A 111,515-nucleotide genomic window follows, 5' to 3' on the forward strand; every position below is an offset into this window, starting at 1 on the left:
CTCGTACACCCAGCGCCCCTCCAGGTCCGGCCCGGCGGCCGGCTTGAGCGGGAAGGTCCGCCCGTCCCGGATCACGTCCTGCGGGTCCACCCGCCCGGCGAAGGCCTGCACCTCCACGTCCTCGGGCAGCAGCGCGTCCAGCGACACGTGCACGCGCAGCGTGAGGGTGGCCCCCAGCTCGGCGGTGCCGTTCACCGGCGCCGAGGCCAGGGCCTCGACGTGCTCGACGCCGACCCGCGGCCAGGCCGCCTTGACCCGCCCCTTCCACCAGGCGAGGTCACGCGCCGCCTCGGGGCCGAGCGCGCGGTGGGCGCGCGCGGCCGGGGCGTAGAGCCGTTCGACGTACTCGCGCACCATCCGCCCGGCGAGCACCTTCGGACCGAGCGAGACCAGCGTGCGCCGGACCATCTCGATCCACCGCACCGGGAGCCCGGTGCGCCCGGTGCGGTCGTAGAAGCGGGGTGCGACCCGGCTCTCGATCAGCTCGTAGAGGGCGCCCGCCTCCAGGTCGTCGCGCCGCTCCTCGTCCGTCCCGAGCCCGTCGGCCGTGGGGATGGCCCACCCGAAGTCCGGTTCGAACCATTCGTCCCACCAGCCGTCCAGTACGGACAGGTTGAGACAGCCGTTCAGCGCGGCCTTCATCCCGCTGGTGCCGCAGGCCTCCAGCGGCCGCAGCGGGTTGTTGAGCCAGACGTCGCAGCCCGGGTACAGCTTCTGCGCCATCGCCATGCCGTAGTCGGGCAGGAAGACGATCCGGTGGCGCACCCGCGGGTCGTCCGCGAACCGCACCAGCTCCTGGACGAGCCGCTTGCCGCCGTCGTCCGCCGGGTGCGCCTTGCCCGCGACCACGATCTGCACCGGCCGGTCCGGATCGAGCAGCAGCCGGCGCAGCCGCTCCGGGTCGCGCAGCATCAGCGTGAGCCGCTTGTACGAGGGCACGCGCCGGGCGAAGCCGATGGTGAGCACGTCCGGGTCCAGTACGGAGTCCACCCAGCCCAGTTCGGCGTCGGCGGCCCCGCGCTGGCGCCAGGAGGCCCGCAACCGGTCCCGTACCTCCTGGACCAGCTGCTCGCGCAGCACCCGGCGCAGGTCCCACACGTCCTGGTCCGGGATGTCGGCGACGGCGTCCCAGCGCCGGGAGCCGCCGACGGACAGCGCGTCCTCCGTCCGCCCGGCGCCGATCTGGCGGGCGCCGAGGCGGACGACCTCCGGGGCCACCCAGGTCGGGGCGTGCACCCCGTTGGTGACGGAGGTGATGGGCACGTCGGACGGGTCGAAGCCGGGCCAGAGCCCGGCGAACATCTCCCGGCTGACCGCGCCGTGCAGGGTGGACACCCCGTTGGCGCGCTGCGCCAGGCGCAGGCCCATCACGGCCATGTTGAACACGCCGGGGTCGCCGCCGGGATAGCTCTCCGCACCCAGCTCCAGGATCCGGTCGACCGGGACGCCCGCCAGTTCCCCGCCCTCTCCGAAGTGCCGGGCCACCAGGGCCCGCTCGAAGCGGTCGATGCCGGCCGGGACGGGGGTGTGCGTGGTGAACACGGTTCCGGCGCGCACCGCCTCGACGGCGGCGTCGAAGCCGAGGCCCTGCTCCCGTTCCAGTTCCCTTATGCGCTCGAGTCCCAGGAAGCCGGCGTGTCCCTCGTTGGTGTGGAACACCTCGGGGTCGGGGTGGCCGGTGATCGCGCAGTACGTGCGCACGGCCCGGACCCCGCCGATGCCCAGCAGCATCTCCTGGAGCAGCCGGTGGTCGCTGCCGCCCCCGTAGAGCCGGTCGGTCACCTCACGGCTCGCGGCGTCGTTGTCCTCGACGTCGGAGTCCAGGAGCAGCAGCGGCACGCGGCCGACGCGGGCCTGCCAGATGCGCGCGTGCAGGGCGCGTCCGCCGGGGAGGGTCAGGCAGACGCGGGCCGGGGAGCCGTCGTCCTGGCGGAGCGGGGAGAGCGGGAGTTCGTTGGGGTCGAGGACCGGATAGTGCTCCTGCTGCCAGCCGTCGCGGGAGAGCGACTGGCGGAAGTAGCCGTGCCGGTAGAGCAGTCCCACGCCGATGAGCGGGACGCCGAGGTCGCTGGCGGCCTTGAGGTGGTCCCCGGCGAGGATGCCGAGGCCGCCGGAGTACTGGGGCAGGGCGGCGGTGATGCCGAACTCGGGGGAGAAATAGGCGATGCCGGCGGGCAGCTCCCGGGTGTTCTCCTGACTCTGGTACCACCTCCCGCCGTTCACGTAGTCATCGAGGTCGGCGGCGGCGACGGCGAGCCGCCGCAGGAACCGGCGGTCGCCGGCGAGCTCCGCGAGCCGGGCGGCGGACACGGCGCCGAGCAGCCGGACGGGATCGCCGCCGGCGGCCTGCCAGCCCTCGGGGTCGACGGATTGGAAGAGTTCTCGGGTCTCGGCATGCCACGACCAGCGCAGATTGCGCGCGAGGTCGGTGAGCGGCAGCAGGGTCTCGGGAAGGACGGGGCGCACGGTGAATCGACGGATAGCCTTCACGTGTTCCACCTTCGCAGGGGATTGCGGATCGGAGCGGCCGCACCACGCTGTGCATCCGCGCATCACCCCCGGAAGGCTAGCGCCGCCCCCGCCCCCGGGGCCATGCCGCCCGGGGCCGCCCTGGAGGGTCGCGTTCCACTCCTTGGTCCGGATGACCCCTGCGCCGTCCCACTCCGTGGGACGACGGGGGTCCGTTTCGGGCTTTTCCGACGCGCCCGACCGTGCGGGACCGGCCAACTTCGACCCGGCCCCCTGCCCGTACATCCGTACGGGGGCATAAACGATTCACACCCTTCCTCCCCCTTTGCCCGTGTGGCGCGGCGAGCCGGAAGAGGGTCGGGTGACGGGTGGTGCTGGTGAGGGATGTCGCTACATCAGGTAGTCCTGCGCGACTTGACGGAGCCCCGGCGGATGTCGACCCGGGGCTTGGTATCGGTCGTGCCACTACGTACGAGTAGTTAACCAAGGGCGCGGATTGGGCGGGGAGAGAGTGGGAAGGGCTCACCGGGTACACGTGGTACACGCACGGCGCACCCGCCCCCAACCTCTCCCGCCACCCGAGTGAACGCGGACAGGAGCGGCCATGCCCGCAGCCCAGCCGTCCACCGAGCGGCTAGAAACAGAGCGAACAGAGCGTGCACTACCAGTCGCGATACCGGCTGGCCTGTTGTCACCGAGCCCTGCGAACTGCCCCCAGGTGATCCCATCATGATCGGTCGCATTCCCGTGCTGGACGTCCGCCCCGCCGTCGACTGCGGCGCCAGACCCGCCAAGGCGGTCGTGGACGAAGTCTTCGAGATCTCCGCAACCGTGTTCCGCGAGGGACACGACGCGGTCAACGCGCACGTCGTGCTCCGCGACCCGAGCGGGCGGCTGCGCCCCCCCGTGCCGATGCGCGAGCTCGCCCCCGGCACCGACCGGTGGGGCGCGCGGGTCTCCGCCGAGACCGAGGGGAGGTGGACGTACACCGTCGAGGCCTGGAGCGATCCGATGGCCACCTGGCGGGCCCATGCCGCGATCAAGATCCCCGCCGGCATCGACACCGGCCTCACCCTCCTCGAGGGCGCCGAGCTCTACACCCGTGCCGCCGCCAAGATCCCCAAGCGTGACGGCCGCGCGACCGTACTGGCCGCCGCCGACGTGATGCGGGACGAGGACCAGGAGGTCGCCGTCCGGTACGCGGCCGCCCTCGACCCCGCCGTGGACGCCGTGCTGGCGAAGAAGCCGCTGCGCGAGCTCGTCACCGCCGCCAAGCCGCTGCCGCTGCTGGTGGAGCGCAAGCGGGCCCTCTTCGGCTCCTGGTACGAGATGTTCCCCCGCTCCGAGGGGGCGGTCGTCGAGCCCGGCGAGGCGCCGGTCAGCGGAACGTTCCGGACTGCCGCCGAGCGGCTGCCCGCGATCGCCGCGATGGGCTTCGACGTGGTGTACCTGCCGCCGATCCACCCCATCGGCTCCACCTACCGCAAGGGTCCGAACAACACCCTGTCCGCGGGCAGTTGGGACCCGGGCGTGCCATGGGCCATCGGCTCCACCGAGGGCGGCCACGACGCGGTCCACCCCGACCTCGGCACGATCGAGGACTTCGACGCCTTCGTCGCGCGCGCCCGCGACCTGCGCCTGGAGATCGCCCTGGACTTCGCCCTCCAGTGCTCCCCCGACCACCCGTGGGTGGAGAAGAACCCGCAGTGGTTCCGCCACCGCGCCGACGGGACGATCGCGTACGCCGAGAACCCCCCGAAGAAGTACCAGGACATCTACCCGATCCACTTCGACACCGACATGGCCGGCATCGTCGAGGAGACCTGCCGGATCCTGCGGTTCTGGATGGGCCACGGCGTCCGCATCTTCCGGGTCGACAACCCGCACACCAAGCCCGTCGTGTTCTGGCAGAAGGTGATCGCGGACATCAACAAGTCCGACCCGGACGTGATCTTCCTGGCCGAGGCCTTCACCCGCCCGGCGATGATGCGCGCCCTGGCCGCCGTCGGCTTCCAGCAGTCCTACACGTACTTCACCTGGCGCAACACCAAGGCCGAGCTCACCGAGTACCTGACCGAGCTCGCCGGATGCCGGTCGGCCTCCGTGATGCGGCCGAACTTCTTCGTCAACACCCCCGACATCCTCCACGCGTACCTGCAGGAGGGCGGCCGCCCCGCCTTCGAGGTGCGGGCGGTGCTCGCGGCGACCCTGTCCCCCGCGTGGGGCGTCTACGCCGGGTACGAGCTCTGCGAGAACACCCCGGTGCGGGAGGGCAGCGAGGAGTACCTGAACTCCGAGAAGTACGAGTTCCGGCCGCGCGACTGGGCCGCCGCCGACCGCGAGGGCCGCACCATCGCCCCGCTGATCACCACGCTGAACCGGGTGCGCCGGCGCAACCCGGCCCTCCAGCAGCTGCGCGACATCCACTTCCACTCGACCGACAACGAACAGGTGATCGCCTATTCGAAGCACTCGGGGGCCAATTCCGTACTGGTGGTCGTCAACCTCGATCCGCACCACACCCAGGAGGCGACGGTCTCGTTGGACATGCCGGTACTCGGCCTCGACTGGCACGGGTCCCTCGCGGTGCGCGACGAGCTCACCGGCGAGACCTATCACTGGGGCAGGGCGAACTACGTGCGCCTAGAGCCGGGCCGCGCGCCCGCGCACGTACTCACCGCTCTGCGACCGTCCCCGCCCACCGGAGGGTCACCCACCACATGATGATCAACGACCCCGTCCACGACACCTTCGAGGACACCCCCGCCAAGGACCGCGATCCCGACTGGTTCAAGCGGGCCGTCTTCTACGAGGTGCTCGTACGCTCCTTCCACGACAGCAACGGCGACGGCGTGGGGGACCTCAGGGGGCTCACCGCCAAGCTGGACTACCTCCAGTGGCTCGGCGTGGACTGTCTCTGGCTGCCGCCGTTCTTCGCCTCGCCGCTGCGCGACGGCGGATACGACGTCTCCGACTACACCTCCGTGCTGCCCGAGTTCGGCGACCTGGCCGACTTCGTCGAGTTCGTGGACGCCGCGCACCAGCGCGGCATGCGGGTGATCATCGACTTCGTCATGAACCACACCAGCGACCAGCACGAGTGGTTCCAGCAGTCCCGCAAGGACCCGGACGGTCCGTACGGCGACTACTACATGTGGGCCGACAACGACAAGCAGTACCAGGACGCCCGCATCATCTTCATCGACACCGAGACCTCGAACTGGACGTACGACCCGGTACGCAAGCAGTACTACTGGCACCGCTTCTTCTCGCACCAGCCGGACCTGAACTACGAGAACCCGGCCGTGGTCGAGGAGGTCCTCTCCGCCCTGCGCTTCTGGCTGGACCTCGGCATCGACGGCTTCCGCCTCGACGCCGTGCCCTACCTGTACGCCGAGGAGGGCACCAACTGCGAGAACCTGCCGCGCACCCACCAGCTCCTCAAGCGGGTGCGGGAGGAGATCGACGCGCACTACCCCGACACCGTGCTGCTCGCCGAGGCCAACCAGTGGCCCGAGGACGTCGTCGACTACTTCGGTGACTTCGCCAAGGGCGGGGACGAGTGCCACATGGCGTTCCACTTCCCCGTCATGCCGCGCATCTTCATGGCGGTGCGAAGAGAGTCCCGCTACCCGGTCTCCGAAATCCTGGCCAAGACCCCGGCGATCCCGGACCGCTGCCAGTGGGGCATCTTCCTGCGCAACCACGACGAGCTGACCCTCGAGATGGTCACAGACGAAGAGCGCGACTACATGTACGCCGAGTACGCCAAGGACCCGCGGATGCGGGCCAACATCGGCATCCGGCGCCGCCTCGCCCCGCTCCTGGACAACGACCGCAACCAGATGGAGCTGTTCACCGCCCTGCTGCTGTCCCTGCCGGGCTCGCCGGTGCTGTACTACGGCGACGAGATCGGCATGGGCGACAACATCTGGCTGGGCGACCGCGACGGTGTGCGCACGCCCATGCAGTGGACCCCGGACCGAAACGCCGGTTTCTCCTCGTGCGATCCGGGCAGGCTCAACCTGCCGGTCATCATGGACCCGGTCTACGGGTACCAGGTCACCAATGTCGAGGCCGCGATGGCATCGCCCTCCTCACTGCTGCACTGGACCCGCCGGCTGATCGAGGTCCGCAAGGCGAACCCCGCCTTCGGTCTCGGCTCGTACACCGAACTGCCCTCGTCCAACCCGGCAGTGCTCGCGTTCCTGCGTGAGTTCGGGGACGACCTGGTGCTGTGCGTGCACAACTTCTCGCGCTTCGCGCAGCCCACCGAGCTGGATCTGCGGTCGTTCAACGGGCGGGTCCCGCTGGAGCTCACGGGTGATGTGCGCTTCCCGCCGATCGGCGAGTGGCCGTACCTGCTGACCCTGGCGGGACACGGCTTCTACTGGTTCCGGCTGCGCACCGAACAACGCGGCGAACAACGCGGCGAGCAGCGCGCCGACTAGGGACACGTCCCGTAGGCCGGGTACGGGGCGGGCAGCACGCGAATGGGTCAATCGCCCGCCCTGTACGGATCATCCTGACCCGACACTCACACATACCGGAGAAGCAACTGCCGCACATCCGGGACACTCTGCGCATTCTGTGACGGCCCGGGGAAAGGACGCGACGCCATGTCGGAGGCTGCATCCGCCCGGAGCCGGCTGACGGCCGACCGGGCCGCCCTGCTCACCGGGATCGGCCCGCTGGAACCCATGCTGCGGACCTGGCTGCCCACGCAGCGCTGGTTCGCGGGCAAGGGCCGCGCCATCGGCGCGCTCAGGGCCGTGTCGGCGGCCGAACTGCTGCCGCCGGGGTCCGTCCCCGGACTGCTCCACCTGCTCCTCGACGTCGACGGGGACTGCTACCAACTCCTGTTGGGCATCCGCCCGTCCCTGCCGCCCGCCCTCGCGCACACGCTGATCGGCCACGCCGAGGAGGGGCCGTACGCGGGCCGGGCGGTGTACGAGGGGCTGGGCGACCCGCGGCTCGCGGCGATCCTGCTGGAACGGTTGCGCGCCCCCGGCGTGCTCGGGCCGCTGCGCTTCGAGCGGGACCCGCACGCGCCGGTCCCGGCCGGGCTCGCCCCGCGGCCGCTGTCCGGCGAGCAGACCAACTCCTCCCTGATCTACGGGGATTCGTACATCCTGAAGGTGTTCCGGCGGGTCGGCCCTGGGGTCAACCCGGACCTGGAGCTGCCCAGGGCGCTGGCCGCCGCCGGCTGCTCCCGCGTCCCTGCGCCCGTCGCCTGGTACGAGGCCGAGCTGCCCGGTAGCGAGCCGCTGACCCTGGGCGTGCTCCAGCCGTACCTGCGCGGCTCCGACGACGGCTGGCAGCTCGCGCTGCGCCGGCTCGGCGCCGGGGACGACTTCACCGCCGAGGCGCACGCACTGGGCCGGGCCACCGCCGAGGTGCACAGCGCGCTCGCCGCCGCCCTGCCCACCGTCGCACTCGGCCCGGAGCAGACCGCCCGGCTCGCCGCCGGGATGACGGCCCGGCTGGCCGCCACCGCCCGGGAGGTGGCCGCGCTGCGGCCCTACGAGGCGGGGCTGCGGGGTGCGTTCGACGCGCTGGCCGCCTCCCGCGGGGCCGGGGTGCCGGCCCAGCGGATCCACGGGGACCTCCATCTGGGCCAGACGCTGCGCACCCTCGACGGCTCCTGGTCGCTGATCGACTTCGAGGGTGAGCCGGCCCGGCCGCTGGCCGACCGGCGCCGCCCCGAACCGGCCGTGCGCGACATCGCCGGAATACTGCGCTCCTTCGACTACGCCGCGCGCTCGCACCGGCCGTTCGCCCCCGCGTGGGCGGACGGCTGCCGGGCCGCCTTCTGCGAGGGCTACGCCCGCACCACGGGCCGCGACCCCCGCGAGGATCCGGTCCTGCTGCGCGCGTACGAGACCGACAAGGCCGTCTACGAGGCCCGCTACGAGTCCCGGCACCGCCCCGACTGGCTGCACGTGCCGATGGCCGCGATCCGCCGGCTGTCGGAACCTGCGCGGCCGGCCCACAGGGTGCCGCCGACCCCGCCGGCCCCCGGCTCCATCTCCCCGCACCCCCAACCGCGTCAGAAGCCCCCGAGGAGGCCGCTCGCGTGAGCGCCGCACGACAGCCGTCGCCGACCGTCCGCGACGAAACCGCATCCGTCCCGGCGTCCGCCAAGAACCCCCGCCCGCCCCGGGCCCGCCGCGCCGCCCCCGCCCACGGGGTCCGGCCCGCGCCCCCGCTCGGCGCGGAGGAACGGGCCCGGCTCCTGGAGGGCCGCCACCACGACCCGCACGCGGTGCTGGGCGCCCACCCCGAACGGGGCGGGGTGGCCATCCGCGCGCTGCGCCCGTACGCGAAGGCGGTCACCGTCGTCGCCAAGGGGCTGCGGGCCGAGCTCGTCGACGAGGGGGACGGGCTGTTCTCCGGGCTGCTGCCGCTGACCGCGGTACCGGACTACCGGCTGCTGGTCACCTATGACGGCGACGAGATCGAGATCCACGACCCGTACCGGTTCCTGCCGGCGCTCGGCGAGCTGGACCTGCACCTGATCGGCGAGGGCCGCCACGAGCAGCTGTGGAAGGCGCTCGGTGCCGAGCCGATGGAGCACCAGGGCGTGGCCGGCACCCGGTTCACGGTGTGGGCCCCGAACGCCCAGGGGGTCCGCGTCACCGGGGACTTCTCGTACTGGGACCCCACCGCCCATCCGATGCGCTCGCTCGGCGCCAGCGGTGTGTGGGAGCTGTTCCTGCCCGGAGTGGGCGCCGGGACGCTGTACAAGTTCGACATCACGCGCCCCGACGGCAGCCACACCCTGCGCGCGGACCCGATGGCCCGCTCCGCCGAGGTGCCCCCGGCGACCGCCTCCCGGGTGACCGCCTCCGCGTACGCGTGGGGGGACGCGCAGTGGATGGCGACCCGCGGGGACCGGCCCACGCACCAGGCGCCCTTCTCCGTCTACGAGCTGCACCTTGCGTCGTGGCGGCCCGGGCTCTCCTACCGCCAGCTCGCGGAGCAGCTGCCGGGGTACGTGAAGGAGCTCGGCTTCACGCACGTGGAGCTGATGCCGGTCGCCGAGCACCCCTTCGGCGGTTCCTGGGGCTACCAGGTCACCGGGTTCTACGCGCCGACGTCGCGGTTGGGCGGCCCGGACGACTTCCGCTTCCTCGTGGACGCGCTGCACCGGGCGGGGATCGGGGTGATCGTCGACTGGGTGCCCGCGCACTTCCCCCGCGACGAATGGGCGCTGGCCCAGTTCGACGGACGGCCGCTGTACGAGCACGAGGACCCGCGGCGGGCCGCGCACCCGGACTGGGGGACCCTGGAGTTCGACTACGGCCGCAAGGAGGTCCGCAACTTCCTCGTCGCCAACGCCGTGTACTGGTGCGAGGAGTTCCACGTGGACGGGCTGCGCGTGGACGCGGTGGCGTCGATGCTCTACCTCGACTACTCGCGCCAGGAGGGCGAGTGGGCCCCGAACGAGCACGGCGGGCGGGAGAACCTGGACGCGGTGGCGTTCCTCCAGGAGATGAACGCGACCGTCTACCGGCGCTGCCCGGGCGTGGTGACGATCGCGGAGGAGTCCACCGCGTGGGAGGGCGTGACGCGGCCGACGGACGCGGGCGGGCTGGGCTTCGGCCTGAAGTGGAACATGGGCTGGATGCACGACACCCTGCGCTACATGTCGAAGGAGCCGGTGCACCGCAAGTACCACCACCACGACATGACCTTCGGGATGATCTACGCCTTCAGCGAGAACTACGTGCTGCCGATCTCGCACGACGAGGTGGTGCACGGCAAGGGCTCGTTGGTGTCGAAGATCCCCGGGGGCGACTGGTGGCAGCAGCGGGCGGCGCACCGGGCGTACCTGGGGTTCATGTGGGCCCACCCGGGCAAGCAGCTGCTCTTCATGGGGCAGGAGTTCGCCCAGGGTTCGGAGTGGCGGGAGACGTCCGGACCGGACTGGTGGCTGCTGGACGACTCCTACCCGGCGGCCGGTGACCACCGGGGCGTGCGCAGTCTCGTGCGCGACCTGAACCACACGTACACGCAGGCGCCCGCCCTGTGGGAGCGGGACACCGTGCCGGAGGGCTTCGCGTGGGTGGAGGCGGACGCCGCGGAGGACAACGTGTTCGCCTTCCTGCGGTACGCCAAGGACGGCTCGCAGCTGCTGTGCGTGTCGAACTTCTCGCCGGTGGTCCGGCACGGGTACCGGATCGGGGTGCCGGAGGAGGTCCCGCTGTGGCGTGAGGTCCTCAACACCGACGAGGAGCGGTACGGCGGCAGCGGCGTGCGCCATCCGCAGCCGCTGCGGCCCGAGCCGGTCCCCGCGCAGGGCCGCCCGGCGAGCCTGCGCCTGACGCTGCCGCCGCTGGCCACGGTCTGGTTCAGGCCGTAGCCGGGCAGGGTTGCGGTGGGCAGCGCCCCGCACCGCGTCACGGCGGGGCGGGGTTGCTGTCCGCGCAGGGCGCCACCGCATTCTCGGGGGCGGCGTCAAGGCAATGTGTGAGAGCTGTGAGGGGTCTTGCGCCGACCGCGCCTGGCTGGAACCGTACGGTGTAGTCGATCTTCGAGTGCACCGATTACCGGACGGTCGCCGGGAAACCCGGCGAAATGCCATAACTCCATAGGACGTTCCTACGAGTTATGGGCTTGTTTGTTTGGTCTGTAGTCGGCGTGCCCCGGCCACTCCTACGGTGTGCCGTGTGCACTCCAGCCCACCTTTCAATGCCCCCGCCGCGCGTCGTCTCCGCGCGGCCCTGGGCATGGCTCCCGGTCATGTCGCCTATGGCCTGCGCGCCCAGTACGGACTGATCGTCGCGCCCGAGACCGTGATGGCCTGGGAGCGTGGCGAGATCTCGCCCACCTCGACCGAGCTCACGGCCCTCGCCGGCGTCCTGTGGTGCTCCCCCGGGGAGCTGCTCGCCGAGCCGGTCACCCTGCGGGAGCACCGGATGTCCCGGGGCCTGGCGGTGGAGGAGCTGTCCCGGCGGATCGGCCTGGAGGCGAACGCGTACCAGAAGATGGAGGACACCGGGCGCTGGAAGGGCAACGAACGCCAGTCCGCCGCCCTCGCGACGGTGCTCGGGCTGACATTGGCCCAGTTCGTGACGGCCACCGGCAAGCACGAGGAGCTGGCGGAGCTGCTGCGCAGTGCGGTGACCACGCGCTGGCAGGCGTACGTGAAGCCGCTGGGCAAACTGCTGCCGATCCCCAGGGCCCATCTGGAACGGGTACTGGAACTGCTGCACGCGGACTACCAGTCGCGGATGGTGGCGACGCTCAGCTGGGGCACCGGTGGCGGCGAGGCCGGGAGCGGGGACGCGGGGCGGGAGTTCCTCGCGGACATCGTGGACCGGTTCTGGAATCTCGCCGGCGGCGCGGCGTAGGACGCGTCCGGGCGGACCGGACACTTGTGGGACCGGCCCCGGCCCGTCGCGGAGAGCGACGGGACCGGGGCCGTTCGGCTGCGCGATCCGGGCCGAAGGTCCCGCCCCCGGCGCGTGCGCGTGCTCCTGGGGCGCGCCGGGCGGTCGGGTCGGGTCAGGTCAGGTCAGGTCAGCGGCGCGTGGACCACGACGGCCGCGCTGCCGGCTGCGGACAGGTCGTGCCTGAGCCGGTCGGCGGTCTTCCGGTCGCCGACGAGGACGGTCGGCGGGGCGGGGCAGGAGGCGATCGCGGTCTTCAGCCGGCCCAGCGAGGCCTGGTACTCCGTCTCCTCGACCGCCGCGGGGCCGCCGAGCTTGACGTGGAAGACCTCGTACAGCCCGACCATGTTGCCCGCCTGGTGGGTGAGGATCTGGGCGAGGAAAGTCGACTTCAGGTTGTAGTAGGACTCGTTGCTGTAGAGGGCGATCACCGGGGAGGTGACGCCCGGCAGGTCGCGTTCGGTGAGGACGGTGGCCGCCGGGCCCATGTCGCCCTTGAGCTCTCCCCTGGCCCACTTGAGCATGGAGCTGTCGTACCAGGCGGAGGGGTGGTTCCAGCCGGAGGGGACGCCCCACTGGACGTTGCCGAACAGGGCCAGCGCGGCGGCCGACGCGAGGCAGGAGCGCAGCAGCAGGTCGGCCCGGCGGCGCAGCGCGGGGCCCGTGGTGCGGACGGCCGGCGGCAGCATCAGCCCGATCAGACCGAGCGAGAGCACGGCGATCACCAGTCCGGCGGCGGTCAGCTTCTCGAAGTAGTAGGAGTAGTAGCCGATGGTGTGCTTCTGCCAGGCGCCGAAGACGCCGATCACCGCGGTCGCGCCGAGGACGAGGGCCAGCACCATGCGGCCGGTGCCCGTCCGGCGGTTCACCGGGAGGGTGGCCGCGACCAGGGCCAGCAGTCCGAGCCCGATGAACACCGGCCGGTCGGGGATGACCATCGGTCCGGCCAGGTTCGAGGTCTTGGCGACGTCCAGCTTCGTCAGGACGGAGACGACGCTGGGCAGTGCGGCCACGAGGGCGGCGGCCGCCAGCGCCCCGAGGACCGGGATCCGGCGCCCGGCGAACCGCCGCCGGTGGACGAGCAGCACCGCTGCCAGGGCGATGCCGACGAGGACCCCGTACAGGTTGTAGACGTACGTCACGGCGATCAGCCCGGCCGCCGCGAGGAGGACGAACTCGGTCCGGCCCGTCGCGGGCCGGACCAGTACGGCCAGGGCGACGGCCAGGAACAGCAGGCCGATGGTCTCGGAGTCGAAGCCGCGCTCGATCAGCTCGGCCATCGATCCGGACATCATCACCGCGGACGCGGTGGCGCAGACCGCGGCGGCGCGCCAGCCGTGCAGGCGCGGGCCGCCGACCCAGCGGGCGGCCCAGACCAGGACGCCGCACAGCAGCGCGTAGGCGGCCAGGACGTAGAGGAAGTACCGGTGCGTCATGGCGAGGGCGGAGCCGGCCCCGCCCGAGGAGGTCACCAGGGCGTCGATCCAGCCCAGCAGGAAGTGGGAGCCCTGCGGGTAGACCGCCTCGGACGGCGTCATCATGTACGCCTTGGCGGCGTCCTGGTGCAGGAAGGCGTAGCCGCCCACGTGACGGATCCCGGCGAAGTACGAAAAGTGCCCCAGCCGGTCCTCGGACGTGAGGAAGTGGGCGAGCCGGTCGGCGGCCGGCTTCCCGGCCACCGGGTGGTGGACGTAGTGCCAGACCACGGCGACGGTAGCGGCGACCAGCGCGTCCGAGCCGCGCAGCCGCAGCGGGATGCGGGGCCGGCGGCGGGCCAGCCAGCCGCAGACGGAGGCGGTCGTCAGCAGCACTCCGGCCCCCGGCACGGGGGCGAGTCCCCACGGCCAGAGGGAGAAGAGCAGGCCGAAGGCCATCACCGCGCCACAGAGCAGGAAGGACGCGAGCACGAGGCGGTCGAGCAGTCCGCCGCCCACCCGGATGAGGGAGGCGGTCGTCAGGACCAGGACGGGCAGGAGCAGCACGTCGAGGGCGAACGCGTCGAGCAGCAGCGGCACCGCCCAGGAGGCGGCGAGGGCCGCTGCGAGGACCGGCGCGCTGCGCCGTCGGGCGGTGGGGCCGGGGGTCCCGGGGACCGGTCGGACACCGACCGGGTCGGCGGTCGGGGCGGCATAGCTGGTCGCCACGGGAGTGGGGCACCTTCCATCGAGCACGTGCGAACGGATGACGGGGCCCGGACGTGCCCGCCCGTCCGTCGACGCGGCTCGGCCACCCATCCCCCGGAAAAAATATCAACCGTCGGGGTCCGGGGAGCGGCGCGGCCCCGCAGCGCCGGTCTCCGGGGCCGTGCGGCGGGGAGGCGGGACCGCGGGGAGGCGGGGCCGCGGGGAGGCGGGGCCGGCCGGGGCGCCGGTCCCGGCCGCGAGGGTCAGAAGATGGACTCGGCCTCGTACATGCGGTCCTCGGGGACCGTCTTCAGCGCCGTGACGGCCGAGGCCAGCGGGGCCATCACGATGTCGGTGCCCCGCAGGGCCGTCATGTTGCCGAAGTCACCGCGGTGGACGGCCTCGACGGCGTGCCAGCCGAAGCGGGTCGCGAGGACGCGGTCGTAGGCGGTGGGGGTGCCGCCGCGCTGGACGTGGCCGAGGATGACCGGGCGGGCCTCCTTGCCCAGGCGCCGCTCCAGCTCGACCGCGAGGCGGTTGCCGATCCCGGCGAAGCGCTCGTGACCGTACTGGTCGATGGCGCCCTTCTCGTACGGCATGGAGCCCTCGGCCGGGTGCGCGCCCTCGGCGATGCAGACGACGGCGAACTTCTTCCCGCGGGCGAACCGTTCCTCCACCATCTTCACCAGGGCGTCCACCTCGAAGGGGCGCTCGGGCAGGCAGATCCCGTGGGCGCCGCCGGCCATGCCCGACTCCAGGGCGATCCAGCCTGCGTGGCGGCCCATGACCTCGACGACCATCACGCGCTGGTGCGACTCCGCGGTGGTCTTCAGGCGGTCGATGGCCTCGGTGGCGACCATGACGGCGGTGTCGAAGCCGAAGGTGCGGTCCGTGGAGGAGATGTCGTTGTCGATGGTCTTCGGCACGCCGACGACCGGCATCCCGGCGTCCGACAGCATGCGCGCGGCCGTCAGGGTGCCCTCGCCGCCGATCGGGATGAGGGCGTCGATGCCGTAGCGCTTCGCCAGTTCCTGCGCGTTCTCGGCGGCCTCGTGCAGCCGGGCGCGCTCCATGCGGGCCGAGCCGAGGATCGTGCCGCCGCGGGCGAGGATGCCGCTGACGGCATTGATGTCGAGCGGCCGGAAGTGGCCGTCGAGAAGGCCCTTGAAACCGTCCTCGAAACCGATGACCTCGTCGCCGTGCCCGACCAGGGCGCGGTGTACGACCGAGCGGATGACAGCGTTGAGGCCGGGGCAGTCGCCGCCCGCGGTGAGAACTCCGATACGCATCGTGCTGTGTCTCCTGCCGTACAGGTAAAGAAGGGCGCAATGGGGAAGCCTGTCCGATTGTTCCACTGTTCCACGGGACCGGGGTGCGGCGCGTCCCGCGGCGCTCCGCCCGCAGGGCCTTTCGACCCTTGCGGCCAGGCCTTTTTCCGGCGGGCGCCCTATCCACCGGCAGAGGTATTGTCAAGAGGTCAAGCCCCATTAAATGGACATTCACAGCATGGACGGAGAGCACGCGTGACGCGCAGCGTGTACGTGACCGGCATCGAGCGGGGGGACGGCCGACAGGTCGTCGAACTGGGGATCATGGAGCTCCTGACCCGGCAGACCGGCCGGGTCGGCGTCTTCCGCCCGTTGCTCCACGACAGCCCCGACCGGCTCTTCGATCTGCTCAAGGCCCGTTACCGCATCGACCAGGAAGCGGCCACCGCCTACGGCATGGAGTACCAGGAGGCCTCGGCGATCCTCGCCGAGAAGGGGACCGACGAGCTGGTCTCGCGGCTGGTCGACCGCTACCACCGGGTGGCGCGCGACTACGAGGTCATGCTGGTCCTCGGCACCGACTACGCCGACACCAACCTCCCCGACGAACTCGCCCTCAACGCCCGCCTCGCCAACGAGCTGGGCGCGGTGGTCGTTCCCGTCGTCGGCGGCGTCAAGCACCCGGCCGAGGCCGTGCGCGCGGAGGCCCGCAACGCCTACCGCGCGTACGAGAGCCTGGGCTGCCACGTGGTCGCGATGGTCGTCAACCGGGTGGCCGCCGAGGACCGGGACGCCCTGGCCGAGCGGCTGGGTGCCCGGCTCCCGGTGCCCTGCTACGTCCTGCCGGACGACAAGTCGCTCTCCGCCCCGACCGTCGCCCAGATCACCCGGGCGCTCGGCGGCGAGGTGCTCCTCGGCGACGAGGCCGGGCTCGCCCGCGACGCCGTGGACTTCGTCTTCGGCGGCGCCATGCTGCCGAACTTCCTGAACGCCCTGACCCCGGGCTGCCTGGTCGTCACCCCCGGGGACCGCTCCGACCTGGTCATCGGCGCGCTGGCCGCGCACACCTCGGGCACCCCGCCGATCGCCGGTGTGCTGCTGACCCTGAACGAGCGTCCCGGCCCGGACATCCTCACCCTGGCCTCGAAGCTGGCGCCGGGCACGCCCGTGGTGTCGGTGGCCGGCAACAGCTTCCCGACCGCTGCGGAACTGTTCTCGCTGCAGAGCCGGTTGAACTCGGCGACCCCGCGCAAGCTGGAGACCGCACTCGGCCTCTTCGAGCGGCACGTGGACACCGGCGAGCTGCGCGACCTGCTGTCGGTGGCCCGTTCCGAGCGCGTCACGCCGATGATGTTCGAGCACGAGCTGCTGGAGCGGGCCCGCTCCGAGCGGCGACGCGTCGTGCTGCCCGAGGGCACCGAGGAGCGCGTGCTGCGCGCCGCGGACGTGGTGCTGCGGCGGGGCGTGTGCGACCTGACCCTGCTGGGCGAGGAGCCGGCCATCCTGAAGAAGGCCGCCGACCTCGGGATCGACATCTCGGGCGCCCAGCTCATCGACCCGGCCACCTCCCCGCTGCGGGAACGGTTCGCCGAGTACTACGCCTCGGTCCGCGCCCACAAGGGCATGACCGTCGAGCTGGCCAACGACGTGGTCACCGACGTCAACTACTTCGGCACCCTGATGGTCCAGGAGGGCCTGGCCGACGGCATGGTCTCCGGCTCGGTGCACTCCACGGCCGCCACCATCCGTCCGGCCTTCGAGATCATCAAGACCAAGCCGGAGGCCTCCATCGTCTCCTCGGTCTTCTTCATGTGCCTGGCCGACCAAGTCCTCGTGTACGGCGACTGCGCCGTCAACCCGGACCCGGGCGCCGAGCAGCTCGCCGACATCGCCGTCCAGTCGGCCGCCACCGCCGCCGCCTTCGGCGTCGAGCCGCGGATCGCGATGCTCTCGTACTCGACCGGCACCTCGGGCAGCGGGGCCGACGTGGAGAAGGTCCGCAAGGCCACCGAGCTCGTCCGCGAGCAGCGCCCGGACCTGTTGATCGAGGGTCCGATCCAGTACGACGCGGCCGTGGAGCCCTCGGTCGCCGCGACCAAGCTGCCCGGGTCCGAGGTGGCCGGCCGCGCGAGCGTGCTGATCTTCCCCGACCTCAACACCGGCAACAACACCTACAAGGCCGTCCAGCGTTCGGCGGGCGCCGTGGCGGTCGGCCCGGTGCTCCAGGGCCTGCGCAAGCCGGTCAACGACCTCTCGCGCGGCGCGCTGGTCCAGGACATCGTCACCACCGTGGCCATCACCGCGATCCAGGCCCAGTCCCAACCGCGACCGCTACCGCAGCCGAAGCCGCAGCCGCAGCCGCAGGCCGCCCGGTAATCACCCCCCGCACTCGAAGGAATGACCCGCATCGTGACCGCATCGCGCGTACTCGTCCTCAACTCCGGCTCCTCGTCGCTCAAGTACCAGCTCCTCGACATGGCGGACCGGTCCCGGCTCGCCGTCGGCCTGGTGGAGCGCATCGGCGAGGAGACCTCCCGGCTGGTGCACGAGCCGCTGACCGGGCCGGGCGCCGCGGGCGGCAAGCGGGAGCGGCTCGGCCCGATCGCCGACCACGGGGCGGCCCTCAAGGCGGTGGCGGCGGAGCTGGCCGCGGACGGGACGGGCCTGGACGCCCCCGAACTGGCCGCCGTGGGGCACCGCGTGGTGCACGGCGGGACGAAGTTCACGCAGCCGACCGTCATCGACGACGCGGTGCTGGCGGAGATACGGAACCTGATCCCCCTCGCGCCCCTGCACAACCCGGCGAACGTGACGGGCATCGAGGTGGCGCGCGGGCTGCGCGCGGACGTCCCGCAGGTCGCCGTCTTCGACACGGCCTTCCACTCGACGCTGCCGGAGTACGCGGCGCGGTACGCGATCGACGCGGCGACGGCGGAGAAGTACTCCATCCGGCGGTACGGGTTCCACGGGACCTCCCACGCCTACGTCTCGAGGGCGACGGCCGCGCTGCTGGGCCGGCCGGTGGAAGACGTGAACGTGATCGTGCTGCACCTGGGCAACGGGGCCTCGGCCTCGGCCGTCCGGGGCGGCGTGTGCGTGGAGACCTCCATGGGGCTGACCCCGCTGGAGGGTCTGGTCATGGGGACCCGGTCGGGTGATCTGGATCCGGCGGTCGTCTTCCACCTGGCCCGGGTGGGGGGCCTCTCAGTGGATGAGATCGATTCGCTCCTGAACAAGAAGAGCGGTCTGCTGGGCATGTGCGGCGACAACGACATGCGCGGGGTGCTGCGGCGGGTGGGCGAGGGCGACGAGGCGGCGGCCGTCGCCTTCGCGGCGTACGTCCACCGGCTGAAGAAGTACATCGGCGCCTACTCGGCGGTCCTCGGCCGGGTGGACGCGGTGGCCTTCACGGCCGGGGTCGGCGAGAACGCCCACCAGGTCCGCGAAGCTGCGGTGGACGGTCTCGCCGAGCTGGGCCTGGCGCTGGACCTGGAGGCCAACGCGGTGCGCTCCGGCGAGCCGCGGCTGGTCTCGGCGGAGTATGCCCGGGTGGCCGTGGCCGTGGTCCCGACGGATGAGGAACTGGAGATCGCCACCCAGGCGTACGCGCTGGTTACTCGCTAGTCACTTTGGACTTTCCACCAGACGGAATATTCCGCTACGAAACAAACCGATAGGATCCGCTCCATGCGCCGTTCCAAAATCGTCTGCACGCTGGGCCCCGCCGTCGACTCGTATGAGCAGCTGAAAGCGCTCATCGAGGCAGGCATGAACGTGGCCCGATTCAACTTCAGCCACGGATCCCAGGCAGAACACCAGGAGCGGTACGACCGCGTCCGGAAGGTCTCCGAGGACACCGGGCGCGCCGTCGGCGTCCTCGCCGACCTCCAGGGCCCGAAGATCCGTCTGGAGACCTTCGCCGAGGGTCCCGTCGAGCTGGTGCGCGGTGACGAGTTCACCATCACCACCGAGGACGTCCCGGGCGACAAGTCCATCTGCGGTACCACCTACAAGGGCCTGCCGGGTGACGTCGCCAAGGGCGACCAGATCCTGATCAACGACGGCAACGTCGAGCTGCGGGTGACCGAGGTCGAGGGCCCCCGGGTCAGGACCATCGTCATCGAGGGCGGTGTCATCTCGGACCACAAGGGCATCAACCTGCCCGGTGCCGCCGTCAACGTCCCCGCCCTCTCCGAGAAGGACGTCGACGACCTCCGCTTCGCCCTGCGGATGGGCTGCGACATGGTCGCGCTGTCCTTCGTCCGCGACGCCAACGACGTCAAGGACGTCCACAAGGTCATGGACGAGGAGGGCCGCCGGGTCCCCGTCATCGCCAAGGTGGAGAAGCCGCAGGCCGTCGAGAACATGGAGGCCGTGGTCGCGGCCTTCGACGCGGTCATGGTGGCGCGCGGCGACCTGGCCGTGGAGTACCCGCTCGAGAAGGTCCCGATGGTCCAGAAGCGGCTCATCGAGATGTGCCGCCGCAACGCAAAGCCGGTGATCGTCGCAACCCAGATGATGGAGTCGATGATCACCAACTCCCGCCCGACGCGCGCGGAGGCCTCCGACGTCGCCAACGCGATCCTCGACGGCGCGGACGCGGTCATGCTGTCGGCCGAGTCCTCGGTCGGCGCCTACCCGATCGAGACCGTCAAGACGATGTCGAAGATCGTCGCGGCGGCCGAGGAGGAGCTCCTCTCCAAGGGCCTCCAGCCGCTGGTCCCGGGCAAGAAGCCGCGTACCCAGGGTGGCTCCGTCGCCCGCGCGGCCTGCGAGATCGCGGACTTCCTCGACGGCAAGGCGCTGATCGCCTTCACCCAGTCCGGTGACACGGCCCGCCGCCTGTCGCGCTACCGCGCCACGCAGCCGATCCTGGCCTTCACCACGGACGTCAACACCCGCAACCAGCTCACGCTGAGCTGGGGCGTCGAGTCGTACGTCGTCGCGCACGTGAACAACACCGACGCGATGGTCGACCTGGTGGACGGCGAGCTGCTCAAGCTGGGCCGCTACAACGAGGGTGACACCATGGTCATCACGGCCGGCTCGCCCCCCGGCGTCCCGGGCACCACCAACATGGTCCGGGTGCACCACGTCGGCGGCGGCGCCCGCGACTGACGCCGCACCACCGCCCCGCACCGCCGAACTCTGCCGCACAGAGGCCGAGGGCGGCGCCCCGATCGGATCGGGGCGCCGCCCTCGGCGTTTTTTCGCGCGTGCGCGGTCTTTCGGGGACGGGTCTACTCCGGCGGGCCGATGTAGTTCTTCAGCCCCGGGACCGTGAGCGTGCCGCCGAACTGGCCGGCCTGGACCACCTTCACGTCCGTGAAGAAGGCGAAGGGGACGTTCAGCGGCGGCGGGCTGTTCGGGGTGAACTCGACCGGGATGATGCCGAAGAGGTTGCCCTTGAGGCTCTCGGTGTACATCGTCACCGTGCCGCCGCGGATCTTGGAGGTGGAGCCCGGGCGGGACTTCAGGTGGGCGACGTTCTTGTCCTTGCCGACCGTCTGGTACAGGTCCTTGATGTCCAGCGAGTCCGCGGTGAACTTCAGGACCTTCTTGGTCTTGCCGCGGGCCGTCTTGACCTCGACGATGCCCGCGTAGTCCAGGCCGTAGAGGGTCAGCAGGGAGCTGTCGAGGTACCAGGGCTCGTCCGGCAGGAGCGGGATGCCCGCCTCCAGCTCGGCGTCGGCCAGGGCCTGGGCGTCGTAGGTCGGACAGGGGAAGGGTTCCTTCCCGTCCGCGTCCTTCGTCGCCTGTGGCGTGGGCCCGTCCTCGTCGTCGGACCGGCCCGTCTCGTCCTTCGGGGTCTTCGCGGTGTCCTTGACCTCGTCGGACAGTTCCTCGACCGTCGCTCCGGCCTTGTTGGCCGCGTCGCGGATGGCGTCCGCCGCCGGGTCAGGGGCCGGGGCCGGGGCCGCGGGCTTGGGGGCCGTCGTCGTGGGCGCGGGCGCCGGGGTCGCCGGCGGCTGCGCGTCCGTGACGGGGCCCAGGAGCTTCTTGAGCGCGTCGCCGACACCCAGCGGGTCCAGCGGGTTGGTGCTCTTGGTCGGCGTGGCCGTGAGCGTCGGCGTGGTCGCGGGCGCCGGCGTGGCGGCGGCCGGAGCCGCGCCCGTCGGCTTGGTCGCCGTCGGGGACGGGGAGCCGCTCGGCTTCGGCTTGGTGGACGCGGACGCGGACGGCGAGGGGGACGCACTGGGCGACGCACTCGGCGAGGGCGACTTCGAAGGCGTCGGGGACGCCGACTCCGTGTCCTTTGGCTCGTCGGACCGCGTCACGCACGGCCCGGGGGCGAAGGGGATGTCCTTCTCGTCGGCCACGGCCAGCTTGGGCGCCATGCCCATGCCGACGAACACGGCCGTCGGCATGGCCGCCAGCGCCATCGTCTTGCCGACGGGTATCTGGAGCTTGTTCAGCAGCGATTTCCTGGGCGCCGCGTGCCGCGGCCCCTTGATCTCGCGGGACTCTGCGCCTGGGGCCACGCCCCGCTGCGTCTCGTCACCCCGCACTGTTCCTCCCGCCATCGGCATGGGCAGTCGTGTCGCTCGCGTGTGCCGGCGTTTCCGTTGCGCGCTGTCCCGGGAAGCCCTGGGGACCGTGAGGATCCCGGGGAGCCGCCATCGCCTCCGCCTTGCTCATGTCCACGGCGGCCGGCTGCTGCTCGTCCTGGGACTCGTCCACCGGCTGCCCGGGGGCCCATGACAGGGCGAGGGCGCCGCCGATCATGGAGAGGATGAAGCCCATGAAGAAGCCGCCCAGGTTGGACACCGGGAGCGAGACCAGGGCCAGCAGGATCGCGGCGACGCCCGCGAAGACGCGGATGGCCTGCTGGAACCAGAGGGCCAGACCCAGCGTGATCAGCAGGACCCCGATGATCAGCGCACCGGCGCCGCCCGTGGTGGCCATGGCCAGGCTGACGTTGCCGAGCCGGAGGTCCGCGTACGGGAAGTAGGCGATCGGGAAGCCACCGAGGAGCGTGAACAGTCCGGCCCAGAAAGGACGGCGACCGCTCCAGGCGTGGAAGTGGTAGTACACCACGGTGAGCCAGGCGTCGTCTTCGCGGCGCACATAAACCGGGGCCTGGGGGTTCATGGACAACAGCTCCCTGGAAACGGTGGTACGGAAAACTCTGTGGAGCCCCGGACGGGCGGGCGGCGGCTCGCGCCGCCGACCACCCCTCCGGTCACTGGCCGGGACGAATTACTTCTCGTCCTGGTAGCACGGCTGGTCGCCACCGACCAGGCGCAGCTTCAGGTCGGGCAGCCGGAAGGTGCCCGCCGTCGTCGCCCACGCCTTCTGGCGCACGTTGGTCAGGATCGCCTTGTCGGCGCGCTGCGAGAACGCGTACGGGCTGGCGACCGTGCCGGCCTGCGGCTTGGTCTTGTGGCTCGGGTCACCGACCGCGACACCGATGTCCAGGTTCTTGAACTCGGCGTCGGTGTCGAGCTCGGCAACATCCAGGTAGATGTTGTCGGCGACGGCCGGCTTGCCCTTGTGGCCGGTGCGCAGCTGCAGCGTGATGTTGCCCAGCGGCGTCGGGGTCACCAGCGACTGGCACATGTTGGTGATCTCGGCGTGGCTGAACCCGGAGATGGTGACCGGGTGGTGCTGCGCGTTGCCCTTGAGGTCGTGGCCCTCGGCAATGCCGCCGTACTGGATGAGGTTGGTACCGTCGAGCTTGTCGGCCGAGACCTTGAAGTCCTGGCCGGAGACGCTGAAGGACGCCGCGAGGGCACCCTGCGCCAGACCCACACCGACCGCGGCGGTGGCCGCGATGCTCGGCACCATGACGAGCGCGAAGCGCTTCCATCTGGTCCCGCCACGAACCTGAGAACTCATTTCGTTCCTCCTTCTCGGACGTACATCTCCGGTCCGGGCCGTGCCCGTCCTGGGATGGGAGAAGTGCTACGTCCTCGGGAAGGAGCGCAGGCGGCCGGGCCGCGGGTGTGCCACGTCCGATACACCGGCGATCACCCCCGAGCGACAACCACTGGGCCACGCGTTCGCGCAACCTGGAGGACAGGCCCCGCCGGTGTGGCAGAGACCCCCCTGTCCCACGTCCGGTGCCACGGGCACCGGCCGGCTCGGTGGGGACCCTCCGCCGCGGCTCCGGATGAGCGGGGCTGCGGGAAGGACCGAGCGTCGCCGATCGTGGTCCATTCCCGGCCGGGGCACAAGGGGGTTCGTTACTGGCGGGTAACGGCCTGATAACCGCAGTGAGGCCCGCTGTTGTCGGGCAGCAACACAGGGTGTCACCAAGGGCCACGACGTATCGGGGGAAGAGTGAACACACCGGACAGTTCACGGGGTTCGATTTACTCGGAGTAACAGCGGCCGCGATTGCCAAGTTTTGGCAAAGTGCGGCCGCTGTTTATCTACGTGTCAACAAAACGCGCGGAGGCGGGGAGCGCTCAGAAGAGCACCCGCGCCAGCGCCGTACGGGCCGCCGAGACCCGCGGGTCGTCCGCGCCGATGACGTCGAACAGCTCCAGCAGGCGCAGCCGTACGGCGTTGCGGTCCTCACCGAACGTGACCCGCACGGTGTCGACCAGGCGCCCGAAGGCGTCCTCCACGTGCCCGCCGACCAGGTCCAGGTCGGCCGCGGCGATCTGCGCCGCCGGATCACGCGGGTTCTCGGCCGCCGCGGTGCGCACGGCCTGCGGGTTCATGTCCCTGACGCGGACCAGGAGTTCCGCCTGGGCCAGGCCCAGCTTGGCCTCGGTGTTGGCCGGATCCTCGGCCAGGACGTTCTTGTACGCCTGCACCGCACCGCCCAGGTCCCCGGCGTCGAGCGCGACGACGGCCGCCTCGAGCAGGGCGTCGTGCGGGCCGGCCGGAACCTCGGCCTCGACGGCGGCACGGGGCGCGCCCTCGGCGTTCGGGTCCACCTCGATGCCGATGATCCCGAAGCGCTCCTCGGCGACCTGCACCAGCTGGGCGAGGGTCTCGCGGATCTGCTGCTCGGGGGCCACGCCCTGGAACAGCGGCAGCACCTGGCCGGCGACCACGGCGAAGACCGCCGGGATGCCCTGGATGCCGAACTGCTGCATCAGCATCTGGTTCGCGTCGACATCGACCTTGGCGAGTACGAGGCGGCCGCCCGCCTCGACGGTCAGGCGCTCCAGGAGCGGGCTGAGCTGCTTGCACGGCTCGCACCACTCGGCCCAGAAATCCAGGACGACCGGGACCTCGGCGGAGAGCTGGAGCACATCGCGTTCGAACCCGGCCTCGTCTACATCGATGACGAGGGCGGAGGGCGGCACGGCGCCGGCGGCCGGGGCCGCCCCGCCGCCCTGCGCCGCCTGACGTGCCGCTTCGGCGCGGGCCTGTTCGGCCTTGGCCTTGGCCTCACCGGCCGCCTTCACCGCGGCGAGGTCGACGACGCCGCTCATGGACATGTTTCTGGGCTGCATGCGTACATCCTCCCCCGAGTGCGCGCGCCGACGAAAAAGATCGCCGGAATTGACTTGATCCGCGATCGTGGTGCTGGTCGGAGCCAGGTCCCCACCTGACGCCAGTAGCTCTTCGCGTGGTTGTCGCTCTTACGCTACGAGCCGTAGCGTAACTCCTTCCGGCCCCGCCGCGCCCGTGATCTGAACCACAGCCGCCCGTTCGGCTACCGGCGGGTATGGTCTCGGCCATGCGCAACCCCAGTCCCGGCCGCACCGGCCGCCCCCGCAGTGCCGCCGCGGATGCGGCGATCCTCGCCGCGACCCGGGACGCACTGGTGGAGCTGGGCTGGTCGAAGCTGACGATGGGCGACGTCTCGGCCCGGGCCGGCGTCGCCAAGACGACGCTCTACCGACGCTGGGCCGGCAAGAACGAGCTGGTCGTGGACGCGGTCGCGGAGCTCTTCGACTCCCTCGAGCTGCCGGACCGTGGCTCCCTCGAGGCCGACATCGAGTACGTGGTCCTGCGGTTCGCGGATCTGCTGCGGCGCCCGGAGGCCCGTACGGCCCTGATGGCGGTGGTCGCCGAGTCCACCCGGGACGAGGCCCTGCGCGATCGCATCCGCTCGGCCATCGTGGACCGGCAGAAACGTCTCGTCGTACTCGGGCGCGAGCGGGCCCAAGCCCGCGGGGAGTTGCCGTACGAGGAGGACGAGACCCTCGCCGGCCGCACCACCGATCTCATCTTCGACGTGATCGCGGGCACCGTGGTGCACCGCGCGCTGGTGAGCTCCGAGCCGGTGGACGAGCTCTGGGTGGCCACCTTCACGGCGCTGCTGATGCACGGCCTGCAGGGCCCGGCCCAGGCCTGAGCGACACGAAGGCCGGCCGCGGCGCCGCCGTTCGGGCGCCGTGGCCGGCCTTCGTGACGAGGACTCAGAAGCCCGGCGGCTCCGTGTAGGTGCCCCACTCCTCGCGCAGGACGTTGCAGATCTCGCCCAGCGTGGCCTCGGCCCGCACGGCGTCCAACATGGCCGGAATCATGTTCGACCCGTCCCGGGCGGCGTCCAGCATCGCGGCCAGCGACTCGCGCACCTTGGCGTCGTCACGGCCGGCCTTGCGGTCGGCGAGGACGCGCACCTGCTCGCGCTCCACCTCGTGGCTGACCCGCAGGATCTCCAGGTCCCCGGTCACCGAGCCGTGGTGGACGTTGACGCCGACGACCCGCTTGTCGCCCTTCTCCAGCGAGCGCTGGTACACGAAGGCCGACTCGGCGATCTCGCCGGTGAACCAGCCGTCCTCGATGCCGCGCAGGATGCCCGAGGTGATCGGGCCGATGGGGTGCTGCCCGTCCGGGTGGGCGCGCAGCCCGCGCTCCTTGATCTGGTCGAAGATCTTCTCGGCGTCCGCCTCGATGCGGTCCGTGAGCTGCTCGACGTACCAGGAACCGCCCAGCGGGTCGGCGACGTTGGCGACGCCGGTCTCCTCCATCAGCACCTGCTGGGTGCGCAGGGCGATCTCGGCGGCCTGCTCGCTGGGCAGGGCGAGGGTCTCGTCGAGGGCGTTGGTGTGCAGCGAGTTCGTGCCGCCGAGGACGGCCGCAAGGGCTTCGACGGCGGTGCGCACCACGTTGTTGTACGGCTGCTGCGCGGTGAGGGAGACACCGGCGGTCTGGGTGTGGAAGCGCAGCCACATCGACTTCTCGCTCTTCGCCCCGTAGACCTCCTTCATCCAGCGCGCCCAGATCCGGCGGGCGGCGCGGAACTTGGCGATCTCCTCGAAGAAGTCGAGGTGCGCGTCGAAGAAGAAGGAGAGGCCGGGCGCGAAGTGGTCCACGTCCATGCCGCGCGAGAGCCCGAGCTCCACGTACCCGAAGCCGTCGGCGAGGGTGTAGGCGAGCTCCTGCGCGGCCGTGGCTCCGGCCTCGCGGATGTGGTAGCCGGAGACGGACAGCGGCTTGTAGGCCGGGATGCCCTTGGCGCAGTACTCCATGAGGTCGCCGATGAGGCGAAGGTGCGGCTCCGGTTCGAAGAGCCACTCCTTCTGGGCGATGTACTCCTTGAAGATGTCCGTCTGGAGGGTGCCGTTGAGGAGGGCCGGGTCCACGCCCTGCCGCTCGGCGGCGACCAGGTACATGCAGAAGGCGGGCACGGCGGGGCCCGAGATGGTCATCGAGGTGGTGACGTCGCCGAGCGGGATGTCCTTGAACAGGACCTCCATGTCGGCGGCGGAGTCTATGGCCACCCCGCAGTGGCCCACCTCGCCCAGCGAGCGGGGGTCGTCGGAGTCGCGCCCCATGAGGGTCGGCATGTCGAAGGCGACGGAGAGCCCGCCGCCGCCGGCCGCCAGGATCATCTTGTAGCGCTCGTTGGTCTGCTCGGCGTTCCCGAACCCGGCGAACTGCCGGATGGTCCAGGTCCGCCCGCGGTAGCCGGTGGCGTGCAGGCCGCGGGTGTAGGGGTACTCCCCCGGCCACCCGATGCGCTCGAACCCCTCGTACGCGTCGCCGGGCCGGGGCCCGTAGACCGGATCGACGGCATCGCCGGAGAGCGTGGTGAAGTCTGCCTCGCGCTTGCGGGCCTTGTCGTAACGGGCCTGCCAGCGTCGGCGGCCTTCCTCGATGGCGTCTGCGTCCATACCCTCGAATTTACTAGGACGTCCTAGTAAATGTCGATGGGAAACCCCGGGGAGTTCTCCCCGGGGAAGGACCGCTCGAGTCGCGGTCTAGGCCCGCGCGGTCGCCGGTGCGCCGGTGACCAGCGGTTCGACCTCGGCGCGGACCTTGCGCTCGACGAAGAAGGCGGCCAGCGGAATGGTGCCGCTCAGCATGACCCAGAGCATCTTGCCGAAGGACCACCGGGCCTTGGAGCTCAGGTCGAAGGCGAAGACCAGGTAGATCATGAAGAGGACGCCGTGGGCCTGGGACACCACGAACGTCAGATCGGCGCCCTTGTCGAAGCCGTACTTGAAAATCATGCAGGTGCACAGCACCAGCAGCATCACGGCAGTGGCAAAGGCCATCACCCGGTAGCGGGTCAGCACGCTCTTCTTCATGCGCCCGAGCCTAACCGTCCGTTTTGCTCGATCTTGACAGGGGCCTACTTCTCCTCGAAGTCGGCGGCAGCGACCCGCAGCGGCCGCAGCAGCGCGAAGATCTCCGCGCACTCCTCGGCGTCGTACGCCCCGAGTCCGAAGTCCATCGCCATCAGGTCCTTGGTGGCGGCCTCGACGACCTCGCGGCCCTTCTCCGTGATGGAGGCGAGGGTGCCGCGGCCGTCGTTCGGGTTGGGCCGCTTGTCGACGAGCCCGGACCTCACCAGCCGGTCGACGGTGTTGGTCACCGAGGTCGGGTGGACCATCAGCCGCTCGCCGATCTTCGACATCGGCAGCTCGCCGGCCTTGGAGAAGGTGAGCAGCACCAGCGCCTCGTAGCGCGCGAAGGTCAGCCCGTACGGCTTGACCACGGCGTCGACCTCGCCGAGCAGGATCTGGTGCGCGCGCATGATCGAGGTGATGGCGGCCATCGCGGGCACCGGCCCCCAGCGCCGCTGCCAGAGTTCGTCGGCGCGGGCGATGGGATCGAAGGGAAGGCTGAGCGGCTTGGACACGTACCAGACCCTACCGGTCGGTCATTTGACGGCGAGCCCCGTCTCACTCCTCGGCCGCTCCCCTTCCCGTGCGGTGGACCGCAGTTCGGCCAGGAGGAGCAGGACGACGGCCGTGCCGATGATCGCGGAACCGGTGACGACGTGGTGGACCGGGAGGAATTCGGCGGCGATCCCGGCCAGGGCCATGCCGACGCCCTGCAAGGTCATCATGCCGGTACTGAGCAGGGTCATCGCCCGGCCGCGCAGCTCCTCCGGGACGGCGTCGAGGTACCACTGGTCGAGGCCGAGCGTGTAGGCCTGGGCCAGACCGGCGAGCAGGAGCGCGGTGAGCGCGAGCGGTACGCCGGGCCGCAGGGCGTACAGGAGCAGCGGCAGCAGTCCCGCGGCGGCGAACGGGACCGTGATCCGCGAACGCGTTCGGGCGGTGAGCGCGGAGCCCGCCCACAGCTCTCCCGCGATGGTGCCGACGGGCAGGGCGCACATCAGCAGCCCCAGCGCGCCGGTCCCCGCGCCGAGGCCGGCGGTGTAGGGGGCGAGCAGCGCCTCCGGTACGACGACGAACACGGGCGGCAGCCAGAACATCAGGGTCAGCGCCCTGATCCGGCGATCACCGAGGACGGCGCGCACCCCTGCGGCCGGGGAGCGGCGGGATCCCGCGCGCGCGGGCCTGGCGCGCGTGCCCAGGCGCAACAGGAGCGCCGAGCCGAGGAATCCGGCGGCGGTCAGGGCAATGGCCCCGCGCGGCGCGAGGACGGTGAGCAGGATCCCGCCGAGGCCGAAGCCGATGAGCTGGGCGCTCTGGGCCACCATGCGCAGCAGCGAGCGGCCGAGGACGAAGGTGTCGCCGGTACCGAGGATGTCGGCGAGGGAGGCGCTGCGGGCGCCCTGGAACAGCGGTGCGACGAAGGACATCGCGCAGCGCAGGACGAGGAGCACCGCGACGGGCGTACCCGGGAGGGCCATGGCGGCGGCGCAGGCCGCACAGAGGAGATCGCACGCGACGAGCACCCGCCGGGCGGGGTGGCGGTCGGCGGCCCCGGCGAGCAGGGTGCCGCCCAGGGCGTAGGGGAGGAAGCCGAGGGCGAAGGTGAGCGCGCTCATCAGCGGCGAGCCGGTGGCGCGGTAGACGAGGACGGTCAGGGCGATCTCGGTGACGACCACGCCGAGCACGGACAGCAGGTGCGCGGCGAAGACGGGCCTGAATTCCCGGATCCGGAAGACGGCCCGGTACCCGGCGGCCGGGGTGGTGGTGGACATGGCAGGCAGCCTGGCGCGCACTACCCTGGCAGTCGTAGAGATTCGGTCCTGGACGAATCCCGGCCGAGCCGCGCCCGGGCGGGGAGGGGCGGGGGCATCGTGGGGTTCCACTTCCGGTTCGGGCCCGGCGACCTGCTGCGGTGCCGGTTCGCGATCTCCCCTCGCTGGGAGACGCAGGAGGCGGTCCGCGCCCTGCTCCGCCCGCACCGGCACACCTACCACCTGCCCTGGCTCCGGCAGGTGCGGGCCGCGGCCGAAGGGCTGGACCTGCGACCGCTGTGGCTGCTGATGCCGCGGGCGGGGCACCATCCGGATTTCCTCAGCCCGCCGCCGCTCGGCCCGTCCGTCACCTTCGAGGAGGAGCTGGCGCGGGTGCGGGCGGCCGATCCCGAGGCGGCGCGCGAGGACCTGCGGCTCTCCCTCGTCTGTACGCCGGGGGCGCTGGAGAGCGGCCTCGGGCAGCGGATGCTGGCGGACCCGGCGCGGGCGGTGCGGCAGTTGGCCGACCTCACCGAGCGGGCCTGGGAGGCGCTGGTCGCCCCGCACTGGCCGCGGCTGCGCGGACTGCTGGAGGCGGACATCCTGTTCCACTCGCGGCGGCTGGCGGGCGGCGGCCTCGAGGCGCTCTTCGACGGTCTCCACCCCGACCTGCGCTGGCACGGGGACACGGACACCCTGACCATCACCCGCAGCGGGCACCACGACCGGACGCTGGACGGGCAGGGGCTGCTGCTGATGCCGAGCGCCTTCGGCTGGCCGGAGGTCGTCGGCGGCTACGACCCTCCCTGGCAGCCGACGCTGGTCTATCCGGCCCGGGGGATCGGCGCCCTGTGGACGGCCCGCGCGGGCCCGGTCCCGCAGGCACTGGCCCAGCTGCTGGGCCGGGCCCGGGCCGAGGTGCTGTGCGCGCTGGACGAACCCGCTTCCACCACGGCGCTGGCCCATCGGCTCGGCCTCGCCGCGTCCACGGTCTCGGCGCACCTCGGGGTCCTGCGTGCGGCGGGCCTGCTCGTCTCCGCCCGCCACGGCCACCAGGTCCTCTACGAACGCACCCCGCTGGCCATCGCGCTGACCACGGGTGGGCCGGCGGTGTCGTAAGGGGGCGGCAACTGTCCGTTATGTCACGATGTCCCGGTCCGCTGCCCGTTCCTTCGTCCCGAGGAAGCCGGATGCGCCCCGCCGTTCCCCGACGCGCCGTTTTCCGCCGAGCCGATCCCCGACGCGCCGTTTCCCGCCGAGCCGTTCCCCGACGCGCCGTTTCCCGCCGAGCCGTTCCCCGGCGCGCCGTTCTCCGGCGCCGCCCCGTCACCCTCCTCGGCCTGCTGCTGTGCCTCGCGGCAGCCCCCGCGTGCTCCGGCGGGACGGCGCCCGGGGCGGGGGCTCCGGCCGCCGCCCCGTCCGGGACCGGGGCCGTCGAGTCCTCCGCGTACTGGGTGGACCCGCAGGGCGAAGCCGCCCGGCAGGTCGCCGCCTGGGAGGCGGCGGGCCGCTACGGCGAGGCCCAGGTGCTGCGCAGGATCGCGGAGCGGGCGACGGCCCTCTGGGGGCCGGGCGGTGATCCCGGCCCGGAGATCCGCCGGGCCGTCAAGGGCGCCCGGGCCGCCGGGCGGACCCTGGTGCTCGCCGCGCACCACATCCCGCACCGCGGCTGCGGCCCGCACGCGGCCGGCGGCGCCGGGAGCGCCGCGGCCTACCGCAGCTGGATCAAGGCCTTCGCCGACGGCATCGGCAGCGCCCGTGCCCTCGTCGTCCTGGAGCCGGGCGCGCTCGCGCACGTCGTCGACGGCTGCACCCCGCCCGAGCACCACGCCGAGCGCTACCGGCTGCTCTCCGAGGCCGTCGACCGGCTCAAGCGCAACCCCCGCACCAAGGTCTACCTGGACGCCGGCAGCCCGGCGTGGATCAAGGACCCGCTGGACCTCGTCGAGCCCCTGTCCCGGGCCGGCCTCGCCCGCGCCGACGGCTTCGCGCTCAACGTCTCCGACTTCCAGCCCGACGCCGCGGTGCGGGCCTACGGAGCCGAGATCTCCCGAGCCGCCGGCGGCAAGCACTTCGTCGTCGACACCAGCCGCAACGGCGAGGGCCCGCTGCCCGGGGACCGCAGCCGGACCCTGTGCAATCCGCCCGGCCGGGCGCTGGGCAGGCCGCCGACCGACAGGACGGACGACCCGCTCGTCGACGCGTACCTCTGGATCAAGCGGCCCGGCGAGTCCGACGGCCCCTGCCGCGGGGGCCCGCGGGCGGGCGAGTGGTGGCCGGACTACGCGCTGGGCCTGGCCCGCCGCGCCCGGGAGTGACGCGGGACCCCCGGCCGGCGGGGCCAGGGGCGCTCGGGGAGGACTCGAGGACGGACGGACCCGGGGAAGTGCGGCGGGGCTCAGCCCTCGGCGAGGTGGCGCTCCACCGTCTCGACCTTCGAGGTCATCGCGTCGACGACGCCCGGACGGATGTCGGCCTTCAGGATGAAGGAGACGCGCGGCGCCCGCTCCTCCACGGCCGCCACGGCGCGCCGGACCACGTCCATGACCTCGTCCCACTCGCCCTCGACGGTGGTGAACATCGCGTCCGTGCGGTGGGGCAGCCCCGACTCGCGGACCACGCGGACCGCGTCGGCGACGTACTCCCCGACCTCTTCGCCGACCCCCAGCGGGGTCACCGAGAACGCGACGATCACGCTTCGGCCGCCTGCCGGGCCCGGGCCGCGACCACGCTGTCGGCCTCGTCCCGCTTGAGCAGCCGGTCGCCGTAGAGGCCGCCGAAGGGCAGCAGCGCCAGCACGAAGAACAGCGCGACCTTCTTGAGGGGCCACTTCGCCCGGTTCCAGACATCCAGCAGGAAGACCGCGTAGATGACGAAGAGGATCCCGTGGAGGATGCCGAGCGGCATCATCAGGTAGTCGATGTCCGAGATCCGGCTCAGCAGCGAGCCGAAGATCAGCAGGGCCGGGAACGACAGCGCCTCCGGGACGGAGATGAGGCGCAGCCGGTGCAGGGCGGAGGCGGTCTTGATGTCCACGGAGAACCTTCGGGGTGGGAGCCTGGGGCCGCTCCAGTGTCTCAGCCGCTTTGCGGGATCTTGACCCGGGCCCCCCTGCCGCGGTGCACGCAGGGCCGCGGGGGCGCGGTCGCGCCCGGTCGCCCCCGGCTCCACCCCGGATCGCGCCCGAAACCGCCCGGGTGTGGCGCATATCGGCCACGGGGCCCTGTTCGCGTCCGCCTGCTGCCGATAACGTCATCCCGTGGCTCAGTTCCGACTCCAAGGCAGCAAGGTGCTCGCCGTCGACCTGACCGGGGATGCCGTGAAAGCGAAGAACGGCTCCATGGTTGCGTACGACGGCCAGATGGCCTTCAAGAAGATGACCGGCGGCGGCGAAGGCATCCGCGGGATGGTGACGCGCCGGCTGACCGGCGAGCAGATGACCGTGATGGAAGTGCAGGGGCACGGCACCTGCTTCTTCGCCGACCGCGCGAGCGAGATCAATCTGGTCAATCTGCACGGCGAGAAGCTCTACGTCGAGTCCAGCAACCTGCTGTGCACCGACGGCGGGCTGCGCACCGGCACGACCTTCACCGGTCTGCGCGGGGCCACGACGGGCAACGGCCTGTTCACCACGACCGTCGAGGGCTCGGGCCAGGCGGCGATCATGTCCGACGGCCCGGCGGTGGTGCTGCGCGTCAGCGCCCAGTACCCGCTCTCCGTCGACCCGGGGGCGTACATCGCGCACACCGGTGACCTGCGGCAGTCCTTCCAGTCCGGGGTGAACTTCCGCACCCTGATCGGCGAGGGCTCCGGCGAGTCGTTCCAGATCCGCTTCGAGGGCGAGGGCCTGGTCTACGTGCAGCCCAGCGAGCGCAACACCATCGGGGGCGACGTCTGATGCCGTTCCGCGAGATCAACTCGAAGATGGTCGAGGCCCAGGTCGTCCCGGGCCAGAAGATGTACAGCCAGCGCGGCGCGATGCTCGCGTACCGCGGCGAGGTCTCCTTCACCCCCAGCCTGACCGGCGGCCAGGGCGGGGTCATGGGCATGATCGGGCGGCGGGTGGCCAACGAGCAGACCCCGCTGATGACGGTCGAGGGCAGCGGCACCGTGATGTTCGGCCACGGCGGCCACCACATCCAGGTGATCAACCTGACCGGCGAGACCCTGTACGTCGAGGCCGACCGGCTGCTGGCCTTCGACGGGACGCTCCAGCAGGGCACGATGTTCATGGGCTCGCAGGGCGGCGTCATGGGCATGGTCCGCGGCCAGGTGACCGGCCAGGGCCTGTTCACCACGACCCTCAAGGGCCACGGCGCGGTCGCCGTGATGGCCCACGGCGGGGTCATCGAACTTCCCATCCACCCGAGCCGGCCGGTCCACGTGGACCCGCAGGCGTACGTGGCCCACCACGGCGACGTCCGCAACAAGCTCTCCACCGCGCTCGGCTGGCGGGACATGGTGGGGCGCGGCTCGGGTGAGGCGTTCCAGCTGGAGCTGTCCGGTCAGGGCGCGGTGTACGTACAGGCCTCGGAGGAGAAGCTGTGAACTTTGGCCCCGTGATCGGCGGGCCCGGCGGGCCGACGGTCTTCGACCCGTACACCCTGCCCAGCGACGACAACGTCAACGCGTACACCTTCTGCGTGGAACTCAAGGGGAGCCAGTGGTTCCTGCAGAAGGGCAAGATGATCTCGTACTACGGGAGCATCGAGTTCAACGGCATCGGCAACGGCCGCTTCGACCGGCTGCTGCGCACCAGCTTCCACTCGCCGCTGCACGCGAGCGACTGGGTGGTGGCCGAGGGGCAGGGCAAGATGCTGCTGGCGGACCGCGCCTTCGACGTGAACTCCTACGACCTGGAGAACGGGAACCTGACGATCCGGTCAGGCAACCTGCTCGCCTACCAGCCCTCCCTCGCCCTCAAGCAGTCGATCGTCCCGGGCTTCCTGACGCTGATCGGCACCGGGAAATTCGTGGCGGCGTCCAACGGGCCGGTGGTGTTCATGGAGCCGCCGCTGCGCGTGGACCCGCAGGCGCTGGTGGGCTGGGCGGACTGCCCCTCCCCCTGCCACCACTACGATCACGGCTACATGTCGGGCGTGATGGGCGGCCTGCGCTCGCTGACGGGCATCGGCGGCACCTCGGGCGAGGAGCACCAGTTCGAGTTCGTCGGAGCGGGCACGGTGCTGTTGCAGTCGTCGGAGATGCTGATGGCGGAACAGGCGGTCGGCACGGTCGGCGCCGGTGCGGCCACGGGCAACGCGCAGGGGGTTCCGGGGGCCGGCCAAGGCCCGCTGGGGCAGCTGGGCGTTCCGCGGATGCCGGGACAGCTGGGTGATCTCCAGCGCCGCTTCGGACTGTGACGCCCCAGAGCACGTCCCATTTTTGTACGTAATTCAACTTCTTAGGTAGAGTTCATTCATGGAGACCATGGAGACCGAGACGGCCACCCGGTGGCTGACCGATGCCGAGCAGTGCGCCTGGCGCACCCACCTGGACGTCAGCAGACTGCTGATGCACCAGCTGGAAAAGGATCTCCAGCCCTTCGGACTCACCAACAACGACTACGAGATCCTCGTGAACCTCTCGGAGTCGCCGGAACACCGGATGCGGATGAGCGATCTCGCGACCGCCACCCTGCAGTCCAAGAGCCGGCTGTCCCACCAGATCACGCGCATGGAGGCGGCGGGCCTGGTCCGCCGCGTGAACTGCGAGTCCGACCGCCGGGGCCTGTTCGCGGTGCTCACGGACGAGGGCATGGACACGATGCGCAAGGTGGCCCCGCACCACGTGGCATCCGTCCGCCGGCACTTCATCGACCTGCTGCCGCCGGAGGCCCTGGCGGCGCTGCGCGAGTCGCTGGACCCGGTGGCGGACCACCTGCGCGGTACGCGCGGCAAGGCCTGAGGGGCCGCCGCGCCCTCCTCGGCGATCGGCCCGACAATGGGTGGGAACGCTCGCTGCCGGCCGACCGCCCTACGGGCAACCGCAGGCGGTACGGCCGGCCTGAGGAGGTCAAGCCCATGAAGCGCACTGTGTACGTCTCCGCGGCCGCGTCCGTGATCCTGATGGCAGGAGGCCCGGTGGCGGCCGCCGCAGCGGCACCCGCCGACACGGCGAGAACCGTCCCCGCGGCCGCTGCGCCGCAGGTCGAGGTCACCGCGGAGGCCGCGCTCGCCGCGGCCCTGAAGAACTACCCCGGAGTGGTCGAGTCCCTCGACCGGGACGCCAACGTCTGGCACGTGGACGTGATCACCAAGGACGGCAAGGGCCACGCCGAGCTGGAAGTCGACGCCGCGTCCGGCGCGGTCACCCGGAAGAACGTGGACACCGACGAGGACAGCAGCGAGCACAAGGACCTGCTCGCCGCCAAGGTCACCGCCGAGCAGGCCGCCAAGGCCGCCGTCGCCGCCCATCCCGGGCAGGTGTGGACGGTCGAGTGGGATTCCGAGGACGACGGCAGGGCCGCTGCCTGGCACGTCGAGGTGAGGGGCGCCGACGGCAAGACGTGGGACGCCTCCGTGGATGCCACGACCGGCAAGGCCACCACGCAGTCCGACTCGGACGGCGACTCGGACGACGACCACGGCTGACCGCTGACCCGCTGATTCGCGGACTCGCGGACGAGAGGAGCCGCGCCCCGTGCGGGGGGCGCGGCTCCTTCCGTACTGCCAGGCGGTCCGGTCAGGCGTTGGGACGCTTGCCGTGGTTCGCCTTCTTCTTCTTGCGTGCTCGCTTCTTGTTGCCGCGCTTGGCCATGAGCCGCTCCCTGAATCGGGGTAATCCGGGCGTTCGCCAGTCTAGGGGCGGGGCGCCGCTCCCGCATCAGGCTTCGGCCGGTCCGGCATCACGTGTCGGCCCGGCTGTCCGGGGTCGTGCCGGTCAGCCGGTCCGGCGTCAGGCGTCGGTCAGGCTGTCCAGGAGGACGTCGGCCGCCGCGTACGGGTCCAGCTCGCCCCCGGCCACCCGGGCCGCCAGCGCCTCCAGCCGGGAGTTGCCGTGCAGATCGGCCATCCGGGCCCGCAGGGACGTCACGGCGATCGTCTCCACCTCGCGCGCCGCACGCGCCGTACGCCGCTCCGCGAGGACCCCCCGCTCGTCCATCCACGCCCGGTGCTTCTCCAGCGCCTCGACCAGTTCGTCGATGCCCTGGGCGCGCGCGGCGACGGTCTTGACGATCGGCGGGCGCCAGTCGGCCGGACCCCGGGACTCCCCCAGGCCCAGCATGTGGTTCAGCTCCCGGGCCGTGGCGTCGGCGCCGTCCCGGTCGGCCTTGTTCACCACGTACACGTCGCCGATCTCCAGGATCCCGGCCTTCGCTGCCTGGATCCCGTCGCCCATCCCCGGAGCCAGCAGCACCACCGAGGTGTCCGCCTGGGCGGCGATCTCCACCTCCGACTGGCCGACGCCGACCGTCTCGACCAGGATCACCTCGCACCCGGCCGCGTCCAGCACCCGGATCGCCTGCGGGGCGGCCCAGGCGAGACCGCCCAGGTGGCCCCGGGTGGCCATGGAGCGGATGTAGACCCCCGGGTCGGAGGCGTGGTCCGACATCCGCACCCGGTCGCCCAGCAGCGCTCCGCCGGAGAACGGCGAGGACGGGTCGACGGCGAGGACGCCGACCCGCTTCCCGGCCTGTCGGTACGCGGAGACGAGCGCCGAGGTCGAGGTCGACTTGCCGACGCCCGGCGACCCCGTCAGGCCCACCACGTACGCGTTGCCCGTCAGGGGGGCCAGCGCCGCCATCACCTCGCGCAGCTGCGGGGACGCCCCCTCCACCAGCGAAATCAGCCGGGCCACCGCTCTCGGCCTGCCCTCACGGGCCTGGGCCACCAGCTGGGGGACGTCCACCGCCGTCATACGTGCTGCGCTCCTCGGTTCTCGTACGGGTACGGGTGGGTGCGGTACCCGGTTACGCCTTGGGCACGCGGACGATCAGGGCGTCGCCCTGGCCGCCGCCGCCGCACAGCGCGGCCGCGCCGACCCCGCCGCCGCGGCGCTTCAGCTCCAGCGCCAGGTGCAGCACCACGCGGGCACCGGACATGCCGATCGGGTGCCCCAGGGCAATGGCGCCACCGTTGACGTTCACCTTTTCCGGGGTGACCCCGAGGTCCTTCATTGACTGCACGGCGACCGCCGCGAAGGCCTCGTTGATCTCGATGAGGTCCAGGTCGGCGACCTCCAGGCCCTCCTTCTTCAGGGCGTGCAGGATCGCGTTCGACGGCTGCGACTGCAGCGAGTTGTCGGGGCCGGCCACGTTGCCGTGGGCGCCGATCTCGGCGATCCACGGCAGGCCCAGCTCCTCGGCCTTGGCCTTGCTCATCACGACCACGGCGGCCGCACCGTCGCTGATCTGCGAGGAGGTACCGGCGGTGATCGTGCCGTCCTTCGCGAAGGCCGGGCGCAGCTTGCCCAGGGACTCGACGGTGGTCTCCGCGCGGATGCCCTCGTCCTGGGAGAAGACGACCGGCTCGCCCTTGCGCTGCGGGATCTCGACCGGGGTGATCTCGGCCTCGAAGACGCCGTTCTTCTGCGCGGCCGCGGCCCGCTGGTGCGAGGCGGCGGCGAACTCGTCCTGCGGGGCGCGCTCGATGCCCAGGCGGGTGTTGTGCTTCTCGGTCGACTCGCCCATCGCGATGTTCTCGAACGCGTCGGTGAGGCCGTCGTAGGCCATCGCGTCGAGCATCTCGATGGCGCCGTACTTGTAGCCCTCGCGCGACTTGGGCAGCAGGTGCGGGGCGTTGGTCATGGACTCCTGGCCGCCGGCGACCACGACGTCGAACTCACCGGCGCGGATCAGCTGGTCGGCCAGCGCGATCGCGTCCAGACCCGAGAGGCAGACCTTGTTGATCGTGAGCGCGGGGACGTTCATCGGAATTCCGGCCTTGACCGCGGCCTGGCGCGCTGGAATCTGGCCTGCGCCCGCCTGGAGCACCTGGCCCATGATCACGTACTGCACCTGGTCGCCGGAGATCCCGGCGCGGTCCAGCGCGGACTTGATGGCGAACCCGCCGAGGTCGGCACCCGAGAAGGACTTCAGCGAACCGAGCAGACGCCCCATGGGCGTGCGGGCCCCGGCGACGATCACTGAGGTGGTGTTGTTCGTTCCGGACATGAGGCACAGCCCCTTGAGGATGAGGAGTGAACGAGGGTTTACCTGAATGTACTGAGCGGTACCCGCGGCGTCACCGGGCTGTCGGTGTGATCGCTGGCACGTTGCGTGACCGCCCCTCTCGGCGGTGCACTGGTCCCATGCTGACAAGGATCGACCACATCGGAATCGCCTGCTTCGACCTCGACAAGACCGTCGAGTTCTACCGTGCCACGTACGGCTTCGAGGTCTTCCACTCCGAGGTCAACGAGGAGCAGGGCGTTCGCGAGGCCATGCTCAAAATCAACGAGACGTCCGACGGCGGCGCCTCCTACCTCCAGCTGCTCGAGCCGACCCGCGAGGACTCGGCGGTCGGCAAGTGGCTGGCGAAGAACGGCGAGGGGGTCCACCACATCGCCTTCGGCACCGAGGACGTCGACGGCGACGCGGAGGCCATTCGCGGCAAGGGCGTCCGCGTCCTCTACGACCAGCCCCGCATCGGCTCGATGGGGTCCCGGATCACCTTCCTGCACCCCAAGGACTGCCACGGGGTCCTGACCGAGCTCGTCACCTCCAACCCCGACGAGTCGACCGCCGCCCACTGATCGTCGAGCGTGCGTCACGGCACACCGCCGGCCGTGGTGTGCCGTCCGCGGCCCGCGGATCCGGGTCCCGGCGCGCAGGTTCGCCTGCAGAACACCACAAATCTCCGCACGCGGGCCAAATGGGAATTCTCCCGGAGCCGTGACGGGGAATCCTCGCAAGAGTGCACTGATGCCCCGATTCCCCGGCCGGTAGAGTGGCCATGGCTCGGCCGGGGTTCGGTGCGGAGACGGGGTCGGGGCCTGTGACCCCTGCCCCGGTATCTGACACCATTCCCCCGGGGGCGTCGTTCAGCGGGCGAGCGATGCTCATTGGGAGTGAGCTTGCGACCAGGGGACGGATGGGACCGCGCTGTGCGGGGCTACGAAAGCCAGGAGAGCCATCAGGCCGAGGCCGACCATCTCTCGCGCTTCGAGGCCGAGATGGAGCGGCTGAAGAAGGAGCGCGGGAAGGCCGTCCAGCACGCTGAGGACCTGGGATACCAGGTCGAGGTGCTGCGCGCCAAGCTCCACGAGGTGCGCCGTTCTCTGGCGTCCCGCCCCGCCTACGACGGCGCGGACATGGGGTACCAGGCGGAGCAGTTGCTCCGCAATGCCCAGATCCAGGCCGACCAGATGCGCTCGGACGCCGAGCGCGAGCTGCGCGACGCCCGGGCGCAGACCCAGCGCATCCTGCAGGAGCACGCCGAGCACCAGGCGCGCCTCCAGGCAGAACTGCACGCCGAGGCCGTCAACCGGCGCCAGCGCCTGGACCAGGAGCTCAACGAACGCCGCCAGACCGTCGAGGCGCACGTCAACGAGAACGTGGCCTGGGCGGAGCAGCTGCGCGCCCGTACGGAGTCCCAGGCGCGCCGGCTCATGGAGGAGTCCCGCGCCGAGGCCGAGCAGTCCCTGAACGCGGCCCGCGCCGAGGCCGCCCGGGTCGCCGAGGAGACCCGGCGCCGGATGGCCGCCGATGCGGAGGCCGCACGTGCGGAGGCCGAAGCCACCCTGCTGCGCGCCCGCAAGGAGGCCGAGCGGCTGCTGACCGCCGCCTCCGCGCAGGCCCAGGAGGCCACCGAGCACGCGGAGCGGCTGCGCTCCACCACCTCCGCCGAGGCGGAGCAGACCCGTAGGCAGACCCTCGACCTGGGCCGGGTCGCCGAGTCCCGGGTGCAGGAGGCCGACGCCGCCCTGCGCGAGGCCCGCGCCGCGGCCGAGAAGGTGCTCGCCGAGGCCAAGGAGAGCGCCGCGCGGCAGCTCGCCTCGGCGGAGTCCGTCAATGAGCAGCGCACCCGGACCGCCAAGGAGCAGGTCGCGCGCCTGGTCGGTGAGGCCACCAAGGAGGCCGAGGCCCTCAAGGCGGAGGCCGAGCAGTCCCTGGCCGATGCCCGCGCGGAGGCCGAGCGGCTGCGCACCGAGGCCGGCGAGCAGGCCCGTACGGCAGCGGCCGAGGACACCGCGGCGCAGCTGGCGAAGGCCGCCCGCACCGCGGAAGACGTACTGAACAAGGCCTCGGAGGACGCCCGGGCCACCACGAAGGCCGCGTCCGAGGAGGCCGAGCGGATCCGCCGCGAGGCCGAGGCGGAGGCCGAGCGGCTGCGCGCCCAGGCGGCGGCCACGGCCGACGAGCTCAAGGGCGCGGCGAAGGACGACACCGAGGAGTACCGGGCCCGTACGGTCGAACTCCAGGAGGAGGCGCGGCGGCTGCGCGGCGAGGCCGAGCAGCTGCGCGCCGAGGCCGTCGCCGAGGGCGAGCGGATCCGCGGCGAGGCCCGACGCGAGGCCGTCCAGCAGATCGAGGAGGCGGCCAAGACCGCCGAGGAACTCCTCGGCAAGGCCAAGGCCGACGCGGACGAGCTGCGCGGCGGAGCCAGCGCCGAGAGCGAGCGGGTCCGCGCCGAGGCCGTCGAGCGGGCCACCACCCTGCGCCGGCAGGCCGAGGAGACCCTGGAGCGGACCCGCGCCGAGGCGGAGCGGCTGCGCGCCGACGCCGAGGAACAGGCGGAGGCCGTACGGGCCGAGGCCGAGGCGGCGGCGCTCGCCCGGCGGGCCGAGACCGAGCAGGCTCTGGCCGCCAAGCGCGCGGAGGCCGACGAGGAACTCGTACGGCTCCACACGGACGCCGAGAGCCGGCTGAGCACGGCCGAGGAGACCCTGCGCGACGCCAGGACGGCGGCGGAGAACATCCGCCGGGAGACGGGCGAGGAGGCCGACCGGCTGCGCGCCGAGTCGGCGGAGCGGATCCGCACCCTGCAGACGCAGGCGGAGGCGGAGGCCGAGCAGCTGCGCACCGACGCGGCCCAGGACGCCGGACGGGTGCGCGCGGAGGCCGAGCAGGTCGCGGTGCGGCTGCGCGGCGAGGCCGAGGCCGAGGCGGAGCGGGTGCGCTCCGAGGCGCAGGAGACCGCGGACCGGCTGCGCGCCGAGGCGAAGACGGCGGCCGAGCGGGTCGCCGCGGAGGCCGCGGAGGCGCTGGCCGCCGCGCAGGAGGAGGCCGCCCGGCGCCGCCGGGAGTCCGAGGAGACCCTGGCGTCGGCGCGGACCGACGCCGAGAACGAGCGGGCCCAGGCCCGCGAGCAGAGCGAGGAGCTGCTGGCCGCGGCCCGCAAGCGCTCCGAGGAGGCGCAGGCCGAGGCGGCCCGGCTGACCGAGGAGGCCGAGCGGCGCGCGTCGGAGCTGGTGGCGGCGGCGGAGGCCACCGCCCAGCAGGTACGGGAGTCCGTGGCCGGGCTGCACGAGCAGGCCGAGGAGGAGGTCGCCGGACTGCGCAGCGCGGCCGAGCACGCGGCGCAGCGCACCCGGACCGAGGCCGAGGAGGAGGCCGAGCGGGTCCGCGCCGACGCGTACGAGGAGCGGGAGCGGGCCACCGAGGACGCCAACCGGATCCGCACCGAGGCGCGTGCCGAGACGGACGCGGCGAAGGCACTGGCCGAGCGGACCGTCGGCGACGCGATCGCCGAGGCGGAGCAACTGCGCAGCGACACGGCGGAATACGCGCAGCGGGTGCGGACCGAGGCCACGGACGCGCTGGCGGCGTCGGAGCGGGACGCGGCGCGTACCCGGGCGGATGCCCGGGAGGACGCGAACCGGATCCGCAGCGAGGCGGCAGCCGCGGCGGACGCCACCCGCGCGGAGGCGGGCGTCACGCTGGACGAGGCGCGTGCCGAGGCCAACCGGCTGCGGACCGAGGCCGCCGAGCAGGCGGACCGGCTCATCACCGAGGCCGCGGCCGAGGCGGAGAAGCTCACCGCGGAGACCCGGGCGGCGAACGAGGCCGCGGTCTCCGAGGCGACGGCCAAGGCCGAACGGCTCACCAAGCAGGCGGCGGACACCCTGGCCGCGGCCGAGCGGGACGCGGCCCGGGTCCTGGTCGACGCCCGCACCGAGGGCGACCGCCTGGTCGACGAGACCCGCGCGGCCAACGAACTCACGGTCGCCGAGGCCGCCGAGGAGGCCGAGCGGCTGCGCGCCGAGGCCGCGCGCACCCTGGACGACGCCCGGGCGGAGGGCGGCCGGATCATCGGCGAGGCCACCGCGGAGGCGGACCGCGTCACGGTCGCGGCGAACGAGACCCTGGCGAGCGCCGAGCGGGAGTCCGAGCAGACCCTGGACGAGGCCCGCGCCGAGGGCAACCGGCTGCGGACCGAGGCCGCCGAGCAGGCGGACCGGCTCATCACCGAGGCCGCGGCCGAGGCGGAAAAGCTCACCGCGCAGACCCGCAAGGACAACGAGCGCACGGTCGGCGAGGCCGCGAACGAGGCCGAGCGGCTGCGCGCGGAGGCGTCGGAGGCGCTGTCCTCCGCCCAGGAGCACGCGACCCGTACCCGGTCGGAGGCCGAGCGGGTCAAGGCGGAGGCCGCGGGCGAGGCGGAGCGCATGCGCGCGCAGGCCCGTACGGAGTCCGAGCGGCTGCTGGACGAGGCGCGCGAGGAGGCCAACAAGCGCCGGACGGAGGCCGCGGAGCAGGTCGACCGGCTCATCACGGAGGCGTCGGCGGAAGCCGAGAAGCTCACCGCCGAGGCGCAGAAGCAGGCGCTGGCCGCCACCACGGCCGCCGAGGAGCAGGCCGACGCGATGGTCGACGCGGCCCGCAAGGAGGCCGCGCGGATCACCTCGGAGGCGACCATCGAGGGCAACTCCCTGGTGGAGAAGGCCCGTACGGATGCGGACGAGCTGCTGGTCGGGGCGCGTTCGGACGCGTCGGCCATAAGGGAGCGGGCGGAGGAGCTGCGCGGCCGGGTCGAGGCCGAGGTCGAGGAGCTGCACGAGCGTGCCCGCCGGGAGTCGGCCGAGCAGATGAAGTCGGCCGGCGAGCGCGTGGACAAACTGGTGCGCGCGGCGACCGAGCAGAGCGTCGAGGCCGAGGCGAAGGCCAAGGAGCTGGTGTCGGACGCGAGCAGCGAGGCCAGCAAGGTGCGCATCGCGGCGGTGCGCAAGGCGGAGGCGCTGCTGAAGGAGGCCGAGCAGAAGAAGGCCGAGCTGGCCCGCCAGGCCGAGAAGGCCCTGGCCGAGGCACAGGCGGAGGCCGAGCGGCTCGTCGAGGAGGGCCGCCGTGAGCTGGAGGTCCTCGTGCGTCGGCGGGAGGACATTCAGGCGGAGATCTCCCGTGTCCAGGACGTTCTTGAGGCGTTGGAATCATTCGAGGCGCCTTCGGGTGGCGCGAAGCCCGCGATCGGCGGCCAGGGCGCGGGGGGCGTGAAGGCCGGCGCAGCAGCGGGGTCCACTCGTTCGGGTGGGAAGTCATCGGATGGCTAGTCAGTGCACGGGGCGTGTGCTCCTGATGGAGGTTCAGGCGAACGGGTGACAAGCAATCCGTCGCCTTGCCACTCAAAAGGGGTGTCATTGTCCAGGGCAAACGTGGATTGACTCGATGACACGCCGCTTTGGCGCCTAGGATTCCCCTTAACACCTCACGTAGCACCTCATCGGTCTCATTCGACAGGAACCCCATGAGCGACACTTCCTCCCCCTTCGGCTTCGAGCTCGTGCGGCGTGGTTACGACCGCGGTCAGGTGGACGACCGCATTACCAAGCTGGTCTCCGACCGCGACAGCGCCCTTGGACGTATCAACTCTCTGGAAAAGCGGATCGAGGAGCTGCACCTCGAGACGCAGAACGCCCAGGCCCAGGTGAACGACGCCGAGCCGTCGTACGCCGGCCTCGGCGCCCGGGTCGAGAAGATCCTCCGGCTGGCCGAGGAGGAGGCGAAGGACCTGCGCGAGGAGGCCCGTCGCGCGGCCGAACAGCACCGTGAGCTGGCCGAGTCGGCGGCCCAGCAGGTGCGCAACGACGCCGAGTCGTTCGCCGCCGACCGCAAGTCGAAGGCGGAGGACGAGGGCGTCCGCATCGTCGAGAAGGCCAAGGGCGACGCCTCCACCCTGCGCGCCGAGGCCCAGAAGGACGCGGCCTCCAAGCGCGAGGAGGCCGACGCGCTGTTCGAGGAGACCCGCGCCAAGGCCGCCCAGGCCGCCGCGGACTTCGAGACCAACCTGGCCAAGCGCCGCGAGCAGTCCGAGCGCGACCTGGCCTCGCGCCAGGCCAAGGCCGAAAAGCGCCTGGCGGAGATCGAGCACCGCGCGGAGCAGCTGCGCCTGGAGGCCGAGAAGCTCCGCACGGACGCGGAGCGCCGGGCCCGCCAGACGGTGGAGACCGCGCAGCGCCAGGCCGAGGACATCGTGGCCGACGCCAACGCCAAGGCGGACCGTATCCGCAGCGAGTCCGAGCGCGAGCTGGCGGCGCTGACCAACCGCCGGGACTCGATCAACGCGCAGCTGACCAACGTCCGCGAGATGCTGGCGACGCTGACCGGTGCAGCGGTCGCGGCCGCCAACCCGATCGTCGACGACGAGCCGGTCACCCGCGGCGTTCCGGCGCAGCAGAGCCGCTAGCGGATCCGCCGGGTGCCACGCGCGCCCGCCGGGTCCGATCGGGGCCGTACGTCACCTGTTTGAGGTGGCGTACGGCCCTTCGGCGTTCTAGCGTGGCCCGCATGATCGAGCTCGAGGGCCTCACGAAACGATTCGGCGCGAAGACCGCCGTGGACCACCTCAGCTTCCAGGTCAGACCGGGGGTGGTGACCGGCTTCCTCGGCCCCAACGGGGCGGGCAAGTCGACGACCATGCGCATGATGCTCGACCTCGACAACCCGACCAGCGGTACGGTCCGGATCGACGGGAAGCACTACCGGGACCTGCCGGAGCCGTTGAAGTACATCGGAGCGCTGCTGGACGCCAAGTCCATGCACGGTGGACGCAGCGCCTACAACAACCTGCTGTGCCTGGCCGAGTCGAACCGGATCCCGAAGCGCCGGGTCGGGGAGGTCCTGGACCTGGTCGGGCTGACGGCCGTGGCGAAGAAGAAGTCCAAAGGATTTTCCCTGGGCATGGGGCAGCGGCTGGGAATCGCCGCCGCGCTGCTCGGTGATCCGGAAATCCTGATGTTCGACGAACCCGTCAATGGTCTGGACCCGGAGGGAATTCTCTGGATCAGGAATTTGATGAAGGCCCTGGCGGCCGAGGGGAGAACGATCTTCGTCTCCTCCCACCTGATGAGCGAAATGGCGCTGACGGCAGACCATTTGATCGTCATCGGGCAGGGAAAGCTGCTGGCAGACCTGTCGATGGCTGATTTCATCCACCAGAACTCGCGCAGCTACGTCCGGCTGCGCACGCCCCAGCAGGAGCGGTTCAAGGACGTCCTGCACGAGGCGGGGATCGACGCCATCAGCGTGCCGGCCACCGGCGCGCTGGAGATCGACGGCGTGGGTCCGGAGCGGCTCGGCGAGCTGGCCGCCCAGCACCAGATCGTGCTGCACGAACTCAGCCCGCAAAGGGCTTCACTGGAGGAAGCGTTCATGCGCATGACGGCGGACTCCGTCGAGTACCACGCCCACGCGCCGGGCGGCCCGGGCACGACCGCGGTCATCCCCGGCGCCCCGGGCCCCACGGGCGTCCCGGGCATCCCGGCGGGCGCGGCCCCCGACAACCCGGCCCGGCCGGCCGACGTGCCCGCCTGGGGCTCCGGCTTCGAGGCGCAGCGCAAGGGGGGCGAGTGACCATGTCCTCCTTCCCCGCCGTCCTCAAGTCCGAGTGGACCAAGATCCGTACGGTCTCCTCGACCCTCTGGACCCTGGCCTCGGCCCTCATCGTCACGGTCGGCATCAGCGCCGCCCTGTGCGCGCTGGTGAACAGCACCTTCCAGGACATGCCCGCCGAGGAGAGGGCCACCTTCGACCCGACCCTGACCAGCTTCGCCGGGATGACCCTCGGCCAGCTCGCCATGATCGTCTTCGGTGTCCTGGTCGTCGGCACCGAGTACAGCTCGGGCATGATCCGCACCTCGCTGGCCGCCGTGCCCCGGCGCGGCAGCTTCCTCGCCGGCAAGCTGCTCGTCGCGACCGCGCTCGCCCTGGTCGTGGGCCTGGTCACGAGCTTCCTGTCGTTCTTCCTCGGACAGGCCATCCTGGGCGACCGCAGCATCGCCATCGACGCGCCGAACGTCCTGCGCGCGGTGATCGGCGCCGGCCTCTACATGGCGATGATCGCCCTGTTCTCCATGGGCGTGGCCGCCATGCTGCGCAGTTCGATGCTGGCGCTCGGCATCCTGATGCCGTTCTTCTTCCTGGTCTCGAACATCCTCGGCGTGGTCGAGGCGACCCGGAAGGTCGCCCAGTACTTCCCGGACCAGGCCGGATCCAAGGTCATGCAGGTCATCCCCGGGGCGATGGGCAGCGAACCGCCGCCGTACGGACCGTGGGGCGGTTTCGGGATCATGGCCCTGTGGACCCTGGCAGCGGTACTCGGGGGCTACCTCGTCCTCCGCAAGAGGGACGCCTGACCTCCTGCCCGCGTAGTACGGGAGATCCCCGGGTCGGTCTCAGGGCCGGCTCAGGGATCGGCCCGGGACGGAACCGCAGGGGACTCGATATCCTCTTAACCCTTACGCGGGCGAGAGTCGTCCCGGCCTGGTAAGGGGCAGCAAGATGATCGAGGCAGTCGGCCTGACCAAGCGCTTCGGCGCCAAGACCGCCGTCGACCAGCTGTCGTTCCAGGTCAGGCCGGGTCACGTGACCGGTTTCCTGGGGCCGAACGGCTCCGGGAAATCCACCACGATGCGCATGATCGTCGGTCTCGACCGGCCCACCTCGGGTCACGTCACGATCAGCGGCCGCCCGTTCCGGGAGCTGCCGAACGCGCAGCGGCACGTGGGGGCCCTGCTCGACGCCAAGGCCATGCACGGCGGCCGCCGGGCCCGTACCCACCTGCTCGCCATCGCGCAGCTCTCCGGGATCCCGGAGAGGCGGGTGGACGAGGTGCTGGCCGTGGTCGGCCTCCAGGACGTCGCCCGGCAGCGCACGAAGGGCTTCTCGCTCGGCATGGGCCAGCGGCTGGGGATCGCCACCGCCCTGCTCGGGGACCCGCAGGTGCTGCTGTTCGACGAGCCGGTCAACGGGCTGGACCCCGAGGGGATCCTGTGGGTGCGCAACCTCATGCGCCGGCTCGCCTCCGAAGGCCGCACCGTCCTCGTCTCCTCCCACCTGATGAGCGAGATGGCGCTGACCGCCGACCACCTGATCGTGATCGGCCGGGGGCGACTGCTGGCCGACATGGGCACCCAGGAGTTCATCACGCACAACTCGGCCGGATTCGCTCGGGTGCGCCCGGCCGACACCGATCCCCGTGGCCGGGACGCGCTGGGTGCGGCGCTCACCCGGGCGGGCGGCCGGGTCCTCCAGGAGCCCGACGGAGCACTGCGCGTGACCGGCCTGGAGCTCCCCCGCATCTGCGACCTCGCCCACGAGGCCGGCGTACGGCTGTGGGAGCTGTCACCGCACCGGGCCTCGCTGGAAGAGGCGTACATGCGGATGACCCAGTCCTCCCTGGAGTACACCTCCACCGAGGACCCGCGGGCCGAGCTGTGGGAGCCCGAGCCGCTGACCCTCCCGGCCTGGGAGGACGAGCCGGCCGCCCAGGAGGTCCCGCAGGCGGGCTTCTACGCTCCCCCGCCGCCCGCGGCGGGCGGCCGGCCCTTCCTGATGCCGAGCGACCCCGGCGAGCTCGCGCGGGCCGCCCAGAACAACCCCGAGGACTCCCGATGACCGGCCCCACGCCCACCGGCGCAACGACTGCCGCGGAGGGGCAGCCGCAGGGCTACAGCTCGCCGCTGCCGACCCCGCGGCCGCACCTGGGACACGCCCTGGCCTCGGAGTGGACCAAGCTGGTCTCGGTCCGCTCCACCCTGTGGACGCTCGGCTCGCTCGTGCTGACCGTCGTGGGCATCGGACTGCTCTTCGTCGCGCAGACCGATTCCGGGGACTACGTGCAGATCTCCTTCACCACGCCCGCCCTGTTCGGTCTGCTCGTCGGGCAGATCGCGGTGATGGTCCTCGGCGTCCTGACGATCACCTCGGAACATGCCAGCGGCCTGGTGCGGACCACCTTCACCGCCTCCCCGGAGCGGCACCGCGTACTGACCGCGAAGTACCTCGTCTTCAGCATCACGGCGTTCACCGTGATCGCCCTGTCGGTGTTCCTCGTCGGCATGGCGGCGGCCCTGGTGCACGACGGCTCCGCCGCCGGCGTGCACGACCTCGGCGAGTGGTTCGGCGCGCTGGTCGGCTCTCTCTACGTCACCCTGCTCGGGGTGCTCGCCCTCGCCGTCGGGGCGCTCGTGCGGCACTCCGCCGGGGCGATCGCCGTGATGCTGGGCGTGGTCACGCTGCCTCCGGTGATAGGCGGGATGCTCAGCATCTGGGAGGCGTCCGCGCCGCTCGGCAAGGCGATCATCGAGCACAACGCGCCCGTGGCGCTGATGCAGCTCTTCGGCATGAAGGAAGGCGCGAGCGGCGGGCCGACGCCCAGCAACCTCTCGCACATGGTGATCATCCTGCTGGTCACCGGCGGGGCGGTGGCCGCCTCCTACGCGACGGTCGCCCGCCGGGACGTCTAGTAGCTCTGACCGGAAAGGTGTGCCGGTCAGAGCACTGGCCCCGCTCTTTCGGATCTCGGCGGACGGCCGGGACGACCCTCAGTACCGGGGCGCGTTGCGGGACCGCTGCACCTTCGAGGTGCGGCGGTCCTTCGCGTTCCAGCAGGCCTTGTGCCAGTGGCGCCGGTCGTCCACGCCGCCGTACTCCGGCCAGGCCACCAGGTGCGGGGTGCCCGAGGGGATCTCCTGGTCGCAGCCCGGGCAGCGGTAGCGCTTGCCCGCCGCGCTCGCGCCCGCGACGTGCCGGACCTTCCACTCCTCGCCCTGGTACTCCTCGGTGCGCTCCAGCCCGTAGCGGTCGAAACCGGTGCTGGGGCGTTCGTCCGGAGTCTCGCCGCCCCTGGGGCGGTTGTGGCGCGGTGACACGTATACCTCACGGAAGGGCGGACGGCAGTGACTTTCTCCCAGACTACGCGCAGCGAGCCCGGGTACCCGCAGGGTGGCTGCCGAAGGCCGGCACCCCGGAGGGGCCTGGCCCGACAATCCCAATAACTTTCCTGTCAGCCCGTGCCTTTGGCACGTGTCAGACGTTGTTGCCAGAGGAAGAACCGGTCCACCTGGGGAGGCCGCGTCAGCCGCGAGGAGGGTAAAGGCGATGCGCGTAGGAGCGTTTGTACTGGCGGCCCAGTTCCCGGGTCAGGGACAGGGTGAGGCACTGCACCGGGCGGTGCGGACCGCCGAGGTGGCCGAACAGGCCGGGCTCGACTCGGTCTGGCTGGCCGAGCACCACTTCGTGCCGTACGGGGTCTGCCCCTCGGCGGTGACCCTGGCGGCCCTGCTGCTGGGCCGGACCCGGCGGCTGCGGGTGGGCACGGCGGTCAGCGTGCTGACGAGCACCCACCCGGTGGCCCTCGGCGAGCAGGCGGCGCTGCTGCACCTCACCTCGGACGGGCGGTTCACCCTCGGGGTGGGCCGGGGCGGGCCGTGGGTCGACCTGGAGGTGTTCGGGGGCGGTCTGGACGCGTACGAGAACGGCTTCCCGGAATCCCTGGACCTGTTGCGGCGCTGGCTGACGCAGGCGCGGGTGGGGGCCGCGGGCGAGCGGTACGGCTTTCGCGAAGTGGCCGTCGTACCGCGCCCCTCGGAGGCCCTGGACGGGGACGGGGCCGGCCCTGAGGTCATCGTGGCCTGCACCTCGCCCTCGTCGGTACGGATGGCCGCGCGACGGGGGCTGCCGATGCTGCTCGGCATGCACTGCGGGGACGAGGACAAGGCCGGCATGGTCGCGCTGTGGAGGTCCACGGCGCTCGCGGCGGGCCACTCCCGGGACCGGGTGGACGCGGCGGGCCACGTCTCCGCCGGGGTCTGCCAGCTGGCGGACCGTACGGCGGACGCGCGCGAGACGCTGCTGAAGGCGATGCCGGGCTGGCTCAAGCAGGGTCTGGACGCGCACGTGACCGTGGACGGCCGGGTGCGCGCGATGCGGGACCCGGTCGCGTACACGGAACTCCTGTGCGATCTGCATCCGGTGGGCACCCCGGAGCTGGCGCTGGACCGGCTGGCGGCGACCTCCGAGCGGACCGGCATCACGCGCTTCGCCCTCCTGACGGAGGGCTCGGGCGATCTCGCCGCGACGGAGGAGAACGTACAGCGCCTGGGCGCCGAAGTCCTGCCCCGTCTCGGCTGAGACCTACCGGCCGGCGCTGCCGGATACCGTCCGGCCCGACCGACCGGACGGCGTCTGAGAGACGGCCTAGCAGTCCCGCAGCTCGGGCGACTGGTTGAGCAGCTGACCGCGGATCGAAGTGAACTTGGCCAGCCGGTCGTCCACCGAGGGGTCCAGCGGGAACACCGCCACCCGGTGACAGTTCTGGAACGCCAGGCGCACTCCGAAGTGCCGCTGCAGAGCACCGCGTATCGCGTCGCTCGCGAGCGCGCGCAGCAGCTGCCCGCGCGCCTGCTCGTCGGGCGGCGGCGTCTGGTTGTCGGCGAACTGTCCGCCGTCCACCTTCAACTGGGCCACCAGCGAGCTGATCATCTCCCATGCGTAAGGCAGGGAGGTCCGGACGCAGTCGACGAAGGCGGCTTCGTCGACCTCGCCTCGCTCGGCCTGTTCGAGTAGGGCCGGTGAGACGTCGAGCGACATGGGTTCTCCTCTCGTGACCCCGGCGGATTGGGTTGCCGGAGCCTGACGGGCAGGGAAGGAGGCCGCGACGCAGCGTGCACGCTCCGCAACCTCCCGCTCACCACGGTAGGCGCCCCATGGGTGACGCACCAGGAGAATGCGCATACAACGCGCCATCCGCGAAGGGGGCTTTCAGGGGCGAATCGCGTGGAGCGCCGTCCGTCGAGTAGCGTTGCCGACCATGCGTCTCGTCATTGCCCGCTGCTCCGTCGACTACGCGGGCCGGCTCACCGCCCATCTGCCCTCGGCACCCCGTCTGATCCTCGTGAAGGCCGACGGCAGTGTCTCGATCCACGCGGACGACCGGGCGTACAAACCGCTCAACTGGATGTCGCCCCCGTGCACCCTCAAAGAGGGGAGCGGTGACGACGCCGACGTGTGGACCGTCGTCAACAAGGCGGGTGAGAAGCTCATCATCACCATGGAAGAAGTCCTCCACGACTCCTCCCACGAGCTCGGCACCGACCCCGGGCTCATCAAGGACGGCGTGGAAGCACACCTCCAGGAACTCCTCGCGGACCGCATCGACACGCTGGGCGAGGGCTACACGCTGATCCGCCGCGAGTACATGACGGCGATCGGCCCGGTGGACATCCTGTGCCGGGACGCCTCCGGCGCGACGGTGGCCGTGGAGATCAAGCGGCGGGGCGAGATCGACGGCGTCGAGCAGCTGACCCGCTACCTGGAGCTCCTCAACCGCGACCCGCACCTGGCCCCGGTCCGCGGGATCTTCGCCGCCCAGGAGATCAAGCCGCAGGCCAAGGTCCTGGCGACGGACCGCGGGATGGACTGCGTGGTCCTGGACTACAACGCGCTGCGCGGCATCGAGGACGACAAGCTGCGGCTGTTCTGACCTGCGGCTCGAGTGTTCTGACCTTCGGCTCGACGCGCGGTTCGGCGCGTCTGTTCGCGCGGTGGCTCGCGCTGCTGTTCGCGCGGTGGCTCGCGCGTCTGTTCGCGCGGTGGCTCGCGCTGCTGTTCCGTGTCGCGATGGCTCCGTCCCGGGGGGACGGAGCCATCGGCGTTTCAGGGACCGGTGGCGGTGGCCGACGCCGTGCCGGCGCCCGTGCCGGTGGTGGCCGTCGGCGTCGGCTCGGCGGTCTGGGTCGGCGTCGGCGAGGGAGACGGCTCCGTCGAGGTCGGCGGGGGCGAGACCGGCGAGGAGGCCGGCGGCTGCGGCGGCGTGGACTGCGGGCGGCGCGAGGGCGTGCGGGACGCGGTACGGCCCGCGGTCGGGCCCGCGGTCTCCTCGGGGGCGGTGGACTGCGACGGCGGGGCCGCCGGGTCGGAGGGCGCCGGTGCAGGATCGTTCCCGCTGGCCCCCGGCACCACCGCCTGAGCCGTCCGCGTCGGGGTGGCCGACACCGCCGGACTCTGGGTCGCGGGCGGGGCCGGGGCGTCCGAGGAGCTCAGCGCGAGGCTCACCACCGTGCCCACCGCGACCACGGTGAGCGCGCCCGCCCCGGCCAGCAGCACCCGGCGCCGACGGGCGGCCGCGCCGTCCCGAGCCGGTCCGGTCGGGAGGGAACGGGGGGCTGCGGCGGGCTCGGGTTTCGGCGCCATCGGGAAGGCGTCCTCGAACACCTCCGAAAGGGTCGTGGGCGACTCCGGACGCCGGATGACGGGCACCACCGGCGCCACCCGCGTCACGGCCTCGGCAGCGGCGCCGGCGGGCACGCCGGGGGCAGCCGCGCCCTTGGAGCCGCCGTGGCCGGCTCCTGCACCCAGGCCACTTCCGGCACCCAGGCCGGTTCCGGCGGACGGGCCGCTCCCGGCGCCCAGGCCGGTTCCGGCACCGAGACCGGTTCCAGCACCCGGGCCGGTCCCGGCGGACGGGCCGCTCCGTGCCCCCGTGCCGGTCCCGGCACCCAGGCCGGTCCCGGCGCCCGGGCCGGTCTTCGCGGACGGAGCGGTGCCCGCGGACGGACCGGTCGACGCGGCCGGCCCGGTCCCGCCGGTCGGACCGGCGCCCGTGGCAGGGCCCGGCAGCGCGGCGGTCGCCGGGCCCGCGGGCAGGGCCGCGGGCGCCGAGCCCGCCGCGACGGCCGGCGGCTCCAGCCTCAGCGGCGGCGACGCCGCCACCCCGGCGGCCTCCCGGTCCACGACCAGGGCCAGCGCCCTGCGGCCCGCGACGGTGCCCCGCTTGTCGGCCAGCGCCCCGCGCAGCCCGATCGAGGTCTCCAGCTCGGCCCGCGCCCGGTCCAGGCGTCCCTCGCACAGCGCGAGCACGCCGAGTTCGTGGTGGAAGTACGCCTGCTCGGCGACCTCCCCCGCCTTGCGCGCGGCCTCGGCGCCCGAGCGCAGCACCCGCTCCCACGCCTCCCAGTGCAGCGAGGCCGCGAACGCCGGGGCCGCCGTGCGCGCGAGCAGGACGGCCGCCACCACGTCCGCACCGGACAGCGCGCACAGCACGGCGTCCGCCTCGGCCGCCACCCGTGCCGGTGTCACCGAGGAGTGCCCGGTCCACCAGGCGTAGTGCCGGGCGGCGGTACGGGCCTCCTCGGCCGCGGTGTCCCCGTACCCGACCTCCTCCAGCTGCCGGACGACGCCCGCGGCCAGCCGGTAGCGCGTGCCGACCGGCGTCAGCAGGCCGCATTCCAGCAGTTCCGCCACCGCCGAGTCGGCGTGGGTGTCCCCCACCAGGGCCGGCAGGTGCGCGTGGTGCGGCAGCTCCCCGCCCAGTGCACACGCGATCCGCAGGGCGGCGCGCGCCGACTCGCTGACCCGCGAGGCCAGCAGCTCGGCGGGTGCCGCGCCCTCGGCAATGGTCGGCAGCGGCACGTGCACGGCGTCGCGGGGGCGCTCGTCGAAGACGCCGGGCTCCTCGTCGTCGTCGTCCTCGTCGGTGTGGTTGAGCTCGTCGCGCTGCCGCAGCAGCGCGGCGGCCTGTACGAAGCGCAGCGGAAGTCCTTCGGAGGCGAACCGCAGGTCGGCGGCCCAGGCGCTCTCCGCTTCCGTCAGCGGCCGGCCCAGGCGCGTCTCCAGCAGCTCCAGGCAGTCGCTCTTGCCCAGGCCGCCGAGGAACACCTCCTCGACGTGCGAGTCGTCGGAGGGCGCCCGCGTCTCGGGGGTCGCGGCCAGCAGGTACGCGCACTCGGGGGTGGCGTGCAGCAGCTCGTCGAGGGCGGGGCCGCCCATCTCGAGGTCATCGAGGAGGACGATGGCGCCGATGTCCCGCACCCGGGCCAGGAGTTCGATCCGGTCGGGCCGCTGGTCCGCGGCCTCGTACACGGTCGCGTACAGCGCGTGGAGCAGCTCGGCGGGCTGCTGGTGCCCGTAGCCGCTGAGCCGTACGACGCCGTCGGGGGCGAGGCCCGCGCACTGCGCAGCGACCGCGTCGAGCAGGGCCGTACGGCCGGATCCCGAGGGTCCGGTCAGGCGTACGGAGCGCCCCCGGCCCAGCAGCCGGACGAGGCGCTCCTGCTCCTCCTCCCGCTCCAGCAGCGGCCGGGCGACTGCGGGTGCGCCGGGCAGGGCGGGCGGCCGGGCAGCGGCGTCCCGGGCGGCGCGGGCGGCGGCGTCGCGCTTGGCGGGGCGGCCGGGGCGGGCGCCGGGCCGGAGCGGCTCGATCTCGCTGCCGTCGACCGGGTTGACGGTGAGCGCGAACTCGCCGGCGGTGAGTGTGACGACCCGGGCGGGCGCGACGGGCGGGGGCGCCGCGGACCCTGGTGCGGCCTTCGCAGGCTGTGCGGGTGCGGCCTTCGCGGGCAGCGCGGGTGCGGGCAGCTCGGCAGCGCCCTCGGAGGGTTCCCCCGGAGTGGCCTGCCGCTGTATGTGGTCCATGACCATGTCCCCCGATCGCGCCCTGCGCCTCGCCGTCGTACCGCCCGGCCTTCGCACACGCCGCTGCCGCTACTGGTCCGGTTTCCGCCCGAACCCTAGACGGTGGCCGGTCGTGCGGGGAACCGCGGGGGTGCCATCACCACCGGACCGTTACGTTTCCGCAGGAAAACGGAACGCTACGTTCACACCCGGGGCAGGGACTCCGCTTCCAGTCCGCCCTCGATCGCGAGGATGCGGTGCAGCCGGGTGGCCACGAGCAGCCGCTGCATCTGGGGCGGTACTCCGCGCAGCACCAGGCGCCGTCCGGTCCGGCCGGCCCTGCGGTGCGCGCCCATGATCACGCCGAGGCCGGTCGCGTCCCAGGAGTCGAGCCCGGTGAGGTCGAGCACGAGGTCGCCGTGGCCGTCGTCGAGGGCGGTGTGGAGGACCGTACGGGCGTCCGCCGCGCTGCGCACGTCGAGGCGACCCCCGACGACGAGTTCGGCGTGGTCGCCCCTGATGTGCATGTGTACTCCCGGCGGTACTGCGTACGTGTGGTCCGGCTGGTCCTTGGTCGGCAACTCTCACTGCAACTGACTGCCGCACGGGCAGGGAAGTTGCCGACCGTGAGCGAACCGATACCTAATTCACCCCGAGGGGTGATGGCATTCGAACAGAGGTGCTCGGCGGTACGGCCTTGCGGCCGTCCTGCGGTCAGTGCTTGTAGAAGCCCTGTCCGCTCTTGCGGCCGATGTCCCCGGCGTCCACCATGCGGCGCATCAGCTCCGGCGGCGCGAACTTCTCGTCCTGGGACTCGGTGTAGATGTTGCTGGTGGCGTGCAGCAGGATGTCGACGCCCGTGAGGTCGGCGGTGGCGAGCGGGCCCATGGCGTGCCCGAAGCCCAGCTTGCACGCGATGTCGATGTCCTCGGCGGAGGCCACGCCGGATTCGTACAGCTTGGCGGCCTCGACGACCAGCGCGGAGATCAGACGGGTCGTCACGAAACCGGCGACGTCGCGGTTGACGACGATGCAGGTCTTGCCGACGGACTCGGCGAACGCGCGGGTGGTGGCGAGGGTTTCGTCGCTCGTCTTGTAGCCGCGGACGAGCTCGCAGAGCTGCATCATCGGCACGGGCGAGAAGAAGTGGGCGCCGACGACGCGCTCGGGGCGCTCCGTCACGGCCGCGATCTTGGTGATCGGGATGGCGGAGGTGTTGGAGGCGAGGATGGCGTCCTCGCGGACGATCTTGTCGAGGGCCCGGAAGATCTCGTGCTTGATCTCGATCTTCTCGAAGGCGGCCTCGACCACGATGTCGACGTCGGCAACGGCGTCGAGGTCGGTCGTGGTCGTGATGCGCCCGAGCGCCGCCTCGGCGTCCTCGGCCGAGAGCTTGCCCTTGGAGACGAACTTGTCGTAAGAGGCCTTGATCCCGTCCGTACCGCGGGTCAGCGCGGCGTCGGTGACGTCGCGCAGCACCACGTCCCAGCCCGCCTGAGCGGAGACCTGAGCGATCCCGGACCCCATCAAGCCGGCACCGATGACGGCAAGCTTCCCAGCCACTGCACACCCCTTGCTTCCGAAAAGGCCCGGTCTCGAACGGGCCCGGTCGTGAGAACGGCCCTGACGCGTAGCCACTCCGGCGGAGACTAGCGCCCGGCCGCTGCGGTGTGACCGTGAAGTAACACGCGTCACGTCTCAGATGACGGACATCACACCGGTACGGCCCAGCAGCGCGGCGGCCGCCCGCAGTTGGCCCGGACTACCCTGGCGGCATGGTGAACCTCACGCGCATCTACACCCGTACCGGCGACAAGGGCACGACCGCGCTCGGCGACATGAGCCGCACGGCCAAGACCGACCTGCGGATCTCCGCGTACGCCGACGCCAACGAGGCCAACGCGGCGATCGGGACGGCGATCGCGCTGGGCGACCTGCCGGCCGAGGTCGTGAAGGTCCTGGTCCGGGTGCAAAACGACCTGTTCGACGTGGGTGCGGACCTGTGCACCCCGGTGGTCGAGGACCCGCAGTACCCGCCGCTGCGTGTGGAGCAGTTCTACATCGACAAGCTGGAGGCGGACTGCGACGTCTTCAACGAGCAGCTGGAGAAGCTGCGCAGCTTCATCCTCCCCGGCGGCGCGCCCGGCGCGGCGCTGCTGCACCAGGCCTGCACGGTGGTCCGGCGCGCCGAGCGCTCCACGTGGGCGGCCCTGGAGGCGCACGGCGAGACGATGAACCCGCTGACCGCCACCTACCTCAACCGCCTGTCCGACCTCCTGTTCATCCTGGCCCGTACGGCCAACAAGGAGGTCGGGGACGTGCTGTGGGTGCCCGGCGGCGACCGCTAGTCGCGCGGCCGCGGCTACGAGACCCGGCCCGCCGGAGCCTTCTTCGGCCACACCGTGTAGGCGACGGCGACCAGGGCGTGGATGGCGACCGCCCGCAGGGCCCCGTACTGCCAGGCCTCCAGCGAGCTGACGTCGCCCGCGTCGCCCACGTACCAGATCGCGCTCTGGAGGAGGCCGAGGGCGACGGCGGCCGCGATGACGGTCCTGATCCACAGCCGCCACTCGTGGGCGGCCCTCGCCCTGCCGTACCCCGCGCCGGCGGGCTTGGGTCCGCCGGCCAGCCGGTGCGCGGCGTGCCCGTCGAGCCACTTGATCGTGTAGTGGCCGTAGGCGACGGTGTAGCCGATGTAGAGCGCGGCGAGACCGTGCTTCCAGTCCGGCGCGGCCCCGTTCTTGAGGTCGAGCGTGGTGACGACCAGCAGGACCAGCTCCATCACGGGCTCGCAGAGCAGGACCGCCGCGCCCAGCCGGGGCTTCTTCGCGAGGTAGCGCAGGGCCAGGCCGGCGACCAGCAGCACCCAGAAGCCGACCTCACAGGCGATGATCAGCGCGACGATCACAGGACTCTCCGTTCCGTTCGGGACTGACGCTTCCCTCACAGGCTCCCGTCCGATCCGGCCCGTTTCGTCGTCGCCGATGAGGAAAGGCGGCTGCATCCTTCGATGTAGCGGCACGTCGCCCTCTGCGCCGAGGCCGGCGCCCCGCGCACCCTGTTGGATGGGACCGTGACCCCGAAGAGCCTGCGCCCCCACCGCGACGACGTGCTCCTCGCCGTGGTCAGCGTCCTCGCCGGCGTGGCGATGTGGTCGCTCGGCGTCCACAGCACCGGCCACCGGCACCTGCTGCCCGCCTGGGCGGCGCTGGTCCCGCTCGTGGCGCTCGGCGCGATGGAGCTGCTGCGCCGGACCATGCCCCGCCTGACCCTGATCGTCGGCACCCTCGGCGTGATCGCCGACCAGTTCACGGTGGGCAGCCTCGCCACCGTCGTGATCTTCACCGACCTGATGTACGCCGCCGTGGTCTACGGGAAACCGGCCATGGCCCGGCGGCTCCCGGTCACCACCGGGCTGATCACCGTCGTCGTCACCATCGCCTCGGTGGCCTGGCTGCGCACGCCCGAAGCCCTGCTGATCGGCGTGATCACCGGGATCGTGAGCTTCGCCCCGGCCCTGACCGGAGCCACCTTGCGCAACCACCGCGAGGCCGCCGTGGCCGCCCGGCTGCGGGCCGAGCAGACCGCGCTGCTGGCCGAGATGGACCGCAGCCAGGCGGTCACCGCCGAGCGCGCCCGGATGGCGCGGGAGCTGCACGACATGGTGGCCAACCACCTCTCCGCCATCGCCATCCACTCCACCGCCGCACTCTCCATCGACAAGGCCGACACCAGCCGGGAGGCCCTGCGGGTGATCAGGGAGAACAGCGTGCAGGGCCTGGCCGAGATGCGCCGGCTGATCGGGCTGCTGCGGGACGCGGGGGCAGAGCACGAGGCGGTCGCCGTGCCCACGCTGGACGGCCTGGACGCCCTGCTCGGGCAGGCCCGCACCAACGGCTCGGCGAGCGGGCTGGACTTCGTACTGCACGATGAGCGCCGGCCGGGGGAACGGGTGCCGGCCCCGGTGGAGCTGGCCGCGTACCGGATCGTCCAGGAGTCGCTGACCAATGCCCTCAAGCACGCCATCGCGGGCACGGTGACGGTCCGCGTGGCCCGGACGGACGGGCAGCTGACCGTGCGGGTGGACTCTCCCTACGGGGAGCGCCCGGGCCCGCGGGCACCCGGCTCCGGCGCCGGGCTGGTCGGCATGCGGGAGCGGGCGGAGCTGCTGGGCGGAGCGTTCTCGGCGGGCCGGAGCGAGGGGCTGTGGCGGGTGCGGGCGACACTGCCCGCGGAGGAGAAGGCGGTGGAAGCATGACCATCACGGTGGTGGTGGCGGACGACCAGAGCGCGGTGCGGGCGGGGCTGGTGCTCATCCTGGGCAGTGCGGGCGGCATCGAGGTGGTGGGCGAGGCGGCCGACGGGGAGGAGGCGGTGCGCCTGGCCCGGGAGCTGCGGCCCGACCTCGTCCTCATGGACGTGCAGATGCCGCGGCTCGACGGGGTCTCCGCGACCCGCCAGGTGGTCGCCGAAGGGCTCGCCGATGTCCTGGTGCTGACCACCTTCGACCTCGACGAGTACGTCTTCGGTGCGCTGCGGGCGGGCGCCGCGGGCTTCCTCCTGAAGAACGCGGAGGCCGCGGAGCTGATCGAGGCGGTTCGGACCGTCGCGCGCGGGGAGGGGCTGATCGCCCCGGCGGTGACCCGGCGGCTGATCGCGGAGTTCGCGGCTCCGGCGAGCCCCGCCAGGCCCACCGCGCCTCCGGCGCTGGAGACGCTGACCCGGCGCGAGCGCGAGGTGCTCTCCTGCCTGGGCGCGGGATTGTCGAACGCGGAGATCGCCGGCCGCCTGGACATGGCCGAGGCGACGGCCAAAACCCACGTCAGCCGCCTCCTGGGCAAGCTGGAGCTGCGCAGCCGCGTCCAAGCTGCCGTCCTGGCGCAGGAGTTGGGGCTCTAGGCATGAGGTCTGGACCTCTTGACGGTTGGTCCAGACCTTTCTACGCTCACCGCACACAACTGTGGTGAGCGTGCCATGACAAAGCGTGCTCACGGGCGGCGCAGGTCCCACCCCCATGTCGAAGTCGGCCCCACGACCACGACGGACCTACGGAGGATCACCCTTGAGCACAGCATCCCCACCCCGCACCAGACGTGCCCGGTTCTTCACGCGGGTCGCGGCCGTCGTGGCCGCCCTCGCCCTGCCCGTCACCGGGCTGGTCGTCCTGGCGGGCCCGGCCCAGGCCGCCACCTCCGCGACCGCGACGTACACCAAGGTCTCCGACTGGGGCACGGGCTTCGAGGGCAAGTGGACGGTGAAGAACACCGGCACCACCACCATCACCTCGTGGACCGTCGAGTGGGACTATCCGGCCGGCACCGCGGTCACCTCGGCCTGGGACGCCACCGTCACCGGCAACGGCACGCACTGGACGGGCAAGAACGTCGGCTGGAACGGCACCCTCGCCCCCGGCGGCACCGCCAGCTTCGGATTCAACGGCACCGGCAGCGGCTCCCCCAGCGGCTGCAAGATCAACGGCGCCTCCTGTGACGGCAGCCAGCCGGGCGACACACCCCCCAGCGCGCCCGGCACCCCCACGGCGGCCAACGTCACCGAGACCTCGCTGACCCTGAGCTGGTCCGCGGCCACCGACGACAAGGGCGTCAAGAACTACGACGTCCACCGCGGCGGCACCAAGATCGCGACGGTCACGGGCACCAGCTACGCCGACTCCGGCCTGACCAAGGGCACGACGTACACCTACACCGTCACCGCCCGCGACACCGCCGACCAGACCGGCCCGTCCTCCGGCGGCCTGTCGGTGACCACCTCCGGCGGCACCGTCCCGCCGGACCCGGGCGGCAAGGTCAAGCTCGGCTACTTCACCGAGTGGGGCGTCTACGGCCGCAACTACCACGTGAAGAACCTGGTCACCTCGGGCACGGCAAGCAAGATCACTCACATCAACTACGCCTTCGGCAACGTCCAGAACGGCCAGTGCACCATCGGCGACGCCTACGCCGACTACGACAAGGCCTACACCGCCGACCAGAGCGTCGACGGCGTCGCGGACACCTGGGACCAGCCGCTGCGCGGCAACTTCAACCAGCTGCGCAAGCTGAAGAAGGCCTACCCCCACATCAAGGTGCTGTGGTCCTTCGGCGGCTGGACCTGGTCCGGCGGATTCCCGCAGGCCGCGGCCAACCCCGCCGCCTTCGCCCAGTCCTGCTACAACCTGGTCGAGGACCCGCGCTGGGCCGACGTCTTCGACGGGATCGACCTGGACTGGGAATACCCCAACGCCTGCGGCCTGTCCTGTGACACCAGCGGCGCGGCCGCGTTCAAGAACCTGATGCAGGCCACGCGCGCCAAGTTCGGCGCGAACAACCTGGTCACCGCCGCCATCACCGCCGACGCCTCCAGCGGCGGCAAGATCGACGCGGCCGACTACGGCGGCGCCGCTCAGTACGTCGACTTCTACAACGTCATGACGTACGACTTCTTCGGCGCCTGGGCGGCGCAGGGCCCGACCGCCCCGCACTCCCCGCTCACCTCCTACGCGGGCATCCCGCAGGCCGGCTTCAACTCGGCCGACGCCATCGCCAAGCTCAAGGCCAAGGGCGTGGCCGGCTCGAAGCTCAACCTCGGCATCGGTTTCTACGGCCGCGGCTGGACCGGCGTCACCCAGGCCGCCCCCGGCGGCACGGCGACCGGACCGGCCCCGGGCACCTACGAGCAGGGCATCGAGGACTACAAGGTGCTCAAGAACAGCTGCCCGGCCACCGGCACCATCGCCGGCACGGCCTATGCCAAGTGCGGCAGCAACTGGTGGAGCTACGACACCCCCGCCACCATCGCCGGGAAGATGACCTGGGCCAAGCAGCAGGGCCTCAAGGGAGCCTTCTTCTGGGAGTTCAGCGGCGACACCAGCAACGGAGAGCTCGCGAACGCGATCCACACCGGGCTGCAGTAACAAGACCGAAGCCGGGGAAACGGGTCCGCCCCCGTCTCCCCGGCTTCTTCACGTCTCACGGGGACGACGCACAAGGACGTCCCGCAGGGACATCCCGCAGGGACGTCCCGCACGGCGCAGGGACATCCCACCGTGAACGTCCCGCACCCGTCCGGCCCGGCAGGCCCGGGACTCAGGCGACGTTCACCCTCTGCCCGGGCGGCGCCGCCTCCAGCCACGCCAGGAAACCGGTCAGCGCGTCCTCGCTCATCGCCAGCTCCAGACGGGTCCCCCGGTGCTCGCAGCCGAGTACGACGGCGTCGGAGAGCAGGGCCAGCTCCTCCTCGCCCTCGGGAGCACGGCGGGCGACGACCTCGATGGAGGAGCGCTCCAGCAGCCGGCGCGGGCGCGGGGAGTACGAGAACACCCGGAACCACTCGATGCGGTCGCCGCTATAGCGCGCGACCCCGTACACCCAGCCCTTGCCGGAGGTGTCGGCCTCCTCGGGCACCCCCCAGCGCATGCTGCAGTCGAAGGTGCCGCCGGAGCGCTGGATGAGTCTGCGGCGCAGTCCGAAGACGAACAGCCCGATCACCACCAGGGCTACGACCAGGCCGCTCACAAGCAGAGCGAGGAGCATCTTCACCGACCTCCTCGCTCATCGAATACCGCATGCCAAAAAAACGACCTGCATCGCCTCAGCCGCGACCCGGTCTGGAAAATTCCAGCACGGACCGCGGCTGAGGTTTGCCGGGTCCCGGAAGTCGCCCTCCGGAACTCAGCGGTTCAAACTCCGACGGGTGTTCAGCCCGTTACGGCGCGCAGCCGGACATCCGCGCGACGCTCGGCGGCCGCATCGGCCTCCGCCTTCGCGCGCTCCAGTGCCCGCTCCGCACGCTGGACGTCGATCTCGTCCGCGAGCTCGGCGATCTCGGCCAGCAGGGACAGCTTGTTGTCCGCGAACGAGATGAATCCGCCGTGCACCGCTGCGACGACGGTGTTGCCGTCACTGGTACGGATGGTCACCGGGCCCGATTCCAGCACACCGAGAAGCGGCTGGTGACCGGGCATGACGCCGATGTCGCCGGACGTGGTGCGGGCGACAACAAGGGTGGCCTCGCCGGACCAGACATTGCGGTCCGCCGCGACCAGCTCGACGTGCAGCTCAGCAGCCAAGGTGGCTCCTCGGGTCACCACCCGGCGGGTCAGCCGGGTGTTGGGTCAAATTCTAATGGGCGTGGGGAGAGGGACGGGACATACCCGCCCCTCTCCGTCGAGGCACCTGCCGGCGAAGCCGCGGGGCCTTCGAACCGGATGCGCTCCTCGCGGAGCGCGCCGGATCAGGAGACGCCCAGCTCCTTGGCGTTGGCCTTCAGGTCCTCGATGCCACCGCACATGAAGAACGCCTGCTCGGGGAAGTGGTCGTAGTCACCGTCGCAGATCGCGTTGAACGCGGTGATCGACTCGTCGAGCGGAACGTCCGAACCGTCCACACCGGTGAACTGCTTCGCCACGTGGGTGTTCTGCGACAGGAAGCGCTCGACGCGACGGGCACGGTGGACAACGAGCTTGTCCTCCTCGCCCAGCTCGTCGATACCGAGGATCGCGATGATGTCCTGGAGGTCCTTGTACTTCTGCAGGATCCCCTTGACACGCATGGCGGCCGCGTAGTGGTCCGCCGCGATGTACCGCGGGTCGAGGATGCGGGACGTCGAGTCCAGCGGGTCCACGGCCGGGTAGATGCCCTTCTCGGAGATCGGACGGGAGAGAACCGTCGTCGCGTCGAGGTGGGCGAAGGTGGTCGCCGGCGCCGGGTCGGTCAGGTCGTCCGCGGGGACGTAGATCGCCTGCATCGAGGTGATCGAGTGACCACGGGTCGAGGTGATGCGCTCCTGGAGGAGACCCATCTCGTCGGCCAGGTTCGGCTGGTAACCCACCGCGGAGGGCATACGGCCGAGCAGGGTCGACACCTCGGAACCCGCCTGGGTGTACCGGAAGATGTTGTCGATGAAGAACAGCACGTCCTGCTTCTGCACATCGCGGAAGTACTCCGCCATGGTCAGACCGGCGAGCGCGACACGAAGACGCGTGCCCGGCGGCTCGTCCATCTGGCCGAACACGAGCGCCGTCTTGTCGATGACGCCGGAGTCGCCCATCTCCTCGATGAGGTCGTTGCCCTCACGGGTACGCTCACCGACGCCCGCGAAGACCGACACACCGTCGTGGTTGTTGGCGACGCGGTAGATCATTTCCTGGATCAGAACGGTCTTGCCGACACCGGCACCACCGAACAGACCGATCTTTCCACCCTTGACGTACGGGGTGAGAAGGTCGATGACCTTGACGCCGGTCTCGAACATCTCCGTCTTGGACTCGAGCTCGTCGAAGCTCGGGGCCTTGCGGTGGATGGGCCAGCGCTCGGTGACCTCGGCGTTCGCCTCGGGGTAGTTGAGCACCTCACCCAGGGTGTTGAAGACCTTGCCCTTGGTGAAGTCACCGACGGGGACGGTGATGCCCTCGCCCGTGTCGGTCACCGGGGCCTGGCGGACCAGGCCGTCGGTCGGCTGCATCGAGATGGTACGGACGAGGCCGTCACCCAGGTGCTGCGCGACCTCGAGGGTCAGGGTCTTGAGCTTGCCGTCCTCGGCCGGGTCGGCGACCTGGACCTTGAGGGCGTTGTAGATCTCGGGCATGGCGTCGACGGGGAACTCCACGTCGACGACCGGGCCGATGACCCGGGCGACGCGGCCCGTGGCGGCGGCCGTCTCAACAGTGGTCGTCATTACTTGTCACTCCCCGCGGTCGCGTCAGCCATGGCGCTCGCGCCACCGACGATCTCGCTGATTTCCTGGGTGATTTCGGCCTGGCGGGCCGCGTTGGCAAGCCGGGAGAGGCTCTTGATGAGATCCCCGGCGTTGTCGGTCGCCGACTTCATCGCGCGGCGGCGGGCGGCGTGCTCGGAAGCGGCCGACTGCAGCAGTGCGTTGTAGATACGGCTCTCGACGTAGCGCGGCAGCAGGGCGTCGAGGACGTCCTCCGCCGACGGCTCGAAGTCGAACAGCGGAAGGATCTCGCCCTTCGTACTGGTCTCCTCCGCGGCCTGGTCGAGGCTGAGCGGCAGCATCCGGCCGTCCACCGCGTTCTGCGTCATCATCGACACGAATTCCGTGAAGACGATGTGCAGCTCGTCGACGCCGCCCTCGGCCGTGTCCAGCTGGATGGCCTCGATCAGCGGCGCCGCGACGCGCTTGGCGTCGGCGTAGGCCGGGCTGTCGGTGAAGCCGGTCCACGAGTCCGTGACCTTGCGCTCACGGAAACCGTAGTAGGCGACACCCTTGCGGCCGACGATGTAGGAGTCGACCTCCTTGCCCTCAGCGCGCAGCCGCTCGGTGAGCCGGTCCGCCTGCTTGATGGCGTTCGAGGAGTAGCCGCCGGCCAGACCGCGGTCGCTCGTGATGAGCAGGACCGCGGCGCGGGTCGGCGCCTCGACCTCGGTGGTCAGGGCGTGCTTCGTGTTCGAACCGGTCGCCACCGCGGTCACCGCACGGGTGAGCTCGGTCGCGTACGGCATCGATGCCGCCACCTTGCGCTGCGCCTTGACGATGCGCGAGGCGGCGATCATCTCCATCGCCTTGGTGATCTTCTTGGTCGCCGTGACGGCACGGATGCGACGCTTGTAGACCCGGAGCTGCGCTCCCATGAGTCAGGTCCCTTCCGTCGTCACTTGGAGACGTTGACGGCCGGCGCGTCCTCGCCCAGGAGCTTGCCGTCCGAGGTCTCGAACTGGCGCTTGAAGGCGGCGATGGCGTCGGCGATCGACGTCAGGGTGTCGTCCGACATCTTGCCGCCCTCGGCGATGGAGGTGAGGAGGTCCTTGCGCTCGCGGCGCAGGTGCTCCAGCAGCTCCGACTCGAAGCGACGGATGTCGTTCACCGGGACGTCGTCCATCTTGCCGGTGGTGCCGGCCCAGACGGAGACGACCTGCTCCTCGACGGGCATCGGCTGGTACTGGCCCTGCTTCAGCAGCTCGACCATGCGCTTGCCGCGCTCCAGCGAAGCCTTCGACGCGGCGTCCAGGTCGGAACCGAAGGCGGCGAACGCCTCCAGCTCGCGGTACTGGGCGAGGTCCACGCGCAGACGGCCGGAAACCTGCTTCATGGCCTTGTGCTGGGCGGAGCCACCGACGCGGGAGACCGAGATACCGACGTTCAGCGCCGGGCGCTGGCCCGCGTTGAACAGGTCGGACTCCAGGAAGCACTGGCCGTCGGTGATGGAGATGACGTTGGTCGGGATGAACGCCGACACGTCGTTCGCCTTGGTCTCGACGATCGGCAGACCGGTCATCGAACCGGCACCCATCTCGTCGGACAGCTTCGCGCAGCGCTCCAGCAGACGGGAGTGCAGGTAGAAGACGTCACCCGGGTAGGCCTCGCGGCCCGGCGGGCGGCGCAGCAGCAGCGACACGGCGCGGTAGGCGTCGGCCTGCTTCGACAGGTCGTCGAAGATGATCAGGACGTGCTTGCCGGCGTACATCCAGTGCTGGCCGATGGCGGAACCGGTGTACGGCGCCAGGTACTTGAAGCCGGCCGGGTCGGACGCCGGGGCGGCGACGATCGTCGTGTACTCGAGCGCGCCGGCCTCTTCCAGGGCGCCGCGAACGGACGCGATGGTCGAGCCCTTCTGGCCGATGGCGACGTAGATGCAGCGGACCTGCTTGTTCACGTCGCCCGAGCGCCAGTTGTCGCGCTGGTTGATGATCGTGTCGACGGCCAGAGCGGTCTTGCCGGTCTGACGGTCACCAATGATCAGCTGACGCTGGCCACGGCCGATCGGCACCATCGCGTCGACGGCCTTGTAGCCGGTCTGCATGGGCTCGTGCACCGACTTACGGACCATGACGCCCGGGGCCTGCAGCTCGAGGGCGCGGCGCCCTTCGGTCGCGATCTCGCCGAGGCCGTCGATCGGGTTGCCGAGCGGGTCGACAACGCGGCCGAGGTAGCCCTCGCCGACGCCTACGGAGAGAACCTCACCGGTGCGCTGCACCGGCTGGCCCTCTTCGATGCCGTTGAATTCGCCGAGGACGATCGCACCGATCTCGCGCTCCTCGAGGTTGAGGGCGAGACCGAGGGTGCCGTCCTCGAACTTCAGCAGCTCGTTCGCCATGGCGGAGGGCAGACCCTCCACCTTCGCGATGCCGTCGCCGGCAACGCTGACCGTTCCGACCTCCTCGCGCGAGGCCGCGTCCGGCTGGTACGACTGGACAAAGTTCTCCAGTGCGTCCCGGATCTCCTCCGGCCGGATCGTGAGCTCCGCCATCTGGGTTCCCTGCTCTCCTTGTTGGGCCTGAAGCTTCTTAGGGGTCTGGGGGCGACCCCCAGGAATCTTCTGCAAGTTCTGCACGGCCCAACCGGGCCGCTAGGAATGCGTTGTTCTATTGGTGGCTGGTCAGCCGGCCATGCGGCGGGACGCCTCTGCGAGGCGGTCCGCGATGGTGCCGTCGATGACCTCGTCGCCGACCCGCACCGAAATCCCGCCGAGGACCGCCGGGTCCACGTCGAGGTTCAGGTGCATCTGGCGGCCGTACAGCTTCGCCAGCACTGCGCCAAGACGCTGCCGCTGCACGTCGCTGAGCGGAACCGCGCTGGTCACGGTGGCGACCATGCGGTTGCGGCGCTCGGCGGCGAGCGTGGAAAGGGACTCGAGTCCCGCTTCCAGGCTACGTCCCCGCGGCTGGGTCACGAGACGGATCACCAGGCGCTCGGTGACGGCGTCCACCTTGCCGCCGAGCAGGCTGCGCAGCAGCTCGCCCTTGGCGGCGGCGGTGGCCGCACGGTCGGTCAGCGCGGCACGCAGCTCGGTGTTCGAGGAGACGATCCGGCCGAAGCGGAAGATCTCGTCCTCGACGCCGTCGAGCGCGTCGGTCTGCTGGGCCGCCGTGAGGTCGGCGGTGTTCGCCAGCTCCTCCAGCGAGTCCACCAGGTCACGGGACTGCGACCAGCGGGACCGGACCATGCCGGACACCAGGTCGAGGGTCTCCCCGCCCACCTGGCCGCCCAGCAGTCGACCGGCCAGCTCGGCCTTGGCCTCGCCGGACTGCGCCGGGTCGGTGAGGACCCGACGCAGCGAGACCTCACGGTCGAGCAGCGCGGTGACGGCAGCCAGCTCACCGGCGAGCTTCGCCGCGTCGACGGACGTGTTGTCCGTCAGCGCGTCGAGACGCTCGCGCGCGGAGGCCAGCGCCTCGCGGCTCGCTCCGTTCATCGGGCGGCCTCGGCCTTCTCCTCGAGCTCGCTGAGGAAGCGGTCGATCGTGCGGCTCTGCCGGGCGTGGTCCTCGAGGGACTCGCCGACGAGCTTTCCGGCCAGGTCGGTGGCGAGCTTGCCCACGTCCTGACGCAGCGCCTGAGAGGCGGCCTTGCGGTCGGCCGCGATCTGGGCGTGGCCGGCAGCGATGATCTCCTCACGCTGCCGCTGGCCCTCTGCGCGCAGTTCTTCCTTGAGCGCAGTGCCCTGCTCCAGCGCTTCCTGGCGCAGGCGCGCGGCCTCGTGCCGGGCTTCGGCGAGCTGGGCCTTGTACTGCTCCAGGACGCTCTGGGCCTCGGTCTGAGCGGCTTCTGCCTTTTCGATACCGCCTTCGATCGCCGCGTGGCGCTCTTCCAGAACCTTGTTGATGTTCGGGAGGAGCTTCTTCGCGAGGAAGCCGAAGACGATGACGAAGGCGATCAGACCGATGACGAGCTCGGGGATCGGCGGGACGAGGGGGTTACCCGGCTCCTCGGCCGCGAGAACCAGGAGGTTCACATCAGTGCCTTTCGTCGATTCGGACTAGTCGTTGGGTTCGTCTTAGTAGACGAACGGCATGACCAGACCGATGAGGGCGAGCGCCTCACAGAAGGCGAAGCCGAGGATCTGGTTGGCGCGGATCAGACCGGCAGCCTCGGGCTGACGGGCGAGAGCCTGCGTGCCGTTACCGAAGATGATGCCGACGCCGACGCCCGGGCCGATCGCCGCGAGACCGTAACCGACGGAGCTGAGGGAACCTTCGACGGCAGCAAGGGTCTGGGACATGCCAGTTCTTCCTTCTCTTTCATGGACCGGTGGGGGTTGGCCACCGGACGATTCGGGGTTTTGCGGAGCGAACTCGCTCAGTGGTGCTCGGCGAGCGCGCCCTGCAGGAAGCTGCAGGCCAGGAGCACGAAGACGTACGCCTGAACAGCCTGGATGAAGAGCTCGAACGCGGTCATCACGATGACCATGACGAACGAGACACCGGCGTAGGCGATGCCGATCCCGTTCAGCAGGTACCAGCTGGCGATGGTGAACAGCAGCAGCAGGGTGTGACCGGCGAACATGTTCGCGAACAGTCGGACCGCGTGGGTGAAGGGGCGGACGATGACGTTCGAGAAGAACTCGATCACCATGACCATCGGCAGGATCGCGCCGAGGGACTTGTCGTAACCCGTGAGGTTCTTGAAGCCGCCGACGAAGCCGTGGCGCTTGAAGGTCACCGACATCCACATCACGTAGATGATGGCGGCGAGGCCGGCCGGGTACGCGATGACGGCGGTCACCGGGAACTGGGCGAGCGGCACGATCGACCACAGGTTCATGATCCAGACGAAGAAGAACGTCGCGACCATGAAGGGGACGTACTTCTCGCCTTCCTTCTTACCGAGCGTCTCGTAGACGATGCCGCGGCGTACGAAGTCGTAGCCGGCCTCGGCGACCATCTGAAGCTTGCCCGGGACGACCTTCGGCTTCCGGAACGCTGCCCAGAAGAAGCCGACGATGATGATCGAGCCCAGCAGGGCGAGCAGCATCGTCTTGTTGAAGTACAGGTTCGAGTCAGCGTCGCCGAAGATCGGCTTGAACAGGAACGAGTACAGGGTCGGGCCCGGGAAGCCGCAGCCAGTGCCGTCTTCGAAATGACAGTTGATATCGAAGGCGAGCGTCATGTCAGCAGCACTCACCGCAGGGCTCCTTCAGCGTGGCGCATAGGTACGGCAACCTCGTTGTGTCGGCGCGGGCGAAGCCGCGGTTCGGCACTGGACTGGTGTTACGGATGGTGGGGCGGCGATCAGGCATCGAGCCTCGCGATGGAACAGGCGTCAGCTCAGATGCCCGCGCCCGCAGTGCCGCAGTTGGCACCGGACGATAGCAGGATCTCGAACGCCCACTTATCCCGGCCCTACCCTTCACGACTTCGGCCCCGGATTTTCGGGCTTGTCGCCCTTCATCGAGTCCGGCTCGACGTAGAGGATCTTCGCCTTCATGTGAGCACGGGTCTGTGCGCCGATCCACACGAGGGTGGTGGCGACGAGCGTGATCGCGAAGGCCTTGGGGTGGAACAGAGTGGTGTTCTTGAACGCGGCGAGAAAGACGAAGAGCAGCAGAATCTGGGCCGCGTAGAGCATGAGCCCCATGGCCTGGAAGAGATGCGGGAGTGATTTCGCCGTGCGCTGCAGAACGACGAATCCGATGCCCATGAAGAGAATCACGACCAGCGTCGCGACGACGGCACCGACCGCCCCCTTGCCGCCGACGACCAGAGCGCTGATCACGGCGGCGAGAGCGCCGGCGGCAGCGGTGGGTACAGCGGCTTGCAGGAGAGATCGGACGTCATCAGACCGCATGGCGGGTTGCTCCGCGTGGTGGTGGGGGCACGGGACTCGTACGGGACGAGCGTAAGCCCGGTCCGAGTGTGATCCTCGGGCCAATGGACCGTCGCACTACGGTCCTTCGGCTCTGTCGCCGGGTTTAGTGAACGGTATCACAAACTATTTGATGAGAGCTTTACCTGCGAAGTGTGCTGACTGTCACACATGAGAGGGACCCTGCGCGTGTGTGCGCGACAGGCCGAGCTCTTGTCTGGTATTGGCCGTCCATGTCCGACATGCGCCGCGAAGGTCAGCGGGTTGATTCAGCCTTACGCCGGTCGGGGAAGCGCGAACGGGGGCCGATGGCGGTCGCTCCGTTGACGCCGGACACCCCCACCGCGATCGGCCTGACGGGCTCCGGCTCGGTACCCGAGGCGTCCCGGGCGGCGGCTTCGGCCGCGGCCTCGGCGGCCCGGGCGGCGTGCCGGTAGCGCGGCGGCAGCAGACCCTCCGCCCAGCGCGGGGCGCGCGGGGTGAAGCGTGGCAGGAGCAGCAGGATCAGGCCCACCGCGCTGAGCGCGGCGATCGCCAGGACGATCCACATCGAGGCGGAGTTCACCGAGTACGCGACCGTGCCGAACGCGATCAGCCCCGACCAGAAGTACATGATCAGCACCGCGCGGCTGTGCGAATGCCCGAGCTCGAGGAGCCGGTGGTGCAGGTGCCCGCGGTCGGCGGCGAAGGGCGACTGGCCCTTCCACGTGCGCCGGGCGATGGCCAGGAACAGGTCCGCCATCGGGATCGCGATGATCGTCAGCGGCAGGATCAGCGGGATGAAGACCGGGAACATCGCGTGCGTCGCGTTGCGCTCACCGCCCGCGAACAGGGCCAGCGTGTCGGGATCCACCTGACCGCTGATCGAGATGGCGGAGGCGGCGAGCACCAGCCCGATCAGCATCGAGCCGGAGTCGCCCATGAAGATCCGGGCGGGATGCATGTTGTGCGGCAGGAAGCCGAGGCACATGCCCATCAGGATGGCGGCGAAGAGCGTGGCCGGCGCGGCCGCCTCGATGCCGTAGCCGAACCAGATCCGGTAGGCGTACAGGAAGAACGCGGTCGCGGCGATGCACACCATGCCCGCGGCGAGGCCGTCGAGGCCGTCCACGAAGTTCACCGCGTTGATGGTGATGACGACGAGGGCCACCGTGAGCAGGTTGCCCTGCCACTGGGTGAGCGAGACCGTCCCGATCCCCGGAACGGGGATCCACAGGATGGTCAGGCCCTGCATGACCATCACGGCGGCGGAGATCATCTGGGCGCCGAGCTTGATCAGGGCGTCGATCTCGAACTTGTCGTCGAGTACGCCGACCAGCCAGATCAGGGCGGCGCCGGAGAGCAGCGCGCGCGGTTCGTTCGAGAGCTCGAAGACGCCGTTGAGGTTGCGCAGGTGGTCGGCGACCAGCAGGCCCGCGCACAGACCGCCGAACATGGCGATGCCGCCGAGCCGCGGCGTGGGCTCGCGGTGCACGTCGCGGGCGCGGATCTCCGGCATGGCCCCGGCCGCGATCGCGAACTTCCGCACGGGCCCGGTCAGCAGGTAGGTCACCGCGACCGTGACACAAAGTGTCAGCAGATATTCACGCACGGGCTGCCCCAGATGTATCGCCGGCCATCTCAGCCCCACACATTAGCTGTGATGTCCCCTCCACTGAGGACGCGAGGGGACGGTATCGCGGTTCCCGTACGCCCCCCTTGTCCCGCTTACTCCCCGTAAGGGGGAAATCCCATCGTCAGCTCCTTGACCTCCGTACGGGTCCGTGCGGCGTCCCCGTGCAGCGCGGCCGCGAACAGCGCCGCGATCCGGAGCATCTCGCCCTCCCCCATCCCCTGGGTGGTCACGGCGGCCGTACCCAGCCGCACGCCGCGCTGGTCCCCGTACGGGAGGGCGCAGGTGTCGAGCACGATCCCGGCGGCGGCCAGCCGGCCGCGCGCGGTCGGCCCGTCGATGCCCAGCGGGGCCGGGTCGGCGGTGATCAGGTGCGTGTCGGTGCCGCCGGTGGTCACGGTGAAGCCGTGGTCCTCCAAGGCCTCGGCCAGCGCCCGCGCGTTGGCGACGACCCGGTGCGCGTACGTGGCGAAGGCGGGGCCGGCCGCCTCCCCGAAGGCCACGGCCTTGGCGGCGATGGAGTGCATCTGGGCGCCGCCCTGGGTGAAGGGGAACACCGCCCGGTCGATCCGCTCGGCGAGCTCGGCGCCGCACAGCAGCATGCCGCCGCGCGGGCCGCGCAGGACCTTGTGCGTGGTCGCGCAGACGACGTCGGCGTACGGCACGGGGCTGGGCGCGGCCCCTCCGGCCACCAGCCCGATGGGGTGGGCGGCGTCGGCGATCAGGTGGGCGCCGACCTCGTCGGCGATCTCGCGGAAGGCCGAGTACTCGGGATGGCGGGGGTAGGAGATCGAGCCGCAGACGATCGCCTTCGGCCGGTGCGAGTGCGCGAGCTGCTGCACCTGCTCGTAGTCGATGAGCCCGGTCTCGGCGTCCACGCCGTAGCCGACGAAGTCGAACCAGCGGCCGGAGAAGTTCGCGGGGGAGCCGTGCGTGAGGTGGCCGCCGTACGGGAGCCCCATCGCCAGCACCGTGTCCCCGGGCCGCAGCAGCGCGGCGTACGCGGCCAGCACGGCGGAGGAACCGGAATGCGGCTGCACATTGGCGTGTTCGGCGCCGAACAGGGCCTTCGCCCGTTCCACGGCGATCTGCTCGGCCACGTCGACGTACTCGCAGCCGCCGTGGTACCGGGCGCCCGGGTACCCCTCGGCGTACTTGTTGGACAGCGGGGACCCCAGGGCCGCCAGCACGGCGGGCGAGGTGAAGTTCTCGGCGGCGATCAGCTGCAGCGTGCTGGCCTGCCGCTGCCGCTCCCCCGCGAGCACGTCGGCCATCTGCGGGTCCTGCCGCCGCAGGACATCGGTGGGCTGGGTGATGACGCTCATGGCGCGACTCCATGGGGTACCGGGTACCAGCCACTGTAGGCCTGCTGCCCCCGTCGCGCCCTGCGGCGCTCAGCGCCGCGCGGTCACACCCGTCAACGCCGTGACGACCGGGTCCAGGGCCTGGTTGATCTCGTCGCCGATCGAGCGGAAGAAGGTGATCGGCGCCCCGTACGGGTCGTACACCTCGTCCGCGTCCGGGGAGGGGGCCAGCAGCCAGCCGCGCAGCGCCGCCGCGGCCCGCACCAGGGCGCGCGCCCGCTCGGCCATGCCGTCGTCCAGCGGCGGCAGGGTGGCCGGATCTATCGCCCGCACCAGCCGGGTGAACTCCTTCAGCGTGAAGGTGCGCAGCCCCGCCGAATGGCCCATCGAGATGACCTGCGCCCGGTGGTCGCGGGTGGCGGTCAGCACCAGGTCGGCCCGGATGACGTGCTCGTCGAGCAGTTCCCGCCCGGTGAAACCGGAGGCATCAGCTCCGAAGTCCGCCAGCACGGCCGCCGCGTTCGCTTCCATCGGGGCGCCCTCGTGGCCCCAGGTGCCGGCGCTCTCCACGATGAGGTCCGCGGTCAGCAGGCCCCCGAGGCGGTGGGCGAGGGCGTGCCGCGTCAGCCGCTCGGTGATGGGCGAGCGGCACACGTTGCCGGTGCTGACGTGGAGTATGCGGAAAGTACTTCCCCCAGCTATGCCACGCCCGTCAGGGCTCACGGGGCGACCTCGAGGTCGGGTACGACCTCGCGCAGCTGCTCCGCGCTGAGCGCCCCTTCGCGCAGCAGGACGGGAACCTTCCCCGTCACGTCGACGATCGACGACGGCTGGATGCCGGGCGTCGGACCGCCGTCCAGGTACACGGACACGGAGTCGCCGAGCATCTCGCGCGCCGCGTCGCAGTCCTCGGGCGCCGGGTGTCCGGTCAGGTTGGCCGAGGACACCGCCATCGGACCGACCTCGGTCAGCAGCTCGATCGCGACGGGGTGCAGCGGCATCCGCACGGCCACGGTGCCCCCGGTGTCGCCGAGGTCCCAGGCCAGCGAGGGCTGGTGCTTGGCGACGAGCGTCAGCGCGCCCGGCCAGAAGGCGTCGACGAGCTCCCACGCCTGCTCGGAGAAGTCGGTGACCAGGCCGTGCAGGGTGTTCGGGGAGCCGATGAGCACCGGGGTGGGCATGTTGCGGTCCCGCCCCTTGGCGGCGAGCAGGTCGTGGACGGCCTCCGGGCTGAAGGCGTCCGCGCCGATCCCGTACAGGGTGTCGGTGGGCAGCACGACGAGCTCGCCGCGGCGCACGGCGGATGCGGCTTCGCGCAGGCCCGTCTTGCGGTCCGTCGCGTCGTTGCAGTCGTATCGCCGGGCCATCAGCGGGACTCCTCGTGCAGCAGGGGGGTGGTGGTAACGGGCGCGGTCACGGCAGCGCCTTGCGGGCGGTCGCGAACCGGGGGCGGTTGTTGAGGTCCGGGTGGTCGGCCGCGTCGGCCCAGCCCCGCTCCTCGGCGAAGATCCACGGGACCTGGCCGCCCTGCGTGTCGGCGTGCTCGACGACGACGATGCCGCCGGGCCGCAGCAGGCGGTGGGCCGTGCGCTCCAGGCCGCGGATGGTGTCGAGGCCGTCCTCGCCGGAGAAGAGGGCCATCTCCGGATCGTGGTCGCGGGCCTCGGGGGCCACGTACTCCCACTCGGTGAGCGGGATGTACGGCGGGTTGGAGATGACCAGGTCGACCTGCCCGTCGAGCTCCGGCAGGGCGCTGAGGGCGTCGCCCTGGTGGACGGTGACCCGGGAGCCCTCGGCGTTCTTGCGCGTCCAGCGCAGGGCTTCCTCGGACAGCTCGACCGCGTGCACGCGTGAGCGCGGCACCTCCTGCGCCATCGCCAGCGCGATGGCGCCGGAGCCGGTGCACAGGTCGACGATCAGCGGCTCGACCACGTCCATCGCCCGGACGGCGTGTATGGCCCAGTCCACGACCGACTCGGTTTCGGGCCGCGGGACGAAGACCCCGGGCCCGACCTGGAGCTCCAGGTACCGGAAGAAGGCGCGGCCGGTGATGTGCTGGAGCGGCTCGCGCGCCTCGCGGCGGGCGACGGCCTCCCAGTAGCGGGCGTCGAAGTCCGCGTCCTTGACGTGGTGCAGTTCCCCCCGCTTGACGCCGTGCACGAAGGCCGCGAGCTCCTCCGCGTCGAAGCGCGGTGAGGGCACGCCGGCGGCGGCCAGCCGCTGGGTGGCCTGGGCCACCTCGGCAAGCAGCAAGTTCACGCTGGTCCTCCGGGCTGCTGTCGTACGGGGGGGTGGAACGGGTGGGGCGTGCTGCGGTGCGGCTCTGCTGCCCTGCGGCCCTACTGGGCGGCCGCGAGCTTGGCGGCGGAGTCGGCGTCGACACAGGCCTGGATGACCGAGTCGAGGTCGCCGTCGAGCACCTGGTCCAAGTTGTACGCCTTGAACCCGGTGCGGTGGTCCGAGATCCGGTTTTCCGGGAAGTTGTACGTGCGGATCTTCTCGGAGCGGTCCACGGAGCGCACCTGGCTGCGGCGCTGGTCGGAGGCCTCCTGCTCGGCGGCTTCCTGGGCGGCGGCCAGCAGGCGCGAGCGCAGGATGCGCATGGCCTGCTCCTTGTTCTGGAGCTGGCTCTTCTCGTTCTGGCAGGAGGCGACCACACCGGTGGGGATGTGCGTGATGCGCACGGCCGAGTCGGTGGTGTTGACGGACTGGCCGCCGGGGCCGGAGGAGCGGTACACGTCGATGCGGAGGTCGTTCATGTTGATCTCGACCTCGACCTCCTCGGCCTCCGGGGTGACGAGCACGCCGGCGGCGGAGGTGTGGATGCGGCCCTGGGACTCGGTGGCCGGAACCCGCTGGACGCGGTGCACGCCGCCCTCGTACTTCAGACGGGCCCACACGCCCTGGCCGGGCTCGGTGGCGCCCTGGCCACCCTTGGTGCGGACGGAGACCTGGACGTCCTTGTAGCCGCCGAGCTCGGACTCGGTGGCGTCGATGATCTCGGTCTTCCAGCCCACGCGCTCGGCGTAGCGCAGGTACATGCGCAGCAGGTCGCCGGCGAACAGGGCCGACTCGTCGCCGCCCGCGCCCGCCTTGACCTCCAGGAGCACGTCCTTGTCGTCGCTGGGGTCGCGCGGGACCAGCAGCAGGCGGAGCTTCTCGGTGAGCTCCTCGCGCTGCTGCGTCAGCTCCTTGACCTCGGCGGCGAAGTCCGGGTCGTCGGCCGCGAACTCCTTGGCCGTCTCGATGTCCTCGGCCGCCTGCTTCCACGCACGGAAGGTCGCGATGATCGGGGTCAGCTCCGCGTAGCGCTTGTTCAGCTTGCGCGCGTTGGCCTGATCGGAGTGGACCGAAGGGTCGGCGAGCTTCTTCTCAAGGTCGGCGTGCTCGCCGACCAGTTCCTCGACCGCCTCGAACATCGGGGTACTCCTGGGGTAAAAGTGCGAAGGACTGCAGGGGGTGACGGGGCTGGACGACGACAAAGGCGCCGGTCCGGCCGCCCCCGAGTGGACAGGGGGCGGCCGGTGACCGGCGCCTGGGTCGCGCTACTTCTTGGCCGCACCCTTGCCGAAGCGAGCCTCGAAGCGGGCCACGCGGCCACCGGTGTCGAGGATCTTCTGCTTGCCCGTGTAGAACGGGTGGCACTCGGAGCAGACCTCGGCACGGATGGTGCCGCTGGTCAGCGTGGAGCGGGTGGTGAACGACGCGCCACAGGTGCAGCTGACCTGGGTCTCGACGTACTCGGGGTGGATCTCGCTCTTCAAGGTGTCTCCTAGATTCGGGAGGGCGCCGGGTCGCAGGAGCCGAATTGCGCACTGCGTGAACCGGGGCCGACAGACCAGTCTGCCAGGACCGGGCTGCCTGTCAAAATTCTGAGGACGCCTCCCTCAACGGCAGGGGTCCGGCATCTATTCCGCCCCCGTCCCCGGCCGCCCGCGCCGAGCCGCCGCCGGGCCGCCGCCGGGCGCCGCCGGACTCCCGTCGGGGCGCCGCCGGGCCCTCTGCGCGCCCTCACTGGACGATCGAACCGGCCGTGCCCTTGTCTCCGGACGAGTTCGCGGTGGCCTCCGCGGGGATCGGCCGGTCGGCCAGCAGGGCGTCCCAGACCAGCTGGGACTCCTTCTTCAGCGGGGCGACGCGGTTGGTGTCGAGCGCGTCCGTCGTCACCGGCAGGGTGATCATGTGCATGTCCTGGGCGTTGATGCCCTGGAGGCTCTGGGCAAAGCCCATGAGGGACTTCACGTCCCCGAGCGATCTGTCGGTGGTGATCGACTTGGTGCCGGTGTCGGCGAGGTCGAGCAGCTGCTTGGGGTTGTCGAACAGGCCGATGCTCTTGACCTGCTTGATCAGCGCCTTGATGAAGGCCTGCTGGAGCTGTATTCGGCCGAGGTCGCCGCCGTCCCCGACGGCGTGGCGGGTGCGGACCAGGCCGAGGGCCTGCTCGCCGTTCAGCTTGTTCGGGCCGGCCGGGAGGTCCAGGTGGCTGTAGTCGTCCTTGATCGGCTTGGCGGTGGTGACGTCGACCCCGCCGAGGGTGTCGATGATCTTCTTGAAGCCCGTGAAGTCGACCTCGATGTAGTGGTCCATGCGGATCCCCGACATCTTCTCGACGGTCTTGACCGCACAGGCCGCCCCGCCGACGGCGTACGCCTCGTTGAACTGCTTGCGCGTGCCGCCGGGGTCGGTCTTGCCCTTGCCCGTGGTGCACGAGGGGCGGACGGTCATGGTGTCCCGGGGTATCGACACGATGCTGGCCTTCGTGTGGCCCTCGTTCAGGTGGACGATCATCGCCGTGTCGGAGCGGGCGGAACCGCCGTCGTCCGGGCCGTACCCGGAGTTCGCGCCGCCGCGGGAGTCGGAACCGAGGACCAGGATGTCCATCGAGCCGTTGTCGACGTTCTGCGGGCGGTCGGTGCCGAGCGCCTGGTCGATGTCGACGGTCTTCAGGTTGCCGTTCAGCTTGAAGTAGAAGTAGCCGAGGCCCGCCCCGCCGAGCAGGACCACGCCGGCGGCGCTCCAGGCGGCGACGACGAGGGCCCTGCGGCGCTTGGCGGGTTTACGGCGTCGCCGGCCCGCGGCACGCCGGCCGCCGCCGTTGCTGTCCTGGCTCATGCTCTCCTCAGTCCTGAACGCGGTCCCCTGTTTTTGACACAGACGGGCTGACGTCCCCCAGGGTTCCACGGCTCCCGGGGCCCCCGGACCGGGCCGGCGGAGGTCGCGTTCCCGGACGGATGCTCGGCAGCCCCGCCGCCACCTGCGGTTTTCGCGGGGGACGCGGGAGCGCGGCCGGAGGTTCAGCCGGGCCCGGGGTGTGGTGAAGGTCGCACCGTACGCCGACGGCCGCCCCCGTCGCGGGTGCGACGGGGGCGGCCGTGGTGCTGCAGGGGGCGGGACTCAGTCGTCGTTCTTGCCCGACGGGGTCGTCTTCGCGATCTGCATCAGGAACTCGGCGTTCGACTTCGTCTGCTTCATCTTGTCGAGCAGCAGCTCGATCGCCTGCTGCGAGTCGAGCGCGTGCAGCACCCGGCGCAGCTTCCAGACGATGGCGAGCTCCTCCGCGTTGAGGAGGATCTCCTCCTTGCGGGTGCCCGACGGGTCGACGTCGACGGCGGGGAAGATGCGCTTGTCGGCGAGCTTCCGGTCGAGCTTGAGCTCCATGTTGCCGGTGCCCTTGAACTCCTCGAAGATCACCTCGTCCATGCGCGAGCCGGTGTCGACCAGCGCGGTGGCCAGGATGGTCAGCGAGCCGCCGTCCTCGATGTTGCGCGCGGCACCGAAGAAGCGCTTCGGCGGGTAGAGCGCGGTCGAGTCGACACCACCGGACAGGATGCGGCCGGAGGCGGGCGCCGCGAGGTTGTACGCGCGGCCCAGGCGGGTGATGGAGTCCAGCAGGACGACCACGTCGTGACCCAGCTCGACGAGGCGCTTGGCGCGCTCGATGGCCAGCTCGGCGACGGTGGTGTGGTCCTCGGCCGGGCGGTCGAAGGTCGAGGAGATGACCTCGCCCTTGACCGACCGCTGCATGTCGGTGACCTCTTCCGGACGCTCGTCGACCAGGACGACCATCAGGTGGCACTCGGGGTTGTTCGTGGTGATCGCGTTGGCGATCGCCTGCATGATCATGGTCTTGCCGGTCTTCGGCGGGGCCACGATCAGGCCTCGCTGACCCTTGCCGATCGGCGACACCAGGTCGATGATGCGGGTCGTCAGCACGCCCGGGTCGGTCTCCAGACGGAGCCGGTCCTGCGGGTACAGCGGCGTCAGCTTCTGGAACTCCGGTCGTCCGCGGCCGGATTCGGGCGCCATGCCGTTCACCGAGTCCAGTCGCACAAGGGCGTTGAACTTCTCGCGGCGCTCGCCGTCCTTGGGCTGGCGCACGGCACCGGTGGTGTGGTCGCCCTTGCGCAGACCCGCCTTGCGGACCTGGGCGAGGGAGACGTACACGTCGTTGGGGCCGGGCAGGTAGCCCGAGGTCCGGATGAACGCGTAGTTGTCGAGGATGTCGAGGATGCCCGCGACGGGGATCAGCACGTCGTCGTCGGCGACCTGCGGCTCGTTCGGGGCGAACTCGTCGCGCCCACGACGGCCACGGCGGTCGCGGTAGCGGCCGCGACGGCCGCGACGGCCGCCCTCGTCGTCGAAGTCGTCCTGCGGACCGCTGTCCTGGCGGTCCTGACGGCCCTGCTGGCCCTGGCCGCGGCCGCCCTGCTGCTGGCGGTCGCCGCGCTCGGGCCGGTCCTGACGACCGCCGCCCTGGCCACCCTGAGCACCCTGGCCCTGGCCGCCCTGACCCTGGCCGCCCTGGCCCTGCTCGTCGGCCTTGGCACCGCGGTCGCGGCGGTCACGCTGGCGGTCGCCGCGCTCGGCGCCGCGCTCCCGGCGGTCGCGGCGGCCGCGGCCCTCACCCTCCTGGGCGGGGGCGGAGACGGCGGTGGCGGCCTCGGCCTTCACGTCCGTCTGCGGCGCGGTGGCGGTCGCCGTGGCGGCCTCGGCCTTGACGGTCTCGGTCTTCTGCTCGACCTGTACGGCGACGGGGGCCGAGGCCTCCGGGCTGCCGGACGGGGCGGTCGCCCGGCGCCGACGGCGCTCGCCCACCGGGGCGTCGTCGCTGGCCGGCTGGCCGGGGATGTCGATCTGGGCCTGCGCGGCAGGCTTCTCGGCGGGCGCAGCGGCGGCGGCCTCGCCCGTGCGGGCCTTGCTGGTGGCGCGGCGCTTCGGCTTGGCCTCGGCGGTGTCCGCGGCGGAGGCGGCGGCCTTGGGCGCGGCGGCACCGCCCGCCTGCGTCTCCTTGATGACCTCGATCAGCTGGCTCTTGCGCATCCGCGCGGTGCCCCTGATGCCGAGGCCCGACGCGACCTGCTGCAGCTCGGCCAGGACCATGCCCTCAAGGCCGGTGCCGGTGCGGCGACGCTTGGGTGCGGCGCCCGCGGCGGGGGCACTGGTGTCGACAGAGGTGTCGGCAGCGCCCATCAGATCGGTGGTGTCGCTCACGAAGGGTCCTTCCCTGGAGCGGACGTCGGCCTGTCTGGCTCGGCGACCGGTTGTGCTGTCCGACAACAGTCCGTGACCTGATGGGGTTGGACTGTGCCGGGGCGGTGGTCCGCCGGTAGAGATACGGCGGAGAGAAAACGTGCGTGGCTGGTTCCGGCGAGAAGCCCCCGAGCTGGAAGCGTGGGAATGTCACGCCGATTCCGGAGCGTGCTCGAAACTGCTGGAAGTGATCAAAGCAGTCGGGGAGGCTCCCGGAAGAAAGGTGGTCCCGATGGGGGACACTGAGCACCGAGCCATGGCGGCTTCGGCTGCGCACTTGAGACTAACACTACCGGATCCAACAAACATTCCCCCTCTCAATCACCGGCAATCACGCCCTTCCGCGCGGGCGGCCTGCCCTGGCCGCCCGCCCCTGACCGGCCTGGCTCAGCCGCCCTGGGTTCCCAGCGGAAGTACGCTCGCGCCCGCGGCGTCGAGGGCGAGCCGGTTCGCCGCCCACCCTTCGCCCGCGAGCTGCGCGACCTTGTCGGCCGCGTCGTTGTCGACCAGCGCGAGGACCGTGGGGCCCGCGCCGGAGATGACCGCGGGGATGCCGTCCGCCCGCAGTCGGTTCACCAGGGCGACGCTCTCGGGCATCGCCGGGGACCGGTACTCCTGGTGGAGCCGGTCTTCGGTGGCCGGCAGGAGGAACTCGGGACGCCTGGTCAGGGCCTCCACGAGCAGTCCTGCACGACCTGCGTTCACGGCCGCGTCCACGTGCGGCACGGTGCGCGGCAGCAGGCCGCGCGCGGTCTCCGTGAGGACCGGCTTGGAGGGGACGAAGACCACCGGAACGATGGAATCGGCGGGCTCCATCCGGATCGCCTTGGCGCTGCCGCCGTCCATCCAGGCCAGGGTGAAGCCGCCGAGCAGACAGGCGGCGACGTTGTCGGGGTGGCCCTCGATCTCGGTCGCGAGCTCCAGGAGCGCCGCGTCGTCGAGCTTGGCCTCGCCGCCTATGGTCACGGCGCGGGCGGCGACGATGCCGGCGCAGATGGCGGCGGAGGAGGAGCCGAGGCCACGGCCGTGCGGGATGCGGTTGGCGCAGACGACCTCGAGGCCGCGCGGCTGCCCGCCCAGCAGGTCGAAGGCGGTCCGCATGGAGCGTACGAGCAGGTGGCTCTCGTCCCGCGGGAGGGTGTCGGCGCCCTCACCCGCGATGTCGATGTTCAGGCCGGAGTCGGCCACCCGGACGACGACGTCGTCGTAGAGCCCCAGGGCCAGGCCGAGGGCGTCGAAGCCCGGGCCGAGATTGGCACTGCTGGCGGGGACGCGCACCCGTACGGCGGCGGCGCGGAACGCTGGACCGGCCATCGTCCGATGACACTCCTTGTGACTGTGCGAGATCTTCGCTCTTCGCTGGCTCGCTGCGAATGTACTGGAGAACGTACGACACCCGAAGGCCCTGTGGGCAGCACCGCGGTCATATGCACGGTGGCGGATGTAAGTACAGCGTATCGAAGGAAGGTTCTCTCGCGACATAGGGCGCACAGGAGGCGCACGATGCGTGTCGCGGCTTCGGCCGCACTTTTGGTGCCGTACGGGGTGAGTTGCCGGTTCCGGGGGCCCGAGGACCCCCGGAACCGGGTCGTGCGTCAGACGAGGCCGAGGCGGACGGCCGCGGCTTCGGCATCCACCGGAACGGTGACCGGCTGCGGAGCGCCGGCGATCGCCCAGTCGGGGTCCTTCAGGCCGTTGCCGGTGACGGTGCACACGATCGTCTGGCCCGGGTCCACCAGGCCCAGCTCGGCGGCCTTGAGCAGGCCGGCCACGGAGGCGGCCGAGGCGGGCTCGACGAAGACGCCCTCCTGCGAGGCCAACAGCCGGTAGGCGGCCAGGATCTGACGGTCGGTCACCTCGTCGATGAAGCCGCCCGACTCGTCACGCGCGGCCAGCGCGTAGTCCCAGGACGCCGGGTTGCCGATGCGGATCGCGGTCGCGATGGTGTGCGGCTCCTTGACGACCTCCCCGCGCACGATGGGCGCGGAGCCGGAGGCCTGGAAACCCCACACGCGGGGCGTACGGGAGGCCAGGCCGTCGGCCTTGTACTCCTTGAAGCCCCTCCAGTACGCGGTGATGTTGCCGGCGTTGCCGACGGGCAGCACGTGGATGTCGGGGGCGTCGCCGAGCGCGTCGACGATCTCGAACGCGGCCGTCTTCTGGCCCTCGATGCGTACGGGGTTGACCGAATTGACCAGCGCCACCGGGTAGTTGTCGGACAGCGCGCGGGCGAGATTCAGACAGTCGTCGAAGTTGCCGTCCACCTGGAGGATCTTGGCGCCGTGCACGAGGGCCTGGCCCATCTTGCCGAGCGCGATCTTGCCGCGGGGCACGAGGACGGCGGAGACCATGCCGGCGCGCACCGCGTACGCGGCGGCCGAGGCCGAGGTGTTGCCGGTCGAGGCGCAGATGACGGCCTTGGCGCCCTCTTCCTTGGCCCGGGTGATGGCCATGGTCATGCCGCGGTCCTTGAAGGACCCGGTGGGGTTCGCCCCCTCGACCTTGAGGTGCACCTCGCAGCCGGTGCGCTCGGAGAGCACCTGCGCGGGAACGAGCGGCGTGCCGCCCTCGCGGAGTGTGACCACGGGAGTCGTGTCCGTCACCGGCAGCCGGTCCCGGTACTCCTCGATGATGCCGCGCCACTGGTGGGTGCGATTGCTGCTCATGGGTCCTTACTCCCCTTCAACACGCATGATGCTGGCGACACCGCGGACGGTGTCCAGCTTCCGCAGCGCCTCGACGGTCCCGGAGAGGGCGGCGTCGGGTGCGCGGTGAGTGACGACGACGAGGGAGGCCTCGCCGTCCTTGCCCTGCTGCCGCACGGTGTCGATGGAGACGCCGTGCTCGGCGAAGGTCGTCGCGACCTGGGCGAGCACGCCCGGCTTGTCGGCCACATCGAGGCTGATGTGGTACCGGGTCACGACATCGCCCATGGGGCTGACCGGCAGCTGGGTGTACGCCGACTCGCCCGGCCCCGTTGCCTCGGCGAGCTTGTTGCGGCAGACGGCGACGAGGTCGCCGAGCACCGCGGACGCGGTCGGCGAACCGCCCGCGCCGGGCCCGTAGAACATGAGCCGCCCGGCGGCCTCCGCCTCGACGAAGACCGCGTTGTACGCCTCGCGGACGGAGGCGAGCGGGTGGCTGAGCGGGATCATGGCCGGGTGCACGCGGGCGGTGACGGACTCGCCGTCGGCGGCGCGCTCGAGGATCGCCAGGAGCTTGATGGTGCAGCCCATCCGCTTGGCGGAGGCGAAGTCGGCGGCGCTGACCTCGGTCATTCCCTCACGGTAGACGTCGTCGAGGCGGACGCGGGTGTGGAAGGCGATGCCGGCCAGGATCGCGGCCTTGGCGGCGGCGTCGTAGCCCTCGACGTCGGCGGTGGGGTCCGCCTCGGCGTACCCGAGGGCCGTGGCCTCGTCCAGCGCCTCCTGGTAGCCGGCGCCGGTGGAGTCCATCTTGTCGAGGATGAAGTTCGTCGTGCCGTTGACGATGCCCATGACGCGGTTGATCTTGTCGCCCGCGAGGGACTCGCGCATCGGGCGGACCAGCGGGATCGCGCCGGCGACGGCGGCCTCGTAGTAAAGGTCCAGGCCGTGGGTCTCGGCCGCGGCGTGCAGGGCGGCACCGTCCTGGGCGAGCAGCGCCTTGTTCGCGGAGACGACGGAGATGCCGTTCTCGAACGCGGTGGTGATCAGCGTCCGGGCCGGCTCGATCCCGCCGATGACCTCGATGGCCACGTCGATGTCGCCGCGTTTGAGGAGGGCGGTCGCATCGGTGGTGATGAGCGCCGGGTCGATGCCCTCGCGCACCTTGGACGGCCGGCGCACCGCGACGCCCGCGAGCTCGACGGGCGCGCCGATCCGGGCCGTCAGATCGTCGGCGTGCGTCGTCATGATGCGAGCCACTTCCGAGCCGACCACTCCACAGCCCAGCAGCGCCACCTTCAGCGGACGCGTACGCATCATTCGACCTACGCCTTTCGATCTTCCATCAGTACCCCGCGCGCGGCTTGCACACGGGGTGAGAACCAGTCTCACTCAATGGACATCAGTTTCCACCCTCGGTCCATTGAGTGAGACACCTATTTTGGGGGTCTGAGGGCTTCTCCCCGGAATAAGCGAATCATCCCAGGTCGAGACGCAGGAGATCTTCCTCCGTCTCGCGCCGGACGATCACCCGGGCCTGCCCGTCGCGCACGGCGACCACGGGCGGACGCAGCGCGTGGTTGTAGTTGCTGGCCATGGAGCGGCAGTACGCACCCGTGGCCGGGACGGCGATCAGGTCGCCGGGGGCCAGGTCGGCGGGCAGGAACGCGTCCTTCACGACGATGTCGCCGCTCTCGCAGTGCTTGCCGACGACGCGGGCGAGCATGGGCTCGGCCTCGGAGGTGCGGGAGACGAGGGTGACGGAGTACTCGGCGTCGTAGAGGGCGGTCCGGATGTTGTCCGACATCCCGCCGTCGACACTGACGTACGTCCGCAGACCCTCGAGCGGCTTGATAGTGCCGACCTCGTAGAGGGTGAAGGCGGTGGGGCCGACGATGGCGCGGCCGGGCTCGACGGAGATGCGGGGAGCGCGCAGTCCCGCGCTCTCGCACTCCCGGGCCACGATCTCGGTGAGGGCCTTGGCGATCTCGTGCGGCTCGCGCGGATCGTCGTCGGCGGTGTAGGCGATCCCGAGTCCGCCGCCGAGGTCGATCTCGGGGAGCTCCACGCCGTGCTCGTCGCGTACGGCGGCCAGCAGCCGGACGACCCGCTTCGCCGACACCTCGAAGCCCGCCATGTCGAAGATCTGCGAGCCGATGTGGGAGTGGACGCCGAGCAGCTCGAGCGAGTCGTGCCCGAGGGCCCTGCGTACGGCCTCGGCGGCGGACCCGTCGGCCACGGCGATGCCGAACTTCTGGTCCTCGTGCGCGGTCGCGATGAACTCGTGCGTGTGCGCTTCCACGCCGACCGTCACACGGATCTGGACGGGCTGGCGCACGCCCAGCTCACGGGCGATGTGCGCGACGCGGGCGATCTCCTGGAAGGAGTCGAGCACGATCCGCCCGACACCGGCCCCGATCGCCCTCCTGATCTCCTGCTCGGACTTGTTGTTGCCGTGGAAGGCGATCCGGGAGGCGGGCATCTCGGCGGCGAGCGCGGTGGCCAGCTCCCCGCCGGAGCACACGTCGAGGTTCAGCCCCTCTTCCCCCAGCCACTTCACGACGGCCTTGGAGAGGAACGCCTTGCCGGCGTAGAAGACGTCGGCCTCCTTGCCGAAGGCGTGGGCCCAGGCCCGGCAGCGCGCCCGGAAGTCCTCCTCGTCGAGGAAGTAGGCAGGGGTACCGAACTCCTCGGCCAGCTTGGTCACTTCGATGCCCCCGACGCTGACGACGCCGTCGTCCGAGCGCGTGACGGTCCGGGCCCAGACCTTCTCGTCGAGGGCGTTCAGGTCGGCGGGCGGCGGGGAGTAGTGCCCCTCGGGCAGGACGTCGGCGTGACGGGGTCCGGCGGGGTGCGCGGAACGGCTCATCGGTATCTCTCTTCGCAGGTCACAGGCGTTCGGGTGCGTCAATGCCGAGGAGGGCCAGGCCGCCGGCCAGCACCGTCCCGGCGGCTTCGGCAAGAGCCAGCCGGGCCCGGTGGGCGGCCGAGGGTTTCTCGTCCCCGTGGGGCAGCACGCGGTACTGGAAGTCGAGCAGCGCGTCGGCCACCTCGACGAGGTGCCGGGTGAGCCGCTCGGGCGCCCGGTGGTGCCCGGCGGCTTCGAGGACGAGCCGGTGCTCGGCGAGGGCGCGCAGCAGCGCGGGGGCGTCCACCTCCCCGACGGCGGGCCCGAACCCCAGGTCGGCGGCGTTCCGCAGCAGCGCGCGGCTGCGCGCATGGGCGTACCGCACCCGGAAGAACTCGCTGCCCTCGCCCTGGACGAGCAGCGCATCGCAGAAGGCGGGGGTCTCGCGGGCGGGTACGGCGAGCATGGCCCAGCGCGCGGCGTCGGCGCCGTACCGGGCGACGACGTCGGCGTCCCGCTTGGCGAGGGGCGCAACGACGAGCCCGGCGAGCACGTCACACTCGCTGGCGCCCTGGCCGCTGCCGGCTTGGCTGCTGCCTTGGCTGCCGGCTTGGCCGCTGCCGGCTTGGCTGCTGGCTTGGCCGCCGCCTCGGCCGCTGCCGCCTTGGCCGCTGGCTTGGCCGCTGCCGGCTTGGCCGCTGGCTTGGCTGCCGCCCTGGCCGCTGCCCTGGCTGCGCAGGAGCCTGGCCACGCTCTCGCGTACGACGCGCTCGCGCAGCCCGGGCCCGGTATCCCCGTCGACGGGTGCAAGGGGCCCGCCCCCCGCACACACATCCGCGATGACGAGGGGCGCGGAGGGCGCCGGCAGCACGAAATTCAGGAACCCCGGCCCGGTGACCTCGACACGCTCGATCCCCGCCTCCCGGCCGAGCCGACGGGCCAGCACCCTGGCCACGTCACCGGGCGCGCACCGGGCGCCCTTCGCGAGCTGCAAGGCGACGGGAGTCGCGTAGTCCCCCACCCCACCGGGCCGGGTCCGCTCCACGACGACCCGCCCGGGCAGGACCACTCCGGCCCCCAGCTCCCCATCCCCGACGGCGCAGCGCACGGCGCGCACGACGGCATCGGGAAGATCGGCGGGATTCACGAGACCAGCCTAGGCGAGACGGCCACCCACTCCGCGAAGGGTTTCGCCATGTGAAATGGGCCCGCTCAAGAGCTGCTGGAGCCACACGGGAGACGCCGGGAAAGAGCCCGACAAAAGAGAGGTACGGGCAGGCCCGAAGCGGCGGCCACCCCACAGGAGGGCGAAGAGCGACGAGCGACGAGCGACGAGCCTCCAAGCTCTCCCCTCAGCCCCTCCCCCTCCCGGCGGGGGCGCCCTTCCTCCCGTCGCGCCGGTCCTTCCCCTCGACCAGCCGCCGCACGACCCGTACCAGCTCGGCGGGCTCGAAGGGCTTGGCGACGAAGGCATCCACCCCGGCCGCGATCCCCGCCTCCACCTCGTGCTGCGTACAGGCACTCACGATCGCGACGGGCACCGCACTGGTCCGCGGATCGGCCCGCAACTGCGCGGCGGTCCCGAACCCGTCCAGCCGCGGCATGACCACGTCGAGCGTGATCACGTCAGGACACACGCGGTGCACGACGTCCAGGCACTCGGCACCATCGTTCGCGGTCACGACCTCGAAGCCCTCCAGCTCGAGATTGACCTTGATCAGCTGCCGGATGACCTTGTTGTCGTCGACAACAAGCACCCGGCCCGAGACGCCTGGCACAACTCGAGAGTAGGTCGGCCCCACCCCCCGCGTCCGGGTTTTCGCCACTTCCACCCCCTCCGGGCGATGCACCTCCCCCTCACCCCCAAACCGGTTCCTGATCACCCCGTGGAAGCTGGTAGTGTTCAACCCGTCGCCGCACAGCGAACGACACGCCCCCGTAGCTCAGGGGATAGAGCAACGGCCTCCGGAGCCGTGTGCGCAGGTTCGAATCCTGCCGGGGGCACTCCAGCAAAGGCAGCGCGATCACGCCGCTGCCCAGCTGAAGTGCCAAGCATGAAGGCCCGAACTCAGTCCAACTGAGTCCGGGCCTTTGTCGTTGTCGCGTATTGACCGCCACCCCATCCCCCGCTCAGGGCCCGCGCGTTCAGCCCCCGGCAAGGCCAGTTACGCCGTGGAACATCCCACCCGACACCGGCTCCGCAATCCGTTGTGTATGTACATACGCTTGAAGCCAGCCATGGTGATCGGCTGTGGTAGCTTTTCTGGTGCACGTCAGCGATCGGGGGCATTGCACACGGTCCGCGCTCCTGCGGCGTCTCCAGGCATAGCTATGCCCCGGGGCGCTTGCGAGCAGAGGCACACACCGGGGCTTACGTACATGACCGTAGTACCCAATCCCACAGTTGTGCAACATGGACCCTTGGGGGGGATCGCCATGCCGTGCGCCACCGCTGACGAGATGGACCTGATCAGGATGCTCGATGCCGGGCGGTACGCCGACCCGAGCACCCTCTGCTCGGCCACTTGCCGTCAGCCCCTGGAGTGGTCCGACTGGGAGACGAACACCTCCAAGGCTATGTACGAGGTGCTCCGGCACCTGGAGAACGTCCTGCGGTGTGCCATCTCCGCCAGACTGTCGGCTCACTACGGACAGGTGGACTGGTGGAACGCCACACGCCTGCGTCTCACCTACGGAACCGAGAAGAAGATCGCAGAGGCCGAGGAGAAGCTGTCCCGCATCTCGGTGCCGCCGACCGCGACCGCCATTCAGCGTGAGATGACGCTTGGATTCTGGGTGACCCTGATGGGGCGCGGCGCCGACTACGAGACGCAGCTGTGGCGTCCCATCAGTGCCGGGTTCCCCGGCTATCGGGGACGCCGCGGGCCGCTGCACACCCGTCTGGATCACCTGAGGGTGCTCCGGAACAAAGTGGCGCACCAGGACCGCATAGGCGGCCGAGATCTTGCCGCCGACCGCCGGTCCGCTCTCACCGCCATCGGGTACGTCTCCGAGTCGGTGGCTCGCCGGGTCGACGCGGCGGACACCTCGCTGCCGGCGCTGCTGGCGTCCCGCCCGCAGACGTGCGCCCAGCGCCGAGGAGGGGGATCGTGACGCGGACGCCAGTGCTCCTGGGTGATGTCTGCGAGGTCACCCCGAGCCCTTCCAGCGATCTCTTCTCCGAGCTCACGGCCGACGGCGAGGGAACGCCGGTGGTCACACCCGCAGACATCTCCGACACCAGACGGATCGATGCGCAAGCCCTCCGGCGGCTGCCGGGCGACTCCGTCGGCCTGGAGCGTTTCCGGCTGCGACCGGGCGACCTGGTGCTGGTACGGCTGGGGAGGGTCGGCCGGGTCGGGCTCGTCGGCGAGGACGCTCGCGACTGGATCTACCACGCTTCCTGCATTCGGATCCGCCCGGACGAAGAGCAGGTCGACCCCGTGTACTTGTCGAGCTATTTGGCGCATCCACCCGTGGTCGACGAACTGCTGTCGCATGTCCACGTGGGAACGGTGCCGATGCTCACGGCGGGCTCTCTGAAGAGGTTGCCCCTCGTACTGCCCCCCCTGCACAAGCAGAGGCTGATGGCCGGGGCCCTCGGCGAGGTGAGCCTTCAGATGGACGTCCACCACCGCATGCTGGCGCGCCTCGACGCACTGAGGCAGGGGATGTTCGCCCGGATGCTGGGTGACGAGTTCCCGAGCACCGCCACCTCACGGCCGGCCGGGCCTCTTCTCGAGCGCAGAGCGCCGAGGACCCGCCGTACGAACCGAATGTCATAGCCCGGTCCTAGCCTGGACCGGTATTCCGCAGGACCCGCCTCCTGCGGGACGTAAGCAAGAGGAGACCCCGAGTGGCACAGCTCACGCTGCCGCAGCTGGAGCGGCATCTGTATGCGGCCGCGGACATCCTGCGCGGCAAGATGGACGCGGCGCAGTACCAGGACTACATCTTCGGCATGCTGTTCCTGAAGCGCGCTTCGGACCAGTTCGACGTGGCCCAGGTCGCGATGGTCAAGAAGCTCCTCGCGGAAGGGAAGAGCCGGGAGCAGGCCGAACGCATTTCCGAGGCGCGCGGCGCCTACAAGGCGCACGAGTTCTACGTGCCGCACGAGTCGCGCTGGTCCACGATCGTCGGGAAGTCCCGGACCGAACCGGCCGAGGCCCTGAACGTGGCGCTGGCCGCGCTGGAGGCCGCCAACCACCAGGCTCTCGACGGAGTCCTCTCCTACATCAGCTTCACGGAGAACCGCGGCGGCAACACCAAGCTGACCAGGCCGGTCATCCAGCAGCTCATCGACCACTTCAGCGAGTACCGGCTCAGCAACGACGACTTCGAGTTCCCCGACCTCCTCGGGCACGCCTACGAGTACCTGATCGGCGAGTTCGCCGACGAGGGCGGCAAGAAGGGCGGCCAGTTCTACACCCCGCGTTCGGTCATCCGCATGATGAACCAACTGGTCAAACCAGAGCCGGGCATGTCCGTCTATGACCCCTGCTGCGGTTCGGCCGGCATGCTGATCCTCGCCAAGGAGTACGTGCAGGACCATGGCGGTGACGAGTCCCACCTCTCCGTGTACGGGCAGGAGGACAACGGCAGCGCCTGGGCGATGGCCCGGATGAATCTGCTGATGCACGGCGTCGCGGACGGTGTCATCCACCACGGCGACACTCTCGCCGACCCGAAGCACACGCACGAGGGGCAGCTCCAGCGGTTCGACCGCATCCTCACCAATCCGCCGTTCGCGCAGAACTACCGCCAGGAAGGCATGAAGTTCCCCGAGCGCATGGTGAACTGGACGCCCGAGTCCGGCAAGAAGGCCGACCTCATGTTCATCCAGCACGTGCTGGCTGTGCTGGAGCCGGACGGCATCGGGGCGTCCGTCATGCCGCACGGCGTGCTGTTCCGAAGCGGCGAGGAACAGAAGATCCGCAAGCGGATCATCGAGGAACACCGCCTGGAAGCCGTGATCGGGATCGGGCCCAACGTCTTCTACGGCACCGGCATTCCTGCCTGCATCCTCGTCTTGCGCGGCCGCAAGGGCGCGCCTGAAGGACGGCGCGATGGCGTGCTCTTCATCAACGCCGACCGCGAGATCACCGCCGGACGCACCCAGAACCTCCTCGAGGCCCAGCACGCGGAGAAGATCGTCTCTGCGTACGAGGGGTGGCAGGAGATCCCCGGCTTCGCCCGCATCGTGGGTTTCGAGGAGCTGGCGGAGAACGACTACAACCTCAACATCCGCCGCTACGTGGACAATACTCCCGCTCCGGAGCCGCAGGACGTACGGGCGCACCTCTACGGGGGCGTACCCAGGAGCGAGATCGCGGCGCGCAAGGAACAGTTCGAGGCTTTCGGCATCGAACCCGAGGGGGCGCTCTTCCGGCTCCGGAACGGCGATCCCGAGTATGTGGACTTCCTGGCGGAGGGCCATGAAGCGACGGCGGCCCGGATCCCGGGCCTCGCGCAGGAAAGGGAAGTCGTCCTCGGGCGGGCGTTCCACAGCTGGTGGAGTGAACACCGGGAGCAGCTCGCGAAGCTGCCGGTGCACCGGCAGAAGGCGCAGACGCGCAGTGAACTCCTCACCACCTTCGTGGCCGCGTTGGAGCGCGTCGGTGTGCTCGACCGGCATCAGCTGGCGGGTGCGGTGGCCGCTTGGTGGTTCGACGCCAGGAACGACCTCGACGTGCTGATGGCGAAGGACTTCCAGGGCCTGATCGACGGCTGGGTCCGCAGCATTGCCTCGGCGTTCGAAGAGCCCTCCGCCAAAGCGGATGCCAAGACGAAGGCCCGCTACCGGGCAGCCATGCGCAAGGCTCGCGATCACCGGCTGGTCCCGGAACTGATCCCGACCTACGTGAAGCAGCTGGAGACGGCGGAAGCGCTGGTCGCGAAGCTGGACGCGGAAGTGAAGGCCGGCTCCCCGCCGAAGAGGACGTCAAAGGCGGGCGAGGCGGACGGCGAGGACGACGTCGACGAGGAAGAGCTCGACCTTTCCCACGTCCTTCCCCCCAAGGTCCTGAGCGCCCTGAAGAAGAAGCAGCGGGTGGCGAAACTGGAGCTTTCCCTCATCAAGGCGTCGTTCGTGACAGAACTGCAGGCTGCAGCGGAGAAGCTCACCCCCGCGCAAGCCCAGGAGGTCGTCCTCGGCTTCTTGAACGCGGACCTCTATGCGCGCATGGTCCGATTCGTCGCTGCCGATCGCCGGGCCCTGGTCGACGCCTTTCGCAACTGGGGCGACAAGTACGCGGTGACCCTCGCCGACCTGGAGCAGGAGCGCGAAGCCTCGGCGAAGCGCCTGCGCGGGTACCTGGAGGAGCTGGGATATGCGTGAGGGCTGGAAGCGAGTCGCTCTGGCAGAGGTCACGCGCGAGGAAAACATCCGCGTGGGCGATCTGGCAGACAAGGCTGTGGTCCTCTCGTCCACGAAACATCACGGCCTCGTTTCGTCAGATGACTACTTCAAGAACCGCCAGGTGTACAGCGACGACACCTCGGGGTACAAGCTGGTCCGCAGGGGCTGGTTCGCGTACGCGACGAATCATCTGACGGAAGGCTCCATCGGCCTTCAAATGCTGACCGACGTGGCGTGCGTCAGCCCGATCTACACCGTTTTTTCATGCACGCCGGAAATCAATGCGGATTTCCTTTATCGCATTCTCAAGACCGACGCGATGTTGGCTGAATACGGTGTACATGACCAGGCTTCGGTAGACCGCCGAGGGGCAGTTCGGTACCGGGATTTCAAGAAGATCGAGATCGATCTCCCACCGCTCGCGGAACAGCGAAGGATTTGCGAAATCCTGGACGAGGTCGATGCTCATATCCATACGGCACGCGCCATCCTAAAGAAGCACGATCAGGCCCACTTCGGAACCCTGGAGCGGCTGTTCACGACAGGGGTGGCGCCCGGCCGCAGGAGAACACGGAGCGCCATTGGCGAAATCCCTGCCGATTGGGATCTCCTGCCCATCTCCGAGGTGTGTGAAGTCAGATCGGGCAGCACTCCGTCACGCTCGGAGGGAGACCTCTACTTTTCGCCGTCCGGAACGCCGTGGGTGAAGACGCTGGACTTGAATGAGGGGGTTATTTCCTCCACGCAAGAGGGAGTAACCGATATCGGACTGCAGAGTTCGAACATGCGTGTCTATCCACCTCATACGGTCCTGGTGGCCATGTACGGCGGCTGGGGGCAAATCGGCCGTACGGCAATCCTGGGATGCTCCGCCGCCGTCAATCAGGCCCTGTCCGCCCTGGAAGTCAAACAGGAGGCGAGGCTCCTCCCTCAGTTCCTGCTCCTCGCCCTCCAGCACGGCCGTCTACGTTGGAGGAAGGTGGGGGCGAGCACCCGTAAGGACGCCAACATCACGAAGAGTGACGTGGAAGCATTCTTGATTCCCATCCCAGGGCTCGCCGAACAGCAACGGATCATGCGGATCATGGCCGACCTGCATCAGCAACGAACTGACGGCCAGCGCCTTCTGGCGAAGCTTGAGCTCTTCAGGAAGTCGACGAGGGACGACCTGTTGGCCGGCAGGGTCGCCGTTTCCGTCGGCGCATAGCTCTACCGCGCTCCACTGCGCTGCGCCCGGCTGCACCTCGCCCCCCACGTACTGCTCGTCAAAGGAGACCGCACCACACATGTCCGGCCCCGAGTACAGGTACGTAGAGGCCCCACTCATCGCGCAGCTCACCCACCGCAGCATGGGCTGGCGACATGTGGTGGGGAATCGGGACGTGGAACTTCAGGCCCCGGGCGAGCAGCGGTACGTCCGCGAGGGGACAGACAGCGCGCTCCTTCTCGGAATCCTGCAGGGCCAGTTGGACCGACTCAACCGGCTGCCCGGCGGGGCGAGATGGCTCGATGACGCCCGCGTCGCCACCGCGATCTCGGCCCTGAGCAAAGGCGGCGCACCGGGCGGCGGGCTCATCGCCGCCAATGAGGCAGCGACCGAGGCTCTGATCGAAGGCGTCGCCGTCCCCGGAGTCGAAGGGTGGGACGGCGGGCGAGCTCAGAAGGTCCGGTTCATCGACTGGCAGACGCCGGAGAACAACGACTTCCTCGTCGTCTCCCAGTTCCCGATGACGATCCCAGGAGCGCGGGACGACCACGGCCGGCCCAGGAGGCTCGTCGCCGATCTCGTGCTGTTCGTGAACGGCATCCCGCTGGTCGTCGTCGAGTGCAAAAAGCTCAAAGCGGGTCGGGGCGACGCCCACAAAGCGATACAGCAGTTGCGGCGGTATGCCAACCAGCGGCGGGAGTCAGTCACTCCGGAAGGGAGCGAACAGCTCTTCCGGACCGTGCAGCTGACGGTCGCGACCACGGGGGACACTGCGCTGCTGGGCACGTTCACGGCTCGCCCCCGGGACTATGCGGTCTGGCGGGATGCCCACCCGTTGGACACGAAGCAGGTGGCCGGCACCACCTATCACCCGGACGACGCCTTCGCCCGTGCACAGAAGACCCTCGCCGCCGGGGTGCTGCACCCGCACCGGCTGCTCGACATCGTGCGGAACTTCATCGTCTTCAAGGACGTCGAGATCGCCGAAGGGCGCACCGCCCGGGTGAAGATCGGCCCGCGCTACCAGCAGTACCGGGCCGTCCACAAGGCGATCGAGCGCCTGAGGGCGGGCGAGACCAGGCGGGTCCACGGGAAGGAAGACAAGCGGGGCGGCATCGTGTGGCACACACAGGGCTCGGGAAAGTCCCTGACCATGGTGTTCCTGGTGCGCAAGTTGCGCACTACACCGGGCTTGGGCCACTTCAAAGTCGTCGTGGTGACCGATCGGAAGCAGCTCCAGGACCAGCTTTCCGAGACGGCCGTACTGGCGGGCGAGAAGCCGGACATCATCACCCGCGCGTCCCAGGTGCCCAAGGTGCTCGGTCTGGAGAACGCCGGTCTGGTCTTCGTCATGATCCAGAAACAGCAGGACGCGGAGAGGACCCGGCAGAACACCGCCGACTCCCTTGCCCATGAGGGGACACCCGGTTGGGGGCTCATCAACGACCGCGAAGGCATCCTCATCATGGTCGACGAGGCCCACCGCTCCCACGGCTCCGCCCTTCACCAGAACCTCATGGAGTCCCTGCCCAACGCTGCCCGTATCGGCTTCACCGGCACCCCGATCATCATGAACCGCCGCAAGCTCACCGCCACGACCTTCGGTGAGTTCATCGACACCTACCGTCTCAACGACGCCGAGGATGACGGCGCCATCGTGCCTATCTACTACGAGGGCCACATCGCCAAGGGCGCCGTCATCGAGGGTGAGGCCCTGGAGGAGACGTTCCAGGAGGAGTTCGAAGAGCTCACCGATGAGCAGTACGACGAACTCCAGAAGCGGTACGCCAAGCCCTCGGCCGTTCTCGGCGCGAACGACATGATCCGGCGCAAGGCACGCCACATGCTGCGCCACTACGTCGAAGGGGCCATGAAGGAGGGCTTCAAGGCCCAGGTCGTGGCTCACTCCCGGGGGATCGCCGTCCGCTACCGCGAGGCTCTCATCGCCGCTCGCGACGAACTGGTCGTCGAAGTGGAGAAGGCGGCCAAGTCCCCGGCCGGTGTCCTCACCAAGGCCCAGCGGACACCGGCTGAGGACCGTACGCCCAGACAGCGGCTCCTGGTCGCCGCCCACAGACAACTCGAACTGCTCAAGGCCATCGACTTCGTGCCGGTGATCTCTCCCGACTCCGAGGACGACCCTGCTTGGGCGGCCTGGTCCGACGGAGGTGCTCAGGAGAAGGCCATCAAGGCGTTTCGCCGCCCCTTCCCCGACCCCGCCGAAGCCACTTCGGATTCGAGGCCGGTTGCCATGCTCATAGTCCGCACCATGCTGCTCACCGGCTTTGACGCCCCCATCGAGCAGGTCATGTACCTGGACCGCCGGATGCGCGAGGCCGAACTCCTACAGGCCGTCGCCCGTGTGAACCGTACCTACGGGGAGAAGAAGCAGGCGGGGTTCGTCGTCGACTACGCGGGCGTGGCGACGGCTCTCCTCGAAGCCTTGGCCGCCTACGCTTCCGACGAAGCCGAAGGCCTGCCCCTCGACTTCACCGTCGAGGAGAACAAGCTCGAGCATCAGTACAACGCACTGCGGCATCACCTCGGTCTCACCGAGGAACTCGTCGACCCGGACGACACCGCTGCGGTACACCGCCTGGTGGACATCTTGGAGGACGAGGAGCGGCGCATCGCCTACCGCAAGCTGCTCCGGGCGTTCCTGGCCACTCTCGACCTCCTCCTGCCACGCGAGGCGACCCGCCCCTACCTGCGGCCGGCGAAGCTCTTCAGTTTCATCGCCCTGGTGGCCAAGCAGCGCTTCAGCGAAGAGGAGGACGGATTCGACCCCGCCGCCTACGGGGCGCGGGTGGCTGAGCTGATCGACGAGCACGTGAAGGCCCTCGACGTGGAACGCGCGATAGAACCGACACGGCTCACGTCCGACGATTTCCGTACCAAGGTCGAGCAGCTACCGGGCGCCCGCGCCAAGGCTTCGATGATGGCGCACGCGGTGCGCAACCACATCGAACTCCATTTCCAGGAGAACCCGGTGGCTTACGACAGGCTGCGTGAACGGCTGGAAGAGATCCTCAGGAAGTACGCGCAGGACTGGGCCCATCAGCTCGTGGCGTTCGAGGAGCTCTCCCGGGAGGTGCAGGACGTGAGTCAGGGACGCGGCCCTGACCTGCCGGAAGACGTGCGCGGTCTCAGCAGGCTGGAGCAAGCCGTCTACCAGCAGCTGACCACCGTCGTCACCGACGGGGTCATCACCGACGACATACGTGCGGAGTTGATCGGTCTGGCGCGCGAGGTACGGGCCGTCGCCGTGCGGCACGCCTTGCGGAAGGACCTGTTCTACAACACGGCCGCCCTGCACGATCTGCAGAGCGACATCTGGATGATCCTTGCCGTCCACGACCGCACCCATCCTGCCGTGGACAGCTTGGCACCCGCGGTGCGGGAGATCATCCAGCACAACAAGAAGGACCTGTAGTCCGGCCATGTACACGACCTCGAGCGAACCGCTGTACGTGAACGATCTGGTCATCGACGTCCGTCCGGTGCCCGGGCGCAGGAGCGTCCGGCTCACGGTGGAACGCGACGCGCGGATCGTGGCGGCTGTGCCGCCGGGTACGGAGCAGGAGTCTCTCGAGGTCCTCATCCGCACGCGTCTTCCCTGGCTGTACGGCAAGGTGCGCGACCGCGAGGCGGATGTGGAGCAGCGACCCCACCGCCGCTTTCTCGACGGTGAGGGTTTCTACTACCTGGGGCGCAGCTACCGCCTCAAGACCGTCGATGCGGCCCCCCGCCCCGTGGCACTGGCGGAAGGCCGTATCAGGCTGCGGCGGGACCGCTCGGATTCGGCAACCGAGGATTTGGTCGCGTGGTACATCGAGCGGGGGCGCCACTGGCTGCCTCGGCGCGTGGGCCCGTGGGCGGAGTGCCTCGAAGCCCCATCAGTGGGCTTGAGCGTCCGCCCTCTGGGCTATCGGTGGGGGTCGTGCTCGAGCCGGGGTGCAGTCAACATCCACTGGGCAGCGATGCAGCTCCCCGCGGCGCTGGTGGACTACGTACTCGTGCACGAGCTGGCGCACATTCACGAGCCCAACCACTCGGCGACCTTCTGGCGGAGGGTGGCCCGGGCTCTGCCCGACTACGCATCCCGGAAGGAAAGGCTTGAGGAGTGGGGGGCCGGCCTGTGGCTTCCCCCAGGTACTGGTCCTTCTCTCGAGTGCTGACGCCATCGGGGTCCGGTGGTCTGTACGAGGGGGGTGGGGGTGGGTCTGTGGGTTTGGGGGGTGGGGTGGGGTGGGGAGCGTGCGTAGGGTGGGTTGTGAGGCCGCATAGTGCCGTTGACCTGGTGCTTTGCGGGAAGCAGCGGGTATCAGGATGGGGCGGCACCGATGCGTGAGTTGGTGGAGACGGCGCGGCAGTGGGTGGCCGAGGGGCGGGCCGGGTATCTGGCGCGGCCCGTGACCGAGCAGGGGTTCGGGCCGCGGGATCCGGCCGGGGCCGTGCTCGTCGATGCGTCGCGGGGGGAGTGTGTCGGCGCGCTGTACCGGGGGGTCTTCGATGCCGAGCTCGTCGCCGAGGCCGGAGCCATGGGGGCTCGGGACACCGCGCGGGTGTGCGAGGTGTCCGTGCGCGGGGCCGAGGCCGTGGAGGCGGAGCTGACCTGTGGCGGGCAGGCCGAGGTGCTGCTGCAGCCGCTCGGCGCGATCCCGGCCGAGTGGTGGGAGCTGCTCGGTGCGGGAGTCGGGGTGGCGTTGGTGACCCGGCTGAACGAGGCCGCTGATCAGGCCGTCAGTGAAGTCGTACGGGCTACCGACGTGCCGCGAGACGACGCCGGGCGGCGGGCCGGGGAGCTGCTGGACACGCGCCGGCCCGGGCGGGACGCGCTGTACGGGCAGTCGGGGCTGGTGCTGGTCGAGGCGTGCCCGTCGGCTCCGTACGTGGTGATCGGCGGGGGCGGGGAGCTGGCCGGGATCATCCAGCGGCAGGCGCTGCTGCTGGGCTGGGAGGCCGTGCTGGTCGACGGTGCGGAGGAGGCCGGGAAGGTGATCCGGGCGCGGCGGGACGGCGCGTGCGTGGTCATGCTCAGCCACGACGAGGAGTTCGACGTGCCGACGCTGCGCCTGGCGCTGGAGCTCGGGGTTCCGTACGTCGGTGCGCTGGGCTCGCGCCGGACGACGGCTCGGCGGCGGGAAGGGCTGATCGCGGCCGGGGTGGGCGAGGCCCAACTGGCCCGGGTGCACGGGCCGATCGGCTTGGACCTCGGCGCCCGGACCCCGGCGGAGACCGCGCTGGCGATCTGCGCCGAGATCCTGGGCGTCCTCGGCGCGCGCAAGGCCGCCGGCGCCCTCCGGGACACCGACGGACCCATCAACTCCTAGCCGGCCGGGGTCAGTCGCCCTGGCCGGTCGTGTTCAGTCGCCCAGTGCGCGTTTGAGTTCGGCCTTGTTCATGTCCGAACGCCCGTGGATGTTGCGGCGCCGGGCCTCCGCGTACAGCTGGTCGTACGTGGGGCCCTGCGCGCCGGAGTGGGAGTGCAGGCCCCCGCGGCGCGACGAGGACATGTCCTGCAGTGACTCCTTGCTGGCGGTCTTGGACTCGCCGGCCCGGGCGCGTTCCTTGTTGACCGTCCGGGCGGCGATCTCCTCGGCCTTCTCCTTCGACTCGCCGCGCTGCTCCAGGCCCTCCTTGATGTGCTCGTACTGGCGTTCGCGCTTGGGGGACGATCCGCGGGGCATGGCCGGCCTCCTTCTCGCTTCCGGTTCGGGTGCCTCTGGCTCGTACCCCGGATGGCGCAAGGTATCCCGGGCAGAACAGCGCATATCGCTCCGAAGTGCGGGAAAATGGGTCCCATGGACACGATCCTGAGCGTGGACTCGACCTTGACCGACATCGCATGGTTCCTGGTGGTCGGGATCATCGTCGCCGGCTTCCTGCTCGCCGGCTTCAAGCTGGGTCAGCGGGTCCGGGCGAAGGAGCCGCCGCCGCCCAGTCCCGAGAGCCAGCCCCACCTGCCGAACGGCGGAGCCGTGCACGAGGTCCGCGAGGAGCGGGAGCACGTGGAGATCCCCGAGGGCGGTCTGCGGCCGCACGAGATGCAGGGCTACGGGAACTTCGGCTCCACCACCTCCAGCCACCCGGAGGACGTCCGCAAGGCCCGCGAGTCCGGTCACCAGCAGGTTGAGGGTCCTGGTCCGCATCCCCAGCCCGGGGCTCCCCCGGACGCGGGGCGCGGCGCCCACAGCTGACGCCTCCCCCGACCCCCTCCCTCTGACCTGCGCCTTCCGCGCGGGTCAGAGGTCTGTCCGCAGCCTCAGCACCTCCGGCGGCGGGTGCCGGGCCGAGGTGTGCCGGACCTCGGCCGTCAGGGGCGGGTCGAGCGGGCGGAAGAGCACCTCGCCGAGCCCGATCGCCGTGACGGTCCCCGTCGCGGCCGCGGTCGGAGCCGATGCACGCCCCGCCACCGCCTGCGCCACCTCCGCGCGCAGGGCCGCCGTCAGCGGGCTCGACACCAGCGGGGTCTCGTCGCCGACCGGCAGGACGAGCACCAGGGCCAGCGGGCGGCGCGGGGTGCCGGTGTAGCCGACCACCGCCGCGTCGCGCACGTCCGTGTGCCGCAGCTTCTGCCAGCCGCGCCGCCCGGCCGGGTAGGTCTGGTCCAGCCGTTTGACGACCAGGCCCTCGATGCCGCTGGCGGGGAGGGTCTCGTACCAGGTGGCCGCCAGTTCCGGGTCGGTGGTCATCGGTACCGGCTGCAGCGGCGGCCCGAGCGGCAGCAGCAGGTCCACGAGGAGGGCCCGGCGGTGTTCGTACGCGCGCCCGCGCAGGTCCGTCCCGGCCAGTTCCAGCACGTCGAAGGCGGCGTACGAGGCCGGCAGCGTCTGCGCCAGTACGCCGGCCCGCGCGGCCGTGGCCGCCGCCCGGCGCTGTACCAGCGCGAACTCCGTCCGGCCCTCGTGCCAGACCACCACCTCGCCGTCGAGGACCGTACCGGCCGGCAACTGCCGTGCGGCCACCTCCAGATCGGGAAAGGCGCTGGTCACGATCCGGCCGGAACGCGCCTGGAGGACGACGCGGCTCTCCGAGCGCACGACGACCAGGCGGTGGCCGTCGAACTTCGGCTCGTACGCCAGGCCCGCCCCGCGCGGCAGGGTCCGCACGGAGGTGGCCAGCGCGACGCGGATCATGGCCTGTGCCCTCGCGTCCGGGGCAGTCGGCCGGCCCGGTCGAGGTCGCTCAGGGGGCCGAAGAGGTCCCCGTCGCGCTCCAGCCTCGGTGGGACGTCGTCGGCGAGGAAGACCAGGTCGGAGGGGCGCCGACAGGCCTCGACCTCCTCCCAGGACACCGGCGCGGACACGGTCGGCCGGGCCCGCGCGCGCAACGTGTAGGGGGCGGCGGTGGTCTTGGCGGCAGCGTTCTGGCTGTGGTCGACGAAGACCTTGCCCGGGCGCAGCGCCTTGGCCATGCGGTGGACGATCAGGTCGGGGAGCTCGCGCTCGGCCTCCTGGGCGAGCAGCTTCGCGTACGCGGAGACCTGCTCGGAGGGGGTCGGCTCGAGGGGTACGGCCAGGTGCAGGCCCTTGGAGCCGGAGGTCTTGGCGTACGCGTGCAGGCCGTCGGCGGCGAGCCGGTCGCGCAGCCACAGCGCGGCGGCGCAGCACTCGACGACGGAGGCCGGCGCGCCGGGGTCGAGGTCGAGGACCATCCGGTCGGCGACGGCGGGGCGGCCGGCGGTCCACTGGGGGGTGTGGAACTCGACGACGAGGTTGGCGGACCACATGAGGGTGGCCATGTCGGCGACGACCACCTGTGCGGCGGAGAGGTCCTCGGAGCGGGGCACGGGGGTGGTCTTCACCCAGTCGGGCGTGCCGGGCGGCGGGTTCTTGGTGAAGAAGAGCTGGCCGTCCGGGCCGTCGGGGTAGCGCAGGAAGGACACCGGGCGGTCGTGGATGTGGGCGAGGAGGGGGCCCGCGACGAGGGCGTAGTAGTGCAGCACCTCGCCCTTGGTGAAGCCGGTCTCGGGGTAGAGCACCTTGTCGAGATTGCTGAGCGCGATGCGACGGCCCTCCACCAATGTGATCGGCGTCATACGATGAGATTGCCACGAATCAGGAGGAACCGTGCGATCCATTTGGAACGGGGCGATCTCCTTCGGCCTGGTCAGCATTCCGATCAAGCTCGTGAACGCCACCGAGAGCCACTCGATCTCCTTCCGTCAGATCCACCTCGACGACGGCGGGCGGATCCGCTACCGCAAGGTGTGCGAGCTGGACGGCGAGGAGGTGCCGAGCGCCGAGATCGGGAAGGGGTACGAGGAGGCGGACGGGTCGATCATCCCGATCACGGACGAGGACCTGGCGCAGCTGCCGATCGCGACCGCCCGGACGATCGAGATCATGTCGTTCGTGCCGGCGGACGAGATCGACCCGCTCCAAATGGACGCGGCGTACTACCTCGCGGCGAACGGGGCGACGGCGGCGAAGCCCTACACCCTCCTGCGGGAGGCGCTGAAGCGGAGCCGGAAGGTCGCGATCGCCAAGTACGCGCTGCGGGGGCGGGAGCGGCTGGGCATGCTGCGGGTCGTGGACGACGTGATCGCGATGCACGGGCTGTTGTGGCCGGACGAGATCCGGGTGCCGGAGGGGGTGGCGCCGGAGGCGGACGTCACGGTACGGGACGCCGAACTCGACCTGGCGGACGCGCTGATGGCGACGTTGGGCGAGGTCGAGCTGTCCTCGCTGCACGACGACTACCAGGAGGCCGTGGAGGCGATGATCGCGGCGAAGTCGGGCGGGGCGTTCGAACCGTCCGAGGCCGTGGTGGAGCCGGCCGGGGGTCAGGTGATCGACCTGATGGCGGCGCTGGAGAAGAGCGTGAAGGCGGCGAAGGCTTCGCGGGGCGAGGCGGGGGCGGCGGGGGCGGCGGGCGAGGCCGCGACGCAGACCGAGGCCGAGACCGAGACCGAGACCGAGGCCGATGTGACGCCGATTCGGGGGCGGCGGAAGCCGGCTGCGACGGCGACTGCGACGGCGACCGCGCCGAAAGCGGTGGGCGGGAAGAAGTCGACGGCTGCGTCGGCGAAGAAGACCGGGTCGGGTGCGGCGAAGAAGACCGCGGCGGCCAAGTCCACGTCCAAGGCGACGACGAAGTCGACGGCCAAGACGGCGTCCAAGACGGCGGCAAAGTCGACGGCGAAGACGGCCAAGTCGACCTCGGCGGCGGCCAAGAAGACGACCGCCACCGCGAAGAAGACGACGAAGGCGACGGCATCCCGGAAACGGACGGCCTGAGCGGGGCGGTGGCGGTCGGCGCGGCGGCGGAGGGCCGGGGCGGCGGAGCGGCGGAGCCCCGGGCGGAGCGGTGGGGGAGCAGCGGCGGCTCGGCGGCGGAGCGGTGGCGGTCGGCGCGGCGGCGCGCCGGCGGAACGGCGGCGGAGCGGCGGCGCCCCGGCGGCGCGGCGGTAGCGGCGGGGCGGAGCAGCGGCGCCCCGGCGGAGCAGCGGCGCCCCGGCGGCGCGGCGGAGCGGTGGCGGAGCAGCGGCGGAGCGGTGGCGCCCCAGCGGCGCGGCGGCGGAGCGGTAGCGGCGGGGCGGAGCGGCGGCGGAGCGGTGGCGAAGCGGTAGCGCCGCCCCGGCGGAGGCAGCGGGCGGCGTCGGGGGCGCCCCCGGCCGGTCGACGGTCAGGGGCGGTCAAGCGGGACTGACTGCCCGGGCAGTCCCTGCGGGCCGGTGGGCGGCGTCGGTGGTGGCCGCGGGGAAGCCGCGCCGCGACGGCACCCGGAAGGCGGCCACGGCGGCGGGGTGTCGGCGGCCCGCGGCGGGGGCCCTCCGGGGTGGAGGGTCACGGCGCTGCCTGGGCCTCGGAGTTCAGGTCATTGCACACGTCGGCCCGTGCGGCGGAGGGCTCTGGGCGCTGCAACACGCCTTCCAGGACGCCCCGTCCCCGTCCTCCGGCGCGGGCGGGCGGCGAGCGCCGCGGTGTCCGCCGCCGTCGGCGGTTCCGCACCGGTCGTCCCGGACCTCGGCCACACCCGTGCGGTCTGGTCGGCGGTGATCGCGGTCAGGCGGGTCTGTCCGTGCGGCCCAGCCAGGTTCTCGTGTCGCGGGCCAGGGTGAACAGGGCTTCGATGTCCGGGGGTTTGAGGGCCGTAGGGGAAGAGGCGAGCTCTGCGGTGGCAGTGGGGGGCTGGAGGACGCGGACGTCGCGGAGGGTGGGGGCCACCTCGACGCGGGAGGCGTCGACCACGGCGAGGGCCGCAGTGGCCTGGGTCGCCAGGGCCCGGGTGGCGCGGGCTGCCGCGCGGCGGATCCAGCGGGGGTCCGGGCGGGGTTGCGAACGGCCGACCGTGAGCAGGAGGTCGCCGGCCACCGCGCGCTGGCGGCGGCCCGGGACCGTTCGGACGCAGAAGACCCCGGGCGGGCCGATCAGCAGGTGGTCGATGCCGCCCAGCCCGGGGAGCGGTACGCAGTGCAGGATCCGCCAGCCGTCCGCCCCCAGGGCGTCGAGCGCGTCGCCCATGCGCTGCTGGGCCAGCAGATCCTGGCGCAGCCGGTGCCGTGCCCGGGTTCCCGCCGGGCCGTGTTCCAGTTCGCCCAGCAGGGTCTCGCCGGGGCGGTTCGGGGCCAGGTCCGCGTCCGGCGGGAGGGCGAGGCCGCGCAGGTCGGCCGCCGTGGGGACGGGAGGCGGCCCGATCGCGACCGTTCCCCTCAGGTAGGGCCGCAACACCTCGATCACCGCCTCGCGGTGGGCGTCCTCGAGGACGCTGATCCGGTTCGCCTGCCGGTCGTACCAGGCAACCGCGTGCCCGTCGGGCCGATGGACGTACAACCGCCCACGGGCGGCCCGGCCACCCGGCATCACCCTGAGTCCCTTCATGAGCCCTCACCCCCGCCGTCCATGGGAGCAGCCGGGGCGCCGCACGGCAATCCCCCCGCCGTGTAACGACTCTGACGTGACCCTGCGACGTCCCTGTTACAAGAACGGGGCGCTGCCGCAACGGCCGGCGCCTAGGTTTGTCCCACTAGGAGCAGCACCCCACAGCACCCCACAGCACTCCCCAGCACCCACGCGCACTCCACCAGCACCCGCCAGCACCCGCCAGCACCCGCCAGCACCGCACCCCCGGCACCGAAAGGCCTCCCGTGAGCACCGTCAGCCGCCGCACTCTCGTTCGCGCCGCCGCCCTGACCGCCTGCGCCGGAAGTCTGCTGGCCCTGCCCACCGCCGCCGCCCTCGCCGAGGGGGTGCCCGCGGCCTCGTCGGCGCACTCCGCGACGCCGCAGGCGACTCTGGTCAAGAGCCTCACCCTCGCGGACGGAACCTCCACCGCGAACGTCTACCGCACCGCCGGGGGCGCGTACCGGGCCGACATCCTGACCGCCGGGGGCCACAGGGCCACCACGCTGACGAGCCGTGAGGGCATCACCGGCTTCGGCGGCGCCGGGGACCTGCACGCGGCGCTGGAGTCCGACGGGCGGCTGACGTCCTGGGTGGGCAGTGACGCTCCCGCGCAGGGCCGGGCCCACGGCGTGGCGGGCGACGGGTACAAGACCGGCACCCGCACCGGGCAGGTCGTCCCGGCCTCGGCGCCCGAGCCCGCGGGCGGCGAGAGCCGGTACGTCGCCACCGGCCCGGCCGAGTCGCTGCGCCTGGACACACTGGCCGACGGACCGGGCGAGGGCGTGTTCCTGCTCGCCGCGGGCGGCGGCATCGCGGCCGTCGGCGCCGCCGGACTGGGCTTCGCGATGCTGCGGCGCGGGCGGACCGAGAGCTGACCCGCCGGAAAAGCGGAAAGCGAAAAGGGCAAACCTCCGCATAGGGTTGACGCGACCCGACGGTCGAACTGCTGCGGACATGGAGGACGCTGGGGTCTGTGAAAACGTTTCCCTTCCGCTCGGCCGCCGCCTCCGTCCCGCAGGCGCTCGCCCTGGCCGGCCTGCTCGCCGTGCTGCCGTTGGTGGCGGGCTGCGGCGACGCCGGAGGGCTGGTCGCGGCCGGCTCGACACCGACCGCGAGCGGGCCCGTACACCTGTGGCCCGACCGCCGGGGTGCCGTCGTACCCCCGGCCGATCCGGGCGGCGCCCCGCCCGAGTACGTCAAGGGAATCCCGCCCGTCCAGGACCAGGACGTGCACGCCGTGGACCCGGTGGCCCTCGTACAGGCGGAGCTGCGGGCCCATCCGAAGACGGGGGCCGGCCCGGACGGGATGCCCGCCGCGACGGCCGCCGCGATCAGGAACTGCGGCAAGGAGGGGGCGCAGCCGCAGGAGTGCCCGGTGCTGGCGCCGTACTACCGGGACCTCACGGGCAACGGGAAGGACGAGCTGATCGTCGGCATCGAGTACCCGGACAAGATGATGTCGGTACGGGTGTACACGGCGGACGACGACGGGCGCCTCAACCGGATCATGGCGACGACCCAGACCGTGATCAACGTGGACCTGGCCGGGCGGGACGTGATCCTGCGGGTGCCCAGCGGCAACAACGGCTACGAGTTGATCACCGCCTGGTCCTGGGACGAGAAGCAGCTGACGATGCTGCCGACGCGGGAGCAGATCGTACGGGTGCCGGGCAGTCCGCAGGGACCGGCGAGTCCCGGCCCCGGCGCGGGCCGCGGCACGGGCCCCGGCACCGGGCCCGGGTCCGGTACGGGCCCCGGCACCGGCCCCCGGTCCAAGGCGACGGGCGCGCCCGAGAGACCGGGCACGCCGTGAGACCCCGGTTGCCGGCCTGGACCGCCACGCTGACCTGGAAGTCCGCGTGTTTCATCGTGGTGATGTGCTGTGCGCTGGCGGCCGCGCTCGGTGCGCTGGTCCATGTGGAGGTGACCCGCCAGACCGTGGCCACGGCGCGCGAGAAGGCGCTCGGCAAGCTGCACGACGCGTCGCGCGCGTACGAGGCGGGCGAGGCCCTGCCGCCCGATTCGGCCCTGGATCCGGTGGCGCTGCCGCCGCGGCTGCGGGCGCTGGCGCTCAGCGGGCAGCGCGGGACGATCGTGGGCGACTACCGGGGGCGTCCGACGATGTGGGCGGCGGCTCCGGCGGACGGGCGGGCGCTGGCCACGGCCATCGACTACGAGCAGAGCGCGCGCACGATCAGCGGGCTGGACAACGCGATCATCGGGTCGTCGGTCCTGGCGATCGGCGGAACGCTGCTGGTCGGCGCGTTCGCCGTGACCCGGGTGACGCGGCGGCTGCACCAGACGGCGACGGTGGCGCGCCGGATCACGCAGGGGGACCTGGACGCACGGGTGGGCGACCCGCGGACGAAGGACCCCTCGCGCCACCAGGACGAGGTGGCGACGGTGGCCGCGGCGCTGGACACGATGGCGGGGAGCCTGCAGGCGAAGCTGGAGAGCGAGCGGCGGTTCACGGCGGACGTGGCGCACGAGCTGCGCACGCCGTTGACCGGGTTGCAGGCGGCGTCGGAGCTGCTGCCGGAGGGGCGGCCGACGGAGCTGGTACGGGAGCGGGTACGGACGATGCGGCAGCTGACGGAGGATCTGCTGGAGATCTCGCGGCTGGACTCGGGCAGCGAGGTGGTGGAGACGGATCTGCACCAGCTGGGTCGGCTGGCCGGCCGGGTGGTGCGGGCGTCCGGGACGCGGACGGAGGTCGTCGTCGTGCGCGACGCGCACGTGGAGACGGACCGGCGGCGGCTGGAGCGGGTGCTGGGCAATCTGGTGGCCAACGCGCACAAGCACGGGCGGGCGCCGGTGGTGCTGACGGTGGACGGGCCGGAGGTGACCGTACGGGACCACGGCGACGGCTTCCCCGACTACCTGCTGGCGCACGGCCCTCAGCGGTTCCGCAGCGGGGGCAAGGGGCACGGGCTGGGGCTGACGATCGCGGTCGGTCAGGCCGAGGCGATCGGTGCGCGGCTGGAGTTCCGGCCGGCGGAGGGGGGCGGAGCCCTGGCGGTCCTGACCTTGCCGGCCCCGGCACCGCCCCCTCCGACGGAGCCCTGATCCCCTCCCCCGGCGCCGTGCCGCCTGCGCGGCCGGGGTCGCCCTCCGGGGACGCGCGGGTGAGGGGCGGCCGGCCCCTCCCGCGGAGAGCCGTCGCCACGGGAGGCGGCAGGAGCGGTACAGGCCTACGCGCGGGGTGTCTTCGTCCAGGGCCAGCGGGGCTTTGGCTTGTGGCCCGAGGGGCGGAAGGTGTACTTCCAGCCCTTCTGGAGGCCCAGGCGCTTGGAGTAGCCCGACGGGACCCGTTCGTACAGGAGCACCGTCGGCGGGCCACCGTCCGGCGCCGGGACGGGGATCTCGTACCACTTCGGGGGATGGCCGGTCGGGCCGAGGAGGATCGGGAGGACCCGGCCGTCCATCGGGCCGCCCTCGAAGGGGGTCGGTTCGCTTCTCACCCCACCAGTGTCACAGGAGGTGCGCGGCCTCGGAGACCACCGGGATCACCCGGCGGGCCAGCACCCCGACCGGGCCGTCCGCCGACTCCAGGGCGAGGGCGGCCCGGGCGGCGGAGGCCGTTTCCGGGTCCGTGGCGGCGGTGGCCGTGAGCAGCGCGATGAACTGGTCCACCAGCCAGTCGCGGAGGGCGCCGACCTCGGGCTGCTTGCCCTCGTCGATCCAGATGAGGGAGGCCGCCTCGACCGCCGTGATCCACGTCCGGACCATCATGCGCAGGCGCGGGCCGGGCGCCGGGACCCCCAGGTGGAGGAGGATCTGTGCTGCGGCGGAGCGGCGGATGCCGTCGACCGTGGCCGTCGTACGGGAGGTCTCCACGACGCTGCCGCCCTGGAGGAGGGCCGCGAAGCCGGTGTCGTGTTCGTCGACGAAGGCCAGGTAGCGGTCGAGGGCCCGGCTGAGGCGTTGGGTCAGCGGGCCCTGCTGCGGTTCGGCGAAGCACAGTTCGAGGAGGTCGGCGGCCGAGCGCAGGGCGGCTTCGTACAGCTGCTGCTTGCCGCCCGGGAAGTAGCGGTAGACGAGCGGGCGCGAGACCCCGGCGGCCTCGGCGACGTCGTCGAGCGAGACCTCCTCCGGCGCCCGGTGCGCGAACAGCGACAGGGCGGCGTCGAGGAGTTGGGCTCGCCGCTCCTCGACGCTCAGCCTGCGGTAGGCGCGTACGGTCATGCACGCAGAGTAGACGACACCCCCGGAGGGCCGGGGCCGGAGAGGTTTTTGCCGCCGTCCGGGCGGGGCGGGGCTGCGCAGCCCTACGCGAGGAGGCCCGAGCTCTTCCACAGCCGGCGGCCGACCCCGCGCATCACGCCGATGTCGTCGAGGAAGTCGGTGAGCCGCTTGGCGCCGGTCTGCATGACCTCACGGCGGTGCCCGCTCGCCTTGACCTGGGCGACGGCTTCGCGGCGGTCGAGTCCGATGTTCTCGTAGACGGCCGGGTTCACGAAGGCCAGGGAGAAGACGCGGGCGGCCTCGCCGCAGCTGATGCGGGTGAGTTCCTGCTCCCAGCGCGGGGCCGTCAGCATCTGGCGGCGCAGTTCCTCGCGGGCGTACCGGACGTGCCGGGCCTCCTCGATGACGTGGATCCGGGTGACCCCGCGGACCAGCGGCTGGACGCGCTCGTCCGGGAAGGTCAGGCGCTGCATCCAGTCGAGGATCTCCTCGCCGAGGAGGGTGCAGGCGAAGGAGCCGGGGGTGGTGGAGACCGTCTTGAGGATGCGCGCGAGGTTGTGGTTGACGCGGGAGACCGGGTAGGCGGGGGCGCCGGCCTTCTGGATCATGCGGGCGAACATCATCGAGTGGCGGCACTCGTCCGCGATCTCGGTGAGCGCGTAGCGCACGTGGTTGCTGGTCAGGGACTTGTCGTAGATGTGCCGGACCAGGAGCTGCATGAGGATGATCTCGAACCAGATGCCGAGCGAGCCCAGTGCCGCCGCCTCGTGGCGGGAGAGGTCGATGCGCTGCTCCTCCCCCATCTTCTTCCAGATCGGGGTGTCGTAGAGGGAGAGCAGCTCCGGCGGCCAGTAGTACTTGCCCTCGATGACCGGGGCGTCCCAGTCGAGTTCCTTGTCGGGGTCGAAGGAGTGCTTGGCGGAGGATTCGAGCAGCCGTTCGGCGATCTGCTCGCGGTCCTTGAGCAGGCCGAGGGCGTCCCTCAGCGCGGCTCGATCGGTCACGGTCGTCATGGCTTCGGACACCTCGTCATCGAGTTACCGGCGGTCACTGATTGGGTCACTGGTTATGAGACTGCTTGTCAGCAAGGTCGTCAATCCCTCGCGCACGACTTGTTGACCGCGCGTCTACCAGCGTGTGACGCTGCCAACTGTCCAGTCCTGTACGGCAGTACGCGGATACGTGAGACAAGGGGGCGTCAGTGTCGACGCACGAGCTCTACACCAAGGACCCGGGCGAGGGCGTCTGGCAGGTCCCCTCCTCCGGCTCGGCCCGCTTCAGCTGGGAGTACGACGAGGGCCGCGAACGCCTCCTCGCCCTCTACCAGAAGGGCAAGGACAAACAGTGGGACGGCGCCAAGCGCATCGACTGGGACATCGAGGTGGACCCGTACGACCCGCTGGGCACCCCGGACGAGGTGCTGACCCTGTACGGGACGCGGCACTGGGCCAAGCTCACCGAGCAGGACAAGGGCGAGCTGCGCCGGCACTACGCCTCCTGGCAGTTCAGCCAGTTCCTGCACGGCGAGCAGGGCGCGATGGTGTGCGCGGCGCGCATCGTGGAGTCGGTGCCGGACCTGGACGCGAAGTTCTACTCCGCCACCCAGACCATGGACGAGGCCCGGCACGCGGAGATCTTCGGGCGCTTCCTGCACGAGAAGGTCGGGATGCTGTACCCGATCAACAACAGCCTCCAGGAGCTGCTGGGCGACACCCTGCGCGACTCCCGCTGGGACATGCCGTACCTGGGCATGCAGGTGCTCATCGAGGGACTGGCGCTGGCCGCGTTCGGGATGATCCGCGACACGACCGACAAGCCGCTGCCCAAGCAGATCCTGGCGTACGTGATGCAGGACGAGGCCCGCCACGTGGCCTTCGGGCGGATGGCGCTGCGCGACTACTACAAGCAGTTGACGGACGCCGAGCTGCGCGAGCGCGAGGAGTTCGTGATCGAGGGCTGCTACCTGATGCGGGACCGGCTGCGCGGGGTGGAGGTGCTGGAGAACTTCGGCATCCCGAAGAAGGAGGCCGAGCAGTTCAGTGAGCAGTCGGAGTTCCTGGCCCTGTTCCGCAGGCTGCTGTTCAGCCGGATCGTGCCGTGCGTGAAGGACATCGGGCTGTGGGGCGAGCGGCTGCAGAAGGCGTACCTGGAGATGGGCGTCTTCGAGATGGGCGACTCGAACCTCGACCTGCTGATGCGCCAGGACGAGGACATCGCCGAGGCCCTCGACCGCGAGCGGTTCGCGGCCGAGGAGTCCCAGCGTGTGGCGGAGGTCCGCGCGACGATCTCCGAGGGGGCCGAGGCCTAGGGGGTGTCTGACGGAGGTCCGCGGCGTCGCGGTGCCCGGCACGCACTCTCGCCGCACCGGCCGAAAGCCCAAGTACGTCCAGTACGGGG

General features: G+C 71.1%; 94 protein-coding genes, 1 tRNA gene and 1 pseudogene (1 of these 96 only partly in view). 43 read left to right on the top strand and 53 right to left on the bottom strand.

Translation table 11 applies throughout. The annotated features are described in order from the left end of the window. Positions 1 to 2,490, bottom strand: the 5' portion of a protein-coding gene (gene glgP / locus AB0D44_RS04500) for an alpha-glucan family phosphorylase (protein WP_362584205.1). Its footprint begins 147 nt before the window's first position; 2,490 of the gene's 2,637 nt are visible here — the first part of the coding sequence; the start codon lies at positions 2,488 to 2,490; its stop codon lies off the left edge, out of view. Positions 2,491 to 3,198: 708 nt separating this feature from the next. On the opposite strand from glgP, the gene AB0D44_RS04505 reads away from it, so the two are divergent. From AB0D44_RS04505 to AB0D44_RS04525, 5 genes and pseudogenes are all read left to right on the top strand, one after another. Continuing rightward, positions 3,199 to 5,193 (top strand): alpha-1,4-glucan--maltose-1-phosphate maltosyltransferase, encoded by a 1,995-nt coding sequence (locus AB0D44_RS04505; RefSeq protein ID WP_362584208.1) that lies wholly within the window; start codon positions 3,199 to 3,201, stop codon positions 5,191 to 5,193. After that, positions 5,190 to 6,920: a maltose alpha-D-glucosyltransferase gene (gene treS / locus AB0D44_RS04510; RefSeq protein ID WP_362584211.1), complete on the top strand. Its 1,731-nt coding sequence runs from the start codon at positions 5,190 to 5,192 to the stop codon at positions 6,918 to 6,920. Before AB0D44_RS04505 ends, treS begins: the two co-directional genes overlap by 4 nt. 168 nt (positions 6,921 to 7,088) lie before the next feature. Continuing rightward, a pseudogene (locus AB0D44_RS04515) lies at positions 7,089 to 8,441 on the top strand (maltokinase); the annotation flags it as partial. Continuing rightward, complete coding sequence (gene glgB, locus AB0D44_RS04520; protein WP_362584462.1) at positions 8,402 to 10,834, top strand: 1,4-alpha-glucan branching enzyme; 2,433 nt, start codon at positions 8,402 to 8,404, stop codon at positions 10,832 to 10,834. The pseudogene AB0D44_RS04515 and the gene glgB, both read left to right, overlap by 40 nt. 367 nt (positions 10,835 to 11,201) lie before the next feature. Further along, positions 11,202 to 11,825, top strand: a complete 624-nt coding sequence (locus AB0D44_RS04525) for an XRE family transcriptional regulator (RefSeq protein WP_362584214.1) — start codon at positions 11,202 to 11,204, stop codon at positions 11,823 to 11,825. Positions 11,826 to 11,989: 164 nt separating this feature from the next. Here AB0D44_RS04525 and AB0D44_RS04530 read toward each other — a convergent pair whose 3' ends face one another. Both AB0D44_RS04530 and AB0D44_RS04535 read right to left on the bottom strand, forming a co-directional pair. Beyond that, positions 11,990 to 14,008 (bottom strand): hypothetical protein, encoded by a 2,019-nt coding sequence (locus AB0D44_RS04530; protein ID WP_362584217.1) that lies wholly within the window; start codon positions 14,006 to 14,008, stop codon positions 11,990 to 11,992. Positions 14,009 to 14,250: 242 nt separating this feature from the next. After that, a complete protein-coding gene (locus tag AB0D44_RS04535; RefSeq protein WP_362584220.1) occupies positions 14,251 to 15,276 on the bottom strand; it encodes an ATP-dependent 6-phosphofructokinase in 1,026 nt (341 codons plus the stop codon). A 234-nt stretch (positions 15,277 to 15,510) separates the two neighbouring features. On the opposite strand from AB0D44_RS04535, the gene pta reads away from it, so the two are divergent. The 3 genes from pta (at position 15,511) to pyk (ending at position 20,373) form a co-directional block, all read left to right on the top strand. Beyond that, on the top strand, positions 15,511 to 17,631 hold the full coding sequence (gene pta, locus AB0D44_RS04540; RefSeq protein WP_362584223.1) for a phosphate acetyltransferase: 2,121 nt from the start codon (positions 15,511 to 15,513) through the stop codon (positions 17,629 to 17,631). Between the two features lie 33 nt (positions 17,632 to 17,664). Then, positions 17,665 to 18,879, top strand: a complete 1,215-nt coding sequence (locus AB0D44_RS04545) for an acetate kinase (RefSeq protein ID WP_362584225.1) — start codon at positions 17,665 to 17,667, stop codon at positions 18,877 to 18,879. 63 nt (positions 18,880 to 18,942) lie between these two features. Beyond that, entirely contained in the window at positions 18,943 to 20,373 is a 1,431-nt protein-coding gene (gene pyk, locus AB0D44_RS04550; protein WP_362584228.1) for a pyruvate kinase, read from the top strand. Between the two features lie 122 nt (positions 20,374 to 20,495). On the opposite strand, the gene AB0D44_RS04555 is transcribed toward pyk, so the two are convergent. From AB0D44_RS04555 to AB0D44_RS04570, 4 genes are all read right to left on the bottom strand, one after another. Further along, positions 20,496 to 21,764, bottom strand: a complete 1,269-nt coding sequence (locus AB0D44_RS04555; protein WP_362584231.1) for a hypothetical protein — start codon at positions 21,762 to 21,764, stop codon at positions 20,496 to 20,498. Beyond that, complete coding sequence (locus AB0D44_RS04560) at positions 21,754 to 22,347, bottom strand: DUF6114 domain-containing protein (protein ID WP_362584234.1); 594 nt, start codon at positions 22,345 to 22,347, stop codon at positions 21,754 to 21,756. The genes AB0D44_RS04555 and AB0D44_RS04560 overlap by 11 nt, the downstream gene beginning before the upstream one ends. A gap of 108 nt (positions 22,348 to 22,455) precedes the next feature. Then, the gene (locus AB0D44_RS04565; protein ID WP_362584237.1) at positions 22,456 to 23,094 is read right to left on the bottom strand and encodes a DUF6230 family protein; all 639 of its coding nucleotides are present in this window, start codon (positions 23,092 to 23,094) and stop codon (positions 22,456 to 22,458) included. Between the two features lie 572 nt (positions 23,095 to 23,666). After that, a complete protein-coding gene (locus tag AB0D44_RS04570) occupies positions 23,667 to 24,668 on the bottom strand; it encodes a tetratricopeptide repeat protein (protein ID WP_362584240.1) in 1,002 nt (333 codons plus the stop codon). 227 nt (positions 24,669 to 24,895) lie between these two features. On the opposite strand from AB0D44_RS04570, the gene AB0D44_RS04575 reads away from it, so the two are divergent. Further along, positions 24,896 to 25,516: a TetR/AcrR family transcriptional regulator gene (locus AB0D44_RS04575; RefSeq protein ID WP_362584243.1), complete on the top strand. Its 621-nt coding sequence runs from the start codon at positions 24,896 to 24,898 to the stop codon at positions 25,514 to 25,516. Between the two features lie 64 nt (positions 25,517 to 25,580). On the opposite strand, the gene AB0D44_RS04580 is transcribed toward AB0D44_RS04575, so the two are convergent. From AB0D44_RS04580 to AB0D44_RS04595, 4 genes are all read right to left on the bottom strand, one after another. Beyond that, positions 25,581 to 27,281: a methylmalonyl-CoA mutase family protein gene (locus AB0D44_RS04580; protein WP_362584245.1), complete on the bottom strand. Its 1,701-nt coding sequence runs from the start codon at positions 27,279 to 27,281 to the stop codon at positions 25,581 to 25,583. Positions 27,282 to 27,368: 87 nt separating this feature from the next. Continuing rightward, complete coding sequence (locus AB0D44_RS04585; RefSeq protein WP_362584248.1) at positions 27,369 to 27,698, bottom strand: DUF3817 domain-containing protein; 330 nt, start codon at positions 27,696 to 27,698, stop codon at positions 27,369 to 27,371. A 44-nt stretch (positions 27,699 to 27,742) separates the two neighbouring features. Next, positions 27,743 to 28,252 (bottom strand): MarR family transcriptional regulator, encoded by a 510-nt coding sequence (locus AB0D44_RS04590; protein WP_362584251.1) that lies wholly within the window; start codon positions 28,250 to 28,252, stop codon positions 27,743 to 27,745. Positions 28,253 to 28,273: 21 nt separating this feature from the next. Beyond that, the gene (locus AB0D44_RS04595) at positions 28,274 to 29,509 is read right to left on the bottom strand and encodes an MFS transporter (RefSeq protein WP_362584253.1); all 1,236 of its coding nucleotides are present in this window, start codon (positions 29,507 to 29,509) and stop codon (positions 28,274 to 28,276) included. Positions 29,510 to 29,608: 99 nt separating this feature from the next. On the opposite strand from AB0D44_RS04595, the gene AB0D44_RS04600 reads away from it, so the two are divergent. Beyond that, positions 29,609 to 30,607 (top strand): DUF5937 family protein, encoded by a 999-nt coding sequence (locus AB0D44_RS04600; protein WP_362584256.1) that lies wholly within the window; start codon positions 29,609 to 29,611, stop codon positions 30,605 to 30,607. Between the two features lie 221 nt (positions 30,608 to 30,828). Beyond that, positions 30,829 to 31,806: a glycoside hydrolase family 6 protein gene (locus tag AB0D44_RS04605; protein WP_362584464.1), complete on the top strand. Its 978-nt coding sequence runs from the start codon at positions 30,829 to 30,831 to the stop codon at positions 31,804 to 31,806. Between the two features lie 80 nt (positions 31,807 to 31,886). On the opposite strand, the gene AB0D44_RS04610 is transcribed toward AB0D44_RS04605, so the two are convergent. Continuing rightward, positions 31,887 to 32,183 carry an MTH1187 family thiamine-binding protein gene (locus AB0D44_RS04610; RefSeq protein WP_362584259.1) on the bottom strand — a complete coding sequence of 99 codons (297 nt, stop codon included), beginning with the start codon at positions 32,181 to 32,183 and terminating at the stop codon, positions 31,887 to 31,889. Beyond that, a complete protein-coding gene (locus tag AB0D44_RS04615) occupies positions 32,180 to 32,524 on the bottom strand; it encodes a DUF3817 domain-containing protein (protein ID WP_362584261.1) in 345 nt (114 codons plus the stop codon). The genes AB0D44_RS04610 and AB0D44_RS04615 overlap by 4 nt, the downstream gene beginning before the upstream one ends. A gap of 223 nt (positions 32,525 to 32,747) precedes the next feature. Between AB0D44_RS04615 and AB0D44_RS04620 the strand changes: the two genes are divergently transcribed. From AB0D44_RS04620 to AB0D44_RS04640, 5 genes are all read left to right on the top strand, one after another. Next, positions 32,748 to 33,386, top strand: coding sequence for an AIM24 family protein (locus AB0D44_RS04620; RefSeq protein ID WP_362584263.1), 639 nt, complete (start codon positions 32,748 to 32,750; stop codon positions 33,384 to 33,386). Then, positions 33,386 to 34,036: an AIM24 family protein gene (locus tag AB0D44_RS04625; protein ID WP_362584265.1), complete on the top strand. Its 651-nt coding sequence runs from the start codon at positions 33,386 to 33,388 to the stop codon at positions 34,034 to 34,036. The genes AB0D44_RS04620 and AB0D44_RS04625 overlap by 1 nt, the downstream gene beginning before the upstream one ends. Before the next feature lie 11 nt (positions 34,037 to 34,047). Next, on the top strand, positions 34,048 to 34,851 hold the full coding sequence (locus AB0D44_RS04630; protein ID WP_362584467.1) for an AIM24 family protein: 804 nt from the start codon (positions 34,048 to 34,050) through the stop codon (positions 34,849 to 34,851). 67 nt (positions 34,852 to 34,918) lie between these two features. Next, positions 34,919 to 35,395, top strand: a complete 477-nt coding sequence (locus AB0D44_RS04635; protein WP_362584470.1) for a MarR family transcriptional regulator — start codon at positions 34,919 to 34,921, stop codon at positions 35,393 to 35,395. A 116-nt stretch (positions 35,396 to 35,511) separates the two neighbouring features. Further along, entirely contained in the window at positions 35,512 to 36,081 is a 570-nt protein-coding gene (locus tag AB0D44_RS04640; RefSeq protein WP_362584267.1) for a PepSY domain-containing protein, read from the top strand. 304 nt (positions 36,082 to 36,385) lie between these two features. On the opposite strand, the gene meaB is transcribed toward AB0D44_RS04640, so the two are convergent. Both meaB and AB0D44_RS04650 read right to left on the bottom strand, forming a co-directional pair. Continuing rightward, the gene (gene meaB / locus AB0D44_RS04645) at positions 36,386 to 37,348 is read right to left on the bottom strand and encodes a methylmalonyl Co-A mutase-associated GTPase MeaB (protein ID WP_362584270.1); all 963 of its coding nucleotides are present in this window, start codon (positions 37,346 to 37,348) and stop codon (positions 36,386 to 36,388) included. A 52-nt stretch (positions 37,349 to 37,400) separates the two neighbouring features. Then, positions 37,401 to 38,603, bottom strand: coding sequence for an acetyl-CoA C-acetyltransferase (locus AB0D44_RS04650; RefSeq protein WP_362584273.1), 1,203 nt, complete (start codon positions 38,601 to 38,603; stop codon positions 37,401 to 37,403). Between the two features lie 137 nt (positions 38,604 to 38,740). Here AB0D44_RS04650 and mce point away from each other — a divergent pair, with 137 nt between their 5' ends. The 7 genes from mce to AB0D44_RS04685 all read left to right on the top strand — a co-directional run bounded on the left by mce (position 38,741) and on the right by AB0D44_RS04685 (position 49,111). Next, the gene (mce, locus tag AB0D44_RS04655; RefSeq protein WP_362584276.1) at positions 38,741 to 39,184 is read left to right on the top strand and encodes a methylmalonyl-CoA epimerase; all 444 of its coding nucleotides are present in this window, start codon (positions 38,741 to 38,743) and stop codon (positions 39,182 to 39,184) included. Positions 39,185 to 39,535: 351 nt separating this feature from the next. Further along, positions 39,536 to 43,918: a polarized growth protein Scy gene (scy, locus tag AB0D44_RS04660; protein ID WP_362584279.1), complete on the top strand. Its 4,383-nt coding sequence runs from the start codon at positions 39,536 to 39,538 to the stop codon at positions 43,916 to 43,918. Positions 43,919 to 44,112: 194 nt separating this feature from the next. Further along, the gene (locus AB0D44_RS04665; protein WP_030386920.1) at positions 44,113 to 45,051 is read left to right on the top strand and encodes a cellulose-binding protein; all 939 of its coding nucleotides are present in this window, start codon (positions 44,113 to 44,115) and stop codon (positions 45,049 to 45,051) included. Positions 45,052 to 45,152: 101 nt separating this feature from the next. After that, positions 45,153 to 46,217, top strand: a complete 1,065-nt coding sequence (locus AB0D44_RS04670) for an ABC transporter ATP-binding protein (protein ID WP_362584282.1) — start codon at positions 45,153 to 45,155, stop codon at positions 46,215 to 46,217. A gap of 2 nt (positions 46,218 to 46,219) precedes the next feature. Further along, on the top strand, positions 46,220 to 46,999 hold the full coding sequence (locus AB0D44_RS04675) for an ABC transporter permease subunit (RefSeq protein WP_362584473.1): 780 nt from the start codon (positions 46,220 to 46,222) through the stop codon (positions 46,997 to 46,999). A gap of 145 nt (positions 47,000 to 47,144) precedes the next feature. Beyond that, the gene (locus AB0D44_RS04680; protein ID WP_362584285.1) at positions 47,145 to 48,260 is read left to right on the top strand and encodes an ABC transporter ATP-binding protein; all 1,116 of its coding nucleotides are present in this window, start codon (positions 47,145 to 47,147) and stop codon (positions 48,258 to 48,260) included. Further along, entirely contained in the window at positions 48,257 to 49,111 is an 855-nt protein-coding gene (locus AB0D44_RS04685; protein WP_362584288.1) for an ABC transporter permease, read from the top strand. The genes AB0D44_RS04680 and AB0D44_RS04685 overlap by 4 nt, the downstream gene beginning before the upstream one ends. A 78-nt stretch (positions 49,112 to 49,189) precedes the next feature. On the opposite strand, the gene AB0D44_RS04690 is transcribed toward AB0D44_RS04685, so the two are convergent. Then, a complete protein-coding gene (locus AB0D44_RS04690) occupies positions 49,190 to 49,516 on the bottom strand; it encodes an ATP/GTP-binding protein (RefSeq protein ID WP_362584291.1) in 327 nt (108 codons plus the stop codon). Positions 49,517 to 49,745: 229 nt separating this feature from the next. Here AB0D44_RS04690 and AB0D44_RS04695 point away from each other — a divergent pair, with 229 nt between their 5' ends. Further along, positions 49,746 to 50,777 (top strand): LLM class flavin-dependent oxidoreductase, encoded by a 1,032-nt coding sequence (locus AB0D44_RS04695; RefSeq protein ID WP_362584294.1) that lies wholly within the window; start codon positions 49,746 to 49,748, stop codon positions 50,775 to 50,777. A gap of 66 nt (positions 50,778 to 50,843) precedes the next feature. Here the strand turns inward: AB0D44_RS04695 and AB0D44_RS04700 are convergent, their stop codons facing one another. Further along, on the bottom strand, positions 50,844 to 51,236 hold the full coding sequence (locus tag AB0D44_RS04700; protein WP_030660337.1) for an SCO5389 family protein: 393 nt from the start codon (positions 51,234 to 51,236) through the stop codon (positions 50,844 to 50,846). Between the two features lie 220 nt (positions 51,237 to 51,456). Here AB0D44_RS04700 and nucS point away from each other — a divergent pair, with 220 nt between their 5' ends. Beyond that, the gene (gene nucS, locus AB0D44_RS04705) at positions 51,457 to 52,128 is read left to right on the top strand and encodes an endonuclease NucS (RefSeq protein ID WP_362584296.1); all 672 of its coding nucleotides are present in this window, start codon (positions 51,457 to 51,459) and stop codon (positions 52,126 to 52,128) included. 173 nt (positions 52,129 to 52,301) lie between these two features. On the opposite strand, the gene AB0D44_RS04710 is transcribed toward nucS, so the two are convergent. The 3 genes from AB0D44_RS04710 to AB0D44_RS04720 all read right to left on the bottom strand — a co-directional run bounded on the left by AB0D44_RS04710 (position 52,302) and on the right by AB0D44_RS04720 (position 56,600). Then, complete coding sequence (locus AB0D44_RS04710) at positions 52,302 to 55,058, bottom strand: ATP-binding protein (RefSeq protein WP_362584299.1); 2,757 nt, start codon at positions 55,056 to 55,058, stop codon at positions 52,302 to 52,304. Positions 55,059 to 55,240: 182 nt separating this feature from the next. Next, positions 55,241 to 55,564 carry an STAS domain-containing protein gene (locus AB0D44_RS04715; protein ID WP_215148886.1) on the bottom strand — a complete coding sequence of 108 codons (324 nt, stop codon included), beginning with the start codon at positions 55,562 to 55,564 and terminating at the stop codon, positions 55,241 to 55,243. A 187-nt stretch (positions 55,565 to 55,751) separates the two neighbouring features. Then, positions 55,752 to 56,600: a 3-hydroxyacyl-CoA dehydrogenase family protein gene (locus AB0D44_RS04720; RefSeq protein WP_362584302.1), complete on the bottom strand. Its 849-nt coding sequence runs from the start codon at positions 56,598 to 56,600 to the stop codon at positions 55,752 to 55,754. 212 nt (positions 56,601 to 56,812) lie between these two features. Here AB0D44_RS04720 and AB0D44_RS04725 point away from each other — a divergent pair, with 212 nt between their 5' ends. Further along, the gene (locus AB0D44_RS04725; RefSeq protein WP_362584305.1) at positions 56,813 to 57,385 is read left to right on the top strand and encodes a cob(I)yrinic acid a,c-diamide adenosyltransferase; all 573 of its coding nucleotides are present in this window, start codon (positions 56,813 to 56,815) and stop codon (positions 57,383 to 57,385) included. Between the two features lie 14 nt (positions 57,386 to 57,399). Here the strand turns inward: AB0D44_RS04725 and AB0D44_RS04730 are convergent, their stop codons facing one another. Beyond that, entirely contained in the window at positions 57,400 to 57,945 is a 546-nt protein-coding gene (locus AB0D44_RS04730) for a hypothetical protein (protein WP_362584308.1), read from the bottom strand. A 165-nt stretch (positions 57,946 to 58,110) separates the two neighbouring features. Between AB0D44_RS04730 and AB0D44_RS04735 the strand changes: the two genes are divergently transcribed. The 3 genes from AB0D44_RS04735 to AB0D44_RS04745 all read left to right on the top strand — a co-directional run bounded on the left by AB0D44_RS04735 (position 58,111) and on the right by AB0D44_RS04745 (position 61,950). Beyond that, on the top strand, positions 58,111 to 59,295 hold the full coding sequence (locus tag AB0D44_RS04735) for a histidine kinase (RefSeq protein ID WP_362584311.1): 1,185 nt from the start codon (positions 58,111 to 58,113) through the stop codon (positions 59,293 to 59,295). Continuing rightward, positions 59,292 to 59,936, top strand: a complete 645-nt coding sequence (locus tag AB0D44_RS04740) for a response regulator transcription factor (protein WP_362584314.1) — start codon at positions 59,292 to 59,294, stop codon at positions 59,934 to 59,936. The genes AB0D44_RS04735 and AB0D44_RS04740 overlap by 4 nt, the downstream gene beginning before the upstream one ends. 115 nt (positions 59,937 to 60,051) lie before the next feature. Next, positions 60,052 to 61,950, top strand: coding sequence for a glycoside hydrolase family 18 chitinase (locus AB0D44_RS04745; RefSeq protein WP_362584317.1), 1,899 nt, complete (start codon positions 60,052 to 60,054; stop codon positions 61,948 to 61,950). A gap of 172 nt (positions 61,951 to 62,122) precedes the next feature. On the opposite strand, the gene AB0D44_RS04750 is transcribed toward AB0D44_RS04745, so the two are convergent. The 25 genes from AB0D44_RS04750 to AB0D44_RS04870 form a co-directional block, all read right to left on the bottom strand. Then, entirely contained in the window at positions 62,123 to 62,569 is a 447-nt protein-coding gene (locus AB0D44_RS04750; protein WP_362584320.1) for a DUF2550 domain-containing protein, read from the bottom strand. A gap of 164 nt (positions 62,570 to 62,733) precedes the next feature. Next, positions 62,734 to 63,105 (bottom strand): F0F1 ATP synthase subunit epsilon, encoded by a 372-nt coding sequence (locus AB0D44_RS04755; protein WP_030008701.1) that lies wholly within the window; start codon positions 63,103 to 63,105, stop codon positions 62,734 to 62,736. Positions 63,106 to 63,269: 164 nt separating this feature from the next. Continuing rightward, entirely contained in the window at positions 63,270 to 64,712 is a 1,443-nt protein-coding gene (gene atpD / locus AB0D44_RS04760; protein WP_136224964.1) for a F0F1 ATP synthase subunit beta, read from the bottom strand. Continuing rightward, the gene (locus tag AB0D44_RS04765) at positions 64,712 to 65,629 is read right to left on the bottom strand and encodes a F0F1 ATP synthase subunit gamma (RefSeq protein ID WP_362584324.1); all 918 of its coding nucleotides are present in this window, start codon (positions 65,627 to 65,629) and stop codon (positions 64,712 to 64,714) included. Before AB0D44_RS04765 ends, atpD begins: the two co-directional genes overlap by 1 nt. A 20-nt stretch (positions 65,630 to 65,649) precedes the next feature. Next, complete coding sequence (atpA, locus tag AB0D44_RS04770; protein WP_362584326.1) at positions 65,650 to 67,245, bottom strand: F0F1 ATP synthase subunit alpha; 1,596 nt, start codon at positions 67,243 to 67,245, stop codon at positions 65,650 to 65,652. Between the two features lie 129 nt (positions 67,246 to 67,374). After that, positions 67,375 to 68,190, bottom strand: a complete 816-nt coding sequence (locus tag AB0D44_RS04775; RefSeq protein ID WP_362584329.1) for a F0F1 ATP synthase subunit delta — start codon at positions 68,188 to 68,190, stop codon at positions 67,375 to 67,377. Continuing rightward, positions 68,187 to 68,729: a F0F1 ATP synthase subunit B gene (locus tag AB0D44_RS04780; RefSeq protein ID WP_362584332.1), complete on the bottom strand. Its 543-nt coding sequence runs from the start codon at positions 68,727 to 68,729 to the stop codon at positions 68,187 to 68,189. Before AB0D44_RS04780 ends, AB0D44_RS04775 begins: the two co-directional genes overlap by 4 nt. Positions 68,730 to 68,771: 42 nt before the next feature. After that, a complete protein-coding gene (gene atpE / locus AB0D44_RS04785) occupies positions 68,772 to 68,996 on the bottom strand; it encodes an ATP synthase F0 subunit C (protein WP_030545783.1) in 225 nt (74 codons plus the stop codon). A gap of 77 nt (positions 68,997 to 69,073) precedes the next feature. Beyond that, a complete protein-coding gene (gene atpB, locus AB0D44_RS04790; RefSeq protein ID WP_362584476.1) occupies positions 69,074 to 69,883 on the bottom strand; it encodes a F0F1 ATP synthase subunit A in 810 nt (269 codons plus the stop codon). Between the two features lie 240 nt (positions 69,884 to 70,123). Next, the gene (locus AB0D44_RS04795; protein WP_362296332.1) at positions 70,124 to 70,561 is read right to left on the bottom strand and encodes a hypothetical protein; all 438 of its coding nucleotides are present in this window, start codon (positions 70,559 to 70,561) and stop codon (positions 70,124 to 70,126) included. A 274-nt stretch (positions 70,562 to 70,835) separates the two neighbouring features. Then, positions 70,836 to 72,170, bottom strand: a complete 1,335-nt coding sequence (locus AB0D44_RS04800; protein WP_362584336.1) for an MraY family glycosyltransferase — start codon at positions 72,168 to 72,170, stop codon at positions 70,836 to 70,838. 116 nt (positions 72,171 to 72,286) lie between these two features. Beyond that, positions 72,287 to 73,516, bottom strand: coding sequence for a serine hydroxymethyltransferase (gene glyA / locus AB0D44_RS04805; RefSeq protein WP_362584339.1), 1,230 nt, complete (start codon positions 73,514 to 73,516; stop codon positions 72,287 to 72,289). Between the two features lie 69 nt (positions 73,517 to 73,585). Beyond that, positions 73,586 to 74,218, bottom strand: a complete 633-nt coding sequence (locus tag AB0D44_RS04810) for a protein-tyrosine-phosphatase (protein WP_362584341.1) — start codon at positions 74,216 to 74,218, stop codon at positions 73,586 to 73,588. Beyond that, on the bottom strand, positions 74,215 to 74,862 hold the full coding sequence (locus AB0D44_RS04815) for an L-threonylcarbamoyladenylate synthase (protein WP_362584344.1): 648 nt from the start codon (positions 74,860 to 74,862) through the stop codon (positions 74,215 to 74,217). Before AB0D44_RS04815 ends, AB0D44_RS04810 begins: the two co-directional genes overlap by 4 nt. A 46-nt stretch (positions 74,863 to 74,908) precedes the next feature. After that, the gene (gene prmC, locus AB0D44_RS04820) at positions 74,909 to 75,754 is read right to left on the bottom strand and encodes a peptide chain release factor N(5)-glutamine methyltransferase (protein ID WP_362584347.1); all 846 of its coding nucleotides are present in this window, start codon (positions 75,752 to 75,754) and stop codon (positions 74,909 to 74,911) included. 80 nt (positions 75,755 to 75,834) lie between these two features. Beyond that, positions 75,835 to 76,914 carry a peptide chain release factor 1 gene (gene prfA, locus AB0D44_RS04825; RefSeq protein WP_362584350.1) on the bottom strand — a complete coding sequence of 360 codons (1,080 nt, stop codon included), beginning with the start codon at positions 76,912 to 76,914 and terminating at the stop codon, positions 75,835 to 75,837. Between the two features lie 126 nt (positions 76,915 to 77,040). Continuing rightward, positions 77,041 to 77,259, bottom strand: a complete 219-nt coding sequence (gene rpmE, locus AB0D44_RS04830) for a 50S ribosomal protein L31 (RefSeq protein ID WP_362584353.1) — start codon at positions 77,257 to 77,259, stop codon at positions 77,041 to 77,043. Between the two features lie 247 nt (positions 77,260 to 77,506). Further along, entirely contained in the window at positions 77,507 to 78,607 is a 1,101-nt protein-coding gene (locus AB0D44_RS04835; protein WP_362584356.1) for an LCP family protein, read from the bottom strand. Between the two features lie 282 nt (positions 78,608 to 78,889). Continuing rightward, positions 78,890 to 80,986: a transcription termination factor Rho gene (gene rho, locus AB0D44_RS04840; RefSeq protein WP_362584358.1), complete on the bottom strand. Its 2,097-nt coding sequence runs from the start codon at positions 80,984 to 80,986 to the stop codon at positions 78,890 to 78,892. Between the two features lie 426 nt (positions 80,987 to 81,412). Further along, entirely contained in the window at positions 81,413 to 82,339 is a 927-nt protein-coding gene (gene thrB / locus AB0D44_RS04845) for a homoserine kinase (protein ID WP_362584361.1), read from the bottom strand. 281 nt (positions 82,340 to 82,620) lie between these two features. Beyond that, on the bottom strand, positions 82,621 to 83,691 hold the full coding sequence (gene thrC / locus AB0D44_RS04850; RefSeq protein WP_362584363.1) for a threonine synthase: 1,071 nt from the start codon (positions 83,689 to 83,691) through the stop codon (positions 82,621 to 82,623). 6 nt (positions 83,692 to 83,697) lie between these two features. Beyond that, positions 83,698 to 84,987, bottom strand: a complete 1,290-nt coding sequence (locus AB0D44_RS04855) for a homoserine dehydrogenase (protein ID WP_362584479.1) — start codon at positions 84,985 to 84,987, stop codon at positions 83,698 to 83,700. 160 nt (positions 84,988 to 85,147) lie between these two features. After that, positions 85,148 to 86,539 (bottom strand): diaminopimelate decarboxylase, encoded by a 1,392-nt coding sequence (lysA, locus tag AB0D44_RS04860; protein WP_362584365.1) that lies wholly within the window; start codon positions 86,537 to 86,539, stop codon positions 85,148 to 85,150. Between the two features lie 19 nt (positions 86,540 to 86,558). Continuing rightward, the gene (gene nrtL / locus AB0D44_RS04865; RefSeq protein ID WP_362584367.1) at positions 86,559 to 87,665 is read right to left on the bottom strand and encodes an ArgS-related anticodon-binding protein NrtL; all 1,107 of its coding nucleotides are present in this window, start codon (positions 87,663 to 87,665) and stop codon (positions 86,559 to 86,561) included. Between the two features lie 205 nt (positions 87,666 to 87,870). Next, the gene (locus tag AB0D44_RS04870) at positions 87,871 to 88,368 is read right to left on the bottom strand and encodes a response regulator (protein ID WP_362584482.1); all 498 of its coding nucleotides are present in this window, start codon (positions 88,366 to 88,368) and stop codon (positions 87,871 to 87,873) included. Positions 88,369 to 88,450: 82 nt separating this feature from the next. On the opposite strand from AB0D44_RS04870, the gene AB0D44_RS04875 reads away from it, so the two are divergent. From AB0D44_RS04875 to AB0D44_RS04910, 8 genes are all read left to right on the top strand, one after another. Then, a tRNA-Arg gene (locus AB0D44_RS04875) sits at positions 88,451 to 88,522 on the top strand. A gap of 417 nt (positions 88,523 to 88,939) precedes the next feature. After that, positions 88,940 to 89,632 (top strand): hypothetical protein, encoded by a 693-nt coding sequence (locus AB0D44_RS04880; RefSeq protein ID WP_362584370.1) that lies wholly within the window; start codon positions 88,940 to 88,942, stop codon positions 89,630 to 89,632. Next, positions 89,629 to 90,303, top strand: coding sequence for a restriction endonuclease subunit S (locus tag AB0D44_RS04885; RefSeq protein ID WP_362584373.1), 675 nt, complete (start codon positions 89,629 to 89,631; stop codon positions 90,301 to 90,303). The genes AB0D44_RS04880 and AB0D44_RS04885 overlap by 4 nt, the downstream gene beginning before the upstream one ends. 71 nt (positions 90,304 to 90,374) lie before the next feature. After that, positions 90,375 to 92,855: a class I SAM-dependent DNA methyltransferase gene (locus AB0D44_RS04890; protein WP_362584376.1), complete on the top strand. Its 2,481-nt coding sequence runs from the start codon at positions 90,375 to 90,377 to the stop codon at positions 92,853 to 92,855. Then, entirely contained in the window at positions 92,848 to 94,083 is a 1,236-nt protein-coding gene (locus AB0D44_RS04895) for a restriction endonuclease subunit S (RefSeq protein ID WP_362584379.1), read from the top strand. Before AB0D44_RS04890 ends, AB0D44_RS04895 begins: the two co-directional genes overlap by 8 nt. A 79-nt stretch (positions 94,084 to 94,162) precedes the next feature. Beyond that, positions 94,163 to 97,516 carry an HsdR family type I site-specific deoxyribonuclease gene (locus AB0D44_RS04900; protein ID WP_362584382.1) on the top strand — a complete coding sequence of 1,118 codons (3,354 nt, stop codon included), beginning with the start codon at positions 94,163 to 94,165 and terminating at the stop codon, positions 97,514 to 97,516. Positions 97,517 to 97,523: 7 nt separating this feature from the next. Next, positions 97,524 to 98,261, top strand: a complete 738-nt coding sequence (locus tag AB0D44_RS04905) for a SprT family zinc-dependent metalloprotease (RefSeq protein WP_362584384.1) — start codon at positions 97,524 to 97,526, stop codon at positions 98,259 to 98,261. Positions 98,262 to 98,426: 165 nt separating this feature from the next. Next, positions 98,427 to 99,416 carry an XdhC family protein gene (locus AB0D44_RS04910; RefSeq protein WP_362584387.1) on the top strand — a complete coding sequence of 330 codons (990 nt, stop codon included), beginning with the start codon at positions 98,427 to 98,429 and terminating at the stop codon, positions 99,414 to 99,416. 33 nt (positions 99,417 to 99,449) lie between these two features. Here AB0D44_RS04910 and AB0D44_RS04915 read toward each other — a convergent pair whose 3' ends face one another. Beyond that, positions 99,450 to 99,773 carry a plasmid stabilization protein gene (locus AB0D44_RS04915; protein WP_362584390.1) on the bottom strand — a complete coding sequence of 108 codons (324 nt, stop codon included), beginning with the start codon at positions 99,771 to 99,773 and terminating at the stop codon, positions 99,450 to 99,452. A 114-nt stretch (positions 99,774 to 99,887) separates the two neighbouring features. Here AB0D44_RS04915 and AB0D44_RS04920 point away from each other — a divergent pair, with 114 nt between their 5' ends. Next, complete coding sequence (locus AB0D44_RS04920; protein WP_362584393.1) at positions 99,888 to 100,283, top strand: DUF6479 family protein; 396 nt, start codon at positions 99,888 to 99,890, stop codon at positions 100,281 to 100,283. A 45-nt stretch (positions 100,284 to 100,328) separates the two neighbouring features. Here AB0D44_RS04920 and AB0D44_RS04925 read toward each other — a convergent pair whose 3' ends face one another. Both AB0D44_RS04925 and ligD read right to left on the bottom strand, forming a co-directional pair. Next, the gene (locus AB0D44_RS04925) at positions 100,329 to 101,222 is read right to left on the bottom strand and encodes an ATP-dependent DNA ligase (RefSeq protein WP_362584396.1); all 894 of its coding nucleotides are present in this window, start codon (positions 101,220 to 101,222) and stop codon (positions 100,329 to 100,331) included. Beyond that, positions 101,219 to 102,124, bottom strand: coding sequence for a non-homologous end-joining DNA ligase (gene ligD / locus AB0D44_RS04930; RefSeq protein ID WP_362584398.1), 906 nt, complete (start codon positions 102,122 to 102,124; stop codon positions 101,219 to 101,221). The genes AB0D44_RS04925 and ligD overlap by 4 nt, the downstream gene beginning before the upstream one ends. A 31-nt stretch (positions 102,125 to 102,155) precedes the next feature. Here ligD and AB0D44_RS04935 point away from each other — a divergent pair, with 31 nt between their 5' ends. Continuing rightward, the gene (locus tag AB0D44_RS04935) at positions 102,156 to 103,325 is read left to right on the top strand and encodes a Ku protein (protein ID WP_362584401.1); all 1,170 of its coding nucleotides are present in this window, start codon (positions 102,156 to 102,158) and stop codon (positions 103,323 to 103,325) included. A 768-nt stretch (positions 103,326 to 104,093) separates the two neighbouring features. On the opposite strand, the gene AB0D44_RS04940 is transcribed toward AB0D44_RS04935, so the two are convergent. Then, positions 104,094 to 104,909 carry a nuclease-related domain-containing protein gene (locus tag AB0D44_RS04940; protein WP_362584404.1) on the bottom strand — a complete coding sequence of 272 codons (816 nt, stop codon included), beginning with the start codon at positions 104,907 to 104,909 and terminating at the stop codon, positions 104,094 to 104,096. Positions 104,910 to 105,175: 266 nt separating this feature from the next. Between AB0D44_RS04940 and AB0D44_RS04945 the strand changes: the two genes are divergently transcribed. From AB0D44_RS04945 to AB0D44_RS04955, 3 genes are all read left to right on the top strand, one after another. Continuing rightward, complete coding sequence (locus AB0D44_RS04945) at positions 105,176 to 105,808, top strand: hypothetical protein (RefSeq protein ID WP_362584407.1); 633 nt, start codon at positions 105,176 to 105,178, stop codon at positions 105,806 to 105,808. 98 nt (positions 105,809 to 105,906) lie between these two features. Beyond that, complete coding sequence (locus tag AB0D44_RS04950; protein WP_362584410.1) at positions 105,907 to 106,746, top strand: hypothetical protein; 840 nt, start codon at positions 105,907 to 105,909, stop codon at positions 106,744 to 106,746. Beyond that, positions 106,743 to 107,999: a HAMP domain-containing sensor histidine kinase gene (locus tag AB0D44_RS04955; RefSeq protein ID WP_362584413.1), complete on the top strand. Its 1,257-nt coding sequence runs from the start codon at positions 106,743 to 106,745 to the stop codon at positions 107,997 to 107,999. The genes AB0D44_RS04950 and AB0D44_RS04955 overlap by 4 nt, the downstream gene beginning before the upstream one ends. A 125-nt stretch (positions 108,000 to 108,124) precedes the next feature. On the opposite strand, the gene AB0D44_RS04960 is transcribed toward AB0D44_RS04955, so the two are convergent. From AB0D44_RS04960 to AB0D44_RS04970, 3 genes are all read right to left on the bottom strand, one after another. Continuing rightward, on the bottom strand, positions 108,125 to 108,394 hold the full coding sequence (locus AB0D44_RS04960; protein WP_362584416.1) for a hypothetical protein: 270 nt from the start codon (positions 108,392 to 108,394) through the stop codon (positions 108,125 to 108,127). Between the two features lie 10 nt (positions 108,395 to 108,404). Next, complete coding sequence (locus AB0D44_RS04965) at positions 108,405 to 109,118, bottom strand: helix-turn-helix domain-containing protein (protein WP_362584419.1); 714 nt, start codon at positions 109,116 to 109,118, stop codon at positions 108,405 to 108,407. 83 nt (positions 109,119 to 109,201) lie between these two features. Beyond that, complete coding sequence (locus tag AB0D44_RS04970; protein WP_362584422.1) at positions 109,202 to 110,131, bottom strand: diiron oxygenase; 930 nt, start codon at positions 110,129 to 110,131, stop codon at positions 109,202 to 109,204. 188 nt (positions 110,132 to 110,319) lie between these two features. On the opposite strand from AB0D44_RS04970, the gene AB0D44_RS04975 reads away from it, so the two are divergent. Beyond that, positions 110,320 to 111,426 (top strand): ferritin-like domain-containing protein, encoded by a 1,107-nt coding sequence (locus AB0D44_RS04975; RefSeq protein ID WP_362584425.1) that lies wholly within the window; start codon positions 110,320 to 110,322, stop codon positions 111,424 to 111,426. The last annotated feature ends 89 nt before the right edge of the window (positions 111,427 to 111,515 follow it).

This window comes from Streptomyces sp. NPDC048349 (assembly GCF_040651925.1).
Taxonomy (GTDB): Bacteria; Actinomycetota; Actinomycetes; order Streptomycetales; family Streptomycetaceae; genus Streptomyces.

Bases quoted from the DNA above. Each gene is read 5' to 3' on its own strand.
- glyA (WP_362584339.1), bottom strand. From the start codon at position 73,516: ATGAGCGTCATCACCCAGCCCACCGATGTCCTGCGGCGGCAGGACCCG.
- AB0D44_RS04650 (WP_362584273.1), bottom strand. From the start codon at position 38,603: ATGTCCGGAACGAACAACACCACCTCAGTGATCGTCGCCGGGGCCCGC.
- atpA (WP_362584326.1), bottom strand. From the start codon at position 67,245: ATGGCGGAGCTCACGATCCGGCCGGAGGAGATCCGGGACGCACTGGAG.
- AB0D44_RS04765 (WP_362584324.1), bottom strand. From the start codon at position 65,629: ATGGGAGCGCAGCTCCGGGTCTACAAGCGTCGCATCCGTGCCGTCACG.
- AB0D44_RS04595 (WP_362584253.1), bottom strand. From the start codon at position 29,509: ATGTCCACCACCACCCCGGCCGCCGGGTACCGGGCCGTCTTCCGGATC.
- atpB (WP_362584476.1), bottom strand. From the start codon at position 69,883: ATGACGCTCGCCTTCGATATCAACTGTCATTTCGAAGACGGCACTGGC.
- AB0D44_RS04745 (WP_362584317.1), top strand. From the start codon at position 60,052: ATGTCGAAGTCGGCCCCACGACCACGACGGACCTACGGAGGATCACCC.
- AB0D44_RS04535 (WP_362584220.1), bottom strand. From the start codon at position 15,276: ATGCGTATCGGAGTTCTCACCGCGGGCGGCGACTGCCCCGGCCTCAAC.
- AB0D44_RS04795 (WP_362296332.1), bottom strand. From the start codon at position 70,561: ATGCGGTCTGATGACGTCCGATCTCTCCTGCAAGCCGCTGTACCCACC.
- AB0D44_RS04560 (WP_362584234.1), bottom strand. From the start codon at position 22,347: ATGAACCCCCAGGCCCCGGTTTATGTGCGCCGCGAAGACGACGCCTGG.
- AB0D44_RS04835 (WP_362584356.1), bottom strand. From the start codon at position 78,607: ATGAGCCAGGACAGCAACGGCGGCGGCCGGCGTGCCGCGGGCCGGCGA.
- AB0D44_RS04900 (WP_362584382.1), top strand. From the start codon at position 94,163: ATGTCCGGCCCCGAGTACAGGTACGTAGAGGCCCCACTCATCGCGCAG.
- AB0D44_RS04570 (WP_362584240.1), bottom strand. From the start codon at position 24,668: ATGCAGCCCAGAAACATGTCCATGAGCGGCGTCGTCGACCTCGCCGCG.
- pyk (WP_362584228.1), top strand. From the start codon at position 18,943: ATGCGCCGTTCCAAAATCGTCTGCACGCTGGGCCCCGCCGTCGACTCG.
- AB0D44_RS04910 (WP_362584387.1), top strand. From the start codon at position 98,427: ATGCGTGAGTTGGTGGAGACGGCGCGGCAGTGGGTGGCCGAGGGGCGG.
- AB0D44_RS04625 (WP_362584265.1), top strand. From the start codon at position 33,386: ATGCCGTTCCGCGAGATCAACTCGAAGATGGTCGAGGCCCAGGTCGTC.
- AB0D44_RS04580 (WP_362584245.1), bottom strand. From the start codon at position 27,281: ATGGACGCAGACGCCATCGAGGAAGGCCGCCGACGCTGGCAGGCCCGT.
- AB0D44_RS04635 (WP_362584470.1), top strand. From the start codon at position 34,919: ATGGAGACCGAGACGGCCACCCGGTGGCTGACCGATGCCGAGCAGTGC.
- mce (WP_362584276.1), top strand. From the start codon at position 38,741: ATGCTGACAAGGATCGACCACATCGGAATCGCCTGCTTCGACCTCGAC.
- AB0D44_RS04895 (WP_362584379.1), top strand. From the start codon at position 92,848: ATGCGTGAGGGCTGGAAGCGAGTCGCTCTGGCAGAGGTCACGCGCGAG.
- AB0D44_RS04675 (WP_362584473.1), top strand. From the start codon at position 46,220: ATGTCCTCCTTCCCCGCCGTCCTCAAGTCCGAGTGGACCAAGATCCGT.
- meaB (WP_362584270.1), bottom strand. From the start codon at position 37,348: ATGACGGCGGTGGACGTCCCCCAGCTGGTGGCCCAGGCCCGTGAGGGC.
- AB0D44_RS04915 (WP_362584390.1), bottom strand. From the start codon at position 99,773: ATGCCCCGCGGATCGTCCCCCAAGCGCGAACGCCAGTACGAGCACATC.
- atpD (WP_136224964.1), bottom strand. From the start codon at position 64,712: ATGACGACCACTGTTGAGACGGCCGCCGCCACGGGCCGCGTCGCCCGG.
- prfA (WP_362584350.1), bottom strand. From the start codon at position 76,914: ATGTTCGAGGCGGTCGAGGAACTGGTCGGCGAGCACGCCGACCTTGAG.
- AB0D44_RS04665 (WP_030386920.1), top strand. From the start codon at position 44,113: ATGAGCGACACTTCCTCCCCCTTCGGCTTCGAGCTCGTGCGGCGTGGT.
- AB0D44_RS04585 (WP_362584248.1), bottom strand. From the start codon at position 27,698: ATGAAGAAGAGCGTGCTGACCCGCTACCGGGTGATGGCCTTTGCCACT.
- thrB (WP_362584361.1), bottom strand. From the start codon at position 82,339: ATGGCCGGTCCAGCGTTCCGCGCCGCCGCCGTACGGGTGCGCGTCCCC.
- AB0D44_RS04750 (WP_362584320.1), bottom strand. From the start codon at position 62,569: ATGCTCCTCGCTCTGCTTGTGAGCGGCCTGGTCGTAGCCCTGGTGGTG.
- AB0D44_RS04565 (WP_362584237.1), bottom strand. From the start codon at position 23,094: ATGAGTTCTCAGGTTCGTGGCGGGACCAGATGGAAGCGCTTCGCGCTC.
- AB0D44_RS04670 (WP_362584282.1), top strand. From the start codon at position 45,153: ATGATCGAGCTCGAGGGCCTCACGAAACGATTCGGCGCGAAGACCGCC.
- AB0D44_RS04920 (WP_362584393.1), top strand. From the start codon at position 99,888: ATGGACACGATCCTGAGCGTGGACTCGACCTTGACCGACATCGCATGG.
- AB0D44_RS04925 (WP_362584396.1), bottom strand. From the start codon at position 101,222: ATGATCCGCGTCGCGCTGGCCACCTCCGTGCGGACCCTGCCGCGCGGG.
- AB0D44_RS04715 (WP_215148886.1), bottom strand. From the start codon at position 55,564: ATGCACATCAGGGGCGACCACGCCGAACTCGTCGTCGGGGGTCGCCTC.
- treS (WP_362584211.1), top strand. From the start codon at position 5,190: ATGATGATCAACGACCCCGTCCACGACACCTTCGAGGACACCCCCGCC.
- AB0D44_RS04525 (WP_362584214.1), top strand. From the start codon at position 11,202: ATGGCTCCCGGTCATGTCGCCTATGGCCTGCGCGCCCAGTACGGACTG.
- AB0D44_RS04725 (WP_362584305.1), top strand. From the start codon at position 56,813: ATGGTGAACCTCACGCGCATCTACACCCGTACCGGCGACAAGGGCACG.
- AB0D44_RS04680 (WP_362584285.1), top strand. From the start codon at position 47,145: ATGATCGAGGCAGTCGGCCTGACCAAGCGCTTCGGCGCCAAGACCGCC.
- AB0D44_RS04965 (WP_362584419.1), bottom strand. From the start codon at position 109,118: ATGACCGTACGCGCCTACCGCAGGCTGAGCGTCGAGGAGCGGCGAGCC.
- thrC (WP_362584363.1), bottom strand. From the start codon at position 83,691: ATGAGCAGCAATCGCACCCACCAGTGGCGCGGCATCATCGAGGAGTAC.
- atpE (WP_030545783.1), bottom strand. From the start codon at position 68,996: ATGTCCCAGACCCTTGCTGCCGTCGAAGGTTCCCTCAGCTCCGTCGGT.
- AB0D44_RS04710 (WP_362584299.1), bottom strand. From the start codon at position 55,058: ATGGACCACATACAGCGGCAGGCCACTCCGGGGGAACCCTCCGAGGGC.
- AB0D44_RS04775 (WP_362584329.1), bottom strand. From the start codon at position 68,190: ATGAACGGAGCGAGCCGCGAGGCGCTGGCCTCCGCGCGCGAGCGTCTC.
- nucS (WP_362584296.1), top strand. From the start codon at position 51,457: ATGCGTCTCGTCATTGCCCGCTGCTCCGTCGACTACGCGGGCCGGCTC.
- AB0D44_RS04940 (WP_362584404.1), bottom strand. From the start codon at position 104,909: ATGAAGGGACTCAGGGTGATGCCGGGTGGCCGGGCCGCCCGTGGGCGG.
- AB0D44_RS04685 (WP_362584288.1), top strand. From the start codon at position 48,257: ATGACCGGCCCCACGCCCACCGGCGCAACGACTGCCGCGGAGGGGCAG.
- AB0D44_RS04640 (WP_362584267.1), top strand. From the start codon at position 35,512: ATGAAGCGCACTGTGTACGTCTCCGCGGCCGCGTCCGTGATCCTGATG.
- AB0D44_RS04505 (WP_362584208.1), top strand. From the start codon at position 3,199: ATGATCGGTCGCATTCCCGTGCTGGACGTCCGCCCCGCCGTCGACTGC.
- AB0D44_RS04695 (WP_362584294.1), top strand. From the start codon at position 49,746: ATGCGCGTAGGAGCGTTTGTACTGGCGGCCCAGTTCCCGGGTCAGGGA.
- lysA (WP_362584365.1), bottom strand. From the start codon at position 86,539: ATGAGCCGTTCCGCGCACCCCGCCGGACCCCGTCACGCCGACGTCCTG.
- AB0D44_RS04700 (WP_030660337.1), bottom strand. From the start codon at position 51,236: ATGTCGCTCGACGTCTCACCGGCCCTACTCGAACAGGCCGAGCGAGGC.
- ligD (WP_362584398.1), bottom strand. From the start codon at position 102,124: ATGACGCCGATCACATTGGTGGAGGGCCGTCGCATCGCGCTCAGCAAT.
- AB0D44_RS04905 (WP_362584384.1), top strand. From the start codon at position 97,524: ATGTACACGACCTCGAGCGAACCGCTGTACGTGAACGATCTGGTCATC.
- AB0D44_RS04740 (WP_362584314.1), top strand. From the start codon at position 59,292: ATGACCATCACGGTGGTGGTGGCGGACGACCAGAGCGCGGTGCGGGCG.
- AB0D44_RS04855 (WP_362584479.1), bottom strand. From the start codon at position 84,987: ATGCGTACGCGTCCGCTGAAGGTGGCGCTGCTGGGCTGTGGAGTGGTC.
- AB0D44_RS04970 (WP_362584422.1), bottom strand. From the start codon at position 110,131: ATGACGACCGTGACCGATCGAGCCGCGCTGAGGGACGCCCTCGGCCTG.
- AB0D44_RS04815 (WP_362584344.1), bottom strand. From the start codon at position 74,862: ATGGCCCGGCGATACGACTGCAACGACGCGACGGACCGCAAGACGGGC.
- AB0D44_RS04575 (WP_362584243.1), top strand. From the start codon at position 24,896: ATGCGCAACCCCAGTCCCGGCCGCACCGGCCGCCCCCGCAGTGCCGCC.